Genomic DNA, 115,343 nt, shown 5'->3' with positions numbered 1-115,343 from the left:
CGTGTAGCGCATGGGGTTATCGGGCAGTTCAACGGTCAGGCGACTCAGGACGCTCATGTAGGCACGCGGCTGCTCGTCGGGATGCACCACGCGCATACGCTTGGGCTCAAACACCCCGTTGGACGAGTCCTCGTTGCGGGCGACAAGCGTCGACCCGTCGTAGCTCGCATTCTTACCAACCAGAATCGTTGTGCACGGCATGCGCATCCTCCTTGAGCGAAGAAATCAAACGATAACAGTGTATCGCTTCGGCGCAGAAAGGGCGAAACCACGGCCTCGGCAGCCCTTGTGGTCAAAAAATGCCAAATATGAGTACTGTCACCAATTTAGTAACAGCAATTTTGCTACGCATGGGTGTCGGAAGTCTACATCTGTTCAACAATTAGATGATGTAATTCCTCATAGGTCCAATAAAATAGGCTCTCTATCGATAATAAATATCGTTAGAGAGCCAAATTAGCCTAAAATATATGTGAGTATCTTGGCAACACTACTCATATTTGGCATTTTTTGTCCACGGGGTATAGAACTAACCCCTCAAACAGCCCAAAACGCCTATTTCGATGCGCACCCGGCCGCTTCGATCACGTGTTTGGCGAGGATCGCCGTCGTCACGGCGCCCACGCCGCCCGGCACGGGCGTGATGGCGTTAACGACCGGCTCCGCGGCAACAAAATCGACGTCACCCACCAGCTTGCCAGCGTCCTCATCCCAGTTAATGCCAACATCGATGATCGTCTGGTCCTCGCGAACGGCATCCACGCCAATCGTACGCGCGCGTCCAACGGCCGCAACCACAATGTCGGCAGCACGGCACTCAGCGGCCAAGTCATGCGTATGCGTATGGCACGTCGTCACGGTGGCATTGCGAGCCGTAAGCATGGCGGCAACGGGACGGCCAATCACCAGCGACCGACCAACGACCGCGACCTTGGCCCCATCCAGCTCAACGCCGTAATGATCCAGTAGCGCCAACACGGCCTCAGCCGTGCAAGGAGCAAAACCCTCGCCGCGCCCCGAAAGCGTGGTGAGCAGCGAAGCCGGCGTCATGGAGTCAACGTCCTTGGCGGGATCGAGCGCCGCGGCGGCTGCGTTCTCGTCAAGGCCGGCGGGCAGCGGGCGGAACATCAGACAGCCATGGACAGCTGGGTCGGCGTTAATGTCCTCGATGGCCGCCAACAGCTCGTCCTGCGAAACATCGGCAGAAAGCAAAACGCGACGAGCCTCAATCCCCACTTTTTCGCAGCGCTTGAGCGCACCGCGCTCGTAGGACAGGTCGTCCTCGCGTTCGCCTACACGCACGATAGCCAACGTCGGAACAACGCCCCGCTCGCGCAGGACTGCGCAGCGAGCAGCAAGTTCCTCAGTCAAAGCGCGAGCAACGGGAGCACCCTTCAGCAGTTCAGCCATGGCTATCCTCTCTTCCTTGCAGCGTCGGCGGCGCGGCGCGCCAGCGCATCGGCGCGCGGCAGCCACGTATCCAGCAGCTCATCGCACGCTGCCTCGAGCTCCTCGGCGCGTGCACGATCCTTCATAGACGTGGTGTTCGCAAAGAGCGTCAAGCTCGCGCCCTGCATAGCAGAACGGCAGAACACGGCGCCGCACGCCACATCGGACAGCAGCTGACGCGAACCCTTGTCGGCCATGTCCTCGAGCAGCGCCAGTGCACGCCCGCAGGCATCCATAATGCGATACGGCGGCATAGCGGCCACATGCAGCGCATCCTGAATCGCGGTCGCTCGAGCCGGATCGTCACGCGGAATACCGTATGCCGCGGACACCTGCCCATAGGCACGAACGTCCTCGGCAACCAACTCGACAAGCTCCTGGGCCAGCTCATCAGCATGGGCAAACGCACGCGTCAGGTCATCCGCACGATCAGCAAGCGCGGGATTGGTCGCACCGTAGCGGGCAACCATTCCGCACAGCGAGGCGCCCAGCGCGCCCACAAAGGCGCTCGCGCTGCCACCGCCGGGAACCGGCTCGCGTGCGGCAAGTGCCTCGGCAAACTCTCGACAGGTTTTATCCATCATCTCTTGGCTCATACGCACGCACCTTCAAGTCATATACATCGGTCAGGCGGCAACCGCCGACCAACCGCATCGAACACGTAATGGTGCTAAGTCTAGCCCATAAGCACATGGGCGTCAGCGCACCTGGCCATCGCGGATTTCTATGACGAACGATAGGCCATGCCAACGCAAACATGGGACACATGGCCCACGTTTCGAGACTCCCGGGCAGCGGCAACTGGGGCATACATATAGGTAAGGAGCCCTATGTTGGGGCAAGCTCATCACGGCACCGGACGACGAATGGAGGAATAACCGCACAGTAAACAAAGGCATCATGTGCATGCGCAACCGCCGCCCCAGCGATCCGCGGCACACGATGTCCCTGGCAGACAAGGAGGACGCCACCATGAAGAAAAAGAGCCTATCGATCCTTTCCCTTTGCATCGCCCTCTTTGCCGCGTTTGCCCTTGTCGGCTGCGGCGGGAGCGCATCGGGCGGCGGCAGCGCCCCCAAGAGCGAGAGCAGGGAAAAGGCCCCCGTCGCCAAGAAGACCGACTTTATCTGGTTTAAGGTCGAGATGCCCGAGGGCGTCGGCGTAAGCGACTCCGCCGGCAAGAATGCCGACAGGGTCCAGCTCACCTTCCCCGAAGACGAGAACGCCTCGGCCGATCGTTTTATCCCCGTTTGGAAAAAAGCGCTGACGGCCGAGGAGTCCCACGCCGACCAGGCAGAAAAGAAGGGGGATACGTTCCAGTGGAAGGATGGCGGGTCCGTCGAATATAACGGCAGGACGTGGCTCGTCGGAACGTACGAAGACAACAGCGGCATCTCAACCATCCTTTTTACCGACGTTGAACCAGGAAGCGTCTACGTCCTCATCTCGAACTTCGACCAGCACAAGAAAGAAGCCGAGGCGCTCCTCAACTCCATCGAGTTCCCCGATGACATGGCAGAGGCAGTTTCCGAGGCACGCGAAGTCGAGATTTCAAGCATCGAGATCAAGCATTAGGGGCTCGCACGCAGCATCGCATGCGCAGTCATTACATGATCGGACGCCCAACCCCGGGGAGGGCCGACGGCACCGGCCATCCCCTCTTTACGCCCGGGCATATTGCCACTTATCGGCGCAAATCCAGCCTCCAGAATGGGACACATGGCCCACCCTTGCGAGCCGCTCGCGCGTACAGTAAAGGCAGGTAATCCATGGGCGGTTACAGATCGAGGGAGGACACGACCATGAAAAAGAAGGCCTTTGCGATTCTCACCCTCTGCATCAGCCTCTTTGCCGCGGTTGCCCTGGTGGGCTGCGGCGGCAGCGGTGGCGCTACCGGCAGTGGCGGTGGCGGCGGAGCAGAAAAGCCAGCCGTGGATATGAGGACCGACTTCATTTGGTTTAAGGTCGAGGTCCCCGAGGGCGTCGAGATCACCGACGTCGCCGGCGACACCGCCGACAGGGCCCAGTTTAAGTTCACCGAGAGCGAGCACGCCAGCGATCGCTTCATCCCTGTCTTCGACTCTGACAAGAACGCCGACGAGCTGTTCGACTACGAGGCCAAATGGAAGGCCAGCTCCGGATGGACCGAGAGCGACCCCGTCAAGTACAACGGCAAGACCTGGCGCAGTGCTTACTTTACGCACTCGGGCGGCGTAACGACCGAGTACTTCGCCGACGTTGACGGCGGCAGCGTGTACGTGCGCATCGACAACGTCGAGGAGCACAAGGACGCCGTCGAGACCATGATGAAGTCTCTGGAATTTGCCGACGACATCGCCAAGGCCAAGACCGAGGCCATGGACGTCAAGCTCGAGGATATCGAGATCAAGCGCTAAAGCTCCAACAGCATGCAGCAGCGCCGTTTTAGCTCAGCCGGGATGCAAGGTGCGACTCCTTGCATCCCGGTTTTTGGCGTTCGAAAACACCCGGTCACATCACCATATTGAGCACGTTGACGAACTCCTGAGCCTTCGCATGGCTGCTGAGGCTGAAGGTGCAGGCGGTCAACAGCCTGTTGCGCAGAAAAACACTACGGTCCTTGATCCTGTTGACCCTTTTCGCAGTCGTGCGTAGAGCACCAAAATCGTGTCCGCACGAGCAAATAGACTAATACGACAAGGTTTATAAGCCGTTATCCAAGGATGGCGCCGCAAAACAAAGGATTAGCAATAGCTAAGATTTAAGCCTAAAACCCTTAGGAAGTGCTAATATATAGTTATTGAAAGAGGCTGAGATGCAGAGACGCGAATTGATCCGTATCCTCGAAGAAGCCGGCTTCATCTCGAAAGGAGGCACTAATCACGAGAAGTTCGTCAAAGGCGACAAGCTCGTGCTCGTGAAACGCCACCGAGAGATCGAGGATCAAATTGCCAAAAGAATCCTAAGGCAGGCAGGGCTTCGATAGCTCATCCTCATCACATTTCGCATCACTTTTTAAAGGAGGTCTTACATGGTTTACGTATGGGAATTCGAGTTCTTTGATTCGAACGGCGTTGTCGACGCTGTTCCATGTGGCTCGCTGGGCGGAGGAGGAACGTTTGGCTCCGACCTAAACGACGCTGTCGAAAGCGCCGCTGATTTTCTCGCATGCATGGTCGATGACCACCTAATGGGCGGCGTCGACCTGCCTGCGCCGGACTTTGGCCACGAGCCGCAGCACGGTGGCAAGATTATCGCCGTGGCCGTCAGTCGCGAACTCGGCGACATCCCCGCCGTCACCGCAGCGGATGCCGCGCGTATGCTCGGTGTTAGCTCAGCACGGGTATCGCAACTGATAAATGCAGGACTGTTGGATTCTTGGAAGGACGGCACCAAGCGCATGGTGTCCAAAGCTTCCATCGAGGCACGACTCGCCGACGCACCAAAGGCAGGGCGCCCAAAAGAGGCCCCTATTGCTGTATAAATCAATAGCGTTGCGGGTTTTTCATTTGTCAGATTAACTGACAAGCTCTCCCAATTCGGGACTCACTGCGTCCCGAATTGGGCTGGACACATTACCTCAGGTAGCCGCGCATCCTCAATCCAAAGTACAAGAGGTGTTTCCCATGATAGACAGACCGAAAACAACACTGCGCGACTGCATCTATGGGCTTGCCGTTGGCGACGCGCTGGGCGTTCCTTACGAGTTCAGGCCTCGCGGCGCGTTCGAATGCACGGACATGATCGGCTACGGCACGCATGGGCAGCCCGCCGGCACCTGGAGCGACGACACATCCATGACGCTTGCTACCTGCGACTCGATTAGGGAGCTCGGGCATATCGACACCGCAGACATGCGCGACAAGTTCGTAAGCTGGATTGCCCGTGGCGAGTATACGATCGACGGCGTTTTCGATTATGGCGGCACGACCGCTCGCGCCTTGCGCACCGGCAAAGGAGGCTCCGGCGAGCGCGACAACGGCAACGGATCGCTCATGCGCATCGCGCCCCTGGCGTTTGTCGACGTGACTGACGACGAGATCTGCGAGGTCTCCGCGATAACGCACGCCCACAGAACGTCGACCGATGCATGCGTCATATTTGTTGAGCTGATGAGGGGCGTGATGAACGGCACGCTTCCCTCGTGGGCGCCTCATCTGAAAGGTGTGCCTGAGCAGGAAATCAGGTCCGGCGGCTTCGTGCGCGACACCCTTAAGGCCGCCAGCTGGTGCTTTGTCAACACCAACAGCTACGAAGATTGCGTCCTTGCCGCCGTCAACCTGGGCGACGACACCGACACCACCGCAGCCGTCGCAGGCGCCCTCGCCGGCACGGCCTACAGTCTCAAAGCCATCCCACAGGAGTGGATCGACGCCCTACGCGGAAAAGAGCTGATTGAGAGCTGCCTGTTTTAGGGCGCCATTCAAGAAATAAGGGAGGAGGCATCATGGAGAGGAAGGTCGCAAATATAGACGAGTTCCAAGTGGACGAAAACGGGATTCCGCTATTTCCAGCAGGACTGAAGGAAGAAGCCAACCTCTATGTTCTCCCCGACGGGCGCTACCTCCCCTGCGGGGTCTACAGGACCGCGGACGGCGGTTCGCTCATTTATGAGCCATCCGAACTAAGCTTCTTCGGGCAGATGCTTGCTCAATTCAAAGAGTGCTAGAGGTTTGATTGCCCGTTAGATCGACACTGTTCCAAACCATGGGGTGGGTAGGATGTCTCCCACCGCGGCCTGTGAGGTAAAATCTTGACTGCCGCGGAATCCGCCTGCGGGCAACGCTCCGATCTCCGATTGGGGTGAAGCCTATGAACTTGTTTCTTGAAATCCTGCGCCTCTCGATGTATGTGACCGGCATTGCCCGGAACCTCTACTCGATCTGGCGGGAATATAAGCAGTAACGGATAGCGAAGGGAGTCATAAGACGATATGAGAAAGCCATTTGGGTCGCCTCCCCCGCGGCGCAGCTTCTTTCCGCGGGCTCGGGATGCCACAATGGGCTTTGAGTATCGGCCCGTGCGGTAGCCCTTACCGCACCTGCGGGGAGGAGGCTTCCCATGCCCCATGTTACCTCCATCGGCCTGGACGTCCACGCGCGATCGGTCGCCGCCGCGGCGTTCAACCCCTTCACCGGCGAGGTGGTGCACCGTGACTTCGGGACGGACGCCGCCGAGATCGCGGAGTGGGCCCTCGGGTTCGAGGAGCCCAGGGCCTGCTACGAGAGCGGCCCCACCGGCTTCCACATGGCGCGCGAGCTGCGCGCGCTCGGCCTCGACTGTGCCGTGGCCGCCGTCTCCAAGATGCAGAGGCCGGCGGCGGACGCGCGCCGCAAGAACGACCGGCGCGACGCCGAGTTCATCGCCCGCATGCTCGCCACCCACAACATCGTGGAGGTCCCGCTGCCCGATGCGGCCGTCGAGGCCGCCCGGGACCTCGACCGCGCCCTCGAGGACGCCACGGTGGAGTACCGCCGCGCCAGGCAGCGCCTCAACATGTTCCTGATCAGGCTGGGCCACGTCTGGGACGAGCGCAACGCCGACGGGACGAGGAAGGGATCCTGGACGCGCGCCCACTGGAGGTGGATATCCGGAATCAGGCTCGAGGGGCCCCAGCGCGACGTGCTCGAGTACTACGTCACGGCCGCGAGGTGCGCGGAGTCGGACCGTCGGCAGCTCGAGAAGAAGGTGCTCGCCCTCGCCCGGACCGACCGGTGGCGCCCGGCCGTCGAGGCGCTCTCCTGCATCAAGGGAATCGACACCCTGACGGCCTTCAGGCTCGCAGCCGAGGCGGGCTCCTTCACGAGGTTCCGGACGGCCCCGGCCTTCGCGAGCTGGTGCGGGCTGGTCCCGTCGGAGCGCTCGAGCGGCGAGACCGAGCGGCGCGGTGGGATAACCAAGACGGGCAACCGGCTCGCCAGGACGGCACTGGTGGAGTCCGCGTGGCACTACCTGACGTGCACGCCCCGCCCGAAGGCCCCGGCGCCCGGCGCGGACGTCCCCGCGGCGATCCGGGCGCGCGCCGACGACTGCACCGCCAGGCTCTGCCGCCGCCGCGAGGCGCTGGCGGCGGCGGGCAAGAGCTCGTGCAAGGCAAACGCCGCCGTCGCGCGCGAGCTCGCCTGCTGGGTCTGGGAGATCGGGCGTCGGGCGGAGGGGACCCTCGGCTGACCCCGTCGGACAACAAGCCTCCCGCCGGGAGGGCCCGCGCCTCGACGCATCGCCGGCGCGCGTTCACGAGCCCTTTTTGGGCAGCCCAAGGGCCGCGCCCGTGAACAAGACTGGTTTCGGACGAGCGCGCCGGACGGAGAATCGAAATGCGGTGGGGTGCGCGGACATACCGGGCTGACCGCCGGCAGCGCGCCCGCAAGAGCCCGCGGATATTAGCTTGCCAGGCAAGCGTCGACTAAACGTGCAGCGTGCGCGGGCCCTCCCGACGGGAAACGAAAAAGCCCGGTTTAAAACCGGGCTCGAACAAACACGCCTATTGACAATGGCTTTCTCATATTAAAAGGGCCGGTTGCAGCCGGCCCTTTAGACATTAGCACCTGCGTTGCCCGCGTCTCCGAAGTGTGACTAGCTAAGGAGCGGGTTCCGCGGCACACCCTAATTTTACCCAGTGAAGCGGCTCTTTTGCAGTCGCTCCACCGTTTATTTACATCCACCGCCACAAGCGGATACCGCGCGAACGAGAGCAAAGAAACAACGCCGGCGCGGCCAACAGAACAGACAATCCATGCGACCAAAGAAATAGAAAAACGCCCACGGCCTCGGTTCCTCACCCAGGTCTAGGCACTTTTCTTGGCACCATCGCACCACATCCGCCATCGCCTCCGGCCCGACACTCATTAAAATGCAAGCGGGAAACGATCTCAAGATCACCAACAACAGCTTCAAGCAAGCGCTTGGGCAACTGTCACAACACGAGCGCCTGTAAATAGGAGCCAGTTTAATAAGTAAGAGAGCCTTACCACCAATTGTCATTCGGGCACAATCAGCCAATAGGCCAAATGGCAACTAACGGGTGTCAGATATACCAATATATGCAAGATTAACTGCTAGAATGCAATGGTGGACAGGCTCACCAACGTCGAAGAAGCATAAGGTAAGGAGTGCGCATGATTGCTGTCGACTACAGCTCCTCAACGTCATTTAATGAGGATGCTTTCGAACAAGGCATCATTGACCACTTGCAAACGAGTCTGGGATACGAGCACCTCTATGGACCTGATGTCGCCCGTTCCTCCGACGCGTTTGACGACGCCTTCCTACCTGACGTCATTGGGCCCGCTCTTGAGAGCATTAACCCCACGCTCAACCGACGCGCGATTGATGCCTCAATAACTAGACTAAAGGAAATCGAGGGCAGCGACCTCATCGCCAAGAACAGCATCTTTATGGACATGCTGCAGAACGGTGTGGAGGCAAGCTGGTTTGACGGCAAAGAAGAGCATACAGACATCGTGCGCTTGGTCGATTACGGCAATCCCGAAAAGAACAGCTTCCACGTTGTTAACCAGTGGACCCACATCGAACGCGGCACCAACAAACGTCCAGATGTCATCGTATTCGTTAACGGTCTTCCGCTCGTTCTCTTTGAATTGAAGTCGCCCGCTCGAGCCGACGCTGACAGCGAAGATGCCTACCAACAGATTCAAAACTACAAACGACAGATTCCATCGCTTTTCGTGTACAACGCCTTCTGCGTCACCAGTGACATGCTTCACACCAAGGTTGGCACAATCACCGCCAACGAGTCACGCTTCGTTGAGTGGAAGAGCGTCGATGGAAGCTACGAGGCCACCCAGTACGCCGATTGGAAGACGCCTCTGGACGGCATGTTCCCCAAGGAGCGGCTCATCGACATCCTGAAGAACTTCATTCTGTTCTCCGAGGACGCGAAAATCCTTGCGGGATACCATCAGTACTTCGCGGTGAACAAAGCGCTCGAGAGCGTGCATGAGGCCATCGGCGGCGACGGCAAGGGCGGCGTCTTCTGGCACACGCAGGGCTCGGGCAAGTCGCTTTCGATGGTTTTCCTTGCCCATCTGCTCGAAGAGAAACTCGACAGCCCCACCATCGTAGTGATCACCGACCGCAACGACCTCGACTCGCAACTGTTCGCGCAGTTCTCCAGATGCTCAGACTTTCTGCGCCAGACGCCCGTTCAGGCGCAGAGCCGCGCCGACCTTGCGCAGCAGATCTCGAGCCGCCGCGCCAACGGCATCATTTTTACCACCATGCAGAAGTTCGAGGAGGAGGCCATCGCCCTCTCCGAGCGCCAGAACGTCGTCGTGATGGTAGATGAAGCGCACCGCGGGCAGTACGGATTCGAGGAGAAATACGACCGTGACGGCAAGAAGCACACGGGCACCGCGTTGCTCATCCGCCGCGCCCTTCCGAATGCGACTTTCATCGGCTTTACCGGTACCCCTATTTCTGCCGAAGATCGATCGACTCGCGAGGTTTTCGGCGATTATATTGACGTCTACGACATGACTCAGGCAGTAGAGGACGACGCAACTCGACCCGTGTTCTACGAGAGCCGCGTCGTCGCACTCAAACTGGATCAGGGCATCCTTGCAAAAGTTGACGATGAGTACGAAAAGCTCACCGAGCAGGCTAATGCCGAAACCATTGACGCAAGCAAGCGTAACTTTGCAAATCTAGACGCCGTTCTAGGTGCACCAGAAGTCATTGATGCCCTGTGTCAGGACATCGTAGAGCACTATGAGACCAACCGTGCGCACGAGCTCACCGGCAAGGCGATGATCGTCGCGTATTCGCGCCCCGCCGCCATGGCTATATATCAACGTATATGCAAACTGCGACCCTCTTGGAAGGACGAGGGCAAGCTCGGCGTTGTCATGACCATGGGCAATCAGGACCCCGAGTGGTGGTTCGACGTCGTAGGCAATAAGGCCCATGTGAAGGAGATGGCAAAGCGCTTTAAGGATGATGCTGACCCGCTCAAAATCGTAATCGTCGTAGACATGTGGCTCACCGGTTTTGACGTGCCGAGCCTTGCCACCATGTATGTGTATAAACCCATGCGCGGGTATAACCTGATGCAGGCAATCGCACGCGTAAACCGAGTATATAAAGACAAGGTTGGCGGATTGGTTGTTGACTACGTAGGCATAGCTAACGCCCTTAAACGCGCCATGAAGGACTACACCAAGCGCGACCAAAAGAAATACGGCGACATGGATATCGGGAAAACCGCCTATCCTAAGTTCTTGGAAAAACTGGCGGTCTGTCGCGACAAAATGTTTGGTTACGATTATTCGGAATTCATGAGCACCGAGTCCGCCGCGCGTCGAAGCGAACTCATAACGGGTGGAGTAAATCATATCCTTGCGCCCGGCGACGAAGATACCACCCGCGACTTTGTTGAACAGGCAGGAGTCATGCTCAAAGCCTATGGACTCGCCAAAAGTCGCGCAACAGACATGCAGCGCATCGAGGCTGGCTATTTCCAGGTTGTTCGAGAACTCATCCTTCAGCTCACCGAGCAGGGCGGCACCCGCAGCAAAAACGGAGGCAAACTTACCCTTAAGCAGGTAAATGACCGCATCAATGCACTGCTCGAACAGAACATCGTCCATACCGACGGCGTAATAGACCTGTTTAAGGCGGAAGACGAAACGGTTTCGATTTTTGATCCCAAGTTTCTGTCGAGCCTCTCGCGTATGAAAGAGAGGAACTTGGCTTACGAGTTGTTGAGAAAACTCATAGACGACCAGATCAAGGGCTACCGCAAGAAGAGCGTAACGCAGGCAAAGAAGTACTCAGAACTCATGCAAAGCATGGTAAATAGCTATCTAAATGGACAGCTCACAAACGCTGAGGTATTCGAAGAAATGCTCAAGATGGCGAAAGAGATGCTTTCCGAAAACCAAAAGGCAAAGGAGCTTGGGCTTAGCGAAGAGGAGTTTGCGTTTTATGAGGCGCTAACACAACCGCAAGCAGTCGCTGATTATTATCGCGAAAGAAATGACGAGCTGGTCGCCATCACGCAAGAGCTCGCTGCGAAGATGCGCGAAATGCGCACGGTCGATTGGCAGAAGAAACAAAGCGCACGCGCTGCTATGCGTGTTGCAATTAAGCGTCTGCTCAAACATCATAAGTATCCGCCAGAGGGCATGGAGTCGGCACTGGCCACCGTGATGGATCAGTGCGAGCTCTGGGCCGACAATGCAGCATAGGGAGTTAAAACAGCATGGCTAAAAGCAAGGCTAAGGACACCAAGAAGAACACGGCCGACATTGGCTTTGAGGATCAACTGTGGAACGCTGCAGATGTGCTGCGTGGCAACTTGGACGCTGCCGAGTACAAAAACGTCGTGTTAGGCCTTATTTTCCTGAAGTACCTCTCGGACCGCTTCGACGAGCGCTATCAGGAGCTCGTCGAAGAGGGTTACGGCGACGAAGAAGATCGCGACTGCTACATGGAGCAGAATGTCTTCTTCGTTCCCGAAGAGGCACGTTGGGCGAATATCGCACAGGCGGCACACACGCCCGAAGTTGGCCAGATCATCGACAATGCCATGCGCGCCATCGAGCGCGAGAACGACAAGCTCAAAGACGTGCTGCCCAAGAACTTCGCTCGTCCCGAACTAGACAAGCGGCGCCTAGGCGATGTCGTAGACCTATTCACAAACGTACAAATGACAGACAACGAGAGCGAGAAAGACCTGCTAGGGCGCGCATACGAGTATTGCCTGCAGAAATTTGCGTCAATGGAAGGCAAAAACGCCGGCGAGTTCTATACGCCGTCGTGTATCGTACGCACGCTGGTGGAAATCCTCCAGCCTTTCCACGGCCGTGTGTACGACCCCTGCTGCGGCAGCGGAGGTATGTTCGTGCAGTCCGCCGCCTTCGTTGAGCACCATGGCGGCAACGTGGTACAGGACATCACTATCTTTGGTCAGGAGAGCAACCCTACCACGTGGAAGCTCGCAAAGATGAACCTCGGCATTCGTGGTATCGAGGCCGATCTGGGCAACTATGCAGACACCTTCAGTGCCGACCAGCACAAGAATGAAAAGTTTGACTATGTGTTGGCAAACCCGCCGTTCAACCTCAAGAACTGGGGCGGCGAAGCACTGCAGGAAGACGTACGCTGGAAGTACGGCACACCGCCCACGGGCAACGCCAACTTTGCTTGGATGCAGCATATGATTTGGCATCTTAACGGGACGGGCAAGATTGGCCTCGTGTTGGCTAACGGGTCACTCTCGAGTCAGACGAGCGGCGAGGGCGATATTCGACGCGCCATCGTAGAGGACGATTTGGTCGAGGGCATTGTGGCCATGCCGGGCCAGCTGTTCTACAGCACCCAAATTCCCGTGTGTCTGTGGATTCTGAACAAGAAGAAGGCTCAGTCCGGCAAGACGCTATTCATCGATGCCCGCGAAATGGGCACCATGGTCTCTCGCAAACTACGCGAGTTTACCGAAGAGGACATCAACAAAGTTGCATCCGCATTCGACTCCTTCCGCAAGGGCGAGTTCGAGCCCGTGAAGGGGTTCAGCGCCATAGCGGATTTGGATGAAATCGCCAAGCAAGATTTCATCCTGACGCCCGGTCGCTACGTAGGCATTGCCGAGGTCGAAGATGACGGTGAGCCGTTTGATGAGAAGATGGCACGCCTGACTAGCGAGATTGCAAAGTGCTTTGAAGAGTCCAACCGCTTGCAGGAACAGATTAAGAAGAACTTGGAGGCGATTGGTTATGGGTTCTGAGATCGTTCTTTCCGATGTAATCACCGATATTGCAGCAGGACCTTTTGGCTCAAATCTAAAGGTATCCTGTTTTGTCCCATCTGGTTTCCCTATTATTGATGGCGCAAATCTGAAGGGATTTAAGGTTACAGACAATCTTACAAAGTTTGTTACGGAAGAAAAGGCGAGATCGCTCTCACGTTCAATCGCTAAAAGAGGTGATGTAGTTGTCACGATCAGCGGCACGCTCGGACAAATCTCCTACATCCCCGAGGATTCTGCCTACGAAGAGTATTTGTGCTCTCAACGGCAGTTCAAGGTGACCTTCGACACTTCAAAAGTATATGTTCCGTATCTCGTTTTCTATTTTCACACCAGAGAGGGACGAGGCAAACTCCTTGCATTTGCAAATCAAACGGGAGTACCAGCCTTGGCCCAGCCAACAAAGAATTTCAAAAGAATAAGGCTCGAATTGCCAGAGCTCGAACAGCAGAGAAAAATAGCGTTAATCGCTGAAATTCTTACAACAAAAATTGAACTCAACACTAAGCTAAATGGCTATTTAGCTGCGTAAGATCGACCTTCGAGACATCGATTTCGCCTGACATGAGTTTAGGGAGAAGGGCGTCGCGGAGTGCGGCAAGCAGTTCATTTTCAATTGCATTTGCGCAAATCGCTGAATAGTATGGCTGAAGCTGGTCGTCAAAAGCATGCAGGCTTTCTTTTGGAGGAATCGGAACCGGAAGAGCATTAAGAATCTTTGTGGTCATACTAGGAACGGCTGAACCAGAATTCATGGATGCCAGATCGAGTCGCTTGATGAACTGATATGCGTACTTTGCAACGTTGGGGCTTTTAGGCACTGCATAGAACATCGTGTCTACCGTCCAAAACTTTTTACTAACATACATGACATTATTCAACGACCCCTTTCTTGGAATCAGGACAGATTCGCCGCTATAGAGAAAGCGATCGACGGAACGCATATAGCCACCGGAGCCATAAACGGGGATATTTCCATCATCAAGTTTTTTGTGATCCTTGCCATACCTGATCTCAAGTAGATCTTCCAGCGTGCCCATTGGCCACTCTGCAGCTTGTTCGCCAGCCGTATAGTTTGAATACAGAACGTCGCATGCCTTTACTAAATAGCCATTTAGCTTAGTGTTGAGTTCAATTTTATTGTCCAGTAAACCCAGGACGCCAGAAATTGCGGTCTGTGTTTCGTGATCCGGAACACAGACCGGGCATAGATGAACGTGATTGCGATTTATGCCCGGCACGGCGCTTGCAGTTAAGTAGTCTCGCCATGGAATAGTTTTGAGTAGGTAATAAACGAACTTAGGATCATTGCCCTTAAAGTCTGTCGAGTACAAAGACGTATTTAATGGCCAGCAAGCTGCATCAGAGAAAAAAACTTGGCCAATAGTTCCGTAGCGTCCAGTTACGACGCATGGACCCTTAACAGCGGCTTCCGAATGCGTGCCCGTTTGTCCCGAAGATGAGAAAACCGGATAGGGGCCATCAACCCTGCTGCTGGAAGGGAGGTCAAACCCCCTTTTTAGATTAACAATCTCTCCCAAGGTCTTTTGCGTCCAGCTCATTCCAAATACTTCCTATGCGAAGCCTTCACATTGCTCTGATTAACCATGGCGTAGTACATGGTTGTGTCTATTTTCGCATGGCCCAACAGCTTTTGCACCTGCTCTATGGGCATTCCCTTGTCAATGGCATGGGTGGCAAGCGTACGGCGAAACTTATGCGGATGAACGCGGTTGATACCGGCGCTTCTGCCTAGGTCACGTAAACGGAGTTCTATGCTCCCCACTGTAATACGTCGAGCTGAGGAATCGAGCGCGACAAATAATGCAGGACTCTTGTCAACACGGCTCGAAAGATATTCCGTAAGATGAAGCTTAGCGCGCGCATCGAAGTAAACGGGGCGCTGCTTATTTCCCTTTCCCATTACAAGGCATTCGCGCTCGTGCAGATTGACATCCTTCCTGTCGAGTCGCACAAGTTCGCCAATACGCATGCCCGTCGAAGCGAGTAGATCAACGATGGCAAGATCTCGCTTGGACTCACAGGCGTCTCGCAATACCTCCAGTTCCTCATCGCTAAGCACCTCTTTGGTTACTTGAGCTGTTTTGACGCGACGAATGCGCCTTACAGGACTTTTCACAATGTAATCCTCATCTTCAAGCCATGAAAAGAAGCTCGACATGATACGGCGTATATTATCGATTGTGACCTTACTAGAACCGCGATTCACCTCGTAATCATTGAGATAGCGGCGCAAGTCGTCGCTCTCAACCTGGGTATAGGGCTTAGCAAGCGCTGTGTTCATATGCCGTAAGGTTGCCTCATAGTATGCAATGGTTTTAGGAGAGCATCCCTCGACCTCTTTAGCGGTGAGAAAGAGCGCAAGCAGATCTTGCCCTGGCTCTGTTTGTTTCGCCCCAAGCGTTTGCCTGAGCGTAATGGCTAGATGCTTGAGCTGGTGTGGGTCGAGAAGGCTCTGCATTTCCGAAAGCACGGCATTGATAGCGGTTTCCACGCTGCTCCTTTCGTCGAGTACGATAGCCACAGTGTGGACGGCGCGTTGCACATAGTGAAGTAAATGGCTATTTAGCTGCTTGAGATCGACCTTCGAGACGTCGATTTCTCCTGACATTAATTTAGGGAGGAGGACGTCACGAAGAGCAGCGAGACGGTGTTTCTCTTTGCTTGAGCTCGATGCTTGGCTAAGCGCTGATTCAATAAAATCAACGGTTGCTCCACTTGGATTACTTGCAACTTTATAAGTGAGAATCTGCTTTTTGTCCCCTCTTGGCATCTTTGTGCCCTTTGCGCCCTTCATGATGTAATCGAAGAAAGCATCGCTGCGCATGCATGAATAGAGGTAACCGGACTGCTCCGGTTGCTTTGCTCTAAACACTAGGACATCACCCGAGCAGGTTCCAGTTCGGTCTGCGTACCAGATTTTTTTAAAGTATGGGCGAATGTTCGAAACCAGAATGTCCCCGTCCTTGTAGGTCGTAACTTTTCCGGTTTGGGGCAGGGACGACGGTGCCTGCCTACCCTTCTTGCCAGGGAGCAGAGACTCTGTTGAAACGTAGGTATCAAAGTTGGCCTCATTGTAATCGGCTTTTTCTTTTACTAAATCGCATAGCGAGGAAAGTTCGACAGCGAGACCTTTTTCGTGATTGGCAACCGCTTCGCACTGTTCTTCTAAATAGCCATTTAGCTAAGTCTCTACGGCAGCTCGGACACCATGTCTCGCCGCATAAAAACGGGGCAACTCGCGCCCCTGCGAGCTGCCCCATACCCCCGGCCTTCACGCTACAGTGCCAACCGGCACCGCTCCCTTACCTCCCAAAAATCACAGCGAACAGGCCCTTGCGTTTGGGCTTCTCCTCTCGGTAAGAACCCTCCACCACCGCTGCCACCTGCCGCGGCTGCTCGCCGCCTCCGCGACGTATGATCTGGTATAGGAACGGCGATTTAACGTATTTGACCTCGATGGGCGTGGCGTGCACGGTACTTTCGCTCGACAGCACCGCATTCGGATTGAGCGGTGCCACCACATGCGTCTCGCACTTGTCGCTAAACACCACCGCGGCCGCACGGCCCGTCTGGCCGTTCACGGCAATGCGCACCTGCTCGCCGTCGCGGCTGTCCGTTGCCGGACGGTCGACAAAGTAGACCGGCACCATAACCAGGCCGTCCTTGTGCTTGCGGGCCTTGCGCGCCCAGGTGCGGATGCTCTTTTTATTGAGCCCCAGGAAAGTCTCGGCATCGTTGCCGACAATGTCGAGCGCCAGCTTGTCAATGACCACCTGGTCCTTGGTGGACGCGTCGACGGAGACAACGCGGAAGTCGCCTTCCTGCATGGCCGGGTCGAACGACCCAACCTTGGCAAAGTCCCATGGCTCCAGAATGCCCATAAGGCGAACGTCCAGGTAGTTTGCCCTGGGATATGCCCAGTCGAGCACCTCGTAGTACACCAGGGTCTCCCTGCTCAGGCCCTTGCCCGGGAAGGACGCCATCATGCGTAGGTCCGCGAGCGCCATGGGGAAGTAGAAGAGCATCATGTCGTTTTGAATCGCGTCTTCCACATCGTGACCGGCAAAGGCGTCTGGATATCGGCGCACCAGCTCAAGCGCATTGGCGCGCGCCTGCTGCGGCGTTATCTCGCAGGGAATACCCTGCTCGGGCACATATTCCGCACCAACGCCCATGGTCAGGCGCTTGCTAAACGTCCCCGGCTTGAACAGGTCGGCAATGCCGATCTTGTTGCCGCAGGACGGGCACTCAAACACACGCTGCGTTGACTCGCCCTCAAAGGACGCTCCGCAGAAGGGGCAAGGAATGCTCACATGCGTGGCCTCTTGGAACTCCTGCGCCGTACCGCGATCCTCCCACAGCAGATGTTCCAGAACCGACTGATTGCGCCAGTGCGAATTGAAGAAATACCAGTCCGGGTCCTCCGGGCGCTCGAGTTGCGACACATGCGTGAGCTTGAGCAGTCCATCCACCACCGTCAACGGCGTATGGCGAATGCCCAAAGCGCTCTTGGGCTCTCCGGCGTCCGCCTGCCACGGAATGACCGCGCCGCAATAGGCGCACTCAAAGCTGCGCTTAGCCTGGTGCGAGTACATAGGGCCGCCGCAGTTTTGGCATTTAATGGCAAACATCTCGTCCATGGAAACGTCCTCCTTTGCACAGGGGCTGTCGACATTAAGTATGCCGAGCAAACAGGCACATGCCCATACCCATGTGGCCCAAAATGGACCACCCAGGCAGACGAGAAGGCTCGCTCGTTAGCACCGGCAGACTATTGCTGCATTTTCTGAGCGTCGGTGCACGGCGCCCCTGCGCGAGCTACACTATCCCCTTAAACATGACTGTGAGGACGACCGCTATGCTATTTGTAAATCGGCTGGTACATACGCTTGTTCCCGGCAGCGAGGGCGAGCCGGTCGATGTATCTTGCCGCACCAACGCGGGCTTTGCCGCAAGCCTCATCTGCATTGGCCTCAACATCACCCTGTGCCTGGCCAAGGGCATCGCGGGCCTGCTCGCCGGCTCTGTCTCGCTCATCGCCGACGCCTTCAACAACCTCTCCGACGCCTCAAGCAACATCGTGAGCCTGCTCGGGTTCCGCCTTGCCAGCCGCCCGGCAGACGAAGGCCACCCCTATGGCCACGGTCGCTACGAGTACCTAGCCGGTCTGTTCGTCGCCGTCCTGGTTTGCGCCGTCGGCATCAACCTGATCCTCGAGTCTGTCACTAAGATCATCAAGCCTTCCCCCACTGCATATTCGGTGCTCTCCTTAGCCGCCCTCGTCTTGTCCATGCTCGTTAAGCTCTGGATGGCCGCGTTCAACCGCACGTTGGGCGACCGCATCGACTCAGAGACGCTCATCGCCACAGCACAGGACTCCAAAAACGACGTCATCACCTCGGGCTCGGTCCTGGTGGCGGCGCTTATTTCGCAGACGACCGGCTTTGACCTCGATGGCTGGGCAGGCCTGGGTGTGGGCATCTTCATCTGCATCAGCGGCCTGGGCCTGGTGCGCGACGCCATCAGCCCGCTGTTAGGACAAGCGCCCGACCCCAAGCTCGTCCAGGAAATCCGCGACAGGATTATGTCGTACCCCCAGGTCTTGGGCACACACGACCTCATGGTGCACGACTACGGCCCCGGTCGTCAGTTTGCCAGCGCCCACGTGGAGATGCCCGGCGAGGGCGACGCATTTGAGCACCACGAGATTTTGGACACCATCGAGCACGATATCAAACGGCAGATGGGCATCGGTATCACGCTGCACTGCGACCCCATCGCCACCACCGGCGACGACCTACGCGGCTGGGTCAAGCGCGGCGTCATGCAGATCGACCCCGCGCTCTCCATCCACGACCTGCACGAGCACGACGGGTTCGTTTCGCTTGACCTGGTGCGTCCCGACGGCTTTGACATATCCGACGAAGAGCTGCTGGAGCTCGTCACGCGCATCGTGCACGAGCGCCGGCCCAACGTCTCGTGCGTCGTCACGTTTGATTCGGGCTTTAGCTCGCCCGAGCGTCCGGCCGAGCAACTGTAGCCCGCTTAACAGCTAGTTTCCCTGCGCGCCCGAGATGCCGTTTTGCAGTGCGTTCCAGGCATCCGTCGCCATATCACCCAGGTTCTGAGCGGTGTCGCCCAGGTTCTGCGCCGTGTCGCCCAGCTCTTGCGCTTTGTCTCCCAACTCCTGTGCCTTATTGCTCAAGTCCTCCAGCGTATTGGAGCTCGAGCTGTCGGTACCGCTTTGGCCGCCGGACGAGTTGCCCGAGCTGTTCTTGTGCGTGAGTTGAATTTCGAGGTTGCCGTTGTCGTTATAGTAGGCAGAAGTAACGACCCAGTTGGCATCGACGACGGGCGTTGAGCCATCATCAGTCAGGACCACGGCATTCGAAAGATCGGCGCCGCGCGACTTGAGGATCTTCTTGGCATTGGACCAGTACTGCCCCGGGATATCGCTCAGATCGACGGTGCTAGACGAGGCGGACTCGGTTTGCTCAACAGTGGCATCGGCCGTTGAACTCCCTCGCTTGTTAAGCATGCCCGACACGATGGCAAACACAACCGACAGCGCAAAGAAGATCGCCAGTACGATGAGGATCTTCTTGATCACGCTCGACGAACGCGACGGCTTCTTCTCCTCGTCCTCGCCATATTGCGGAATCGACTTGGGGTACTCGCGATACGGCTCGCGCGACTCGTAGCGAGGCTGCGCCGTGCGAGGCATATACGTCGTCTGCTGAGGCTGCGGAATGGGATTCTGCGGCAGGTTGTCATAGGGATTCGGCGTCGAGGCAGCATAAGAATCCTGCGGCGCGTAATCAAACGGATCCGGAGCTGCGTTGCCATAGGGGCCTTGCGAAGATGTAGCGTAAGAATCCTGCGCCGTGTCGCCATAGCCCATAACCCGGGTGGGCTCGGCAGAAGGCTGCGTCGCGGCGGGGTCGGTATAACCGAGGTTGGGAACAACGCGGGTCGCATCGGCGCTATCGCCAGCCTGCGCGGAACCGTAGCCGCCCATCACGGTTGTCTTGTCCTGATCCATGCAACGATTCCTTTCCGTCGCGCGTGAGCATCAAGTTATCCATGCATTCTACCCGCGCAAAAGCCTATGATGGGCAGAGCCCGTCGGTATCTACAAGACATGCGCGGGCCTAAGGATAAAAAAGCCCCGCCGGGCCTTGGGGGCACGGCGGGGCGGGCAGGCAGCTAGGGGCAACAGGCTTAGAACAGGCCGGTGATGTTGCCGTCGCTGTCGACGTCGATGTTCTCAGCCGCGGGGACCTTGGGCAAGCCCGGCATGGTCAGAACACTGCCAGTCAATGCGACCACAAAGTGGGCACCGGCGGAAACCTTGAGCTCGCGCACCGTGATGCGGAAGTTCTCGGGAGCGCCCAGGGCCTTGGCGTTGTCGCTAAAGCTGTACTGCGTCTTGGCCACGCACACCGGCAGGTTGCCAAAGCCGTTCTCGCGCAGCTCGGCGAGCTGGCGCATGGCGGCCGGCGTAAAGTCAACGCCGTCGGCGCGGTAGACCTTGGTGGCAACGGCCTCGAGGGCATCAGCGACATCAGCGCCGTCCTCATAGGCAAACTTGAGCTCGCTCGGCTGCTCAATCAGACGCATGACCTCATCGGCAAGCTCGAGCGCGCCCTCGCCGCCCTTGGCCCAGACCTCGGAAAGCTTAACGTTGACGCCGAGCTTCTGGCACTCGGACTCGATGAGAGCAAGCTCGGCCTCGGTGTCCGTCGGGAAACGGTTGATGGCGACCACGCAGGGCAGACCGTAGACGTTCTGGATGTTGTCGACATGACGCAGCAGGTTGGGCATGCCGGCCTTGAGGGCCTCGAGGTTCTCCTCGTTGAGGTCGGCCTTGGCGACGCCACCGTTGTACTTCAGCGCACGAGCGGTCGCGACGACCACGACGGCGCTGGGGCGAACGCCCGTCATGCGGCACTTAATGTCGAGGAACTTCTCGGCACCCAGATCGGCACCGAAGCCGGCCTCGGTAATGGCGACATCGCCAAAGCGCATCGCCATACGCGTAGCCATGATGGAGTTGCAGCCGTGGGCAATGTTGGCGAAGGGACCGCCGTGGACAAACGCGGGCGTGCCCTCGAGCGTTTGCACCAGGTTGGGCTTGAGCGCGTCCTTAAGCAACGCGGCCATGGCACCCTGGGCCTTAAGGTCGCGGGCACGGACGGGCTCGCCGGCAAAGCTGTAGCCGACGACGATCTCACCCAAGCGTTCCTTGAGGTCGCTGATGCTCGTAGACAGGCACAGGATTGCCATGACCTCGGAGGCGACGGTGATATCGAAGCCGTCCTCGCGCGGCACGCCCTGGGCCTTACCGCCAATGCCGTCGATAACGTGGCGCAGCTGACGGTCGTTCATATCGACGACGCGCTTCCAAGTGATGCGCTTAACGTCAATACCGAGCTGATTGCCCTGCTGGATGTGGTTATCAAGCATGGCGGCCAGCAGGTTGTTGGCAGCACCGATAGCGTGGAAGTCGCCGGTAAAGTGCAGGTTGATATCCTCCATGGGGATGACCTGAGCCCAGCCGCCGCCGGCAGCACCGCCCTTAACGCCAAAGACGGGGCCGAGCGAAGGCTCGCGCAGGGCCACGGCACTCTTGACGCCGCGGCGACGCAGGCCATCGGCCAGACCGATGGTCGTGGTGGTCTTACCCTCGCCCGCAGGCGTTGGGTTGATAGCGGTCACGAGGACGAGCTTGGCCTGGTGATCGGTCGGCTCGTTGAGCAGTGAATAGTCGACCTTAGCCTTGTCGAAGCCGTACGGAATCAGGTGCTTTACGTCGACGCCGGCGTTCTTGGCCACCTCGGTAATGGGCAGCGGCGTGACAGAACGTGCGATTTCGATGTCAGTAGGCATGGGCGGTCCTTTCGTTACCGAATGAGAAAAAGACCAATTCAGCATAGCACGGGCGCGCAATAGTAAAACGCCCATAACCGATGAACGGCGATATGTTTACCCGATGCCCAGCGATAGCCCAACAGCCCGCCAAAACAAAACGCCCTAAACGGTAGGTTCAATCCCCAGGTGCTCAAAGGTGCGAAGCGTTGCCTGACGACCCTGCGGCGTACGAATCATCAACCCGCACTGCAGCAAATAGGGCTCATAGACATCCTCGAGCGTACCCGGGTCCTCGCCCACCGCGCTGGCAAGGGTCGTAAGTCCCACGGCACGGCCGGAGAACGTCTTGGCAAGCGTCTCCAGGATGCGAATGTCCATCCAGTCCAGACCGAGCTCGTCGATCTCGAAGAACTCGAGCGCCTGGCGGCAGATATCGAGCTCGATGGGGCCGTTGCCGCGCACCTGTGCGTAATCGCGCACGCGCTTGAGCAGGCGGTTGGCAAGACGCGGCGTGCCACGCGAACGCGAGCCGATCTCGAGTGCACTGGGATGGTCGATCGTCACACCCAGGATAGTCGCCGAGCGCGTCACAATCTGCGCGAGCTCCTCGACCGTGTAGTAATCCAGGCGATATGAAATGCCAAAGCGGTCGCGCAACGGGCCGGTCAACATGCCTGAGCGAGTCGTTGCCGCCACCAACGTAAACTTGGGAATATCCAGGCGAATCGAGCGCGCAGCCGGACCCTTGCCGATCACGATATCGAGCGCAAAGTCCTCCATCGCGGGATACAGAACTTCCTCGACCGAACGGTTGAGGCGGTGGATCTCGTCGATAAACAGCACGTCACCCGGTTGCAGGTTAGTCAGAATGGCCGCCAGGTCGCCGGTGCGCGCGATGGCCGGACCGCTCGTCGTCTTAATCTGAGCGCCCAGCTCGTTGGCGATAACGGTGGCCAGCGTGGTCTTGCCCAGACCCGGAGGGCCCGAGAAGATCACGTGGTCGAGCGTCTCGCCACGGCTCTGCGCCGCTTCGATCAGCACGCGCAGGCTCTGCTTGATGTGCTCCTGGCCGCAGTAATCGTCCAGGCGCTGGGGACGCAAAGTACGGTCGACATCAAGGTCCTCGGCCGTCAGCTCCGAGCCCACCATGCGCTCGCCGTGCGCCATGGATGCCGCCGGCGAGTTACCGGGCGTCGCCCACAGGTCCTGAGAGTCATCGGCTTCCCACATCACGCATCCATTCCGAGTCGCTTAAGCGCCGCACCGAGCAGATCCTCGACGCGCATATTCTGCCCATCATACCCGCTCAGGGCAACATCGGTCTCCTGAGGGCTAAAGCCCATGGAAAGGAGTGCCGCACGGGCATCATCGATGGCCGAGGGAGCGGCAGCGGGCACGGGCATCGCAACCTGGCCGGGGATTACGTCAACCGGAACAAAGCCCTTGTCCTTGGCAAAGGTGCTCTTGAGCTCCAGGATCAGGCGCTGAGCTGTCTTTTTGCCCACACCGGGCACCTTGGCCATACCCTTGTCGTCCTCGGCCATCACCAGCGAATACAATTGCCCCACGGTATAGGTGGAAAGCACGGCGAGCGCCAAGCGCGGGCCAACACCCGAGACGGACACGAGCCGGTCGAACATCGTGCGCTCATCCTTTGAGGAAAAACCGAAAAGTGTCATGGCGTCCTCGCGCACCTGCATACGCGTGTAGAGGCGGACCTCGCCACCGGGCGTCGGCAACGTGGCCGCAGTGCTGCCCGAAATGCCGAGCTCAAAGCCAACGCCCGACACATCGACGACAGCAGAGCTCATCGTGGCCTCGACAAGCGTTCCGTGGAGCTGGGAGATCATCAGTATCCGGTTCCTCTCTGTTGATAGAACTCGCCGCCGGTAAGCGCCCGGGTACGGCTGAGGTTAACGTGGCAGATGGCGCAGGCCAGGGCATCGGCGGCATGGTCGGGATGCGGGTCGTGATCGAGCTGCGTAAGCGTGCGCACCATGTAGGCGACCTGCCGCTTATCTGCGGCACCGGTACCCACCACAGCCTGCTTGATCTGCATAGGCGTGTACTCGCCGATCTCGAGCGCGCACTCCGAAAGCGCCACGAGCGCGGCACCGCGGGCATGTGCCGTGGGGATTGCCGAGCGGACATTAGCGCCAAAGTAGATGCTCTCGATGGCAGCGGTATCGGGTCGATAACGCTCCACGACACCCTTGAGGTCGCGGGCGATATGCGACAGGCGCACCGCGAGCGGACTGCCTGCGCTGGTCTCGATGCAGCCATAGGCACGGCAGCGAACCTCGCCACGCCGCTCCTCGATAATCCCCCAACCCGTATGGGCCAAACCGGGGTCAATGCCCAAGATAACCAAGCCAACCTCCCCTCGCCACAAGCACAGCGCAAGGCAAGGCCCCGAGCATCATTCACGAACGTCTGTTCTAGAATAACACAACAGAGACCGTATCTAGCAAGCAAGGTTGAACCATAGGTTGAGCATAAGTCAGCGAGCGAGTCCCTGCCGTGGCAAGGTGTCGCGAAAGAGGAGCGCCGCGTACTTCTGTACGCAAGCGACGGTTTGAGCGGCAGATTGACCGGCAGGGGCTCGCGCAGCGTCGACTCGTTACGCGGTTTGGCAAAACCGCGTAACCTTGCCCCTATCCCATAGTTAATTTTGAGAGAAAAAGGGGAACTGTCGGGGATCAACCGGCGGATGCGGCATCGGGCCACCCTGCGGGCCACCCTGGCCGCCCATCATCTTATCGATGGCGTCCTGGACCTCGCCCTCAAACTTCTTCATACCCTCGTGCAGGCGGCGCTGGCCGTCCTCGGAGCGCAGCTCCTCCATCTGCTCGGGCGAAATACCCAGTAGCTCGCCCAGCACGCCCATCATCTCGTTTCGCACGCGCTCGCTCGTATCCTCGTCAGCAAAACGGCGCACCTCGGCGCGCGCCAGCGAATCGACCGTCATACGCTCCTTGCCGTTAAGCCCCAGGTCGGACCACGCGAGCATGTACGGCCAGGCGCGCTCGACAAACGAACGGGCTGAGACGATCGACGCCGTCGGCAGCATGCGGCGGGCGGCCTCGCCCTGACGCACGAGCATCAGCAGCAGCGAGCAGGCCTCAGGCTTGCCAGCGGCCATCGGGATGTCGTCGAAAGATCGATTGCGGTCCACGTGCGCCTCGAGCGCGCCATCGACCTCACCCGGCTCAAGCCCGCCGAGCAGCTGTGCCGCGCGGTCGAGCATATCGACCGGACCGTCGAGCGTCGAGAGCGCCTGCGCCAGCACTCGCTCCATACAATCTTCCACCGCGTTGAGCGTCACGAGCTCTTGGGGCACCACGGCAGACGTGCGGTTGCGCACACGCGCCACAAACTCAAGCGTCGACAGGTACACATCGCCAAAGGGCGCGTAATCGCCCTGGTAGCCGCCGCAAAGCGCCGGCGCCGCCAGCGCGTACTCGGTTTTGGACAGCGGGCTCAGCGCCATCGCACCCAGCTCGAGCGCCGTGTCCTCCAGCATGAGGCCCAGCGTGCGCGAGCGCAGACGCTCGGCATCGCCCGCCGACACGTCGCGATCGAGCACACGCGCCGCATCCGGTGCATCGCGCTCGACGGTGCGAATGTGCAGACGCTCGGCGATGGCGCGGACGGCGGCACAGCGGGCAGCCTCGGCCTCTTCCTGCGCCGGCGTAAAGATACGGTTGCGCCCCAGCACCAGGCCAATCACATTACGCGGGCCCAGAGCGTCGACGGTCAGCGCCGCCAGCAGGGACGACGGCAAGTCGCCCTCGAGCGCCACCACAGCACGCGACGCACCGTGGGCTCGGGCGTTGTCGCGCACGGCGAGCACCAGCGCCTGCCACAGCCACTCCTCGGAACGGAACTCGGGCAGTTCGTGATCTTCCAGGGCATCGAGCATCACGCCGCGCTGAATCTCCTGAACCAGCAGGCTCTCCTCAAAACACGGCGCCTGGGCCACCACACGACCACAGTCGTCGAGCACAAACGAACCGCCGGTATACACCGACTCGTCATAAGCACCGACCGGCGCCATACAGGCAAACCACACGCTGCGCTTGGATGCGATCTTGCGGTAGGCGCCGCTGCGAACGGCGGCAATGGCGGCAGTCTCGCGGTCGGTCATGTCAAACGCATTGAATTGGAAATACGCAATGAGGTCAACACCGGTCGGCAACATCTCGAGTTCGCGGTCCAAGTCAAAAATCACGGCGATGCGCACGCCGTCCACGTCGAACACCGGCGGCGCCCAACGCGTGTCGTTGTTCTCGCCACGCTGCAGGGCAATGCTCGAACGCGCCGGCACCACATGACCGTCCTTGAGCATCATGTAGTCGAGCAGCGGCTGACCCTCAAACGAAACCGCCGCGGGCACGATGCAGATCATGTCAAGCTCCTGGATGCGCTCGGCGACACCAGTCAAGCCGGCAAGCATGTCGTGCTCAAAGTCGGCAGCGCCCACCAGGCCACCGGGCATGGCGCCCATAAAGAGCGGAGCCGGAACGCACAGCACGCGCGCCCCGCGCTCGTGGGCCAGACGAGCCTGGTCCTCGATGCGGCCGCAAATGCCCTCAATATCACCCAGGCGCATATCGATCTGTGCAAGCGCGAGCTTCATGGCTCAGCCCTTTCCGTCGTAAACCATCGAAATCGTAGTAAAAGCGCCGGCCGCATGATGCAGTCGGCGCTCGCATGTGCATATGCTAGCTATGATACCCCGAGCGGGGGCGCGCTCCTAGAACGTCGCGGACCACAGCCCGTGCAGGTTGCAGTAGGCATAGACGGTACCGGTCTTGGAACCGCCGGCAAAAAACGTCGCGGGCTTCATGCCGGGCTCAAGGTAATGGACCTCTAAGCGGCCCTCGGCCTCAAGGGCGATCCACTCAATATAGTGCTCGGGCAGGCTGGGGTGCTCGACCGAGCCAACGCGTGCGCGAATCACGTGACCGTCGCGCTCGGTCTCGACAACAGGCACGTGCTTCTCGTGCGCCGCGTCCTCAGTGTTTGCGGTCAGTTCCGTGCAACCGGCAGGGGTTGCAACGTCGTTGCCAAGGGCGGCAATGAGCTTACCGTCGGGGTCCTTAAAGAATTTCGCCATGATGTTCTCCTTTGCTGACGTGCCAATGTTCTTGATGGTTCTTATGCCCAAAGGCAGACAAACCATCCACGGCATTGCAAATGAACACATAACGGGCGGGGACGATGGGGCAGCGTGCGCTATCCGCCCTGGCGGCCCCACCCGAGCGGGTTAGCGCCCGTCGCCGCCCAGCAGCGCCAGAACATCTTCGCGGGTAAACAGCGCCGACGAGATGCCGTCGCCGCCGAGCACGCTGTTGACCAGGTCGCGCTTGGACTCCTGCATCTGCATAATGCGCTCCTCGATCGTGTCCTTGGCAATGAGCTTGTACACGGTCACGGTATGTTGCTGGCCAATACGGTGCGCGCGGTCGGTCGCCTGGTCCTGCGCTGCCACGTTCCACCACGGGTCGTAGTGGATGACCACGTCGGCCGCCGTCAGGTTAAGGCCCACGCCGCCCGCCTTGAGCGAAATCAAAAAGACCGGAACCTCGCCCGCTTGGAACTGCGCGACCATCTTGGCGCGGCTCTCCTTAGACGAAGCGCCCGTGAGCTTAAGGAAGGCGATGTCCTCCTTGGCCAAGCGCTTACCGATGATATCGAGCATACCCGTAAACTGGCTGAACAACAGGATGCGATGCCCGCCGTCGAGTGCGCCGTGCACGAGCTCCATACACGTATCGAGCTTGGCGCTCCCCGCCTTGTAATCCTCGTAGTGTAGACGCGGGTCGCAGCAGATCTGGCGCAGCTTGGTGAGCTCGGCGAGCACCTTGAGTTTGTCCTTCTTAAACTCCCCAGCCTCGCGGTGCTGCACCTGCTGGGCGATGCGGTCCTGGTTGGCCAGGTAGAGCTTGCGCTGCTCGCCGGTAAGCTGCGCCATGACGGTGTCTTCGATCTTCTCGGGCAGGTCGGCCACCACGTCTTCCTTAACACGGCGCAGCACAAACGGCGACACGAGCGCCTGCAGGCGAGCGGCGCTATCGCCCTCGGCATGCTCGACGGGGCTCTCAAAGCGCTTGGCAAACGACTCGCGCGTCCCCAAAAGGCCCGGCATCAAAAAGTCGAAGATGCTCCAGAGCTCGGACAGGCGGTTTTCGATGGGCGTGCCCGTCAGGGCAAAGCGCACGCCGGCAGGCAGGCGCTTGGCGGCGCGCGCCACCTGCGTGAGCGGATTTTTAATGTACTGTGCCTCATCGAGCACCACGCGGGCAAAATCCCGCTCGACGTACTCGTCGATATCGCGCCGCATAAGGTCATACGACGTCACGACCACGCTATGCTCGGCCACGCCGGCGATCTGCACGCGGCGTTGAGCCTTGGCGCCCACAATGGCGCACACATCGAGCGACGGGGCAAAGCGCTCCAGCTCGGCAGTCCAGTTGTACACGAGTGAGGCCGGGCATACCACGAGCGTGGGCTTGGTGTCCCCCGCCTCCACGCGCGCCAGAATATGCGCAATCATCTGGAGCGTTTTGCCCAGGCCCATGTCGTCGGCCAAGATGCCGCCAAGGCCCAGGTGTTCGAGCGAGCCGAGCCACTGGTATCCGTCGACCTGGTAGCCGCGCATCGTTGCCTTGAGCGATGCCGGCACCGTAAAGTCCATCTTGCCGAGCGTGTCCAGGCGCTCGACGGTACGGCGGAACGCAGCGTCGCGATCGGCCTCGAGCGCCGGCGTGCGTGCGAGCATGCTGTCGACGAACAGGGTGCTCGACGCGGGAAGCGACACGCCGTCGAGCAGGTCGACGGCATCGACACCCAGGTCCTCGGCAAGGCCAAACGCGGCGCGCGCCCCCTCGTCCAGGCGAATGATGTCGCCGGACGTAAGGCGCGCAAACGTTTGATGGCGCTTGTACGAATCGAGATAGACGGCAAGGTCCGCGGCCGAAAGCCCGCTCGCGCCCAGCTCGACATCGAGCAGATTGCTCTTAACGGTCGCACGAACCGAGAGCTTGGGCGCGGGGCGGACCGAGATCTGGCGCAGACGGTCGCTGAGCATGATCTCACCCAGTTCGGACAGGGCAGACAGGCCCTCGGTCAGCAGGCAGAACAAGCGGGCGTCATCGCGCTCCTCAAACGCCAGACCGCGCTCGTAGAAATCGAAGTACAGGGCCGCCGTATCCATAACGCGAAACTCCGCCACCTCGTCGCGGGGCGGCACACCGGGGCGCTGCTCTTCGAAGGGGCTGCCCGGAGCGCCCAGGCTAAAGAGATCCGCCGACCAATCGCCGTAGGTAACCGTAATTTTGCAGGTCACGAGCCCATCGTCGACACCGATCGCCATAGCAAAGCTCGGCTCGGGTGCCACGGTATCGAGCGCGGCGGGCGCGGTGAGGTCGGTGTAGTCGCGCAAAATGGGCAGCGCCATACGGCAGAACTCACCCACCTGCTCGGCGGCAATATGGGCGGGCGTGCGGCACGGCAGCAAGCGCGACAAAAAAGGTGCGGCATGCTGAGCAAATGCAGCGTCGGTACGGCGCGCGCGGCGCGTGTCAACCAAGTAGGCGGCATCGCCCGACGCAAAGCAGTACATATCGGCGGGCAGGCGCAGGTCATAGCTACCACCAGCCGCTGGCGCGATTTTGGCGGCAAGCAGCGGTGGGCGCTTAGCGGATGCCTCGTCCTCCCCTTGCGGAGACAGCTCAACCGCCACGTCGTAGGTGCGATGCGTCGTCATCCCCCGCGACCAGGCGGGCTCAAAGGAGATGGTCTGGCCGCGCAGCAGGTCCAGCACATATACGATGCTATGCTCGGACAGCGGCAACTGACGCTCGGCAACAAAACCACTGCGGGCAAAGTCGTACGACGCCGAACGCGAGCTTGTGATGTCATCGAGATAGGCAACTGTCGTCACAACAAGGTTGAGCAGCTTTGCCGATGTTTCGTCAAAGGCCTCAGGTGAATGGACAAACGTGAGCTTCTTGCCGTACGAGAAGGTGCCGCCTCGGACATTGGCGTCGGCCATGCCGTCGATATCCTTGACCACGTAGGACACCGAACCGCAGCGAATGCGGAACTCGAGCGCCCAGCTAAAGCGGTCGGCGAACAGCGGATTGTAGTACGGCACCAACGAGGGCTCCAACACTGCCTTGGGGGCATCGGGATCAACGGCACCGGCAAGCTTGCGGCGCATGCTAGCCAGCTCATCCATGCGCGCGTCCGAAAGATCGGAGAGCGCCGCCATGAGACTGGGGCTCGTGGGGACAGGCGCCGGAAAGGGAAAGTTGGGGTTGACGGCCGGCGCTTTGGGCGCGGTGCGCGCGGGCTGTTTCGGTTGCGCCGTAAACGTGCGAACCGGCGTGCGCAGCCCCTCAACAGGCTCAATGCCGCTCGCGTCCAGATACGCGAGCGCCGTGGCAATGGCGTGCTTGCACATACCGGGGTAACGATAGGCAGCGGGGCAATCGCAGTCGTAGTCGATCACCTCGTGCTCGTCCATATCGAGCGCCACGTGCGTCTTGTACAGGTCGCCGCGCGAGCCGCGCACCGAGCCCTCAACCGTCACGTTTTTGGAGAAGCGCGAGCCGCTGTCCTCAATCGACAGCACGGCACCGTTGAGCATGAGCGAGCGGCCCTTCATAAAGGTGCCGCTCAGCGCCGCCTCTTTCCGGAGCGCCTGCACGAACGTCCCCTGCGCCATAACTTCCTCCAATCTCGCGCGCCAAATGATTTTTCTGGGACGGGGATGAAAAAATCATTCCCGTCCCAGAAAAACTGGTCTTCCGCCACACGTCATCCAAAATGATTTTTTAATCCCCGTCCCAGAAAAATCATTTTAGATCACCGTCACTCTGCCTTGGTTACCCACGATAGCCTTGGCCTCGGCCAGCAGCGGAATCGAGCGCGCGTTGACCTTGGCAGGTACCTCGGCACGCAGCACGCGCCCGTCCACCCGCTCGATAAAGATCTCCACGCGGTCGCCGCCCGGGTTAGCGGTGAGCACCGTGGCCAGGCGCGCCATATTGCCCTGGCTAAAGCGGCTGTTGGGCACCATGACCTCAAACACCTTGGGCTTGTTGTTCTCCTCGTTAAGCTCGAGCGGCACGATCTCCTGCGCGATGATCTGGTCGCCGCGGTCCGAGCGCTCGAGTTTGCCCTTAATGCGCACAAAGGCATCGGACAGCTGCGCGCCGGTCTCGGGATCGACCTCGCCGTACAGGTACCCCTCGGCCTCTTTATAGGTCTTGGGGAACACGACGACGGTGGCCTCGCCTTCCATGTCCTCGAGCTGCACGATGCCCATGGGGTCACCGTTTTTGGTCACGCGCTTGGACACGCTCGAGACCATGCCGGCCCACCACAGCGCCTTGCCCTCGGGAATCTCCTGGTTGATGGTGCCGCCCGTAGGATTCTGAACTTCGTAGCCGGTATCGATCTGCGAGAACGAGAAGTCGCGCGCCTTGGCTAGTGCATACTCAAACGGGCGCAGCGGGTGGTCCGAGACATAGATGCCCAGAACCTCCTTCTCCTGGCTCAGCTTAAGGTGGCGGTCCCACTCCTGGCCGTCCGGATCGGGCACGCTCACCTCAAAGCCCGAGCCCTCAACGTCGCCAAACATGTCGAAGAACGACGTCTGGCCGCTCGCACGATCCTTCTGGCGCTTCACCGCGGCATCGATGATGTTCTCGGGGTTGTTCTTGTCCACAAAGTGCATCATCTGGCGACGCGGATACCCCGTGGAGTCGAAGGCGCCTGCCTTGATAAGCGATTCGATCACGCGACGGTTGGCCTGGCTCGAGTCCACGCGCTCGACAAAGTCATGCAGCGTCTTAAACGGGCCGCCCGCCTCGCGCTCGGCAATAATCGCCTGCGCCACGCCGGTGCCCACGCCGCGGATGCCGGCCAGACCAAAGCGCACGCCCTCCTTGGTAGCCGTGAACTCGGTACCGGACTCGTTGACATCTGGCGACAGCACGGGGATGCCGTCGTGACGGCACGCCGAAACGTAATGAACGATCTTGTCGGTCTTGCCCGTATAGGACGTCAGAACGGCCGCCATGTACTCGTGCGGATAGTGCGCCTTGAGCCACGCCGTCTGCATAACCAGGATGGCGTAGCCGGCGGAGTGCGACTTGTTAAAGGCGTAAGATGCGAACTCGAGAACATCGTCCCAAATCTTCTGGGCGACCTCGCGCGTGTAGTTGTTCTTGATAGCGCCGTTCATCCAGTGGTCGTAGGTGGTCTCGTCCGAGCCATCCTCCCAGTGCAGCACCGTCGACGTGAGCAGTTTGATCTTCTTCTTAGCCACGGGCTTACGGATACGCGAGTCCGATTCGCCCTTGGAGAAGCCGCACATCTCGACGGAGATGAGCATAACCTGCTCCTGGTAGACCATGGTGCCGTAGGTTTCGCCCAGGATGTCGTCCAGGCGGTCGTCGTAGGAGACGGCTGGCTCCTTGCCGTTCATACGGTTGATGTAGGACGAAACCATGCCGGCGCCCAGCGGGCCCGGGCGGTACAGGGCGATCAATGCTACGACGTGCTTGTACTCGGTGGGCTTCATGTTCTTGATCGTGGCCGTCATGCCGGCGGACTCGACCTGGAAGACGCCGGCGGTATGGCCGGAGCCCATGAGCTTAAAGATCTCGGGGTCGTCAAAGGGGATCTCTTCCTCTTTGATGTCGATGCCGAAGTTCTTTTTGATGTTTGCCTTGGCCTTGGAGATAACCGTCAGCGTGCGCAGGCCCAAGAAGTCCATCTTGAGCAGGCCCATGTCGGCAACGGTATGACCTTCGTACTGGGTAATCTCGACGCCGCCCTTGGTGTCGAGCTTGGTGGGCACGTGCTCGTTGACGGGGTCGCGGCAGATCAGAACGGCGCACGCGTGCACACCCTCGCCACGGGTAAGGCCCTCAATCGAGAGCGCCGTGTCGATGATGCGGCGGGCGTCGTCGTCCTTTTTATAGGCCTCGGCAAAATCGGGGTTAAACAGATCCTCTTTGCCGGGTTGCTTTTCGAGCACCTGCTTGAGCTTGACCTTGGGGTCGCTCGAGACCATCTTGGACAGACGCTGGCCCATGTAGACCGGGTAGTCCAGGACGCGCGCAGCGTCGTTGATGGCCTGCTTGGCCTTAATGGTCGAGTAGGTGATGACGTGGGTGACCTTCTCGGGGCCGTAGAGCTGGCGAACGTGCTCCACGACCTCGAGGCGCCGCTCATCGTCGAAGTCCATATCGATATCGGGCATCTCGGTACGCTGCGGGGACAGGAACCTCTCGAACATCAGACCGTTCTCGAGCGGGTCGAACGCGGTGATGTTCATGGCGTAGGCGACGATAGCGCCGGCGGCCGAGCCACGGCCGGGGCCGACGCCGATGCCGTTGTCCTTGGCCCATTGCACGTACTCGGCAACGATCAAGAAGTAGGCGGCAAAGCCCTTGTCGCAGATGACTTTGTATTCATACTCAAAGCGCTCTTTGATGTTGACGCCACCAATCTCGCGCGTGGCCCAGTCGTCGCCGTAGTGCTGGCGCAGGCCCTTCTCGCACTCGCGGCGGAACTGGCTCTCGTGCGTCTCGCCGGGATCGAGCAGCGGGAAGCGCGGCAGGATGATGGAGTCCCAGTCCAGCTCAACGTAGCACTTGTCGGCGATCTCGAGCGTGTTGTCGCAGGCCTCGGGGCAATACGGGAACATCGCCCGCATCTCCTCCTCGGTCTTCATGTAAAACTCCGAGCCAGTCATGCGCATGCGGTTAGGGTCGTCGACCTTGGCGTTCATACCGATGCACATGATGACGTCCTGCACGGGCGCGTCCTCGCGGCGCAGGTAGTGGAAGTCGTTGGTGGCGATGACCTTGACGCCCACCTGCTTGGCGATATCGATGAGCGTACGGTCCATCTGCTCGTCGGTCAGACCATTGTCGGTAGTGATGCCGTGTTCCTGGATCTCGATGTAAAAGTCGCCGGGTTCGAAGGTATCGCGGAAGGTCTCGGCCCACTTGATGGCGCCCTCCATGTCACCGCGGTCGATGTATTTGGGGATGATGCCCGCGATGCAGGCGCTCGTGCAGATCATGCCCTTGGCGTGGCGGCGCAGGTTGTCGAGCGTCACGCGCGGCTTATAGTAAAAGCCCTGCACGGCGGCCTCGGAGACCGTCTGCATCAGGTTGACGTATCCCTCCTGGTCCTTGGCCAGAAGGATCATGTGGTAGAGCTCGGGCTTATGGTCGCGGGCAAGCGTCTCGTCCGGCGTAAAGTAGACCTCGCAGCCAAAGATGGGCTTGATGACCAGAGGCGGCTTGAGCTCGTCGATGTTGCCCTTCTCGTCCCACATGGCCATGTCCTTCACATACTGGGCATGCTCGCGCGGGCTGGACTCGGGATCGGGCTCCACCAGCTCGTCGCGGCGGTCCTTTTCCAAGAAGGCCTTGTCGTGGCTCCAGGTTTTGTACTCGGGCGTGTTGTGGTTGACGGCGTCGCAGGCCAGCGCCAGGTCGGGTACGCCATACATGTAGCCGTGGTCGGTAATGGCCACGGCGGGCATGCCCAGCTCAACGGCACGATTGACCATATCCTGGATACGGGTTGCGCCGTCGAGCATGGAGAAAACAGTGTGATTGTGCAGATGGACGAATGCCATGTGATGAGCTCCGATGCGGGTTCGTGTTCTGACTGAACGATTTTACCCCACGGCACGGACAGCACCCGAACCTAGCCAAACCAACACGGGTAGTCAATTTGGGACCTTCAAAAAGGGAATGAGGGCATCCCGATGCATCGAGTATTACTGGAACCCCGGCGATACGCTGAATGATTTGTGACGAATAGTCATGTCCATCAAGAAGGCTCGACGCTTCGGGCAGCTCGTCAATCGATATATCAATTCTTGGAGACATGTATTCCTACCATTTTTAAAGAAACAACGGCGGTAATTGCTATCGCGATTGCACCAATAATACCGAGCGCTATCTGAATGGGATATAACCCCAACACATGTCCAAATATGGAGAAAAACACTGCAGAAAAGAGAGCCCTTACCAGAGACGCGACGGAAAGGATCGTCGCGCGGAGATCGTCCGCTATCGCGTCTTGGATTAAGTTTTCCGAAGTGATGTACACCACTTCTGGGAGAAAACAAAGCACCATGCTAAGGCCAAACAAACACAGCGGATTTGAAGCGAACCACGGAAGAATCATGAAAAGGCCAGCCTCGATTAGCATCGAGCCGAGCATGGTATTTCTTTTCCCGAAACGCAATGAGAAGAAATCTGCTGCAATGTAGGCCGTCGCATTTACTGCATAGGATGCACCGAAAAAGATTCCTATTATGGAGACGGGAGCATCAAATGCGTCGAATACCAACTGATTCAAGTTGTAATAACTCCCATAGAATCCATCGAGCATGCTTGTGCCGATTAGAAGAAGCAGTACCGCAAAAGCGGATTCTCCAACACGCCAGGTTTCGCGTCTGAACATCTTGGCCGCGTCAAACCTTCCCTTTTCAGAGCTTTCAGAACGGGTCGCTTCCGTCCTCTCAATGGGATACAGAAGGAAAAGCTGCAGGAGATAGAAAACGGAGACACATACGTAGAGGGCGCTCCAAGATACTTGGGCAATGAAAGATCCGAGCACAATCGCCATTCCCGTAGCGATTGATTGCGCGGCAAGCAGCCGAGCGTTGATGGTGAGGAAACGCTCTCCTTGACCGGCATTCCGGGCAATTTCATATAAAAGTGCTTGTTCGGATCCCGATTGAAGGGAGTAGGCGAGTGCCTCAACAAGGGAAAGCACGACAAGAAAGGGGCCTGAGAGCAACAGCATGCCAGCCGTATGGAAGAAAAGCAGCAGCACGCCCACTTGAATCGAAAACTTCTTTCCAAAGAAATCGCCTATCAGCCCTGTTGGCAGCTCGAGGACGACCGTTGTAATGTTAAACAGGGCTTGATAAAGCGCGATTTCCGTGACAGACATTCCTTTCTCCGCAAGGAAAAGTAGAAACACTCCCCGATTTAAAACAAATCCCGCGAGAACGAAAAAGGCGGAATAGATGTGCAGTTGCGTAGCGGCATTCTTATTCATTTGGCACTTCCATCAACTACTTTTGTCGGGCCGCTCGCTACTGACTCGAAGCCTGAAGTGTTCACAGTTTCCGATGAAGAGCTACCTTGCCTTTTTGCGGCCTGGGCACGCTTCTCGTACTTATTGCCGTTGAGCCTGTTGCGGCTGGAGCGCTTGCCCGTGGCGTTTTCGATATCCTGCATGATGGACCCCGCTAGGGCGTCAAAAAGCTCCTCCGGCGTCACCCCAAGCGTTTTGGTGAGCTGCATATGGCTCCTTATTCGTTTGAACCGTTCGAGCTATTGTACCGTCCCAGGCTCTCCCATGCGTTGCGGTGCTATTTGGACGATTGAGGGCTTTATCCGGGGCGGCCGCGTGGGTTTGCCCAAAGTAGCTAAAAAAGCCCCGTCCCAAAAAGACTGCGGTGGAATCGATAGGGATTCCACCGCAGGTTGTTGAGGGCTAAAGGTTGTAGGTGACCACTTGGGGCTCGCAGGGGTTGGCGGGGTCGACCTGCTCCGCGCGGACGAACTTGACGGTCACGGCCTCAAAGCCCGCCTTGTGCAGAACATCAGCGTAGACACGCGCCTGCAGGGCGTGCTTCTCCTGCAGCTGTTCCGGCGTCTCGTCCAGTGTGCCGCCCGTCTTGTAGTCGATGACCAGTGCGCGTGACGAATCCGCCGGGTTCGTCGCCAAAGCGTCGATGGCGCCCTCGGCATATGCACCGTAGCGAGCGATGTCCTCGTCCTCGCAGCCCAGCGAAAAGAACGGCACCTCGGCGCGGACGCACGGCCACGCGAGCAGCTCGGCACGAGCAGCCGACTTGAGCCAGCAGTCCAGGGCAACGTCGAAGCGTTCGCGCTGCTCCGGCGTCAGGCGCCACAGGCGCGCCAGCGCATCGGCACGCTCAGCGGGCAGCGCATCGGCACCCATCTCGATGAGCCACTGGCAGGCGGCGTGGAAGGCCGAGCCCAGCGCCATGGGATTGCCGGCGGGCTCGACAGCGGCCACGTCTGCATCCGCCATCTCGGAACCATCAGACTCCGCATCATCGCCAGCCTCGTCCATGGGCACATGCGCCTCGGTGGCACGGTCCTCGGACTCGGCATGCAGCGCCGCGGCAATTGACGAATAGCTGTACGAATCGCGCGCCGGATACGGGCAGGCGCCCATGCGCACGCCCACCGCCTGGGGATACACGAGCTCAAACGCATCGGGCTCGGGGTCGGCAGGACCGGGAACGGCGGCGCGGGCACCTGCACCGGCACCCTCCGGCTCCGCATCGCCGCGGACAAGTCTGCCCTCGGCATCCAGTGAAGCGTTGGCCTCAAACGCCTGCTCGCCAAAGGTAAAGTCCGAAAGCGAAATGAGCTCGTAATCGCCCGGCTGGGAGTTGTCGAACACCAGGCGGTCGGCATCGAGCTGTGGCATGTCCAGGCCGTCCGTCGGCAGAATACGGCGCAGCACGTCGTAGCTCAGATCGGTCTCGACGTCGAAGGTCGGCGCGCACACCTTGCCACGGCTCACGCCGGCATCCATCGCCAAGATCACCAGCTCACGCGCTCGCGTCATGGCGACATAGAGCAAACGAGCCCGCTCCTCGAGCGAAAGCTGCAGGTCGTCGTTGCGCAGGCAAGCAAATTCCTCGGCGGGAGAACCCGTCGCGCAGACATCCTCCATGAGCTCTGGCGGCAACCACAGTGACGTGCCCTTGCCCTTAAACGCGTGTTCAAACTGCTTTTTGACGTCATCGCCCTTCACGAAGGTCCCATCGGCAAGCTTAACGCCATCAAAACGAGCCGGCAGCGCCACGACTTGCGCCCCACCGTCAACGCGGCCCATCTGTGCCGCACCGAACGATTTGCGCACGCCAAAACACTCGGACACCGCGACGACCGGATACTCCAGACCCTTGGATGCATGCACGGTCATGATGCGTACCGCGCCGTCACCCTCCTCGTTGAGCGCGCCCGGCGCCTCCTTGCCCGCCAGGAAGTGGTCGAAGGCGAGCGCGATGGAACGCGGCGAGTTACCGAACTCGGCCTCCGCCTCGGCCACGGCGTCGAGCGCCTTGAGCACGTTGGCAGCGATGGCCTTGCCCTCGGGACCACGCTGCGCCAGACGCACAAACCAGCCAGAGGCGTTGACCACGTCGCGCGCGATGGCGGCGAACGAATCGCGGCCCACACGACGAAGCGCATAGCGCAGCACCTCGCGGGCACGCGTCACGAGCGGCAGGTTCTGCAAACCCGGCACATCGGAATCGCTCATGATGCCCATGTCGATATTCCGGCGCGAGGTCTCCCCTGTCTCGCTATCGAGCTTGGTCGCCAGCGCCAGGAACTCCTGGGCGCCGAGCGCAAACATCGGCGAGGCGAGCAGCGGCATAAGGCCCTGCGCCGTATCGGCCGGATTAGCAAGCGCGCACACCAGGGCACGCACCGTTTGGACCTCGGCAGCCTGGGCAAAGACCGAACCGCCTGCGATCACGCAGTCGAGCCCCTGGTCGCGGAAGGCCTGGGCGTAGACGTCGGCGTTGGTCATGCGGCCCAGTAGCAGCACCATGCCGCCCTGGGGCTGGCCCGCTTTAACGAGCGCTTGGAACCGCTCCGCAATCGCACGAGCTTTCGCCTGCGTTCGCTCCTGGGTGCTGCCGCCGGCAACGAGCAGCGCCTGGCGGCGCGAAGCCTTCGCCTTGAGCTTGTCCTCGCGATCGTCACTCGGCTCAAGATCCAAGAACCCCTGCATCAAACCACCGGTATCGCCGTCAAAGACGCGTGCCACATAGCGCAGTACCTCGTCGTGGCTGCGGAAGTTGCGCACGAGCTTGACGAGCTCGCCGGCAGGGGCATCGGATGCGACGGAGGTCTCGGGCGCAGCAGAGGAGCCCACCTTGCGTTCCTGGCGACGGAACACCTCGACCTCTGCCCCACGGAAGCGATAGATGGACTGCTGCGCATCGCCCACGGTGCACAGCGCGCGCTCCCCCGCGCCCGTCAGATAGCGAATCAGGTCCACCTGCATCTGGTCGGTATCCTGAAACTCGTCGATCATGACCATCTTAAAGCGGCCTTCATAGGCCGCTCGAATGGCCGGGTAGTCGCGCAGCGCCTCATACGCCATGCGGAGCAGGTCGTTATTATCGAGGGCGGACTGGGCAGCCTTCAGCGCGCGATACTCTGCCTCCACGGAACGGGCCAGGCCCACCAGCGCATCGAGCGCCGGACCACCGCAGGCGAGCACGATATTGATAAACGCATCGGCGGCCTCGGCCTTGAGCAGCTCGATCTGCTCCTTAGAGAATGCCTTGCTCGCGCGCGGCATGGTACACGACATCATGAGTCGCGCCGCATCGGTCATGGTCTTGCCGCTCGCCTCGAACGCGTCGATGGCATCGAGCGCCGTCTGCGCCTTCTCGGTCGCGGCCTTGCTCGCGCCCAACGCCGCGCGATAGGCATCGGCTAGCGCCGAGGTGTCGGCCTGGCCGCGTGCCACGCGCACATCGTCCATGCCGCCCGGCAGCTGGCTCGATAGCTCTAACAGGTCGCGCACAAGACCCTTGATGGTCGTGCCGGCGCCAAAGGGACCGCCCTCGCCCGCCATGGGATACCAGGCGTAGAGGGCCTTGAGCGATGCCGCGAGCTCGGGGGCGGCATCGGGCGCCGTCGCGCGACCCAACACATGCTCAACAGCCTGATCCATGAGCTCGTCGGTATCGGTGAGCACCGTGAACTCAGGATCGATGCCCAGCTCCAGCGCGTGCGCGCGCAGGATACGCGAGCACATGCCGTGGATGGTCGAGATCCAAGCGTCGTCGACGGTCAGGGCCTCCTCGTCCATGCCCTCGTCGATAAGCGCACGGCGCACGCGGTCGCGAATCTCGGCCGCGGCATCTTTGGTAAAGGTAATGGCAAGCACCTGATCCAGATGCTCGACAAACGGACCGGATTCGGGCGAGAGCGCATAGGCAATGCGGCGCGTAAGGGTAAAGGTCTTGCCCGAGCCGGCACCCGCCGAGACAAACAGCGGGCGGTCGAGCGTTTTGACAACTTGCAGCTGTTGCGGCATCAAAGTCGAAAGATCCATGGTCTACACGTCCCTCCTTACAAACGTTCCTTCGTGGTTATACGAGCAGCGCGCATGCGCGGCCTGCGCCGACGTCGGATCGACAGCGGCGACGTCGCCCGCCTCGAGCTCATGCAGGCGCTCGGCGATACCGGCCTCCACGCGGTCGAGCAGGGCATCGAAGTCCATGTTGCCGCCCTCGCCGGGAAAGCCCTTCTTAAGCCCCGGGATGCGGCCGTCACCACGCTCTTCCTCAAGCAACTCGGCGCTCGCCGCACCGCGCAGCGCGGGCTTGCCACCCTTGGTCGAAAAATAGAGCGCAGCACGGGTATCTAGGCCCAGCGCCCGACGCATGGCCTGTGCGTAGATGAGCGTCTGGGTATGGGGCGGCAGCCAGCGCGGGTCGTCGATGGGGGCCTCGCCCGACTCCTCGTCGCGCACCGTGGGGTCGGCGAGTTTAAACTCCTCGACACCCGAACGATGTTTATAGTCGATTACCACGGCGCGATTCTCGACATCCACATCAACGCGGTCGATGCGCCCGCCAAGCGGCCAACCGGCATACTCGACCTGGAGCTCGTTGAACGCAAACTCCAGGTAGCGCGGCGCGAAGGGCGCGAGCGCCTCGGACTCGTAGGCAAGCACGCCCTCCAGCTGCGGCAAAATCTCGGCCACCTGGCGCTCCTCCACCGGGGAGAGCGGCACGAGCGGGCCCTCGGTACCGCGCTTGCCCGCATGCTCGGCCAAGGTCTCGTCAAAGACCTCGCGCAGCAGCTCCTTCGCGCGTGGCAGATTCATGGGTGTCACGCGCTCCATGCCCTCCTGAGGCAGACGGGCATGCAAGTGTTCCAGCACGTCGTGGACAAAGTTGCCCTTCTCCATATTGCCAAAGCCAGCGTCGATCGACTGGGGTTTGACGCGATACGAGACGAACCAGCATAGCGGGCAGGTCGAATAGGCCTCGATCTGCGAGGCAGACGTCAGGTGCGGCACCAGCGGCGCATCCTCGCCCTCGCCATCGCGACGACGCAGGACCAAATACGGAATGGCTTCATCGCTCAGATGCTGAGGAGCTTCGCAGGTCACGCGCTCGCGCCTAAGACCTTCGCCTGCCGCGGGATCGAAGTCCCTTACGATATCGCCCTCACCCACACACTTCGCCTTGTCCGCGCCAACGGCCTTAGCGTCGTTAGCGGCCTCGGCATGCGCCCGCAACTCGGTCCACACGGCCGACGGATAGCACTCGCGCGCCTGACGATCGTGGGTCACACGGGCGAGCGTAACCGGACCACGCGACGCTTGTATCGCGCGGCCAAAGCGTGCGCGCAGCAAGGCCGCAGGCTCAAGCGTCACGCCCTCGCGACCGAGGCTCGCCGTCAGCGTGGTCAGCGGCCCCTCTTCGTGTGAGAGAGGATAGCTGTCCAGATCGACATCGGCAAACAGCACGGCATCGTAGCTGCCGGAGCGCAGAGCCGCCGCATCGGCAAGCGAAGCAAAGCGAACCTGGGCGCGTGGCGCACGGTCAACCTCGTAGGTCTCGCAATCGTAGGCGGCGCTACGCTTGTCCACCTTGGTTCGAATGTCATCGAGCACGGGCACGGTCGCGGCCTGCGACACGTCGAGCGCACGGGCGCCATTCATAAGGATGTCGATGACGTGGCGCAGCAGGGCCACCTCCGCCTGGCGACGAGCCTGACCGTCGAGACCGCCAAGTGCGCGATCGGGCAGCGCCTCGGCAACGGCAAGCATGGCCTTGAGCGCCGTCACGGGTTTGTCGCGCCACAGCGCCTGGAACACGTCCGAGATCACGCACGGCACGTTCTTAAACCAGTTCTCGTCGCTCGCCGCTTTACGCGCGCCCTTCACCTGGCCCTGCACGCTCTGCAGCAGGCTCTTGACGCCCGCAGTGGTCTTGCTGCGCGACAGTCGCATATTCTTGTCGAACGTGCGCGCGCTGGCGGCGTCGGCACCCGAAAGCGGGCTGTAAATCCAGTCGGTAAGCTCCGGAGCGGGCCACCACTCAGTCTTAGAAGCTGCCCCTTCGTCGGCGGCCTTCATACGCTCGATCAGGTTGGCGAGCGCCGTGAACTGCCTGCCCGCAATGGATTGGGAAAACGCCGTGAACTCGGCCGTCTCGGCAGCAACGTGGCGCGCCGCCAAACGAGCGGCAAGCTCGCCGAACAGCTGGGGTGCCCGGGCAGAAACAACGAGCACGCGTACGGGGTCGGCGGGTGTTGCAGCAGCTTTATCGTCCTTGGACTCCTTGTGCGCTTTCACCAACTTATCGATGACGTCCGCATAAGCATGGGCACGGGCATGGGGGCCGGCGACCTCAATAAAGGCAGGCTGAGCAGCGGACTTGGAGGCAGTCTGGGGCGCGGCGGCGCCCTCCCCCAGCGGCGCGATCTCAAACAGCACACCGCGGACATCAAATGCCGCGGCAAGCTCCTCGCGCATCGCCGCTTGCTCGCGGGCAAGCAGCACGACAACCTCTCCCCCGTTGTTTGCCACGGCGGACAGCAGCTCGAGCAGGCTATACGTAAATGACGTGACGCCGCGCACGCAAACGGCGCGGGCGCACCCCGGCAGGTTGTCGGCCAAAGCGCCGGCCATAATGTCAGCCGCCTCGCAGGGCTCGACCATATCTCGACGGTCCAAACCGCGCGCATAGGCGCACAAAAGTTCAAACACGCGAGCCTCGGCGTCGCTTTTGGGCTTGGGCTTGCAAACGTTGTCGCAGCAACGCTCGGTGCCTGTCCCTGCCACACCCGGCAGCACATCGCGAGCCATACGCGCGAGCATACGCACCGTGCCCTGGCTGCGCGAAAGCGGCTGCAGGTCGGCGTCGTCGAGGCGCGCTACCATGTCCGAAAACAGCATCTGGCGCTGCAGGTTGTCGACGAAACCGCGCCCGTCGCCCAAAAGCTCCCAAAGCGAGCGAAGCCACGATGTAGGCGTCTTGTAGTCAATACCCAGCGAAACGCCGGCTTCCGCCGCATCATGACGGCACAGGTCGAGCTCGGCAAACGTTGGCGCCAGCAGCACGGCACGCCCGTGGCGGGCAATAAGGTCGGCAAGCAGCGCCGCCTCGGCATCGCTCAAATCCGCGCCGGCGTTGGTGGTATAGATTCGAACAGGCATGGTCCTCCACTCAAACCGTTCGCAATATTCAATGCTTCCATCCTACCCGCCCGCGCGGACAGATTTGCCCCACGCCAACAGATTTGACCCCTTGGAGACGGAGGAAAATGGATCACCGAGGAGGTCAGTCTAGCCCAGTGATCCGTTTTCCTCCGTCTCCAAGGGATCAAAAAACCGCCCCCGGAGGGACGGTTCTTCGTAATTCATTGTTGTCGCTGGCCTACTCGCCATCCTCCAGCTTGATGAGGATCTTGCGATAGCCGCCGTACTCGCCGTTCAGCGCCTTTGAAACGCGGCTCACCGTAGTGGACGAAGCGCCGGTGCGGGCCTGAACCTCAACATAAGGCTCGCCCTCATCCAGATAACGCGCAACCTGCAGACGTTGCGAAAGATCGCAGATCTCGCGCGGCGTGCAGATATCGGTCAAAAACGCCTGGATATCCTTCTCGTCATCCAAAAGACTAAATGCGTGGACCAGCTGCTTGACATCAGGCTTGTCAAACATGTTCTCGATATTCATCGATCACCGCCAAACCCGCCATAAGGCATCGAAGTTGATACTGACATCGGGCATCGTTCGCCCGTTCTATGCAATAGGGCAACGCCTGTGGCTTTTGCCCGTAGCAGTGTAGCACACCACCAAACTAAAGCGACAAGACTCTCTGCCAGCGGCGCGTTTTTCAGGACGAACGCCGTTTTGAAACCGAATGCGCACGTAAGCTCCACGAATATCTGAGACAATGGGCGGCCGAACAAGGCGGCACACCCGAGCGGCCGTCCAAGCCGCCGCAGCAAACCGCTTCACGCGACACCGACGCACCCTGCGCAAGAAAGGATTCACACCATGCGCTTTATGCTTAACTGGCTCTTTACCTCGATCGCCATCGCGATTGCCACGTTCCTCGTCCCCGGCATCCAGCCCTTCGGTTTTGCCGAGGCCTGGGTCTGTTTCGCCTTCGTGGGACTGTTCCTGAACATCGTCGATTCGCTCGTCAAGCCGTTTCTGACGGTTATCTCGCTGCCGCTCACGATCATTACGCTGGGTATTTTTCAGCTCGTAGTCAACAGCTTTATGCTCGAGCTGGCCAGCTATCTGTCGGTCAATCTGCTGGGCGCGGGTATCTCCATCGCCAGCTTTGGATCGGCCTTTATGGGCAGCATCCTGGTGTCCATCATGCGCAGCATCCTCGACAGCATCGCCGAGGGCTAAAACGGCCATTCCGGCCGCGCCCGTCTCAACAGCCCAAAACGAAGGCCGCCCATCGCAAAAAAATGGGCGGCCTTCTTATTTGCCAAGTCTCAAAGGGCGAGAGAATCTGCCATTTCCACCCTGTCCCCACATGGCAGGCGTGGGCTAGATGACGTAGTCGTAGCCTTCGTTGGGGGCGACGAGCTGGTCGAGCGTCACGCCATCGAGGTAATCGTTGATGAGCTTGTCCAGGTTCTTCCACACGTCGAGCGTGGGACACTCATCAGATCGCGAGCAACCCTTACAGTCGCCATCCAGGCAGGCGACCGGCGCCAAACTGCCCTCGGTCAGGCGCAAGATCTCGCCCACCGTGTACTGCTCGGGCGGGCGCGTGAGCACATAGCCGCCGCCCTTGCCGCGCATGCCCGAGAGCATATTGGCGCGCACGAGCGTAGCCAAGATGTTCTCGAGATATTTCTCGGAAATCCCCTGTCGCGCCGCAATCTCTTTGAGCGGGATGCGACCGGCCGCCTGGTGCTCGGCCAGGTCAACCATAACGCGCAGGGCGTACCTGCCCTTAGTGGAAACCAACATATCTAGTGCTGCCTTTCGGTCTTTTAGTCCGTTGAAATTCTAGCCGAATAATTGGCTTTGAAAATACCCGTTCCGGTCAAGATGGTTAATCGACTTGCAATAATCTCCTATTTCCTATTGCATTACTAGGGTTTAGTGTCTACTATGCTTGCCAACAGCTAAACGAACAGCCTATAAGGTTTGTGGGTTTAGTTGCTAGACACACCGTAAAACCACACGGTATCCAGTCATTTGAACACTTTGGAGATTCATCATGAGCAAGGTTTACACGTCCATCGATCAGCTTATCGGCCACACTCCGCTTCTGGAGCTCACTCACTTTGAGGCCGATGAGGACCTCAAGGCCCGTGTGCTCGTCAAGCTGGAATACTTCAACCCCGCCGGGTCCGTTAAAGACCGCGTCGCCAAGAACATGATTGACGAGGCCGAGAAGGCAGGCAAGCTCGTGCGCGGCGGCGACTACACCATCATCGAGCCCACAAGCGGCAACACCGGCGTCGGCATCGCCTCGGTGGCGGCGGCTCGCGGCTACAAGGTGATCATCACCATGCCCGAGACCATGTCCGTCGAGCGCCGCAAGCTGATGCAGGCATACGGCGCGCAGCTCGTGCTCACCGACGGCTCCAAGGGCATGAAAGGCGCTATCGCCAAGGCCGAGGAGCTGCAGAAGGAGACCCCCAACAGCATTCTCGCCGGCCAGTTTGTGAACCCCGCCAACCCCGCCATCCACAAGGCCACGACCGGCCCCGAGATCTGGGACGACACCGACGGCAAGGTCGACATCTTCGTCGCCGGCGTTGGCACCGGTGGCACCGTGACCGGCGTGGGCGAGTTCCTCAAGGAGCAGAACCCCGAGATTAAGGTCGTCGCCGTCGAGCCCGCCACCTCCCCGGTGCTCTCCAAGGGCCAGGCCGGCCCGCACAAGATCCAGGGCATCGGCGCCGGCTTTGTGCCCGACGTCCTCGACACCCAGGTCTATGACGAGATCATCCCCGTCGAGAACGACGACGCCTTTGCCACCGGCCGCGCCGTGGGCCACAAGGAGGGCGTGCTCGTGGGCATTTCGTCCGGCGCCGCCGTGTGGGCCGCACTGCAGCTGGCCAAGCGCCCCGAGAACGAGGGCAAGACCATCGTGGCCCTACTTGCCGACACCGGCGAGCGCTACCTGTCCACGGCGCTCTTCCAGGACTAGAGCTCTCGTTCCTAGAACGAGTCCAAGGCACGCCGCCCCCTCTCTTCTGGCAGTCTGAGCTCATCCCAACAGGGTGTCCCACAGGACGCCCGAACTTGCTACAATGTCTGCGGCGCGGAACCAGCCTCCCGCGCCGCTTTTCTTTTTTGGCCACATGCCACCAAGGAGAACCTCCCCATGCACAACAAGCGCGTGCTCGTCGCCATGAGCGGCGGCGTCGATTCCAGCGTGACCGCGTATCTGCTCAAAAATCAGGATTACGAATGTGTCGGTGCCACCATGCGCCTCACCTGCCCCGCACCCGACCCCACCACGGGCATGAGTAAGGTCGACCGCGACATCGCCGATGCAAAGGCCGTCGCCGAGCGCCTGGGGATCCCCCATCACGTGCTCGGCCTGCAGCAGACGTTCGACCGCAACGTGATCGAGCGCTTTGTGAACGCCTACCAGGAGGGGCTGACGCCCAATCCGTGCATTATCTGCAACCGCCACATTAAGTTTGGCGCGCTGCTCGATACGGCGCTGGACATGGGCTGCGACTACATCGCAACGGGACATTTCGCAAAGACGAGCCAGGCGTCCGATGGTACCTGGCAGCTCCATCGCGGCGAAGATCCCAAAAAGGACCAAAGCTACTTTTTGTATTCGCTTACGCAGGAGCGCCTGGCGCACACGATCTTTCCGTTGGCGGGTCTGGACAAGGAGCACGACGTGCGCCGCATTGCCGCCGAACAGGGCTTTGCCAACGCCAAGAAGGCCGAAAGCGAGGATATCTGCTTTATTCCAGACGGTGACTACGCGGGCTATATCGAGCGCCGCTGCGGACATCCCGCTGCACCGGGCGACATTGTGTGGCGCGACGGCAGCGTGGTCGGGCGCCACAACGGCGCGCTGCGCTACACCATCGGCCAGCGCAAGGGCCTGGGCGTCGCAATGGCGCATCCCGTGTATGTGACTGGTGTCGACGCCGCCAACAACACCGTGCATCTGGGCGAAGCCAAGGACCTGGCGGCCACAGCGCTCACGGCCAACGACTGGATCTGGAGCGCGCCGGCAGAGCGCATGGAGGCGGAGCTCGACGCCGGCGGCATCCGCGTGGGCGCCAAGTACCGCTACCGTCAAAAGGACCAGGCGGCAGTGCTCACGCGCGGTGCAAACGGGCAAATGCTGCTAACTTTTGACGAGCCGCAACGAGCCATCGCCCCCGGACAGGCCGTCGTCGTCTATCGCGGCGACATCGTCCTGGGCGGCGGCACGGTGACCGGCGCCATCAAGTAGCCCCATCCCCTTCATAAGTTGCGGTGAAATAGGGACTGTTTGGCGGTTTTTTAAACGCTTAAACAGTCCCTATTTCACCGCAACTTAGAGAGGACGGCCTCGGTCGGTACTGCTGTGCCAGCCGAGGCCGCTGCATCGTTAGCGCTGAACGTAGGCGCGAACCAGCTCGTAGGTATTGCGCACGCCGTCGATGTGGCTGCGCTCGTAGTTGTGGCTCGCGTACACGCCGGGGCCGATCAGACCATGGCGAATGTCGTAGCCGGCCGAGAGCGTGGCCTCGACGTCCGAACCGTAGTGCGGGTACACATCGATGGCGTAATCGAGCTCCAGCTCGCGCGCGATGTTGGACAGCGTGGTTACCAGGTCGTAGTTGTACGGACCGCCCGAATCCTTGGCGCAAATCGAAACCATGCGCTCGGTGCAGCCCAGGTCGTCGCCCACGCAGCCCATGTCCACGCTGATCATCTCGCGCGTGTCGGCCGGCACAAAGGCACCGCCGTGGCCGACCTCTTCGTACACGGTAAAGAGCAGCGATACCTTGCGCGAGAGTGTCACCTCGCCAGCGGCGACGGCACGCGCCAGGCCCAGCAGAATCGACGCGGACAGCTTGTCGTCAAGGAAGCGACTCTTGATGTAGCCGCTCTCCGTCACCGTGGTACGCGGATCCATAGCGATGATGTCTCCGGTCTGAATGCCCAGTTCGAGCACGTCGTCCTTGCTGTCGACGTTCTCGTCGAGCAGGATTTCCATGTTCTTCTCGATGGTCTTGACCGGCTCATCGGCCACATGCGCCGAAGGCTCGGTATTGAGAACCACACCCGTGTAGACATTGCCATCGCGCGTGTAAACGGTGCAGTTCTCGCCATCGGCCGTAGACCACTGATGCCCGCCAAGCGTCGTGGGACGCAGGCGACCATTGTCCTTAATGGAGCGCACCATAGCGCCCAGAGTATCGACATGGCTCGCCAACACGAGCGGCTCGCCCTCGCCACCAAGCTCAACGAGCACGTTACCCTTATTAGAACGCTCGGGCCCAAAGCCCATATCGCGCAGGGTCTCCATCAGATAATCAGTCGCCGCACGGGTATAGCCCGTAGGCGAAGCAATCGAGGTAAGCGCCTTCAACTGGTCAGTAATATAGGAGAGCGTAGAATCCATCTTGGACACCAAAGTCACCCTTTCATATCGAATTAAACTCACAGCAACAATACCACCGCGAACCATCTTTTTACCTAGCGAGATGACCCATCGAGCTCCCCAGAACTGCGCCCGCCACGATAAGCAGATACAAGGCGCCATCCAACAATGCGCCCCTCACATCCCGCCTTTCCGGCACCCCGGCATCTGAGAAAAGAACGCAGGCGATCCCGGGCTTCCCTCCGGGCGCATTCCGCAGGACGTAAAAGACCCCGCCGCGCAACGCGCGCAGCGGGGCCTTTTACATGTCCGAGGACGCGCCCGGAGGGAAGCCCGGGACCGCCGACGGGAGTAATTTACTCAGCCGGGCAGATCTTCTTGAAGAGCTCGATGACGTCGTCGAGCGTCGCCTCGCGCGGGTTACCCGGGAAGCAGGCGTCGGCCATGGCGTCCTTGGCCAGAACCTCGATCTCGTCAGCCTTCATGGCCTCGCAGACGTGCGGGATGTTCACGTCGGCAGAGAGCTGCTTGACGGCGGCGATGGCGGCGTCGGCAGCCTCGTCGGTGCTCATGCCCGTGGTGTCAACACCCATGGCAACGGCAACCTTGGCCAGGCGCTCAGCGCAAACCGGCTTGTTGAACTCCATGGCAATCGGCAGCAGCATGGCGCAAGCGACGCCGTGCGGGGTGTCGTAGTGAGCGGACAGGGTGTGAGCCATGGCATGGTCGATGCCCAGGCCAACGTTGGAGAAGCCCATGCCGGCGACATACTGGCCAAGGGCCATGCCCTCGCGGCCGGAGCCGGGCTGGCCGGACTTGGCCTCGGCGACGGAGTCACGCAGGTTCTCGCTGATCAGCTTAATAGCCTCAAAGTGGAACATGTCGGAGAGCTCCCAAGCGCCCTTGGTGGTGTAGCCCTCGATGGCGTGGGTCAGAGCGTCCATGCCGGTAGAGGCGGTCAGGCCGGCGGGCATGGAAGCCATCATATCGGGGTCGACGACGGCGACCTCGGGGGCGTCGTTGGTGTCGACGCACACGAACTTGCGGACCTTCTCGGGGTCGGTGATGACGTAGTTGATGGTCACCTCGGCGGCGGTACCGGCAGTCGTCGGCACAGCGATGGTGAACACGGCGTGGTTCTTAGTGGGAGCAACGCCCTCGAGGCTGCGGACATCGGCGAACTCAGGGTTGTTGATGATGATGCCGATAGCCTTGGCGGTGTCCATGGAGGAGCCACCACCAATGGTCACGATAGCGTCAGCCTCGGCGGCCTTGAAGGCCTCGACGCCGTCTTTGACGTTCTGGATAGTCGGGTTGGGCTTAATCTCGGAGTAGAGGCTCCAAGCGATGCCGGCAGCATCGAGCTCGTCGGTCACCTTGGCGGTAACGCCAAACTTGACCAGGTCGGGGTCGGAGCAGACGAAGATCTTCTTGTAGCCGCGACGCTGGAGCTCGCCGGGGATCTCCTTGATGGCGCCGGAACCATGATAAGAGATGGTGTTGAGAACGAAACGATTAGCCATTGATAGCCTCCCATCGTGTGCGGGGCACCCATTACGCCCCACGCTATGAATCTCATCCTAACGCTTTTGAAACAAAAAACACGTGAGAACGTCGAAATTGTTAAAGCGTTTCAACATAATAACGGAGTCCTAGTCCTTCCCTCCCGACAGCAGCGAAGGCTAGATTATAGGAGCAATCGCCCAAAGAATACGACCAACTCAGTCTATAAATTGTTTCTGTTTTAGCAATATATGTTTGACAATACGTTTATAAAAGGATACTTTATAGCAAACATCTTAGTTCACTAAATAACATTAGTGAAATGAAAGAGGCGGTAGAGATGTTAGTTCTACCTATAAAGACCCTCTTGGGCCACTACATTTATGATGCCAATCGAAACGAGATACTTGCAGTAAGCAAAGATCTCTTCAATTACATCTCAGAAGTCCAAGCAGGCAAAGTTTGCCACGCCTCCTGTAAATCAGACCAAGAATTCCAGTTACTACAATCATGTGGCTACTGCTGCGATTCGCCATTGCAGGATATCGCTTATCCATCAATTGACCTTTTGAAAGTTAAGCTGGAAAGAAATATACGGATGCTAACCCTTCAGCTGACTCAATCTTGTAACTTCCGATGTGATTACTGTATCTATTCCGGAAACTCCTCATACAACAGAGCCCACAGTCATAACTCCATGTCCATTTCGACGGCAAAACATGCAATCGAATTCTTTAAGATGCACTCGATCGACAACTCAAACCCGGTCGTAGCATTTTATGGAGGAGAACCTCTCCTTCGATTTAATGAAATTAAGCTAATTACTCAATATGCAGAGCAGGTATTTGAAGGAAAACACATCTCATTTCGAATTACAACTAATTGCTCTCTTTTATCTGAAGAAATGGTTAAATTCTTCTTCGATTCTGGGCATGAATTCTATTTGTTAATCAGTCTTGACGGGCCGCAGCAAATCCATGATAAGTCTAGGCATTACGCTAATGGCAAGTCCTCATACCAAACAGTTATAGACAATGTTCATATGGTTTTAGACAGCCATCCTGAACGCAACAAATATGTTCATTTTAATGCCGTAGTCGACACGAACAACATCTATAAAACAGTCTCTTCCTTTATAAATGATAAAGATATCGAAGATTGCGATGTTCAATTCAACTACCTGGAACGCAACGGACGTATCGCCCCCTACAATGACGAGTTCTCAAGTCAGCTAAATTACGCCTTATTTAAAGCAAGAATTATGGATGAGCGCGAAATCGAAAAAGGAAACCGCAACGATAGGCTCGCTTCATATACGCTTGCAAACATCAACCAGAACATAAAGCGATTTGCACCTTCGAACATCCCAGCAAAAGCTATACCCGGTGGCCCATGCGAACCAGGGGTTACGCGTCTATTTGTGACAACAGCAGGAGCGCTTCTTCCTTGCGAAAGGGTCAGCGAAACAACGAAGGAAATGTATATCGGCACATTGGATTCAGGATTTGATTTAGGTCAAATTGAAAAGATAATCAATGTTTCAAAGCTGACCAGCGATTCATGTAAAAAATGTTGGGCATTTCAGCTGTGCACCCAATGCATAAAAAGCGCAGATTGCGAAGGAGTAATAAGCCCTGATTACAAGCGAACAGCATGCGACAATTCAAAACGAATTGCCTTTGACCGACTTAATCAGAAAATACTTCGCTTTGAGCTTCATAGACATGAAGTGTCCATTGCAACAGCTCTAAAAAGGAACAAGCGATAAAAATCATGAAGACAATCGGACTTATATGTTTCACAAGAGCTGACTATCCTCTTCTGATTGGATTGCTAGGAAATGGCTACAATATCCGGGTATCAACGCCATGCGGCATTCTACCGGACGGCCTAGATGTCGCCAACCTTGTTAATTGCAAGGAAATTGGCATAAGAAATCGAATTAACTATGTAACGACAATCGATGAATCAGACCTGGTTGTCGTTTTATCGACGAAAGAAAGCGCCGCAGGACTCGTAGAATTTAGTAAACACGCTGAAACCTACGCTCATTCTGTAAATAAGACGGTTGTCAGCCAACTCGCCGCTGAACGAATCGAGTCTAGCAAAAGCGACATGCAGGAATTAGCCCTGATACCAAAAATTGTTGTCGGGAATCTATATACACCCGCCAATTCAACAATAACGTTCAGTAGCATCGTTAGCGAGATGAGAAAGCACCATCCCAATCTATGCGCGTTGAGCTTCAATCCTTTAAATGAAATCTGGGGCTGCAACACCCTTAGTTTTGATGGTGGCCAATCTGCCGTCATCAAAATGAATGAGCAGATCAACCTCATCATTGAGAATGATAAATCCGACCTAGCTCTATTAGAGACGCCCAATGTGCTTATGAAATACAACGACCACATTTTCGGAGATTACGGATTGGGGTCGATTGCTGCATGTCGAGCTTTCTGCCCTGACTTAGCCATTATCAATATCCCATACACGATAGCCGACTACGACATAATGCTAGGGCTCATGCCCGTAATTGAAACGCTTACGCAAGCAGAGATAGTTCAATTTGAAATTACAAACGAAGTACTTGACGCCACAGAGGGGTTGGAGACGCATGAATTTCAAATAAGCTATTCATCTAGCGATAAAGCTATTCAAGCAGCAAGAGAACTTCGACTAAGAGGAATACCCAGTTTCTCAGCCAGCTTAGATCCAGAAGAATCATTACTATGCTGCAAGACAATCGAGGACGAGTTGTTTGATTTCGATCTTGGGGTACTGAAATGACAGCATATTGTAAAGATGAAACCATCTACGCAGAAATCGAAAAAGCAATAAGCAATATTAGAGATTTGGATTTGACTCAATTTGATCAAGATCTAAGAAATCAACGATTGACCAATTCCCCATTCAGCTTGTCCTCATCGGATCTAGTTCGACTGCTAATTTTTCTTGAAAGCAGGTTTTCTGTTTACGTTGAGTACTCGTCGATTGAAAACATAGGGTTCAACAGTGTTGAGGAGGTGAAGAAGGTAATAGAACAGTCAGAAACAATCGAACAATGAGAGGCAAATCATGAGAAGTATTCGACCATTTAACATGCATGCAGTAAATAGCGTCATTCATTTTATTAGAAATTGCCCATGCGGTTATTGCAGCTGCATGTACTGCAACGTACTGCGTAATTCTCCGCACGAAGCAGAAGTCGGTTCCAATGCGATTGAGGCGATGACGCGTGGTGGCTACTGGTCCTAAATCGAGCAAGACAGCTACAAACGAATATCGAATCTCAATTGAAGGTAACCCTTATCCGCATGCTCTAGCTCTCACCAACCCAGTGGGAGACAACCTCAACATCAAAAGACATGGGTTCACGGGTCCACTAGGACAGCTATTGAGTCTTAAATACACCGTTTATGACGATACAAATGAAAAGCTCTTTACTGTCGTCGACGGTGGCTTTAGTAACATGCCCAGGGTTGCGCTCGTCATCGAACACAAGGAAGTTGCGGTGTTCGATTATGGCCTAAACAGACTTGAGATGAAGTGCATAACGAACATACCGAATTACTCAATAAAAGGTAACTTCCTTTTTGGAGATTACGATATATTCAGCCAACGGGAAGTGAGGGTATCTTCAGTTACCGTTCTTCAATGTGATAAACAATCGTGCTTTAGCATACAGGTTTTGGATAAAGCCGAATTAGCTGCCGCAATTGGCATACCCACAGCCATTGCCCTTCTTAGAGCTCGCATTGAAGAGCATCTCGAATAACTCGCAAATAGCAGTTGGTAGCAACGTTCAGGAGCTAGATAGTTTTTCTGGCTCCTGAAACTGTATTACATAGTCTGCAAATTGTTCAAAACCATGTCCATGATCCGCAATGATGACGATACGCTCTTTCATCTCCTGTGCAACCACCGCCTTCAAAAAGGATATCGAAGCATTATCTAAATTGTTGCAAGGCTCATCCAAAATAATAATAGAATAGCTGCTCAAAAAGGCCCTACAAAGTAATAGAGAAGCCAGTTCTCCGCCAGACAAATTGTGTCCCCTAGTTCCAATGATGGGATTGGCTTCAAATAATTTATCGAGGCTAAAACCCTTCAAAAGATAGATGAGTTTTTCAGAGTCAATATCTACAAGACCATAGTAAAGAGCCTTCCTGAAAGTTCCCCCCATTATCAAATGTCTTTGCGGCATAGTTGCGCAGGGTAGCTGGATTAAAGTCAAGCCATCGAAAATGACAGTAGACTCATTAACACACAGTCTGCCGGCAACTGGCGACAATAATCCATTCAATACTTCCAGAAATGAAGATTTGCCACATGCATTAGGGCCGCTTACTAAAACCAGACAAGGTGCCTGTATCGTGCAATCTGGAATTGTTATCCTCTCATTAGTTTCGCTCGACGAAAACGAGAGACTGATTCCTTTCCAACTAATTCGATCAGCGTGATCGAAGCATATCAAATTAGGTTTTCCAGCTTCCAAAAGACGACGTAATTCCAAGACACGGCGCAACGACCTAAACGACGGTTGAAGCTGAGCCCAACAATTCAGAACAAGAGGAAAAGGAGAATAGCATAGAAGCACAAGTTGATAACTCTGCACCGCAATCCCGACCGTCAGCCCGCGCTTTAACACAAGGAAAATAAGCAGCAGAACTGAAAGCAAGCCAGTAATGATGTTGCCAGCGTTAACTATTTCAGTTGCCAATCTCGCAAAGACACTCTCCTCAACTCGAGAGTTCCTGCAGGCTTTAAGCATCTTTTTATAGCGAAGTAATTCCAAGTTAATTGAACGAGAAATTCGAATGTAAAGTCGACAATTTATTAGTTGGGCTAAATAAGCAGAACCCCTCGCCTGGGCCTCCAATGCCTTTTCGCTCTTAGTCGATAGCTTACTAAGAGCGAACGGATATAGAAGCGAAATAAACAATGCCGAAACACAAACAGGGATCAAAAGCAACAAAGAGATATTAGATAGCGCCACAAACGATGCCAAACCCGTCACTAAGCACGGAAGAAACGCAGTTGTAAATATTCCAATCATCGGCTGTAGGTTCCCAGCCTCTTCAATGCGCGATAACAGGTAGTCACTGTCTTTTGCTAAAACTAAGGGCCGCTCTAAAGCGCGGCGGGCAAGCAATCTATAGAAGCAGTTAGCGCCATCGGAAGCCAATTGCTCCGCATATTTTGATCTGAACAGGTTTGTCACCAGCTCAACTGAGAGCAATACTAGCAGGCCTAACCCAATGTATAAAACGTTACGATAATTAGAGCGAAGCAGGCCATAGTCTATAATCAACGATTCAGCTTTAACAACAGACAGCTCTACCAGGGCAGATAAAATGCAGAGCACCATCAACTTGATTACTGTCGTCTTATTTTGAATAAAAAGCTCTGGCATATGTCCATCCCCTCAACTAATAATTATAGCTAGAAAGATGGCATTTTTATTCTATAGCCTCAAGCAGCACGCTTTGCTGACGTCAAATCTTGTCATTACGAACATGCACCTTAGCGCTTAAGACTCGTGGTCTGCCAGTCAGCTACGATGCGGGCCCATTTCCTGTGCAAATCGCGTTCACGGTCGATGAACATGATGGCAAACGCGATAAACAGCAGCACGCTCGCCACCGCAATGGCGTGCAGGCCCATGCGCTCAATACACCAGTTGCCCAGCACGGCGCCAAACACAAAGGTGAAGATCACGCCAAAGTACAGTACGCCGTTTTCCAAAAAGCCGCGCTTGTGGGTGATGATATAGTCGTCCACGTTTTGCAGGGCGTTGCGCAAGTTGCCGATGCACATGGTCGTGGCGATGCCGTGACCGTGGATCTTGCGGAAGCTCTCGACCTGCATACCGCAGGCAAATGAGGTAAGGCAGTTGGCAAGCAGGTTGAAATCGCCGCCCGGGATAAAGCTCACGCCCAGCAAGATGACGGCTTCAAAGAACACCGTCACCTGACGCCAGTGGATCACGCTGCCAAAACGCTCGTGTACCAGGTCGGCAAGCATAATGCCCACAGCAAACGAAACCACGGGGAAGAAGTAGCGCCCCGCCAGCGCCCAGTTGCCCTCCGAGATGCTTACACCCACGAGCAGGATGTTGCCCGTCTGCGCGTTGGCGAAAACATGATCGCGCCCAATGTACGAATACACGTCCATAAAGCCACCGGCGAGCGCCAAGATAATGCCCAGCTCAATGGACTCCGATATCTGTTTGGCACGCTGCATCGTCGTGCATCCTCCTTGTTGACGACCCTCTCGTGCGTTGGCGGAAACATAGCCGCCGTTCATACTGTAACCCATTGACAACATGGCGTGCGCGCGAGACGGGTTCTTCGACACGGGGATACACAGTCTGGAAACAAACGGCTCCCGCATCGACACGCCGATCCGCCAGCCCATGTACTCCACCAGTCTTTTTAGCCCCGTCCCAAAAAGACTGGTTACAATTACGTGCAGCATACAAACACCGGGAGGGATCGTGGCAAAAAAGCCTCAGCACGCTCAGAACAACCAGCGCAGTCAGCAGGGCAAACAGGGCCAGCAGCAAAGGCGCGGCGGTAAGGCGCAGGGTGGGCACACCACGCACACCCAGGCAGCGCCCTCACGCCCCTGGCGTCCGGGTCGCGATAAGTTCCTCCCCGTCAGCCGCGCCGACATGAACGCGCGCGGCTGGGACCAGTGCGACTTCGTCTACATCTGCGGCGACGCCTACGTGGACCATCCCAGCTTTGGCATGGCCATCGTCAGCCGCGTCCTTGATGCACACGGTTACAAGGTGGGCATTATCTGCCAACCCGACTGGACCGACCCCGCCAGCATCACGGTGCTCGGCGAGCCGCGCCTGGGCTTTCTCGTCAGCGCCGGCAACATGGACTCCATGGTCAACCACTATTCGGTGACCAAGCACCGCCGCCACACCGACGCCTATACCCCTGGTGGCGAGGAGGGGCACCGCCCCAATCGTGCCGTCACGGTCTACGGTAACTTCATCCGCCAGACGTTTAAGGATGCCCCCATCATCATCGGCGGCATCGAGGCGAGCCTGCGCCGTCTGGCCCACTACGACTACTGGCAGGACAAGCTCAAGCGCTCGGTACTACTCGACTCGGGCGCCGACATCCTCATCTACGGCATGGGCGAGCACGCGATCGTCGAGATCGCCGACGCGCTCGATGCCGGGCTGCCCGTCGACCAGATCACTTATATCAACGGCACCGTCTACCGCACCAACTCGCTCGACGAGGTCTACGACTACGACCTGCTGCCCAGCTGGGACGACCTTACCGCCGACAAGCTCAACTATGCGCGCAGCTTTAACGTGCAGCAGCAGAATATGGACCCCATCACCGGACATCGCCTGGTAGAGCCCTACCCCAACAGCGTCTATGTGGTGCAGAACCCGCCGTCCGCGACGCTTACCACCGACGAGATGGACGAGGTGGCCGAACTCCCCTACGCACGCGATTGGCATCCCGATTACGACGCAGCGGGCGGCGTGCCGGCTTTTGCCGAGATCAAGTTTTCAATCAGCTCCAACCGCGGGTGCTTTGGTGAGTGCTCGTTTTGCGCGCTGACCTTCCACCAGGGCCGCGTGCTGCAGATGCGCAGCCACGACTCGATCATGCGCGAGGCCGAGCTGCTCACACACGACCCCGAGTTTAAGGGCTACATCAACGACGTGGGCGGACCGACGGCCAACTTTAGCCGCCCGGCCTGCGACAAGCAGCTCAAACACGGCGTGTGCAAGAACAAGCGTTGCCTGTGGCCGAGCGTATGCAAGAACATGGTAGTCGACGAGAGCGGCTACACGCAGTTGCTGCGCGACCTGCGCCAGCTGCCGGGCGTCAAGAAGGTCTTCGTCCGCAGCGGCATCCGCTTTGACTACACTATGGCCGACGCCTCGGACGAGTTTTTGCGCGAGCTACTGGAGCACCATGTCTCGGGCCAGCTGCGCGTAGCGCCCGAGCACGTGAGTGACGCGGTGCTCTCCGTAATGGGCAAGCCGAGCCGCGCCGTCTATGATGCGTTCTGTCGTAAATTTGAACGCCTGAACCGCGAATACGGACTCAAGCAGTATGTAGTGCCGTACCTGATTTCGAGCCACCCCGGCTCGACGATGAAGGAGGCCGTGGACCTTGCCGAAGCCGTGCGCGACATGGGCTACATGCCCGAGCAGGTGCAGGACTTCTACCCCACGCCGTCCACCATGTCGACCTGCATGTACTACACCGGCGTAGACCCGCGCACCATGGAGCCGATCTATGTGGCACGCGATCCGCACGAAAAGGCCATGCAGCGCGCGCTGATTCAGTATCGCAAGCCCGAGAACTACAAGCTCGTGCGCGAGGCGCTGGAAAAGGCCGGCCGCCGCGATCTGATTGGCTACACCAAGCATTGCCTGATTCGTCCCGTGCCGCCGCGCCCGGGCGAGACGTCTGCTGGCGGTGGGCATGGCACCGACAAGAAGGGTGGCAAGGCCCACGGTGGTGCCGCCGGCAAGGGGCCCAAAGGTAGCAAGGGGCACGGCGGCATGTCGCGTGCGCAGAACACTGCCGGTCGCAATCGCGCGGCCCAGGGGCGTCAGGGCGCCAACGGAGGCGGGCGTCGCAACTAGGGCAGCGGTGCGCTCGCTGCGTCCATCCCACACGCGTGGCGCAGCGACCGCATTGCCTCAACGAGGACGACGCCGGCGATAGCGACCGTGATTATCACGTCGAGCGGCGTGTTCACAAACCAGAGCAACGTCATGAGATACGACCCGGCATTAAAGGCAAAGTGCAGCAGGATCGTGTAGCGGAGCTTTCCGGTCGTCACGAGCACCCAGCCAAAAATGAGGCCGGCAGCGCCCGCATAGCAGCCCTGCACCCAGTTCATATGCATAAAACCGAAGATCGCCGCCTGCAGCACAATCGCCGCGGCGATACCCCACGTGCTTGGGGCCGCCCAGGGCACCATGGCGCCACTCTGCGCGCTCACACGACGCCGGCACTTCCAAAGTGGGCGGCACTGCGGATTAAACGCTTGGAGCGAAAACTCAAAAATAATGCCGCGCACCAGCAGCTCTTCACAAAATGGGGCGCCGAGCACCGTAGTCAGGACGGCGAGATAGCTGGTGTCGCCCATACCCGTTTCCTCGACAAGCTCGCTGTAGTCGGCCGCGGCATCGGGCAACAGCGACAGCACGGCGTCGGTCACGTAGCCAACGACCACCTGCAGGGCAAGGCCGATCACGATAACGCAGGCGATGCGCTTCCACGCCCCACGCGCTCCCCCGCCGAGCGGATGCTCGCCCTGCCAGCGCGCCATAAACGAGCGCGGCCACAGATAACGCCACCACAGCAGCGCCATCAAAAACGACGCCATCTGCGCGGCAGCCTGAAGCAATTGAATATCAAGGTCGTCAATCGAAAAGCCTATGAACACCGACGCGACGCCCAGAGCGGAAAACAAAACAACGCTCAGGGCAATATCGGCAGCGACGACGCCAAAACAGGCAAGCGCCCAAATCATCGCATTGAGCATGCCAACCTCCTCAAGAACCGTTCCCTAGTTCTACCACAAACTGACAAAACGCTGATCCCTTGGGGGCGGAGGAAAACGGATTATTTTGTTGTCGAGCTAGAACTTGTGATGGCTTCTAAAGCGCGATGACATCCGAGATGTCGAGCACTTGAGCATCAGCGACATCGTGCGTGGCAAGCAACAGCATACGGCCGTCGAGCAGGTCGAGCACAGTCTTGGCCGTCGCATCGCGCGCGGAGGCATCCAGGCCGGTAAAGGGCTCGTCCAGAATAACGGCACCGCCCGGGCACAGCAGGGCTCGAGCGATCTCGACGCGACGGCGCTGTCCGCCCGAAAGCTCGGCCACGCGAGCATGCACATCGATTCCCGGCACCAGCAGGCGCAGCAATGCCGCGGCGCTCGAAGCATCCACGCGTACATCGGCGCACACCAGCACGTTTTCCAGCGTCGAGGCGGACTCAACCAGGCGCGCATCCTGAAACACCATCGAGCACGGCGCGCACTCCCCCGCTGCCAACGAAAGCAGCGTCGACTTGCCCATGCCCGAAGCGCCCATCACACAGATACGCCCACCCGCAGGCACGTTGAGCACCAGTCTGTCGAGCGCCGGCGCCCACGGAGCGCGATCGCCCACGGCAAGCGCAAGCTCCGCTGCAGCGCCATCGCTCGCAGCCCCCGCACGCCCGCGCAGTCCATGTCCATGCGCCCGCACGGCCGCGCGCCACGCCACGGGTCCCGAAACCCGCAGCAGCCACACCAGCACGCGCTCGCACGCCCACGAGGCGGCAACGACCAGCACGGTCCAAGCCAGCAGGTCGGCCGTCTCAATCAAAAGCTTTGCCTGATAGATGCGCTCACCCACGGTGCCCACCGCCATGCCGATCAGCTCGGCTGCCACGCCGGCCTTCCAGCTCATGCCGATCACGGCACGGGCACACGAAAGCACAAACGGCAGGACTTCGCGCCAGGTATGAGCGCAAAACAGGCGCCATCCCCGCACGCCATGCAGGCGGAACATCTGCTCCAGCGGCTTATCCACTTGTGCCAAGCCCTCGACCAGAGAGAAATACACGCCCGGCAGCGCCATCAAAAAGACTGCCGCGATGCTCACGCGCGCCGACCCCAGCCAGATAAGCAACAGGACCACCACGCAGGCGACCGGCGTCGCCTTTACAAACGACAGCGCCGGAGCCACCAGGTGCGCAAACGCACGCGAACGTGACGAAATCCCGGCAAGTACGCCACCGCACACCGCGGCAAGCGCCAACCCGCCCAGTATCCGCGCGCCCGAGCCCGCCAAAATCGCCCAGGTACCGCCATCGCGCACCAGGCGCAGCAGCGCCAAGGCAACAGCACCCGGCCCCGGCAAAATCAGCGGCTGCGCCACCAGCGCCGCCACCAGCATCCACGCGGCAAGCCAAAAGGCGGCGACGGCACCTACTGCCGCCACCGCCTTCATACGCTCTGTCATTTGTCGAGCAAACGCACGCACGGGCTACTCCAAGTAGTAGAAATCGTCAGCCGGAAGCTTACCACCAACGGCGCTCGCGTCCGCGTCGAACAGTACCTGCAGATACCCGCTAAGTGCCGCCTTCATATCCTTGCCCGTCTGGCAGACAAGCATGCACCCGGGAATCGCCTTCTCGGCGATCTTGGCGTTATCCACGATGCCGGCATCGACCACGGCCTGCGCCCAGTCTGCCGGCGCCGCATTGACAGCCTTAACGCTCGCCGCATGGCAGCTCAAGAACTCCGCCACGGCCTCGGGATGTTCCTCGGCAAACGCGCGGCGCACCACGGTCACGCCCGTCAGCAGGCGCGAGCCCGTGTCACCCGCCAGCTCGTCCCACACATCGGTCAGGCTCACCGGCGCCGATAGCTTGCCCTCGCTCTTGGCGATGGCAGCGGTCTTGAACGGCTCCGGCAGCACGCCCACGGCGGACGGGTCGGCAAGCAGCGCCGACAGCACCTCGGTGGGCTCGCTCTTAAACTCAAGCGCCACCTGGCCAGTCAGACCTGCGCGCTCCAGCAAATAGTTCATGACGTACTCCGGCGTGGTGCCCTTGCCCGTCATATAGACGGTATGGCCCGCCAGATCGCCAAACGAGGTCACACTCGCGTCGCCCGTCACCACGCTCAGCACGCCGAGCGTATTGATGTCGATGACCTGCACCGCGTCCTCGGTCTTGTTGTAGAGCACACTCGCCACGTTGGCGGGCACCAAGGCGATATCGACATCGCCCTGAATGACCTTGGGCACGATTTCGTCGGCCGCGGCGCTGATCGCAAAGTCGAACTCGTTATCCGTCTCGCCACGCGCCGCCTGGTCCATAAACTGCACCAGACCGATCGACGTCGGTCCCTTGAGCGAGGCGACATGCGCCTCGACCGGCTCGGCGGCAGCAGCACCCGCAGCGGCCGAGCCTGCAGCAGACCCAGCCACCGCGGCCCCGCCGCTGCAGCCAGCCAACGCAAGCGACAGCGCGCCCGCGGCAAGCGCCGAGGCAAACCCTCGGCGCGAAAGCTCAAATTCAAACGCGCGCATCGTTAGCACATCCCTTCGTTAGGCATCGTCCAGGCGTGGTGGTCAGTGTGCAGCAACTCCTCGGCCAGCGGCGAGAGCGGCGCACCCAAGAACTCGCGGTAGCACGCCCGGACATCGGGGTTCTCGTGCGAGAAGCGAATGTCCGCAGCGGCATCCAGGCCCCACAGCACCTGACCGCGCTCGGCTGCCAGCTCGCAGCCGTCGTGGATGGGCTGACCGCCGCCACCGACGCAGCCGCCCGGGCACGCCATGACCTCAACGAAGTCATAGCTCACGCGGCCGTCACAAATCGCGTCGAGCAGACGGGCAGCGTTGCCCAGCCCGTGTGCCACGGCGACGCGCACCTTGGTGCCATCGATATCGGCCACGGCCTCCTTCCAGCCATTCAGGCCACGCACGTCGGTAAAGAAATCCGCATCGGGGTTCTTGCCCGTCACCAGGTAATAGGCCGAGCGCACGGCAGCCTCCATCACGCCTCCTGTGGCGCCAAAGATCACGCCCGCGCCCGTGCCGAAGCCCAGCGGCGTATCGAGCAGCTCCTCAACCAGCGTGTCCACGCTCACGTGGTTCGCGCGGATCATGCGCACCATCTCGCGTACCGTCAGCGCAACGTCAACGTCGGGCGCGCCGTCCTCGCCCACCATGCTCGGCAGCGCGCACTCGGCCTTCTTGGCCGTACACGGCATCACGGACACCACAAACAGGCGCTCGGGCTCCACGCCCAGCACCTTGGCGTAGTAGGTCTTGGCGATGGCGCCGAACATCTGCTGTGGCGACTTTGACGTGGACAGGCTGTCGACAAACTCCGGGTAGCGCGCCTTCACAAAGCGCACCCAGCCCGGGCAGCAGCTCGTAAACATGGGCCAGCCGCGGCTGTCGCCTTCGCCCTTGGCGGCCTTACCCAGGCGTTCGAGCAGCTCGGAGCCCTCCTCCATAATGGTGAGATCAGCCGAGAAATCGGTATCGAACACGTACTCAAAGCCCACGCGGCGCAGCGCGCAAGCCAGGCGCTCGACGGTAGCCTCCTCGCGCGGAATGCCGAGCTCCTCGCCCCAGGCGCTACGCACGGCCGGCGCAATCTGCACCAGCACGATTTTGTCGGGATCGGCGAGAGCATCGAACACGGTCTCGGTATCGTCGCGCTCGCGCAGTGCGCCCGTCGGACAATGTGTAATGCACTGACCGCACGCGACGCAATCGGTCTTCCCAATCGGCGCACGCCCGCGGGTGCCCACGGCAGTATGCGTGGCGCGGTTGGTCAGGTCCCAAATCCCTAAGCCCTGCACGCTCTCGCACACCTTGATGCAGCGCATGCATTTAATGCACTTGTCATTATCGCGGATGATAGGGAAATCGAAGTCCCAGCCCTCGCGCGCCAGGTGCTGCTCGTACGGCAGATAGAAGATGCCCAGGTCGTTGGCGATGGTCTGCAGGTTGCAGTTACCGCTGCGCACGCAGCTCGTACAGCGCGAGTCATGCTGGGACAGCAGCAGCTGCACGTTGGTGCGACGCGCCTCGCGGGCCTTGGGGCTGTTGGTGTGGACCACCATGCCGTCGAGTACGTAGTTGTTGCAGGCGGCAACCAGCTGGTCGCAGCCCTCAACCTCGACCACGCACACGCGGCAGCCGCCGATCTCGTTTAGATCGCGCAAGTAGCACAGGGTGGGAATCTGAATGCCGACGGACTTGGCTGCGTCTAGGATCGTGGTGTGCTCGGGCACCACGACCTCGCAGTTATCGATCGTGAGCTTGACCATGTTGAGTGCTCCGCTTTCGGTGTTGTCGCTGACAGTGGTTTTGTTGGGCTCTACCATTCCAGGTTCCTCCCTCCACGGAACGCGCCAAAGCCAAAGTGGTCGCAACGCAGGCAGCGGCTTGCCTCCTGGCGTGCCTCCTGTTCGGTAAGGCCCTGCTCGACCAGATTCCAATCGTGGATGCGTTCGCCGGCCTCGCGCTCGCCCAGCTCGCAGCGGCCGCACTCGTGCTTGCCCTTAAACTGCACGGTCGGCAGCTCAACGTCGAGCTTGATCTTATGGTCAAAGCCCAGGTAGCGGTCGATATTTGCCGAAGCCACGCGGCCGGCGTTGATGGCTCGGATGACGGTGGCGGGACCGGTCTGGCAGTCGCCGCCGCTAAAGAGGCCATCGAAGTTGGGCACGGCGCCGTCCGAATCGGTGACGACGCGACCCCACTTGCAGGCGATACCCATGTCCTCAAACGGCTTGGAATCGATGTCCTGGCCAATGGCCACAAACACGCGCTCGCAGGAAATGACGCGCTCGGGCGTGGCGGCGGCACGCGGGGCCGGACGCCCACGACGGGGCTCACCGATAATCTGCGGCTGCACGCGCAGGCCGCTCACGCGACCATCTTCATCCGTCTCGATGGCGAGCGGGGCCGTCAGCTCCAGAACCTCGCAACCCTCGGCCTGGGCGCCGGCAATCTCGGCATCCTGGGCCGTCATGTCGCAGATACGACGGCGGTAGACGATGCTCACCTTTTCGGCACCGCAGCGCACAGCAGAACGGGCCACGTCCATGGCAACGTTGCCGCCGCCGATGATGCACACGCGCTGGCCGCTCAGGTCGGGCAGCTCGTCGTCACCGATGGAGCGCAGCATCTTGACGGCCGATTCCACGCCGGTCGCCTCTTCACCCGGAAGGCCGAGCTTCTTGTCGCTGTGGGCACCGATGGCCAGGTAGACGGCATCGAACTCGTCGCGCAGGCGGGCAAGCTCCTCGCCGTTGACGGAGTGGTCGAGTTCCACGTCGATGCCGGCGCTCAAGATCCAGTCGATCTCGGCCTGCAGGCGCTCGCGCGGCAGACGGTAGCTGGGAATGCCGTAGCGCAGCATGCCGCCCAGGTGGTGGCGCTGCTCAAAGATGGTCACCTTATGGCCCATCACGGCCAGGTAGTAGGCACAGGAAAGGCCGGCCGGGCCGCCGCCGATCACGGCGACGCGCTTGCCGGTGTTGTCCACTACATGGGGCTTGTGGTCGTTGAGGTCGCTGTGCTCAACGGCAAAACGCTTGAGAGCGAGGATGTTCATGGGGTCGTCGACCATGCCGCGACGGCAGTGCATCTCGCAGGGGTGCTCGCATACCAGGCCGCAGACGAGCGGCAGCGGGTTGTTTTTGCGGATGACTTTGACGGCGTCGGCATAACGGCCGGCCTCGACGAGCGAAATGTACCCGGGAATGTCGACGTGCGCCGGGCAGCCCGATACGCACGGAACGCGTGCCTCGCGGTCAAAGCCGCAGGAGTGCTCGCGAATGTGGTGCTCAAAGTCGTCGCGAAAGCCGCGAATGGCGGTAAGCGCCATGGCGCCGGCCTCGTAGCCGATGGCGCAGTCGCTCGAAAGGTAGATGGTGCGGGCGGTGCGCTCAATCAAGTTGAGCGTGGACTCGTCGGCGCGGCCCTCGAGCACATCGGCGAGCAGATCGCTCAGCGCGCTCAGGCCCACGCGGCAGGGTGTGCACTTGCCGCAGCTCTGAGTGGAACACAGGTTGACGAGCGCTGCCGTAAACTCAACGGGACACGGGGCGAGCGAACTCACCGCCAAGCGGCGTCCGAGTGCATCGTGCAGGTCGTCCATGACGGCCTGGGCGTGGCTGCGTTCCATTACATGCAGTCGAGCCATAAGATCCCCTCTCACATGGCAGCCCGGAGGCGAAGCCGGGCGAAATTGCTACATGCACAACACTGACCTAAAAAGTTGTTAGGTCTCCACGCAGTTCGGCAGGCGGCATGAAATGTCACCCTCAGCGGTGAAATAGAACATTACCGCAGATAAATGCCATATTTGATAAAACGCGTTACCAAATGACAATGCCCCGTCCACGCAATCACGTGGACGGGGCATTGCTCTAGGTATGCGGCCAGCGACCCTGTTGCCTTTACTTAAGCTCGGGCCAGAAGTCCTTGTTGGCCTCGATCATGTCGTCGAGAACCTCCTTGGCGACCTTCATCGACGGCACGGTCTTGTTGAGTGTGAAGGCCTTGAGCGCCTTCTCGTACGAACCCTCGATCGTAGCCTCGACCACGAGCTTCTCGGAGTTCAGCTGCTGCATCATAAGACCTTGCTGGAACAGAGGAATGTTGTCGCGGCTGATGACCTCGGGGCCGTTCTTGCCAATGTAGGCAGGCAGCTCGACCATAGCGTCGTAGGGCATGTTGGGGATAGCGCCCTTGTTCTCGCAAATGACCAGGAAGCGCTGCTTGGTGTCGTTCTTCAGAGCGATAGCCAGGTCGGCAATCCAGTCGCCGTGGCTGCCCGCATAGAACGTGCTCTCGTCGATCTCGCCCGTCTTCTCGTAGTGATCGATACCATCAAAGAGGTTCTTCTCACGCGTCTCCTCAACCTCGTTAGCACGGGTGCGCTCGGGGTTGGAATGCTCGACGAACTCCTTCTGCTGCAGGTAGTAGTTCAGGTACGTGTTGGGCAGGTACTCCGGGAAGCACTCCATGATCTCGTACTCGCCCTTCCAGACGTAGTACCAGCTGCCCTTGGTGTGGCGGTTCTGCTCGGGGTGCTCGTCAGTGGCCTCCTCGGGCTTCTTGGACATCAGCGAGCCCATGCCCTTGAGGTAGGAGTCGGGCAGTAGAATCTCGTGCTCCTTGATGTACTCGCGCAGCTGCGGCAGGACCTCCTCGCCCTTGTGGCGGATCGAGGTGAACCAACCAAAGTGGTTGAGGCCAAAGTAATCGTACTCGACATCCTTCTTGTCGATATCGAGTGCGGCGCAAACCACGTCGATGATCGCGATCGGCATGTCGCAGATGTTGATGATGCGAGCGTTGGGACGCAGCACGCGGCAGCCCTCGGACACGATGGCAGCAGGGTTGGAGTAGTTGAGAATCCAGTAGTCCTTCTTAGCGTACTTCTCAACGTCATCGATCAGCTCGACCATGGGGAAGATGGTGCGCATGCCGTAGGCAAGGCCGCCGCAACCGCAGGTCTCCTGGCCCACGCAGCCGTGACGCAGCGGAATCTTCTCGTCCTGCTCGCGCATGGCGTAGCCGCCCACGCGCATCTGGGCAAACACGAAGCTGGCATCCGTAAAGGCAGTCTCCTTGTCGGTGGTCACCGTGAGCTTGATGTCCAGGCCGAGGTCCTCGTGCAGAATCCAGTCCACGAGCACGCCGATCTTGCGCTGGCGCTCCTCGTTGATGTCGTACAGACGAATCTCGTCAACGTCGAGCTCGTCCTTGCGCAGAGCGATGGACTTGACGATGCCGGGGGTAAAGGTGGATCCGCCACCACACAGAGTAATGATCATTGTTTACTGCTCCTTCTCAATTGCATTCTCGACTTTGTCGCGCATCTCGGCGACCTTCATGCCAAAGATGATCTGGATATTGTTGCCGTTGCGGTTGATGCCGCTGTTGGGCACGTGGTTGATGAGGTTCTCATCGATGAGGTCCGGGTTCTTAACGTTCACGCGGAGACGCGTAAAGCAGTTCTCGAGCTCCTCGATGTTGTCCTTGCCGCCAAGACCTGCGACCAGGTCGGCAATACCTGCATCGACGCCCTCTGCGGGAGCTGCGGCAACAGCGCCCTGCTTCACCGCGACAGACGCGGCGGCCTCGCCCTCGGCAACGGACTCAGCAAGCTCGGACTCCTCCTCGCGACCAGGCGTGTGGAGGTTGAGCTTCTTAATAAGGAAGGTGAAGAGGAAGAAGTACAGCGCGGCGTTGACGACTCCGAGCACGAGCATCATCGGCCAGTTGGTCTTATCGACACCAAGAACCAGGTTGGAAACCACGATGTTGATGATGCCGCCTGCAGTCGAAGCGGGCACGGAGAGGACCTTGAGCAGGACCAGGAAGATACCGGAAAGAACCGAGTGAACGACAAAGAGCACGGGAGCGGCAAAGACAAAGAGGAAGTCCATGGGCTCGGTCACGCAGGAGAGCACGGCGGTGATGATCAGCGGGATGATAACGGCCTTGGTCTTATCCTTGTTCCCCTTGTAAGCGGTGAAGATAAAGGCGAGACCGATACCGATGTAGGGCCACAGATTGTTGAAGGTATAGCTGTTGAAGTAGGTGCTATCGGAGAAGGGCTGGCCCGTCATTGCCATCTCGGCAACACGGATGGGATAGGCGCCGGCGATAACCTGATCGCCCAGCGTAAGGGTGCCACCCACATCGGAGAACTGGAACGGGGTGTAGATGAGGTGGTGCAGACCGGTGGGAACGAGCAGCTTGTTGAGCATGCCGTAAATAAAGAGGCCGATGTTGCCGGATTCCTTAATAATGCCGGCGACGGAGGAGATGGCACCCTGAACCGGAGGCCAAACGATGCAGAAGCCCGCGCCCATGATCCAGGAGATGATGATCATGATCAGGAACGGGAAGCGAACGCCCGAGAACATCGAAAGGGCAATGGGGAACTGCTTGTTCGAGTACTTGTTGAACACGGCGCCCGTGATGCAGCCCAGGATGATGCCGCCAAACACGCCGGTATCGAGCACCTGAATGCCCATAACGGTGCTCTGGCCGGTTCCGGTAAGGCCGAGCATGCCGCTCGCTTCGGCAAGAGAGCCGGTGGCGTTGAGCACGATGTTGTTAGCCTGCAGGAACAGGAAGAACGACATCAGGGCAATCAGCGAAGCATGGCCCTTGTTCTTCTTTGCCATGGCGCCGGCGATGCCCACGCAGAACAGAATCGAGAGGTTGTTGATGATAAACATCAGCGACTGATAGACAACGGCGCCCACAAGCTGGAACGGACCGGAGCCCAGCACAGGGATCACGGCGCAGATGGTCTTGTTGGTCAGAATGATGCCCACGATGAGCAGGATGCCGGCAACCGAGAGATACATCATCGGCTGAACGATCGACTTCGCGAACACCTCCAACGGCGCTTTGAAATTGAACTTCTTTTTTGCGGTCATAGCGGTACTCCCCTTCCTTTTCCGCAAATTGAGATAGGTGTGCCCTGGACAAGACCGTGAGCCTTGCCTTATATCAATCGATGTGTGGGCACGTTATGCCTAGAGACCAGGTTCTCCAAGCAGGTTAACAATGTGATATGCGAGATAACTCTTCTCGGCATCGGTAACGACAACGTTATAGGTAGACGCTAAGTGGTCGGCAATTGACTCCGCACACGAGAACGCCCTCGGATACGCCGTTTCATCGATACGGAACAGCGCGTCGCCATTGACCTGCCCCGCCGCGGGATCGAGCGCTCGCTGCGCAAAAAACTGCAAATGGCGAACGAAACGTTCGTACGGCAACGAGGTGACGTCAAGGGTCGTGGCATAGTGCTCGGAAACAATCGCGAGCACGTCGCGAACAAGCTGGACCGAGACGATTAGACGGTCGGAGCGTTGCGGCATGGTGGCGTTGACGATATGCAAGGTGATGAAGCCCTGCTCCTCCTCGCTCATCTGGATGCCCATATACTCCTTGATAATCTGCAGCGCACGGCCCGCAAGCGCATACTCCTTGCGATAGAACTGCTGGATCTCGAGCAGCAACGGATTCTCACAGGGAACGCCCTTGCGCTCGCGCTCGAGGGCGAGGCTGATATGGTCTGCGAGAGCGATGAGGATCTTGTCATTGATATCGACATTGAGCTCTCGACGAAGCATCTGAACGATGTCCTCGGCAATCACGAGGTTGACGGTGGGGATGGACTCCAAAAGATGTGCCAAGCGGTCAATCGTGCGCGAATCCTGAGAAGTGCCCTCCTGCAGCGCATAGGTCTTTTCGACCGATGCCTCATCGATAGCGTCGCCGGCATGGCGGCCAAAGCAGAGGCCTCGGCCGATGACGATGAGCTCGGAGCCATCGTCCAAAGTGACCATTGCGACGTTATTGTTGAAAACTCGCTTGATAACCACGGTACCCACCACAAGAATTTACTCGGAAAGCCAGACGACAGGCTCTTTAACAGCAACAGGGCCGGAAGCATGCTCACGAAGAGTCGAGTTCTCCGAGCGCTCGCACACGATAACGAAGACCGTGGGGTCGAAGCCAGCGGCGCGAACCGCGTCGAAATCGACCTCGACGAGGGGCTGGCCCGCGTCGACATGGTCACCCTGAGCAACAAGCGCATGGAAGCCCTTGCCCTCAAGTTTAACAGTGTCGATTCCGATATGCAGCATCACCTGAGCAGAGCTGTCGTCGGACATGATGCCCAGCGCGTGCTCAGTCGGAAACAACGCCGCGACGGTGCCGGAAACAGGAGCGCACACCGTTCCCTCTTGGGGAACCACGGCAACGCCATCGCCCACGGCACGGCTGCTAAAAGCGGGGTCATTGGTATTTTCTAGATGAACAAGCTCGCCGGAAACGGGAGCGAGGATTTCGAACTCGGAAGCTGCAGTCTTCTGCTCATCCGAACCGCCCATCAGGCGAGAAAAGAAACCCATGGTGGCATGTCCCTTCATAAATATAGCCCAACCAAAATCAAGCGAATGCATCCATAGAGACACACCCGTTCAAAGACTTTGGTTAGGCCCACGTCCGAGGGACTCGGTAACCTTCCGCATTTCTTTTTGCGGGAGCTATTGTAGACAAGCCCAAAGCCAGAACAATCATTATGACCGGTGAGCGGTATTTTTTCTCCGATAAACGGTATTTAGGCGGCACTTAGGGACGTTCCTTTCCCGCCGGCACCCAGGGGCACTCCTTGCAGCAATTTCGCATGCGTTAGATGAAGAGCTCGCATTCCTTCCGCACGACGCAAGCCTTGCTCAGCATCTGGGAAACAGCGGATAGCTTGTTGGGATCAAGCTTGCGAGCGCCTCGCGGGCATACGGCGATGCAGCGCATGCAGGAGATGCACGCCTCGTCAGCTGCTCGCTTGGGGTCGCCCTTGTCGATAGCACAAACGGGACACGCCGCGGCGCATGCACTGCAGGAGACGCATTCCTCTGTTGCCTCGGGTGCCATACGGCGACCTCCAGCTTGTTTATAAGGACGATTGCCGGGGATAGAGGGCTCGGACGCATCCTCAGCCAACAGCTTTTGCTGAATTTGCTGCGCAAACTCTGCGAGCTGCGCCGCATCCTGCGCATCCGGTCGCCCAGCAGCAAACTGACGAGCAACGGAATGCTCAGCAATAGCAGAAACAGCTGCAACCACCCTAAATCCGGCGCGCTTCGCAACGTCCTCCAGCTCTACGAGCGTGTCCTCAAACGCGCGGTTTCCGTATACACAAACCAAAACAGCCCGAGCCCCGTTGCCGCGCACCATGCCCAACCGGTCAGCCACCACAGCCGGAATTCTACCGGCATACGCCGGCACAGAGATTACGGCCACGTCGTCCTCAGTCATCGAGACAGCGCTGAGATCTAGCCCGCTATCGGTCAGATCGACGGTAACGGTATTATTGTCCAGCGCCCCGGCCACAAGGCCAGACACCTTCCGCGTTCCACCCGTCGGACTAAACACAATTTCGAATACGCTCATCGAGGCACCCTCTCCCTACGCCTGGCAACGCGTCAAGCCGTTTTCACATTCAGACAGAGCATACGGCGCATGGGGGGAGCTCCCCGTTTCGGTGCGCCAGGCACCCCAATGCACCCACCCTACGCTGTCTGCCTCTTCGTTTTGTATAAATTACGGTACAGATTGTATATATTTACGGGATACCGCCGCGTTCTCCTGAGGTACCCCATCCTGGCCCGTGCAAAAAACGGAGTATTCTGCAACGTGACCGCGCCAGCACCGCCGCGGGTGGGCAAAACTGTAGGGCGCCGTATCATTCTAAGTCCCGACATGGCGAGAATGACGCGCCCCCTGCTCCGGAAAACGGCGAAATCTGACTCGGAACGCTCGCCAGGGATATCCGAAGGCCACCGTTGGCGACGTCGAATCATATGCAGACAACTCGAACTGCAGAATACTCCAAAAAATGCACGGCGCACCCCATAGGACCCATTGCTGCATGGCAGGAAACAAGCCCACGGCATCCTCTAGATGCATTCCCGAGGAAATCACATTTGAACTAGCGATCGGATACGGCAAACAAAAGGGCCCCGAACGTAGTTGCTCGGGGCCCTTGGTTCACCTCGCTCTAGCGAGCGATGCGTATGTTATTTGCGCTTGCCGCCGCCGTCGCCGGGGCGACGGGAGCTGCCACCGCGCTTGCCGCCACGGCTGTTGCCATAGCTGCCACGATTATCGCGACCGCCGGCACGGCCGCCGCGGGAGCCGGCCTGGTTGCCGCCACGCCCGCCACGATAGCCGCCACGACGCTCATCGCGGGTGTCGTCGTAGTTGCGCCAGTCATCGCGACGATCGCGGCTGGCACGCGGGTCGCGACGATCGCGCGACTCATTCGAACGACCGGCGCCGCCGCGGCCGCCATTGCTGCGAGCACCCTCGCGACGCTCGCCGCCGCGGCCACCCTCGCGGCCTCCGCGCTCGTCAAAGCGCTTGCCGCCGCGGGACTCGCCGCCGCGGGTACCACGCTCGTCACGCGAGCCACGGCCTTCGCCGCCACGGCGCTCATCGCGCCCGCCGCGCTCGCCATCGCGACCGGAGCGACGACGGTCACCCGAACCGCGCTTGCCACCGCGCGAACCGCGGCCCTCGTCTTCGCGCTCAACACGACGACGACCGCCACGGTCCTCGTCTTCACGACGACGGCGGTGCGCTTCGCCCTGGAACTGCTTGGCACGGCGCTCGGCACGGTTCCCGCGCGGGGTCTGCTCGACAGCAGCAGCACCCCCGCGCTCCTCGGCAGCCACCTCGCGAGCCACGCTCTCCACAGCCTCGTCCACGCGAGCCTGAACGCCCTCGCGCACGCGGGTCTTGCCGCCGCGCTTGGGACGGCTCGGACGCTCGCCGTCGCCGCGACGCTCATCGCGACCGCGGTTGGAACGACCGGCAACATCGCCGTAATCGTCGCCGTTGCGCTTGCCGTCGCGACGTGCCTGCTCGAGCTTCTTCTTGCTCTTGGACTTGCCGCGCTTGGTCTTCTTCTTCACCTTAAAGGCCGCAGGGTCGCGCTCGGGATCAACCGCGGGCGGGTTGGGACCCACATGCAGGTCGCCGGCCTCGTAGATGTCGGCGGTCTTGTCCATGAGCTTCTCGATCTCATAGAACTCATCGACGTCCTGCTCGGTCACAAACGTGATGGCCCAGCCCAGCTCACCGGCACGGCCCGTGCGGCCGATGCGGTGGATGTAATCGGTCGGCTCGGCCGGCACGTCAAAGTTCACGACATAGCGCACGTCGCTGATGTCGATGCCGCGAGCGAGAACGTCGGTTGCCACCAGCACGTCGACGGTACCGTCGCGGAAGGCCGAGAGCGCGCGCTCGCGCTGGGCCTGGCTGCGGTTGCCGTGAATCGCGGCGGCCTTGATGCCCTTGCGCTCCAGACGACGGCAGCAGCTGTCGGCGCGGTGCTTGGTGCGCATAAAGACGATGGTGCGCTCCGGGCCCTCCTTTTTGAGGAACTCGGGCAGCAGGTTATTCTTTGCCTCGATGGACACCGGGAACACAAACTGATCGACGGTGTCGGCGGTCGACGTGGCCGGCGCGATCTCCACGCGGGCCGGGTCGCTCACCAGGTCGGTGATCTCGCCCACGGCCTCCTCGTCGAGGGTCGCCGAGAACAGCAGCGTCTGGCGCTCGGCCGGCGTCTCGCGCACAATGCGGCGGACGGCGGGCAAAAAGCCCATGTCGAGCATGCGATCGGCCTCGTCGAGCACCAACACCTTGACCTCGTCCAGGTGGCAGGCGCCCTGCTCGATCAGATCGACCAGACGGCCCGGCGTGGCGACCAGGATGTCGCAGCCGTACTTGAGGGCAGCGGTCTGCGGCTTGTAGCTCACGCCGCCCACGACGGTCACGGCGACATGGCCGGTGACGTCGGCGATCTTGCCGGCGACCTCATCGATCTGCTGGGCAAGCTCGCGCGTGGGGGTGATAACGAGCATCACGGGGCCGCGGCCGTTGCCCTCGGGCTTTTTAGCACCGCGACGGCGGTTGCGGCCGCCGCGCTCGCGCACGGGTTTGGGAGGAGCGATGTGCTCCAGATTGTTCATGGTCGGCAGCAAAAAGGCGGCCGTCTTGCCGGTGCCGGTCTGGGCGGCGGCAAGCAAGTCGCGGCCCTCAAGCACCACGGGGATCGAACCGGCCTGCACGGGCGTCGGCGCCGTGTAGCCCAGGTTCTCGATGGCACGAAGCATCTCGTCGGAAAGGCCCAGCTCGTCAAAGGCGGGCAGGCTCTCGGTAGCGGACTCGACGGCCTGGGCAGCATTGGCCTCATCGGCGGCATCGAAGGCAGCCTGGGTCATGGCCTCACGGGTCTCGTCCAGGATCTCGGCGTCGGTGACGTCGGATACAGAATTACGCATATGTTGTTGTTCCTTATCTGCACGCGCAATGGGCACGGCATGCGGCCGCGCGGGCGTGCTTGGTAGTGCGCTAATACATACAAAAACGGGTGCGCACAGAGAGGACGTTGCTCAGCACGCTGGCGATCGCTTTGGCAGCCCTATCACGCGCCGTCCAGACGCAGCAGCTCTAAGCGATGGAGCAGATTCGCCGCCGGTTAGTATACCCGCACTCCGTATGCCCCCACGTAAACCACAGATGACGAGGCGGACGGGGCGGACCTGGGCCAATTGTCTCAATCTGTAACAGATACTCAGCAAAAACCGGTCCAGCTGTTATAGATCGAGACAAACTCAAACCTCGCAAAACAAAATCTCGATCTATAACAATTAGAGGTCATTTTCCCTGCTAGATGTTACAGATTGAGATGTTTGACAGGGACTGACAACGATTGAGCAGCCACCCTCATCTGTATCGAAATGTCATACATTTCTTTCTGCACTGGACACCCCCAGGGGGTATGGGTGTACAGTATCAGCAGGTTAACAATTCCAACACCGAACCACGGAAAGGAGAAGCCATGACTCAAGATAAGTTCGACGTGGGCGGCATGACATGCGCCGCCTGCCAGGCGCACGTGGACCGCGCCGTAAGCAAACTCGACGGCGTCCAAAGCGTCGCGGTCAACCTACTCGCTGGTTCCATGATGGTCGACTATGACCCCGCGCAGGTCTCCCCCGAGGATATCTGCACCGCCGTCGACCGCGCGGGCTACTCGGCCTCGCCCGTCGATGCGGGCACCGGCGCCGCTGGCTCAAACGGCAGCGTGCAAGCCAGGTCCGGCGCCGCCCATATGGAGTCGCCGACCAAAAAGCTGAAGGCCGCCGCCTCTGCCATGCGCACCCGCCTCATCGTCTCGATTGCCTTCCTCATTCCGCTGTTCTACATAGGCATGGGGCACATGCTCGGTTGGCCGCTGCCCGGCATTTTCACCGACCATACCCACAGCATGACGCTCGCCCTCACCGAGCTCGTCCTGCTCATCCCCATCGTCTACGTCAACGACGCGTACTTTATCGACGGATTTAAATCGCTCGCGCACGGCGCGCCCACCATGGACGCGCTCATCGCCGTAGGCGCCACCGCGTCGATCGCCTGGTCGCTCTATGCCATGTTTATCATGGCCGACCAGCTAGCCGCGGGTCAGGTGCACGAGGCCATGATGACGAGCATGGACAATCTCTATTTTGAGAGCGCCGGCACGATCCTGTCGCTCGTCACCGTGGGCAAATACCTCGAGACGCGCAGCAAGTCCAAAACTGGCGGCGCCATCGAGGCGTTGATCGACCTAGCGCCCAAGACCGCGACCGTCGTGGCAGAGGACGGCAGCGAGACCACCGTCGACGTCGACAGCATCCTTCCCGGCCAGGTTCTGCGCGTGCGCCCCGGCGAGTCCATCCCCGTCGACGGCGTGGTGCTCGAGGGCGCCTCCGCCGTAGACGAGAGCGCGCTCACCGGCGAATCCATCCCCGTGGAGAAAACCGTCGGCGATACCGTCAACGCCGCCACCGTCAACCGCACCGGCTCGTTTACCTTCCGCGCCACACGCGTGGGTGCCGACACGTCGCTTGCCAAGATCATCCAGCTCGTCGAGGACGCCAATGCCACCAAGGCGCCTATCGCCCGCCTGGCCGATAAGGTCGCCGGTGTGTTTGTGCCCGTGGTGTTTGTGATCTCGGCCGTGACCTTTGCGGTGTGGATGGCACTGACCGGCAGCATCAACGAGGCGCTTACCTCCGCCGTCGCCGTGCTAGTGATCAGTTGTCCGTGCGCGCTGGGCCTGGCCACCCCCGTCGCCATTATGGTGGGCACCGGCAAGGGTGCCGAGATGGGCATCCTGTTCAAGAGCGCCGAGGCGCTGGAGAATCTGCGCAGCGTGGGCACCGTGGTGCTCGACAAGACGGGCACCGTCACCCGCGGCAAGCCGGCCGTGACCGACATTGTGGTTGCCGCGCGCGCCGACGGCTCGCCCGCCATGAGCGAAAAGGCGCTGCTCAAGCTGGCCGCCGCGCTGGAGCGCTCGAGCGAGCACCCGCTGGCAGAGGCGATTATGGCCGAGTGCGAGGCACGCGGAATCGTCGCGCGCATGGTCGAGGACTTTGCCGCCGTGCCTGGACGAGGCGTTACGGCGCGCGAGGGGCAGAATGTCATCGCAGCCGGCAACGTGCGTCTGATGAACGAGCTGGGCGCGGAGGTGCCCGCCGGTCTTGCCGAGCAGTTCTCTGCCGAGGGCAAGACGCCGCTGTTCTTTGCCAAGAACGGCGAGCTCGTTGGTACCATCGCCGTGGCTGACGAGGTCAAAGAAACGAGTGCCGAGGCCATCGCCGCGCTGCGTTCGCTCGGCGTCGACGTGCGCATGCTCACCGGCGACAACCGCGTGACGGCCGAGGCCATCGCCCGCCGCGTGGGGCTGAGCAGCGAACAGGTCATCGCCGACGTCCTGCCCGCCGACAAGGAACGCCACGTGCACGAACTGCAGGATGCGGGCAGCAAGGTCGCCATGGTGGGCGACGGCATCAATGACTCCCCCGCCCTGGCGCGCGCCGACGTGGGCCTCGCTATCGGCACCGGCGCCGACATCGCCAAGGAGGGCGCCGACGTGGTGCTCATGCGCAGCGATCTTATGGACGTCGCCCGCGCCATCGAGCTGTCGCGCGCGACAATCCGCAACATCAAGCAGGACCTGTTCTGGGCACTGTTCTACAACGGCATCGGCATTCCGCTGGCAGCGGGCGTGTTCTTCCCACTCACCGGATGGCAGCTCTCGCCGATGTTTGGCGCTGCGGCCATGAGCCTGTCGAGCGTGTGCGTCGTAAGCAATGCGCTGCGCCTGAAATCCTTTAAGCCTAAAGTGGCAAAATAGGCTCACCATTAAGTCCATTTAGAACGGGTTTTCCAGGTGCCCGAGATTGACCTGAAAGAGGAGCGACGCGTACTTTGGTACGCGAGCGACGGCTTGAAGGTCAAGGTCGGGCACCTGGGAAAGCCGACATAACAGAGAGGAATACCCATGCGTTACACGATTAAGACTTCCGGCCTTATGTGCGGCCACTGCGACGCCACCGTCGAGACGGCGTTGCTCAACGTGGTCGGCGTGACCGACGCCGACGCCGACCATGAGACCCAGACCGTACAGGTGGAGTGTGCCGACACCGTGACCGCCGAGCAGCTCGCTGCCGCCGTCGAGGGCGCCGGCGAGAAGTTCCACGCCCTGTCTGTGACCGCCGCGTAACGACCCGCACGTACCCCCCCAACCAGAAACGAGAACCCGCCATGATGGCAGACCATAAATCGGTGACCCGCATGCTCAAGACGGCACGCGGGCAAATCGACGGCATCCTGCGGATGGTCGATGAGGACCGCTACTGCGTCGATATTTCTACGCAGCTCATGGCCACACAGGCGCTCCTCGCGCGCATCAACGCCGACGTGCTCAAGGCGCATATCGAAGGCTGCGTGACTTCGGCAATCGAATCGGGCGACGAGGAGCTCAAGGCCGCCAAGCTTGCCGAGATTGAACGCGTCGTCGACAAGCTCTCCAAGTAATTGGGGCATTGGGAACAATCTTCTTTGCACCGTCTTGGTGTTCTGGGGACAGATATGTTTTAACCTGTCCCCTTTGCACCAAATCGGGTATAAAGGCGTGCAGCATATCGAACGAAAGGCAATTCGCTTGAATGACTTTATGAAGGGTCGCAACGGCGCCGACGAACTCACCGTCGTGTTGGGCTTCGCAGGCATTATCATCGCGATGATCGGATCGATGGCCCATATTCAGTGGCTCAGCTGGATCGCCATCGCCGTGATCGTGTTGGGCGTGCTGCGCGGCCTGTCCAAAAACATCGACGCGCGCCGCAAGGAGAACGATGCCTTTGTCACGGCGACCGCAAACGTCCCCGGCCTGGGCAAGTTCGTCGCCAGCTTGGGCGGCGGGGCTGCAGCTGCCAACGCCTCGCGCACGGCCGGCACCAGCAAGGAAGACTTTGAGCGTGCCAAGCGCACGGCCAAGAAGATGTGGAAGGGTCGCAAGACCACGGCCTACCTCAAGTGCCCCAACTGCGGCCAGATGCTGTCCGTCCCCAAGGGCAAGGGCAAGATCCGCGTCACCTGCCCCAAGTGCCACGCCAAGATGGAAACACGCTCCTAGGCATCGCGCCGTGGGGCAAATGAATCAGTAGTGTTTGTCTCAAATCTGAAGCATTTATTCGATAAAAAAGCCGAGGCCTCTTGCTGAGACCTCGGCTTTTTTGTATAAGGCGGCGGCGTTCGACGAGCCGACTGTCCACCGTCACACCGGCGCTTACGCCACGCCGTCGCGGGCGAGCTCCTCGGCCAGCGCTTCGGCAGGCACGGCCATAATCGCGTCGAGCTCGGCGTCCACCTCGGGAATACGCTTCACCTTGAGTTTGCGCACCAGGTTACCGCGACACATCACGTGTATCGGCTCACGCAGAGCGCACAGGTCATCGAGCGGGTTCTCGTGCGTCACCAAAATGTCGGCCGCCTTGCCGCACTCAATCGTGCCGGTCTCGTCACCCAGGCCCAGTAGCTCAGCATTGACTTGCGTGGCCGTATGCAGTGCAAACGCATTGCTCACGCCCACGTACTTGGCATAATAGGCCACCTCGCGCCACATGTCGTACTGGGTCACGAACGGGCAGCTCGAGTCCGTGCCCAGGCCCACCTTAACGCCGGCTTCCAGCGCCGCACGAGCGCTCTCGATAATGCCCGAGCACACGATGTCGCCGTTCTTCTTTTGCGTGTCGGTCGAATGGGTCTTTTCCGGATCGAGCAGTACAAACGGCAGCGCCGGACTAATCGTGCAGGTCACGCTCGGCGCGCGTCCCTCGAGCTGTGTTCCCGCGGCGCCGCGGTACAGCTCCAGGATCTCGGGGGTCATCGGAGCGCCGTGCTCGATTGTGTCGACACCGGCCTGAAGCGCGGCCTTCACACCTTCGGTGCTCTCGACATGGGCCATGACCGGAAGGCCAACCTCGTGCGCCGCCTTGCACGCCGCCGCGGCGACATCGACCGGCATGCGCAGCACGCCCGGCTCGCCTACTTCGGTCGCATCGAACACGCCGCCCGTCACGAACAGCTTGATGACGTCGGCACCGCGCGCATACAAGTCACGCACTTGTTCGGCCGCCTCATCGGGGGTATCGGCGACCTGCGCGAACAGCCCCGCACCGTGACCGCCCGGCACCGTGACACCCGTTCCCGGCGCCACCAGACGTGGACCCTGATACTTGCCGACGTCGATAGCGTTGCGCACGGCAATATCGGCAAACAGCGGGTCACCCGCACCGCGCACCGTGGTCACGCCGCTTGCCAACTGTTGCTGGGCACTGCCTTTGAGGATGTGGCGAACGATGGCGCGGCCCACGGGATTGTCGAGCTTCTTCATCAGTGCACCCGCATCGCCCGCCGAAACCGGCTTGCCCGAGCCGCACAGATGCACATGCATATTGATGAGACCTGGCATGAGATACGCCCCTGCCAGGTCGATGACCTCGGCACCCGCCGGCGCCTGCGCCACAGCACTCGGCCCCATCCATGTGATGACACCGCGCTCAACGGCCACGGCCATATCGGGCTGCGGCTCCATATGCTCCGAGCCATCCAAAACGGTCGCATTGATAAACAACGTGGGACGATCGGCAGTCGCCATATCGAGCTCCTCCCTCTCAGAAAACTTCAACATTTGTCCATTATTACCTAGCGCGGCGGAATTGCTGCGGACATATCGGTCAACGGAGAAAGGAGGAGATGCGGAGAATGGAATGCGTTGCAGCCCCATCCCAGCGACATCCGGGAAATGTCTAGATCTGTAACAGGTGGACCGTCTTTAACCTTCCAAATGTTACAGATCGAGATCTTTCGGCACCGCGTCCAACCTTTGTCTCAATCTGTAACAGTTAGACCGGTTTTTGGCCGTTAGATGTTACAGATCGAGATATTTTCCAGCTCTGTCGTCAAACGTCTAAATCTGTAACAAGTAGACAGGTTTTCGGCCGTTAGATGTTACAGATCGAGATATTTTAGCGGCAGCCAACCTTCTGTCTCGATCTGTAACAGTTGCGAGGCCAAACGGCCCCTTGTTGTTACAGATCGAGACAAACTCGGCAGGAACAACCACATCCGCGTCAGTTACACCCCTCAGCGCCCATACCACTGCCGCCTCCACTGCTCAGCCAAATCGGCCCACTGCGGAATGCCCGCCAGTCTCATCTTTTCGGCCAGCTTCCCCGGATTCTTGAGCTCATCAAACGTAAACCTCAGCACCTTATGTCCGAGCATCGTCAGATGAGACTCTCGCTGACGTTCTGCCACGAATGGGTGGACCGACTCCCGACCCTCGTCGTTCTGTAAGGCATACTTTCCCTTTCCATCGAGCTCGCCAATCACGCACGTCCCGTCCTCGAGCCTCCAGAAATAATCAACGCGAAACACTTGGCTCGAATCAAGCGGGTCACGAAACTCCACCTGCAACTCTGGCACCGGAAAACCGTATGCAATAAAGAACGCCCGGAACCGAGACTCGCCACCGTTTTCGGACAGCCCGTCCGCATGCGACGCAATCACCTGAGCTCTGCGATACCCGCGTCTGCCCTCGCAATCGGCCTGGAGCCGTTCGCAGAGGTCGTCGCGCGATATGCCCTTCGCCCGCAGCGCAGAATCGGCGATCGCCAGACCATACGAAAACGGCGCACGCAGCAGACAATCCTTCACCGTGCGCCAAAACGGCGTCACCCGCACGCCGTCGACTTGTTCAAGCGCACCCGCCGCCTGCGGACGCAACAGCCGGCATCCTGCACTCAGCGGCACCGAGCAACCCGTCTTAACAAGAAATCGCGGCCCAAGCAGATCATTCGGCACCTCCAGACCCCACAAAAGTGCCGCGTCATAACCCCAAAACGCCCAATCGGGATGAAACTCCGCAAGCCCTTTGATGGTGCGCAACGCTCGCTCCGCCGGCGTCAGTACACCCCAATCATGTTGAAAGCAGAACAAATTCGGCTCGGGCTCCGCAATATCATCGGTTCCCACATGACGCCGCAGCCACATAAGCTCGGCATTGTCGTGCGTCACAAGCAGCACGCCTAGTTCAGCCGCCTCCGTGAGCCGCGCGAGCATCCTATTCCGCGCCAAGGTGTTACGTGTTGCATGCTTGTGTTTGAAAACGATATTAGACACTTCCATCACCACCACATCGGACAAATGGACCATTGTCACCGTTACCTCCGCTGATAAACGTCTTGATCTGTAACAGTTAGACGTTCTCCAGGCCCCTAAACGTTACAGATTTAGACAAACCAGCGGCGCCCAAGTATTCGTCTCGATCTGTAACAGGTAGACCGGTTTTTTGTCCCTAAACGTTACAGATCGAGACATAAAGACAGAGGGCAAGGCAGGCGACAGCTGCCCATCCCCTACTTCCACTCCTGCTCGTAGATGTTGAGTGACTTCACGTACCGCCCCTGGGCGCCCATGATGTCGCGGACCAGCCGCAAGAAGAAGCTGATGCACGAGGTGTCAAAGCCGTCCTGCAGGTCCTCGGGATGCACCGCACCCGGCCCATCGACCGCCGTGTCGTTCAGGCGCGCGATGTCATACAGGTAGAGCTGTCCCGCCGTAAGCCAGGCATCGTCGACGCAGGCGAGGCGCACCGCAATCGCGCCGTCGTTCCAATGCTCCTTCTGCACGATATGCGGGTCGTAGACATCAAAGCGATGATCGGTGCGTGTGTCCTTCAGCGCAACCATGCCGTTCGCAGGATCCTTGTCCAAAATGCCAAAGCGCGAGAAATACTGCGTGTCGCGTACCTGCTCGAGCCGCTTGAGCGAGGCAGGCGAAAGCGATGCCGGCGGCTCGTCAACATACAGCTCGAGCAGCGTCTTGCCATGGCGATAGGGGCGCTCGAAGAGCAGCCAATCGGTAAATGCCATGTTGTAGGCCATGATTTCGTTTTGCGAAGGCTCGGTGCAATAGCTGAGCCACGGATCGACAATGATCTCGAACTGTTCGCGCGCCGACTCCAAAAACTGGAACTTCCGCAGCATCCAAAAGTGAGCCATGTCAGCAATATCGTTGCCGACGGCTTCAGCCAGCTCTGCTCGGTCAAAAACTTGGTCAGTCATGGCATCCTCCTCAAACTGATGGACCTCAATTTGAGCTTACGAGGAGGGTGGGCAGCCACTGTCAGCGCAGGCAAAATAGGCCTTTTGTTGCAAACCAGATGCTGACCAAACACTTGACGAAAAGCTTGACCGAATGAGCGCACCGCAAAGAAACCGCAGGTAGACATAGACAGCCAACACGACCTTTTGAGCCAGATGCCCGCAGCCACCACAGAAACAACAGGTGACCACAGCCAAAGAAGTCGACAAATGAACACCCATACGTCGACAAACGAGCAAATCGCTCGCAAAGAGTGTCCCCAACGACTAGACAAAAATGACCAGTCATTGGGGACGTTCTTAAATGACTACTTTACAGCTTCAGCGCGTCGGCGACTTCGGCTGCGCAGGCCAGGGCGTCGGCCATAGCGTTCACCACGAGCGAGCTGCCGTTGCGAGCGTCACCGGCAACATACACCGGCGCGGCATCCGCGGCGACGCCGTCGACACGCGCCGCAAGATGCGAGCCCTCGGCAGCCATCACCGGCAGCGGACGGCCAGCGGTGGCGACAGGCACGCTCACCACATCGAACACGCCATGCTCGGGACCCGTAAAGCCGCAGGCGATGAGCACCAGCTGCGCCGACACCTCGTGCTCGGAGCCCGCGATGCGCTCGGGCTTTCCCGCCGACCAGTCCAGATCGACCACGCGCAGACCCGCAGCCGCACCCTTCTTGTCCAGCAGCACCTCGAGCGTATCCACGCCCCAGGCGCGCATCTCGCCACCCATCGCAGCAATAGCCTCCTGCTGGCCATAGTCGGCCTTCTTCACATTGGGCCACTGCGGCCAGGGGTTGCTCGCCGCGCGCTTATCGGGCGCAGCCGGCAAGAACTCAAACTGGCGCACGCTGCGCGCGCCCTGACGCACGGCAGTACCCACGCAGTCGTTGCCCGTATCGCCACCGCCAATAACCACGACGTCCAGGCCGCGTGCGTTCACCGCGGGCTCGCCGCCATCGAGCACCGAGACGGTCGAAGCCGTCAGGTAGTCCACGGCGTACACCACGCCGGGCGCATCGATGTTCGCAGCCGAAAGCCCGCGCGGGGCACGGGCACCGGCAGCCACCACAACGGCGTCAAAGCCATTGAGTTTGGCCGCCACCGCAGGGTCCGTCACATCGGCACCCAGCTCAAGCACAATACCCAGCTCGCGCATGAGCGCCACTCGACGCTCGACCACAGACTTCTCGAGCTTCATGTTGGGAATGCCGTACATGAGCAGGCCGCCCGGTCGGTCGTCGCGCTCAAACACCGTCACGCGGGCGCCGCGACGCGCAAGCTCCCATGCGGCCACCAGGCCAGCCGGTCCAGAACCAACCACGGCGACCGTGGGCGCATCCTCCCCCGCCGGCTCAAAGCGGCGCGGACCGCCGTTGGCCCACTCATGGTCGCTGATCGCACGTTCGTTATCGTGAATCGTCGTGGGTTGGCCGTCGACCGAGCCCAGGTTGCACGCGGCCTCGCACAGCGCCGGGCACACGCGGCTCGTGAACTCAGGCATGGGCGAGGTGAGCGACAGGCGCTCGGCAGCCTCATCCCAGCGGCCGCGGTACACCAGCTCGTTCCACTCGGGAATCAAGTTGTGCAGCGGGCAGCCGCTCGGACGTGCCTTGCCAAAGCTCGCGCCCATCTGGCAAAACGCCACGCCGCACATCATGCAGCGGCTCGCCTGGGCGCGACGTGCGTCGTCGTCGAGCTCCACGTACAGCGGATCGAAATCACGGCTGCGCTCCTCCACGGGGCGAAGCTCGTGGGTCACGCGATCGATATCAAGAAAAGCACCGGGCTTACCCATGGCACTTACGCCTCCTTCTTGGTCGAAGCAACAGAGCTGGCAGCCACGGACGCACCGCCCGCAACATCGAAGCGAGCGACATCCGCGGCGCTCGCGCGACCGGTCACGATGTCAAACGCCAGCTCCTCGGCCTGCGCATGTGTCTTGCCCACGGCCTCGCCCGCCGCGACAATCGCCAGCACGCGCTCGTACTCGGTCGGAATGACCTTCACAAAGTGCTTGCTCATCGTCTCAAAGCTGTAGAGCAGCTTAATGCCGCGCGGGCTCTGCGTCGCGTCCACGTGCTCCTGGATGAGCTCGCGAATCTGCGCCAGCTCGCCGGCCGTCGGGGCCTTGAGCTCAACGCTCTCGTGGTTCACACGGGCATCGAGCGTGCCGTACTGGTCAAAGACATAGGCCACGCCACCCGTCATACCGGCAGCGAAGTTCTGCCCGACCTCGCCCAGGATGAGCGCCAGGCCGCCCGTCATGTACTCGCAGCCATGGTTGCCGCAGCCCTCGACCACCACGGTGGCACCGGAGTTGCGCACGGCAAAACGCTGACCGGCAAGACCGTTAATGAAACCGCGGCCGCTCGTGGCACCAAAGAACGCAACGTTGCCCACGATGATGTTCTCGTCGAACTTGTAGGTCGCATGCGGATTTGGGCGCACCGACACCTCGCCGCCCGAAAGGCCCTTGCCAAAGTAGTCGTTGGCGTCACCGCACACGTTGAGCGTAATGCCGCGCGGCAGGAAGGCACCAAAGCTCTGACCAGCCGAACCATCGCAATCGATGGTAATGGAGCCGGCGGGCAGGCCCTCGGGATGCGCCTTGGTCACCGCGTTGCCCAAGATGGTGCCCACGCAGCGGTTGACGTTGGCGATATCGGCGCGGAAGCGAATCGGACGCAGGTGCGCACGGGCATCGGCCGTATAGGGCACAAACAACGTGGAGTCGAGCGTCTTGTCGAGCTCGCTGTCCGCAGCCATCTGGGGCAGGAAGTGACGGCCGTCGGCACCCGGGATGTGGGCACCGAACTCGCAGGTCGCGCTCGCCAGCACGGGCGACAGATCCAGCAGGTTAGCCTTGCGGTTGCCCGGGACCTCAATCTGGCGCAAGCACTCGGGATGGCCGACCATCTCGTCGACGGTGCGGAAGCCCAGGCTTGCCATGACCTCGCGCAGTTGCTCGGCAACAAAGAGCATAAAGTGCTCGACGTGCTCGGGCTTGCCGCGGAAGCCGCGACGCAAGCGGCAGTTTTGCGTGGCGATGCCGGCGGGGCAGGTATCCTGCTGGCAGTCGCGCTGCATGAGGCAGCCCATCGAGATGAGCGGCATGGTCGCAAAGCCAAACTCCTCGGCGCCCAGCAGGCAGGCGACGGCAACATCGGTGCCGTCCATGAGCTTGCCGTCGGCCTCGAGCACCACGCGCGAGCGCAGGCCGTTTTGCAGCAGCGTCTGCTGGGCCTCGGCAAGGCCAAGCTCCAGCGGCAGACCGGCGTGCCAGATCGAATCGCGAGCAGCGGCACCCGAGCCGCCATTGTGGCCGCTGATCAAGATCTTGTCGGCAGCGCCCTTGGCCACACCGGTGGCGATGGTGCCGACGCCGGCCTCGCTGACCAGCTTGACCGACACGCGTGCGCCGGGGTTGGCGTTCTTAAGGTCAAAGATGAGCTCGGCCAGGTCTTCGATGGAGTAGATGTCGTGATGCGGCGGAGGCGAGATCAGGCCGATGCCGGGCGTGGACTGACGGACCTCGGCAATCCAGGGGTAGACCTTCTTGCCGGGCAGGTGGCCACCCTCGCCGGGCTTGGCGCCCTGGGCCATCTTGATCTGAATCTCGAAGGCGCTGCACAGGTAGCGGCTCGTCACGCCAAAGCGCGCACTTGCCACCTGCTTGATCGCGGAGTTCTTGGAATCACCGTTAGCCAGCGGGGTCTCGCGACGCGGATCCTCACCGCCCTCGCCGGAGTTGGAGCGTCCGTGCAGGCGGTTCATAGCGATAGCCATGCACTCGTGCGCCTCTTTGCTGATGGAGCCGTACGACATGGCGCCGGTGTTAAAGCGGCGGACGATGTTGAGCGCGGGCTCGACCTCGTCGAGCGAAACCGGCGTGCGGCCGCTGGCATCAAAGTCGAGCAAGTCGCGCAGACGCACGGCACGGCCGGTGCGGTGCAGGCGGGTGCTGTACTCCTTAAAGGTGTCGTAGCTGTCCTCACGGCAGGCGGTCTGCAGCAAGTAGACAGTCTGCGGATCGATGAGGTGATCCTCGCCGCCGAGCGGGCGCCACTTGGTCAGGCCCAGCGTGGACAGCTGATCGGGAGCCGGGCTCTTAAGGATAGCGAGCGCGGCGTCGTAGCGCTCGTTTTGCTCGCGCTCAACGTCCTCGACACCCATACCGCCCACACGGCCCACCGTGCCGGCAAAGTACGCGTTGACGAACTCCGGCGTAAAGCCCACGGCTTCGAAGATCTGCGCCGAATGGTAGCTCTGCACCGTGGAGATACCCATCTTGGACATGATGGAGACGATACCCGCCGTCGCGGCCTTGTTGTAGTTGTCGATGCCCTGCTCGGCCGTCACGTCCAGGTCGCCGCGTGCTGCCAAGTCGCGGATGCACGCATGCGCATTGTACGGATAGATGCCGCTTGCGGAGTAGCCCACCAGCGCCGCAAAGTCGTGCGGGGACACGGCATCGCCGCACTCCACCACGATGTCGGCAAAGGTACGCACGCCAGCGCGAATCAGGTGGTTGTGCACACAGCCCACGGCGAGCAGCGACGGCACGGGCACCTCGCCCGCAGCGGCACGATCGCTCAACACCACAATGTTCACGCCGTCGCGGACCGCAGCCTCAACGTCCTCGGCAAGCTGTTTGAGCGCAGCCTGCAGCGCGCCCTCGCCGGCATCGCGGCGGTAGACGGCACGGAAACGACGGGTCTTAAAGCCCACGCGGTCGATGGCACAGATATGCTCGAACTCTTCCTCGTTGAGCAATGGGCGCTCCAAGCGCACCAGCTGACAGGCCGTGCGGGAATCCTCGAGCAGGTTGCCGTGGTTGCCCAGGTAGAGCGTGGTCGAAGTCACCATGTGCTCGCGCAGGGCATCGATCGGAGGATTCGTGACCTGAGCGAACAGCTGATAGAAGTAGTCAAAGAACGAACGCGTCTTCTTGGACAGGCAGGCCAACGGCGCATCGATACCCATCGAGGCGAGCGGGGCCTTGCCCTGCTGGGCCATGGGGCGCACGACCTCGTCAACATCATCCCAGTGATAGCCGAGCTTGGCCATGCGCACGGCGGCGGGCACCTCGGCATCCTCGGCGGGCGCGGGCGCGGCGGGCTCATCGAGCGCGTCGACGGTCAGTGTCTCCTCGGCAATCCAGTCGCGGTAGGGCTTCTCCTTGGCATAGCGGGCGCGCAGCTCGTCGTTGTAGATCACGCGGCCGCGGGCAAAATCGACCTCGAGCATCTGGCCCGGTCCCAGGCAGCCGCTCGTCAGGATGTTCTCGGGGCTCACCTCGATGGTGCCCACCTCGCTTGCCAGCATAAAGCGGCCATCGCGCGTCACGTAGTAGCGGGCGGGGCGCAAGCCGTTGCGGTCGAGGGCGGCGCCCAGCGTGCGACCGTCGGTAAAGGCGATGGCCGCCGGGCCGTCCCAGGGCTCCATGAGCATGGACTGGTAAGCGTCGTAGGCGCGGCGCTCCTCACTCAGGCTATCGTTGTGGTCCCACGGCTCGGGCAGCAACATGGACGCGGCACGCGTGAGCGGGCGACCGTTCATGACCAAGAATTCGAGCACGTTGTCCAGAATCACGGAGTCGGAACCCTCGCGGTTGATGATGGGCATCACGCGCTCAAGATCGTGCTGCAGCACGGGGCTGTACAGGTTGGGTTCGCGGGCGCGAATCCAGTTGACGTTGCCCTTGAGGGTGTTGATCTCGCCGTTATGGATGATAAAGCGGTTGGGGTGCGCACGCTCCCAGCTGGGCGTGGTGTTGGTGGAGTAGCGCGAGTGGACGAGCGCCACGGCCGTTTTGACGGCGGCGTCGTTGAGGTCGATGAAGAAGCGGCGCATCTGCGTGGCGACCAGCATGCCCTTGTACACGATGGTGCGCGAGCTCATGGAGCACACGTAGAAGATCTTGTCTCGCAGGGCAAACTCGGCATCGGCCTTCTTTTCGATGGTGCGGCGGCACACGTACAGGCGACGCTCAAAGGCATCGCCGGCGGGCGTGTCGTCCGGACGGCCCAGGAAGGCCTGCAGGATAGTGGGCATGCAGGCGCGGGCCGTCTCGCCCAGGTCGTGCGGGTCGACGGGCACCTCGCGCCAAAAGAGCAGCGGCACGCCGGCCTCGGCACAGCCCTCCTCAAACACGCGGCGGGCATCCTCTACGCCCTTGTCGTCCTGCGGGAAGAACAGCATGGCCACGCCATAGTCGCCCTCTGCCGGCAGAATCTGACCGCACTTTTGAGCCTCTTTACGGAAAAAGTGATGCGGAACCTGGAACAGGATGCCAGCGCCATCGCCGGTATTCTTCTCGAGTCCCGTGCCGCCGCGGTGCTCCAAGTTGACCAGAATGGACAGTGCGTCGTCCAGAATCTGGTGATGGCGCTCACCGTTGATATCGGCAAGCGCGCCGATGCCACATGCATCGTGGTCGAATTCGGGGCGATAAAGGCCCTGCTGCTGAGCGGAATCTGCCTGCATCGCGATCCTCCCCTAGATATTTAGACAGTCAGTTGAATAGGCATACTAGGAGCATCGCCGGCCCGTTGTGTTTCCCACCCGTTTCGAAACAATCGCGTAACGCACGCGGGACATCTACGTTTTGTCATCAAACGCGTACATCAGCCTCCAAACATGTCAAAAAACGACATCTTTGGAGGCTGACGTACACGTTTGGCGTAGGGACAGTCGGTGTACGTGCATCTGGCCCCTTCGGGTCATTCTGAAAACGAGGGCCGCGCGGACTTTTGCATGATGAGGCTCGACACCGCCAATCTTAAGGGCGGCAACAAGGCGCCCAAGTTCGGCTTGTAAGCTCACCGCTTCAAACATCTCAATCTGTAACAGGAGGAACCGATTTTGGCGCCTAGATGTTACAGATTGAGATTTTCTGCGGGACGGTTTTGGTTTGTCTCGATCTGTAACACGAAGGGCCGGCTTTGGCGGTCAGCTGTTACAGATCGAGATTTTCCATAGGACCATTTCTTCCTGTCTCGATCCGTAACACCTAGGCCCAATTTCCATCCCTAGTTGTTACAGATCAAGACAGTTCGCAGCCCCCCCTTCATCACCCTATTCAAATACAACAATTTTGTTAGTCTTGGTTAACTTTTAAGCTTAAAACGGGTATCCTTTGCGGCGTCAAGCAAACGGCACGCACACCGTGCCAGATCAAGGAGGCCCCCATGGCGCACCAAGCAGACCAGCAGACGATGCAACTCGTCCTCATCCGTCACGGAGAGTCCGAGTGGAACAAGCTCAACCTGTTCACCGGCTGGACCGATGTTGAGCTCACCGACACGGGCCGCGAAGAAGCCGCAGCAGGCGGTCGAGCCCTCAAAGAAGCCGGTTTCGACTTTGACGTCTGCTACACTTCGCGCCTCAAGCGCGCGATCCACACCCTCAACATCGTGCTCGGCCAAATGGATCGCGAGTGGCTGCCCGTCATCAAATCCTGGAAGCTCAACGAGCGCCACTACGGAGCGTTGCAGGGTCTCAACAAGGCCGATGCCGCGGCGGAGCACGGCGACGAGCAGGTGCTCATCTGGCGCCGCTCCTTCGATATCTGCCCGCCGGCACTCGAGCCGAACGACGCGCGCGATCCCCACACCCAGGAGCAATACCGTGATGTCGCGCCCGATCAGCTGCCCTATACCGAATGCCTCAAGGACACGATCGCCCGCGCCTGGCCCTATTTCGAAGACGAGATTCGCCCCCAGATGCTCGCCGGCAAGCGCGTACTCATCGCCGCACACGGCAACTCCCTGCGCTCACTCGTCATGAAGCTCGAGCACCTCACGCCCGAGGAGATCCTCAAGGTCAACATCCCCACCGGCGTGCCGCTCGTCTACACCTTCGATACCGATTTCAATGTCCTCGACAAGCGCTACATCGGCGACCCGGCGACCATCGCCGCCAAGATCGACGCCGTGGCCAATCAGGGCAAAGCGCACAAGTAGCCCCAACCCAAATCCGACGCGTGGCGCCGCACGACCCAGATGCGACGTCACGCCGCCCATACGCAGGAGCGCACCATGCTCAACCATCTCAAACAGCACTTTGGCTCCCGACGCACCGGTGGTCACGGAGGCCTAGACATTGCGCGGCATATCGGCCCCGGGCTGCTCGTGACCGTCGGCTTTATCGACCCGGGCAACTGGGCCTCCAATATGGCCGCGGGCTCGCAGTTTGGCTACGCGCTGCTGTGGATCGTCACGCTGTCCACGATTATGCTCATCGTGCTGCAGCACAACGCGGCGCACTTGGGCATCGCCACGGGCGCCTGCCTTGCCGAGGCCACGACCCGCTTTCTCCCCCGCATCGTGGGACGCGCGGTGCTCGGCAGCGCCTATCTCGCGACCATCGCCACCGCCATGGCCGAAGTCCTGGGCGGCGCGATTGCCCTTCAAATGCTCTTTGGGCTGCCCGTGCGTGCGGGCTGCGTCATCGTGGCGGCAGTATCGATGGCGATGCTCATGACGAACTCCTACAAGCGAGCCGAACGCTGGATCATCGCCTTCGTAGGCGTGGTAGGACTCTCGTTTTTGGCCGAGCTTGCACTAGTCAAGGTCGACTGGCCGCAAGCCGCCGCAAGCTGGATCACGCCCAGTATGCCCACTGGCTCTGCCGCGATTATCGTGAGTGTCCTGGGTGCGGTCGTTATGCTACACAACCTTTTTCTGCACTCCGAGGTCATCCAATCCATGCACTTCGAAGGCCAAGGCGAGCAGGTTATCGAAGAGCGTCTGCGCTACGAGCTCTTCGACACGCTCTTTTCGATGGGCGTGGGCTGGGCAATCAACTCGGCCATGGTCATCCTGGCCGCAACGACCTTCTTTGCGCACGGCATGGTCGTAGACGACCTCGCCGTCGCAGCGGCCACGCTCTCCCCCATTCTGGGCCCGGCGAGCTCGACCATCTTTGCGGTAGCGCTGCTGTTCGCGAGACTATCGAGCAGCGTGACAGCGGGCATGGCGGCGGGGACCATCACTGCGGGCATGTTCGACGAGGAATACGATATCCACGACCGACATTCCTCGATCGGGGTGGCGGCCTGTTTCGTCGGCGCAGTGACGGCGTGCCTGGTCGTCCCAAATCCTTTTGAAGGTCTCATCTGGAGTCAGGCACTGCTGTCGCTTCAGCTACCGATTACGGTCTTTGTGCTCATACGGCTCACCAGTTCACCCCGCGTCATGGGCAAATACGCCAATTCGCGTCCACTCAACGCGCTGCTCGTAGGGATCGGTGCCATCGTGACGATTCTCGATGTCGTGTTGTTGACAGGGATGTAATGGGGCGGGGCACCTACTCAGGCAAACGTCTCGATCTGTAACATCTAGACCCGCTTTCGATGTCTAGATGTTACAGATTGAGATCTTCTGCCGGACGGTTTTGGTTTGTCTCGATATGTAACAAGTGGGCCCAATTTCCACCGTTAGATGTTACAGATTGAGACAAAAGGTCGGTCGGACTCACAACAGACAGGATCGGTCAACAGCAACCGTGATCCCTTGGGGGCGGAGGAAAAGGGCCCCGGCCGAGAATTCGACCGAGGCCCTTGGACAGAGCTATGTTCGGCTTTCGCCGTGTGTCTGCGAGCTACTCCTCGACGAGCTCAAACTGATCGGGACCGACGCCGCACACCGGGCACACATAATCCTCGGGCAGCTCGGGCGTATCGACCTCAACCTCGTAACCGCAAACGACGCACACGAACTTATACGTCTTCTTCTCCTCAGCCATGATGTTCTCCTCTCAAACGCGACTGGTGATGTACTTCATTTATCAGTATAGATTCTCAATAATATAATGCAAGTATTTTTAAAACATTTCTAGCCTTGATACGAGGACGCCTTCGGAGGCGTCTTGCCCTTCAGGACCTTATGGTAGTAATCGTAGGTGAGCGGCGTCTCGTCACTCAAGCGCTCGGCATCCTCGACCTCGCCGATAAACAGTAGATGCGTGCCAACATCCACAGTGTCGATCAAATGGCAGCTAAACAGGGCCGCCGCGTGCTCGGGCACATAGGGCATGCCCAGAGCCGTCTCGCGGGTCTCGTATTTGGCAAACTTGTCATAATCGCTGCTGGTGCGGAACCCAAAGTTACCGATGTAGAGCATATCGGCGGTCTGATCGATCACGGTCAGCGCGAACGCTTTGGCCGAAGCGATGACGCCCGAGGTGACGTTGTCCTTGTTCACGGCAACCGAAATGCGCGGCGGCATGGACGTCACCTGCACCGCAGTGTTGATGACGCAGCCGGCGCGCAGCCCGTCTGCCGCGGCGCTCACCACGTACAGACCGCTCGGCATGGTAAAGAACGCAGTTTTGTCCATAACAATCACTCCCCTAACCCGGGTTGGAACCTCATGGATGTATGTACCCACAAAAAAGGCGGCGCCCACAACGGACACCACCTTTGAGACATATGTGTCAAAACAGTATAAGCAAGATGAGACGCCCGCAGTTGCGGTGAAATAAGGACTGAATAGCCCCTCAAACAGGCAAAACAGTCCGTATTCCACCGTAACTTATACAGAACGCCTAGCGATTGCGCTCCTTGAGGGCGCGGTCGATCTCGCGCTGGACATCGCGCTTGGCCATATCCTCGCGCTTGTCGTAAAGCTTCTTGCCGCGGCCTAGGCCCAGCAGCAGCTTTACGCGGCCGTCGGTATTAAAGTAGAGCTCCAGCGGCACCAGCGCATAGCCGCGGTTGCGAAGTTTGCCGTCAAGAAAGTCGATCTCCTTGCGGTGCAGCAGCAGACGGCGCCGACGGTCGGAATCGCGATTCCACACGCCACCATGGCTATAAGGGTGGATATGCAGGCCGACGAGCCAGCACTCCCCGCCACGAATCAGTGCGAAGGTATCGGTAATCTGGCACGCGCGCTCGCGAATCGACTTGACCTCGGTACCGCTCAGCTCAATACCGCACTCAAACGTCTCATCGATAAAGTACTCGTGATGTGCCGAGCGATTCTTGGAAATGAGCTTGCGCTCGCGCTTACTGGGCATCGCCGGCCTCCTTGGCGCCATCGGCGTTTGAGCCCGCAGCCTCGCGCTTTGCCTTGCGCTCGGCGTTAAGCTCGGCATCACTCTCGCGCACCAGCTTGATAATCGCCGCGCACGCCTCTTCGCCCACCAGGTCGCGGGCACGGACCGTCAGGCGCGTAGCCTCCTGCTTGTCGCCGTCGCTCGCAGCGTCGGTCGCACACATGATCAGGCAGATGGCAATCTCGGCCGAAGGCGAGGTCGGCACGCCCTGCAGGGCGAGCTCACCCATCACATGGTCGTCACTCTCGTCCGCGGCATCCGGATAGGTGGTATGGATCTTGTTGAGCAGGCGCGTCGTATGCGCATCGTTGGGCGCCAGGCGCAGCGCCAGACGCGCGCAGCCCACGGCTGCCGAAATGTTCTCGGTCTCGGGCTCCAAGAAGTACTGACCCAAGTTGGTGTAGGCACGTGCGGCGCACTTACCGTCGCTCGCGCGCTCCAGCACCGAGAACGAGAGCGATGCCCACTCCTGCTTGTCCTCGAGCGCGCGGAACAGCTCGGCCAAGTCCAAGCGATAGTTGCAGTTCATGGGATCCCAACGCACGGCCTGCATCAGGGCATTCCGAGCACTCACATAATCCTGCTGGCGAATGTAGGCAAACGCCATGTCGGAGTACAGGCGGTCAAAGGGAACCTCGACCTGCACCAGCTCGCGCGGATCCTTCTCCACGCGGCGATAGGCCAGGCGCTCAAACTTGCTGTCGAAGCTAAAGTACTGGCGCTTCTCCTCCGTCTTGCATTCAGCGTCGATATACTCCTCGGCAAGCTCCACCAGACGCTCCAGCAGCGGCGTCGCCGTAGCCAGGTCGCCCTGCGCCAGATAGTTCTCGGCATACGTGATGTCTTCCAAGCTGATAGGCAGGTCCATGACAACTCCTCGGTCCGGGCGGCAGACTCAACGCGCGCCTTAAATATCGGTCAATACACAAAACCCGGGTCTCTTACGAGGCCCGGGCGTTCAATTTTGGTAGCCCGTACCAGATTCGAACTGGTGATCTCCGCCTTGAGAGGGCGGCGTCCTAAACCGCTAGACGAACGGGCCATATGTAGCAAATGCAATGGCTGGGATGGAGGGAGTCGAACCCCCATTGACGGAACCAGAATCCGCTGTCCTGCCATTAGACGACATCCCAATGACTGCATCGCTGCGCTCGGCTGTGCCTTTGCGCAAGAAAGAAATATACGGGAAGTCCGGCCGTGACGCAAGCCCCAATTTTGACTTTTTTGAAATTCAGTCAAATACGGCCGACACGTGAAGGACCTGTGAAGCGCCAGCGACACGTACGGCGCCAAAGCCCGTAAAACATCCCGCATCTACCGCTGGTAGATTACAACAATGCAGCACTCACGGCTGATGGCACAATCGAACCGTCATCATTGCACGGATATCGAGGCGCCATGGACGAAGAGCTTGATTACCTATGGGAGACCCTGGGCCTCGAGATCACTGCTGACCTTTGGCCCGAACGGGACAAAATCCATCCCACTCTGCGCCCCGCCATCACGGTGATGCAGGCAAACTACCGCCGTGCATCCTTTTTGATCATGCGGATGTCATGGCACGCGGGACTCCCCGACCTTAAGCGAATCCAGGCAAGCCTCGTCGAGCTGTCCGGTATGCCGACTGTCATATCCGAGGCGCACCTGGAGCAGCGACAGCGCGAGCGACTGCAACAGCAGCGGATTCCCTTTATCTGCCCCGGCGTTCAGGCATATCTGCCCTTTATGGACGAGGAGTACTGGAGCGGCAAGCCCAACAAGCACGTAAAGGTCTACGATCCGCACGAATGGGCACAGCTCGATGATTGAGCCGAGCGAGCCCGCCGATGGAAAACACGTCCCACCCTGAGCACTCAAAACGGGTCGCACTTTCCGCAGCCGCTACAGCAACGCCTCGACCCAAGCCGATTCCCTAAAGCCGGGAATCGCAAAGTCGTCGCCCACCAACAGCGGACGCTTAACCAGCATGCCGTCGGTCGCCAGCAGCTCGTAGCACTCCCGATCCGTCATGCCCGCATCTAGACGCGCCTTCAGGCCCAGCTCTCGATATTTCATGCCCGACGAATTAAAGAAGCGCCGCACCGGCAGTCCCGAACGAGCAATCCAGGTCGCAAGCTCATCAGCCGTGGGATTGTCCAAAACGATATCGCGGTCGATATACTCTACCCCGTGTTCGTCCAGCCATGCCTTGGCCTTCTTACAGGTCGAGCACTTGGGATATTCAACAAACAGTACGGTCATGGAAATCCTCCGAATATAGATCGGCCAACGCAGACACACGCCACACGAGGCGCCTTCGCATGATGGGCCAATTGTAGCCCACGGGTCACACGCTAAACGAACCGTACCCCGAATCCGCGTTTGATGAACGGCAGCAGCTCCATTGCCTCGGGCGTGATATGACCCGCAACGTTCATGCGCTCGTCACTGGGAAGATCGACCCGCGCAATCTCAAGCTCGCCTTCGTAGCGCCCATAGCCGCTATTGCTCACAGCGATCGACCCCGTCTTTCGTGACAGGCCGGCACCGGCATCCATCGGCACGGAATCCGGCTTAAGCGTCGTACGCGACTCCTGAGACCTAAAGATGAGGGTGCTCGAATCGGGTCGGTCGTGATGAATCTGCCCACGTACATAGGCATAACCGGGCTCAAGCTCGCATTGCAGGTCCACGTATCCGGTGGAAACATGAGCAAACTGCGTCCAGCCCGCATCGGAAAGATCGGGGTCGCCGACCAACACAATGTCGCAATCGGCGCCATGTGCAAGCTCAAGCATATTGAGAGCAACCTTTGACGCGCGACCGCGCTGCGCCTCGACCGTCGGCAGTCCCTCGAATACCGGCCCGCGAACGTTAGCATCACCCGGCACAAAAGCCATGATTTCGAATCCAAGCGCCGCAAGACGAAGATTCACCCGAGCAATGTCCTCCAGAGCTAAACCGGTATAAGGCTTGGGGTAAAAATTGTGGCAGGCGGCAAAACGAGTCACATCGGCACCGGCCTCACGCCACGATGCGATTTCATCAGAACTCACCGTCGATGCATTGACCACAATGCGAAATACACCGGACAGCTCCGCGACCCGCCGGGCGCTAAAGCCATAGTCCAAACGAAGGTATTCCAACCCCAGATCGCGCAGGTCCTCGATGCGCTCAAGCCCGAGCAAATCGCACGTGCGCGGCCCCACATCGGCAATGAGCGCAATGCCGCGGGCGGAAAGCAGCGACAGCACATGACGGACCTTATCGGCATACGCCGCTCCCCCATCCTCGGGAATATGCAGCGAGGTGAACGCATAGCGCGCACCCGCCGCGGCACCGTGTTCAATCGTCCGCTCAATATCCTGCAGAGGGCTGGAAAGATAAATCGAAATACCCGTTTTCACGCTTCAACACTCCTTTAAAAAAGGCCGGCGGAGCAGTTAGCCCCGCCGGCACAACCATAGCATCAAGAAATCTGCCGCGCGCCGCGAGCCCTAAGCAACACGGCTCGCGATATCAAACTACTCGCCAAAGAACTCGTTGATCTTCTGCTCGTCGACGCCAAAGAACCACGTCAGGACAAAGCCGGCGGCATAGGCAAGCAGCATAGCGGCAACGTAGCCGAGCTGCTGGCCAGGAACGACGATCAGCAGGCCAAACAGACCGGAAACGCCCTGAGAAACCGTGCCGATGTGAAGCAGCGCCGCGAGCGCGCCGCCAAATCCGGCACCCAGGCAGGCCGTCACAAACGGGCGAACGAGCGGCAGCGTAACGGCATACATCAGAGGCTCGCCCACACCCAGAATGCCAACGGGAATGGACTCTGCGACATACTTCTTGAGCTTGGCGTTCTTGGTCTTAAAGTACAGCGCCAGACCGGCACCGACCTGGCCGCCGCCAGCCATCATAAGGATGGGGAGCAGGTAATTGATGCCCTTGGTAGCGCCGTCGGGATCGTTGAGCATAGCGTGGATCGGCGTGAGCGCCTGATGCAGGCCGACGGAAACCAGCGGCAAGAAGCCCGCCGACAGGATATAGCCGCCCAGGACGCCCAGCTTCTCGAAAATAAAGGTCAAAACGCTAAAGATGGCAGTCGTCAGCCATGCGCCAACCGGCTGGATGACGAGCATCAGAGCAAAGGCACCGATGATGAGCACCAGCAGCGGGGACAAAAACGTGTCGAGTGCGTTGGGCATAACCTTGCGAATCTGACGCTCCATCCAGGCAAAAAATGCGCCAGCGATAAGAGCCGCGATCATGCCGCCCGCTGCGGGGTTGTACTGCGCATTGGTGAGCGGCAGCAGAATGGCAGTGGCAGGATCAGCCGCGCCAGGCGCAAGCAGGGGCATGGCACTGTTGGCGATACACATCATGCCGGCGATGCCGCCCAGCGCAGCGGAGCCGCCAAACTCACGTGCCGCGTTATAGCCCACCAAGATGGGCAGATAGGCAAACAGGGCCCAGCCCATGGAACGAATGCCCTGGTACCACCACTCGCCTGCAAGCGCGCCTGCCGTCGAGACGTTAATGACGTTGCAGATACCGTTGATGAGGCCAGCCGCAATGATGCCGGGAAGCAGGGCGACGAAGACATTGGAAATCTTCTTGAGGAAGGCCTGAACCGGCTTGGACTCGTACTTTGCCTTCTGCGCGGCCTTGTTTGTGGCCGCAGCGTCAACCACGCTCTCGTCGGCAACGCCTTTCGCAAGGCCGGTGAGCTTGGAGAACTCCTCGAGCACCTTATTCACCTTGCCCGGCCCCAGCACGATCTGCATCGTGTCGTCCTCGACCAAGCCCATCACGCCGTCGAGTGCCTTAATACCCTCCGTGTCGACGCTGCCCGTGTCTTTGACGGTCACGCGCAGGCGCGTCATGCACGCCGCGTTTGCGAGCACGTTGTCTTTACCGCCCAAAAGGTCCAGCAGCTTTTGAGCCAGCTCTTTGTTCGTCATAACTCCTCCTTGTATTGGGTATCTCGTTTGGATGTCATATCAGCTCACGCCGCGCACCTATTGGGCATCGGCATTGCTCTTCTCATGGCCACTCACCGCAGCACGGACATGGCCTCGCGCTCGCTCAAGAGCTACCGCAGCCTGCTCGACATCGCAGTCCAGCAGTACCGAGACAATAGCGGTTTTTACGTGGCCGCCGGCATCTGCAAGCGCCTGAATAGCGCGCTCGCGCGTGCAACCGGTCGCCTCCATCACGATGTTCTGGCCGCGCACCACCAACTTCTCGTTCGTCTGCTGCACATCGACCATCAGGTTTTGGTATACCTTGCCGATCTTGACCATGGCACCGGTCGAAATCATGTTGAGAATGAGCTTTTGAACCGTTCCCGCCTTGAGCCTCGTTGAGCCGGTCAGCACCTCGGGACCGGGCACGGGTTCAATGGCAAGATCTGCGCTCTCCCCGATCTTCGACCCTTGGTTGCAGGCAATTGCAATGGTCTTGCACCCAGTTGCCCTGGCGTTCACAAGGCCGCCCACCACATAGGGAGTACGGCCGCTTGCCGCCAGGCCAACGACAAGATCCTTGTCCGAGAGTCCACGCTCCCGCAGGTCGCTCGCGCCAAGTTCCTCGCTGTCTTCGGCACCTTCGACAGCCTTGATAAACGCCGTCTCGCCTCCGGCAATGAGCCCGACAATCAGATCGGGTGACACGCCAAACGTGGGCGGACACTCCGAAGCGTCGAGTACGCCCAGACGACCGCTGGTGCCTGCGCCCATGTAAAAGACGCGTCCGCCGCGCTCGAGTGCCTCAGCAGCCCAGTCGATTGCTGTGGCAACCTGGGGCAACACCTTCGTGACCGACTGGACGGCACGAAGATCCTCATCATTCATCGTCGTGACGATTTGCAGCGATGTCATCGTATCGAGGTCCATTGAACTTTGATTACGCTGTTCGGTCGTGAATTTTGTTAAATCGAGCATTTCATTCACCTCATCTTTCCTGTTTCTCGATGTAGTTTTGCTTAATGACATGCGTCGCCCGTTCGTAGTCGCTGGCAACGTAAGCAGCGTACAGGGCATCGACAACCATAAGCTGGGCCATACGCGAAGCCATGGCACCGCTGCGGACCAAGGGTTCACTCGCAGCGACGCCGAGCACGGCATCGGCCACGGTGGCAAGCTTGGATGATCCATCTACTTTGGTAACGGCCACAACGGGACAGTTGTGACGTTGAGCCTCGGCGGTGCAGTCCAGCACCTCTTGCGTCAAGCCCGAGTAGCTAAAGGCGATTGCCATATCGCCCTCATGCATGTTCTTGGCACACAAGAGCTGATCATGCCAGTCGTCGTACAGATGGCACTCCTTGTCGACACGCATGAGCTTTTGCGCCAGATCGTGCGCGACCAAACGAGAGGCACCGATACCGAACAGATTGACCGCACGTGCCCGCTTAAGATAGGCCGCACATCGCTCCAAGACGGTGTAATCGAGCGTTCGCGCCGTCGCTTCGATCGTGCGCACGTTGCTTTTCATCACCTTCCCCACGATACGTTCGACGCTGTCATCCATGGAGATGTCCTCGAGGGCTACGTCTTTCTTGTCACCTAAGAGCGCCAGCTCGGCAATCAGTTCGCGCTGGAACTCCTTGTAGCCCGCAAAACCCAAACGCTTGCAAAAGCGCAAAATGCTCGAGGGCGAGGAGAACGTGACATCGGCAAGACCGCGGACGGACAGCCCGACCACCTCGTGCGGATGAGCGGTTACATATGCGATGACATTGCGTTCCGCCGGGCTTGCGCTGAGCTCACGCTCGCGAAGTCGCAAAAGCAATCCGTTTGCCATCTCAAACACCTCCGTTGAGAAGAATTAAAGACCAACGAACGATTCGTACCGGATACAAACAGCTTTTGCGGTACATTGTGCCGCATCGTGGCGCACAAAGGGAGAGCGTTCTACCGCTCGCCCCTCAAATCCGACCGCTCGGAAATACGCGCGACACAAAATAATTCAACAAGGTCGCATTATCAGAAACGGGTTTGTTACCGGCTAGCGCCTCGCATGGGCGCCGATCGGCCGAGTCGCATAGCGCACCAACGCCGCTGCCAGCAATACCAACAGCATGGCGGTGACATAGCCCGCAGCATCGAATCCTAAATCGATAACGTCGAAATGCCTGCCGGGAACAAAGATCTTATGTGCCTGATCGCCAACGGAGCAGACGGCGCAAAAGAGCAACACGGGCACGCAACGGGAGCATACGCTCCACGGACGCCTGGAAAAGCAAACCACGACCACCGAGGCGAACAATCCGACGAAGAAAAACTCTACGGTATGGGCAACACGTCGGACGTTCGTGCCCACCCACATGCGAATGGAAGCAAGTCGGCCAGACCGGACATTCGAAGCAGCCGAATCGGTGCACCCGGTCATCCCGTTCTCGGTCTGAGCTTCACCCGCGACATCGGCAGCCTGTACGCCCGTAGCCTGACCCTCCACCACACGCGCGGTGGACTCGCTCAGCAACGACGTCTCCACCGCATTTTGCTCCGTCAGCACCCAGATGCCCGCCAGCGTTGCAGCGAACAGAACGATCGCGGTCCATCCGATTATTTGTTTTACGCGCGCCAAGGGCCTACCTCCTTTTTTGAATATCAGCGAGTGTAGCCCCAAATGACATCGCCATCGTATCAAAATTTGAATCGCAACAGGAAGCGACAAAGCGACGCAAACCCCTACCCCGCCTCGCGCATCCAGCGATCAAACGTCCCCACGCACACGCCCAGGCACTTTGCTGCCTGGCTGCGGGTAATATCGCCCGCCTCATAGCTATCCCGTACCAGATCAAACTGAGGAGGGCACGGCTTGCGAGGTCGACCGAAACGGACCCCTCGCGCCCGCGCCGCTGCAATTCCCTCCGCTTGGCGCCGATGGATATTCTCGCGCTCCACCTGCGCCACGTAGCTCAGCAGTTGCAGCACAATATCGGCAATCAGGGTATTAGTCACATCCGGCGTGCCGCTTGCCCTGACGCGCGTGTCAAGCAATGGCATGTCCAACACCACAATGGCAACCCCGAGCTCCTTGGTAATGCGTCGCCATTCCTCAAGAATCTCAGAGTAATTACGGCCAAGTCGGTCGATAGAAAGCACCACCAGCACGTCCCCGTCTCCCAGGACGTGCAGCAGCTCGCGATACCTCGGGCGATCGAAGTCCTTGCCGCTCGCATGGTCGGCATAAATATTCGCCGAGCCCACGCCATAGGCGCCCAGCGCATCCAGCTGCCGATTAAGATTCTGATCGCGCGAACTCACCCGCGCATAACCGTACACCGTCGCCATCTCATCCCCGCTTTCTTGTAAACCTGCCAAAAAGGGACAGGTTTATTTTGGTAGGTTTTACCTCTCAAATAGCAGGTAAGCGGGCGGCCGAGCAGACGGCAAGGTAGCCACGATTCAAATGCGAAAGGCGGCCCCGAAAGACCGCCCTCCGCTCTCCCGCCGCGAGTCGGGATTTGGCTAATGGATAAGCTTAAAGTCCAAGTGCCCGCGCGTGGTATTGACGCGCGAGACCTCGATGATCACGCGCTGACCCAGTTCATAGCGAGTCCCCGTGTCGGCGCCCGTCAGCGTAAGCGCGTCCTCGTCGAACTCGAACCACTCGTTGCCCAGGCTCTTAATTGAAACCAGGCCCTCGACCTGCGTCAAATCCAGGCGTACGAACAGGCCCATACTGCTAACCCACGAGACGGTTCCGGTATAGCGCTCGCCCAGACGGTCCTCATAGTACTGGGCAATCTTAATCTTTTGCGTCGCATGGCTGGCGGCATCTGCCGCGCGCTCGGCATCGCTGCATGCGCGGCAGATCTGCGGCAGAATGCGTGGCAGCGACTCGCGCCCCTTGCCGATCAGCCGCGGCGTACGGACCAAGGCGTCCTTGCCGCCGAGCTGCTCATAGGCCAACTGCAGCTTGAGTACGCGGTGCACCACCAGATCGGGGTAGCGACGGATGGGACTCGTAAAGTGACAGTAGCACGGCGCGGCGAGCGCAAAGTGGCCCTCGTTGCGCGGCTTGTACAGCGCGCGCTGCATGCTGCGCAGAAGCAGCGTGTTGACGAGCGGTGCGTTGGCCGTACCGGCGGCAGCATCGACTGCAGCCTGCAGCTCATCGGGACTCCCCAGGGCAATACCGGCAGCGCGGCGATCGTCGATGATGCCTAGCTGCGCCAGCGCAACGGCGGCACCGTGCAGGCTATCGGGGCTCGGATCCTCATGCACGCGATAGCAGGCCTCGATATCACGGTCTGCCAGCCACTCTGCAACGCACTCGTTGGCGAGCAGCATGGCTTCCTCGATAAGCGACGTGGCACACGAACGCTCGCGCGCCACAATCTGCACGGGTACTCCGTCCTCATCCAATAGAGCGCGAATCTCGGCCGTGTCAAAATCGACTGAGCCGCGAGCACGACGAATACGACGGCGAAGTTCGGCGAGTTCGTTGGCGGCGACGAGGAAATCGCCGAGGTCGACGTTGTAGCCGCGGGCGGCTTCCTCGCACGCAAGACCGCGCTCAAGCGCGTCCTCGCGCGAGGCCTCAGCAGCCTCAACATCTTCAGCGGCACCCTCCAGCACCGAATACTCAACCGCGCCGGCACGCACCAGCAGCGCCTCGGCGCCGTCATAGTCCATACGCACACGCGAGCGAATCACGCTGGGGTACGGATCGTAATGCCGCACGCGACCCTGCTCATCGAGTTCGATATCGACGGTAAACGCAAGACGGTCCTCGTCAGGTCGAAGCGAGCACAGGTCACAGGACAGGCGTTCGGGCAGCATGGGAAGCACGCGATCGGCCAGATAAACCGATGTCGTACGATGGCGAGCCTCAAGATCGATATGCCCGTCCCAAGCCACATAGTGTGAAACGTCGGCGATATGCACGCCCAGCTTGTAGCCACCCTCGGGCGTGCGCTCCAGCGAAATGGCATCGTCAAAGTCGCGCGCGTCGATTGGGTCGATCGTGATGACAAAGCGGTCGCGCAGATCGCGGCGGAGCGGGTCCTTAAGCGCCGCGGGCACATCGAGCGAAAGCCCCTCGGCCTCGTCCAGCGCGGCCTCGGGATAGCTATCGGTATAGCCGTAACGCGCCATCACATATTGAACACCCAAATCGGGCGCGTCATCTCCGCCAATGCGGCGTTCGATCGTCACAGTGCCCGATTCCAGGCGCGTCGGGTAGGTCAAAATGCGCGCGACAACAGCATCACCCGGGTGGACACCCAGACGATCCGCCGAGGTATCCTCGGGCAGAATGAAGAAGTCGGCCTTCAGGCGCGAATCGAGCGGCTCAATCACACCGAGCGGACCGGCGGTCTGGTACGTGCCCACCACGCTTATAGCTGCGCGCTCAACCACGCCCTCGATCACGGCGCGACGCTCGCCATGCGGGCTGTTCTTAATGCTCACGGCAACGGTATCGCCGTCCATGATCTCGCGCTTACCGCGGCCCATGACCTTGTAGTCGCCATTCTCGGTTATGACATAGGCACTGTGCTCATGGAGCTGCACGCGCCCGGTCAGGCTCGGACGGCGTTCGCTGCGCACCGGCCCGCGCTTATTGCGAGCTCCACGCTTATGCTTGTTATTGCGCCCCATGGCGCCTCCTAACTATCGATTGCCGTTTACATCCCAAGAGTCTACCCAAATGATCCCTAGGGGACGAAGGAAAACGGATCACATAGATAGACCAACGCGACGATGATCCACAATCATGCCGTCCCCTAGGGATCAAAAAAAACGGGCCGCCCCATAAGAGACGACCCGTTGGAAGGGATGAATTCCAGGCATGCCTACACGCGCAGGTAGCGGCGCATGGCGATGGCAGAACCAAAGAGACCGATAATCACGCCGACCAGAATCAGCGCAGCATAGGTCACCAGGTAGTACTGCATCGGCAGGGCAAACGACATCCAGCCGATGCTCTCCTGCAGACGCGGAATCATCAGATTACGCAGCAGCTCCAGAACGCCGATGGAAAGCAGCGAGCCCAAAATGGCCTGCAGTACGCCCTCGGTGATAAACGGGCCACGAATGAAGCCGTTGCTGGCGCCGACCAGACGCATAATCGCAATCTCACGACGACGCGCCGTGATGGACAGGCGAATCGTGTTGTTGATGAAGATGAATGCGATAAAGGTCAGAAGGCCAACGAGCACCACGGCGGCGATGCGGATGTAGTTGGTCACCTGGAACAGGCGGCTCACTTCCTCCTGGCCGTACAGCACGCTCGCGTTGACGTCGCCGTCATCCGCGATCTTCTGGAAATCGGCATTCTTCTTGAGCTTCTTGGCCGTGCTCTCGACCTTGGACGGATCGTCCATCTCAATTGCAAACGAAGCTGGCAGCGGGTTCTGGCCATCGAGCGCGCTCATGGTGGCGTCGGCGTTGCCCGACATCTTGCTCGTATACTCGGCCAGCGCGTCGTCCTTGTCCTTATAGGTAACGGACTTGACGTTATTCCACGTCTTAAGCTCGGCCTCAAAAGCCTGGACATCGGCCTGATCGGCGTCATCGCTAATGAACGCGTTGATGACAACCTGATCCTCGACGGTGCCGATCACGGAATTCAGCATCGCGGAGCCCATGATAAACAGGCCGATGATAAACAGCGAAAGGAAGATCGTGATGACGGCGCCGAGCGAGGTAGTCCAGTTACGGAAGAAGTGGCTGATTGCCTCTTTGAAGGAGTAGCCCACGTTAGTTGGTGCCATAGTTGCCGTAACCTCCCCTCTCCTGGTCGCGGATAACGTGGCCGCCCTCGAGGGCGATCACGCGACGGTGCATGCTATCGACCATCTCGCGGTCGTGCGTGGCGACGATCACGGTGGTGCCGGTGCGGTTAATACGCTCGAGCAGTTTCATGATGCCCAGCGAGATCGCCGGGTCGAGGTTACCCGTGGGCTCGTCACAGATCAAAAGCGGCGGGCGGTTGACCATAGCGCGGGCGACGGCAACGCGCTGCTGCTCGCCACCGGAAAGCTGGTCGGGCAGCGAGTCCATCTGATCGGCAAGACCGACCAGACGCAGCACCTCGGGCACCTGACTGCGAATGACGCCCTTGGGCTTGCCGATGCACTGCAGGGCAAACGCCACGTTTTCGTAGGCGGTCTTTTGCGGCAGAAGCTTAAAGTCCTGGAACACGGCGCCAATCTGGCGGCGCAGGAACGGAACCTTACGGTTCTTGATCTTCATGAGGTCCTGACCGGCAACCAGGATGCGGCCGCTCGTCGGCTTGACGTCGCGGTTGAGCGTCGACAGTAGCGTGGTCTTACCCGAGCCGGAGTGACCGACCAGGAAGACGAACTCGCCCGGATAGATCTCGATGTTGATGTCGTCGAGTGCAGGCTTGTTGGGCTGTGCCGGATAGATCTTGGTGACATGCTCCATAAGGATGACGGGCTCGACACCGGCCTGCTTGGCCATCTTCTTGCGGCTGGCCTGCGGATCGATAGGCGCAAACACCGACGTGAAATCGGGGTTGTTGAGCGCGTTATCGAGGCTTGCGACCTCGGCGGCCTGATCGCTCTCGACCACCGGGGCAGCAGGCTGCGTGGGGTCGGGAATAGCGGCAAAGAGACCGGACTGCGCAGGCTGAGGAGCCGGCGTCGCAGGGGCCATGGGGTCGGGAATGCCGGCCATGGTAGGCTGCGGCGTGGCGGCGCCAGCCTGAGGCTGCTCCACGCGAGCGGTCACGGCCTGAACGGGCTCAAAACCCGCCGTGCCGGAAAGCGCGACATCGCTGGTTGGATTATAGGCAAAGGGATCGGATGCCGGCTGTGCCTGATCTGCCGGCTGAGCGGGGGCCTGAGCAACAGGCTGGCCCTCTGAATCCGGAGTGGCGAAACGACTGCCCTGGACGCCTGCCTGCGTCTTGGGGGCATCATCGCCCGCACCGGAGGTACGGAAGTGGTTACCCACTGGTGCTCCTTATCGTCGTGCGTTTAAACTACATGAGCGCTTTGTATTTTAGCAGCATTAGCTTTGCTGCACATAAGAAGCATGGCGGGGTTTGGGTCTCACCGGCCGGGCGCAGGGTTACCTCCCAAATCGTCCTCGCGCATGGCCGGCATTTGTCCTGCTCCTGCGGAGCTGCGGACAAACGCCGGCCTGCGCTGCGGAAAGATTTGGGAGGTAACCCTGCGCCCGGCCTGCGGCTACTATGGGGCCGACGCACCAACTTGAGATGCTGCGCATACAAAGTTGGAAGGGTCTGAATTGCACTTTGTTGGGATGGGCCCGTTTCCCCATGGGAACTTTGCTTGGCAGGACTCTAATTTAAATTCAGCATAAACAGGGGCGCCCTCTTTGAGGACGCCCCTGTTCTGGCTTGTTTGCGGTTGTCGAAGCGATGCTTTGCCTCGCCTTGCCTTATGCCAAGAACTCCTTGGTGGTCGCCACGATGTTGGCGGCGTCCAGGCCGTACTTGTGCAGGAGCTCGGCACCCGGGCCAGACTCACCGAAGGTGTCGTTGACGCCGATCTTCTTGAGCGGCGTCGGACACTGCTCGCACAGGACGTCGGCAACGGCGCCGCCCAGGCCACCGATCACAGAGTGCTCCTCGACGGTCACGACGTGGCCGGTCTTGGTGGCGCTCTTGACGATCAGGTCGGCATCGATGGGCTTGATGGTGTGCATGTTGATGACCTCGGCATCGATGCCCTCGGCAGCAAGCTGCTCGGCGGCCTCGAGAGCCTCGCCGACCATCAGACCGCAGGCGATGATGGTCACATCGGCGCCCTCGCGCATGACAATGCCGCGGCCCAACTCGAACTTGTAGGTCTCGGGGTCGTTGATAACCGGCGAGGCCAAGCGGGCGAAACGCATGTACACCGGGCCGTCGCACTCGTAGGCGGCGCGCGTCACGGCGCGGGCCTCGACGTCGTCGGCAGGAACGATCACAGTCATGCCGGGGATGACGCGCATGAGGGCGATATCCTCGCAGCACTGGTGCGTGGCGCCATCCTCGCCCACCGAGATACCAGCGTGCGTGGCACCGATCTTGACGTTAAGGTGCGGATAGCCGATGGAGTTACGGACCTGCTCAAAGGCGCGGCCGGCGGCGAACATGGCAAAGGTGCTCGCAAAGGCAACGCGACCGGTGGTCGCGATACCGGCGGCGACGCCCATCAGGTTGCTCTCGGCAATGCCCACATCGAAGAAGCGATCGGGGCAGGCAGCCTTAAACTTGCCGGTCTGCGTGGCAGCAGCCAGGTCGGCGTCGAGGACCACAAAGTCGTCGTGCTCGTTGGCGAGCTCGACGAGGGCCTCGCCGTAGCTTACACGCGTGGCGATTTTCTTGACGTCTGCCATCCTAGAGCTCCTCTCCGGCGGCCGTGAGCTCTGCCATGGCCTGCTCAAACTGTTCATCGTTGGGGGCCTTGCCGTGCCAACCAACCTGGTTCTCCATAAAGGACACGCCCTTGCCCTTCAGGGTCTCGGCGATAATGGCGGTCGGCTGGCCCTTGGTAGCGCGAGCCTCGGCAAAGGCGGCGCGAATCTGATCGAAATCGTTGCCGTCGGCAAGCTCCACCACGTGGAACTTAAAGGCGCGGAACTTGTCTGCCAGCGGCATGGGGTCGTTGACTTCCTCGACGGGACCGTCGATCTGCAGGCCGTTGTGGTCGACGATCACACAGAGGTTGTCGAGCTGCTGGTTGCCGGCAAACATGGCGGCCTCCCAGACCTGGCCCTCCTCGCTCTCGCCATCGCCCAGCAGGGCGTACGTGCGATAAGTATCGCCCCAGTGCTTGGCGGCAACGGCCATGCCAACGGCGGCGGAGATGCCCTGGCCGAGCGAACCGGTGGACATGTCAACGCCCGGAGTGTCGTTCATGTTGGGATGACCCTGCAGGTGGCTGCCGATGTGGCGCAGCGTCTCAAGATCCTCCTTGGGGAAGAACCCACGCTCGGCGAGCACAGCGTACAGACCAGGTGCACAGTGGCCCTTGGAAAGCACAAAGCGATCGCGATCGGCCTTGCGGGGATGGGCCGGGTCGACGTTCATTTCCTCAAAGTACAGATAGGTCATGATGTCGGCAGCGCCGAGCGAACCGCCCGGATGGCCGGACTTGGCAGCGTGCACGCCGGTGACGATGCCCTTCCTTACCTCGTTGGCAACCTTTTTGAGCTCTTCGTCGCTCATTGTGCCTTCCTTTCATCCTCTTTAGACAAGATGCGCACGGCACCGAAGGTAATCCCAACACAGCCGCAATGCACGTACGCCATTCATTATGCTGGAAACTGATGGCTTTACCAGAGTTTTTATCATTATTTGAACAATTTAGCAGGCAGAACCGCTGATGAAACGGTTTATCAATGTGAACGTCTTTTGGATGGGACGCGGTCGGCCCTACGCGCTAATATCCTTGAATCCCTCGCCGAAAGCTTCCGTAACGTCGGCGACCGTCACAATGGCGTGAGGATCGCGCTCGCGCACGATCGTCTTGAGGGTATTGAGCTCTCGACGGCTCACGATGACCATGATCACCGGCTTCTCGGCACCCGAATACATGCCAGTCGCCTTAAACTTGGTACAACCACGACCCAGGCCATACATGATATCGGCAGCGATATCAGGGAACTTGTCCGAGATGATGAGTACCATACGGCGTTTGTTGCCACCATCGACCACGGCATCGATCACGTAGCCGCTAATGACCATCGAAAGGCCTGCATATAGTGCATTTTCGATTGAAAAGACCGGAGCCGACAGCGCACATACGGCAACATCGATCGCCATGACGGTCGAGCCCACGGGCAGCGAGGTATTACGCGAGATGATTTGGCCAATCGTGTCCGAGCCGCCGGTGTTGGCGCCGGCGCGCAGCACCATGCCATAACCGATGCCCGTGATGATGCCGCCCCACATAGCGGGCAGCATCAGATCGGCATGTGCCAGCGGCGCCACAAACGGAGCGAACAGGTCGGTGAAAAAGCCCAGCAGCACAAAGCCCGTCGCCGTCTGCACCACGTAGAACATGCCGCCCTCGCGCATAACGACCAGCAGCAGCAAGGCGTTCATCACGATCGTCTGAATACCAACGGGAAGCGATAGACCGCGCGATGCGCCGACCGCCTGGATAATGGTGGCAAGGCCCGTAACGCCACCGGCAGCAAGGCCGTTGGGAATCAAAAACAGGTCGGTCGCAATAGCGGCCAGAGCGCACCCCAACATAATCTGGGGCAGGTCGTGAAAGAAGTTCATCGAAAGAATGCGCTTAATGTCCAGACGATATGCCATGCTGCCTCCCTCAAAAAAGCGCACCCAAACGGATGCGCTTCGAACTTCTTGCTGTATTCGATTCTACCGATTCGCCGGACAAAAACCACCCCTGCGCAGGGTTTATTCCGGATACAAACCCGTCCAACCGTTGGGCTTAGCATCGGCTTGAAGCCGCCCGATGTTTTAAATCTCCGAGCCTTCTGCATCGGCGTTGCCGGTGGCCCAGCGATGATAGCCAATAACAAACGGGTCCAGGTCGCCATCGTCAAGAACGGCCTCGACATTGCTGGTCTCCACACCCGAGCGCAGATCCTTGACCATCTGGTACGGGTAGAGCACGTAGCTGCGAATCTGGTTGCCAAAACCGATCGTGGTTTTGGGTCCGCGAATCTCATCGAGCGCCTCGGCGCGCTTCTCGAGCTCAATCTCGTACAGGCGAGCCTTGAGGATCTGCATGCACGCGGCCTTGTTCTGGATCTGGCTGCGCTCGTTTTGGCAGGTAACCACAATGCCACTGGGAAAATGCGTCACGCGCACGGCGGAGTCGGTGGTGTTGACACCCTGACCGCCCGGGCCGCTCGCGTGGTACACGTCCACGCGGATGTCATCGGAACTGATCTCGATGTCGATATCATCGGGTAGCACGGGGATGACCTCAACGCCAGCGAACGTGGTCTGGCGGCGCTTCTTGTCGTCGGTGGGGCTAATTCGTACCAGGCGGTGCACACCGGCCTCGGCGCGCAGCATGCCAAATGCGTCCTTGCCCTCGACGGTAAAGGTCGCGCGGTCGATGCCGATGACCTCAGCAGCGGGGCAGTCGTTAATCGTGACCTTCCAGCCGCGACGCTGGCAGTACTTCATGTACATCTTAAAGAGCATGAAGGTCCAGTCCTGGGCCTCCAGACCACCCTGTCCGGGCTTGATGGTCACAATGGCATCGCCGTGATCGAACTCACCGGTAAACCAGCTCGAAAGCTCAAGCTCATCGATGGCACGGGCCAGGCGCTCAGCCGTGGCTGTAGCCTCCTCGCGAAGGGCGGCGGCATCGGGGTCATCCCCCATCTCCTCGGCAAGCTCCAGCGCGGCGCGGGCATCGGAAAGCTCGCCGCGCGCGTTGTCCACGGCGGCGATATCTTCCTTGGTGCGCGCGATTTCCTCCATGGTGGCACGGGCGGCGTCGGCGTCATCCCAAAAGCCGGGGGCCACGCTTTTGGCCTCGAGCTCGGTCACGCGCGTGCGCTTTTCGTCCAAGTGGAGATACGACTCGACCTCGTCGAGCCGGTCCGCAAACGCGTCCAGCTCGGCGGGCGTTACCTCTAAAGCCTCAGCCATTAACGATTCCTGCCGTGGCAGTACTTAAACTTCTTGCCGCTACCGCAGGGGCACGGGTCGTTGCGGCCCACGTTGACGTACGGATCGTCGCTCTCGGACTTGCGATAGGTGGTCACCTTGCCACCGTTGTTGACGGCAGCCGGACCACCCTGGACAGCCGTGCGGGCCTGCACCTGCGCCTGCTTGCGCAGCACCGAGTCGCCGTTGTCACCATCGACCTCGGCAGGACCGGAGAAGTGCGCACCCTCGAGCGCGGGCTCCTCCTTGTGCTCCACGGCACGCGGGGCACCCTTGATCTCGATGCGCAGAACCGTGCGCAGGTAATCCTCGTACATGGTGTCGACGAGGATCTGGAACGCGCCGTAGGCCTCGGTCTTGTACTCGACCAGCGGGTCGCGCTGGCCAAAGCCGCGCAGGCCGATGCCGGTCTTGAGATAGTCCATCTCCTGCAGGTAGTTCATCCAGCGGGTATCGATGACGCGCAGCATGACCTGGGTGTTGAGCTCGCGCATCAGGTCCTCGCCCAAGCGCTCGGCCTTCATGTTGTAGCACTTCTCTACGTAAGCCAGGACATCGGCAGCCAGAGCCTCATAATCCTCGTCGGGGAACTTCGGCGTATCGATGTGGCCGGTGAGCTCCACAACCCACTTGCGCAGGCCCTCCAGGTCGCGCTCGCCATCGTGACTGTCCTTGGTGCAGAACTCCTGAACGCAGCGGTACACAGTGTCGTGCATGACCTCGGTGATGTGGTCGGTCAGGTCCTTGCCGTCCAGAATCTTATTGCGCTCAGCGTAGATGACCTGGCGCTGCTTGTTCATGACGTCATCGTACTCAAGGACGCTCTTGCGCATGGAGAAGTTGATGCTCTCGACCTTGTGCTGGGCGCTCTCGACGGCCTTGGAGATGATCTTGTGCTGGATGGGCATGTCGTCGCCCATGTCGGCCGTAACCATCATCTTGGAGACGCGGTCCATCTTGTCGCCGCCGAACAGGCGCATGAGGTCGTCCTCGAGCGACAGGTAGAACTGGGTCTCGCCCGGATCGCCCTGACGGCCGGAGCGGCCGCGCAGCTGGTTGTCGATACGACGGGACTCGTGGCGCTCGGTGCCGATAACGGTCAGGCCGCCGGCGGCAAGCACGCGCTCGCGCTCGGCCTTGCAGGTCTCCTTGGCCTCGGCGTTAAACTGCTCAAGCTGCTCGGGCGTCACGTCCTCCATGGTCAGGCCCTCGTACTCAAGGCGCTCGCGCACCAGCTCGTCGGGGTTGCCGCCCAACAGGATGTCGGTACCACGACCGGCCATGTTGGTAGCGATGGTCACGGCGCCGTAGCGTCCGGCCTGGGCAACGATATGAGCCTCGCGCTCATGGTGCTTGGCGTTGAGGACCTCGTGCGCGATGCCGCGCTTGGTAAGGGCGGCCGACAGCTTCTCGGAGCTCTCGATGGAGACGGTGCCCACCAGGACCGGCTGGCCCTTGGCGTGACGACGCTCAACGTCGTCGGCAACGGCGTTGTACTTAGCCTGAATGGTGCGGTAGACCAGGTCCTCGTGGTCCACGCGCTGCACGGGCTTGTTGGAGGGGATGACCTCGACGGGCAGCTTGTAGATCTCGCGGAACTCGGCGTCCTCGGTGAGTGCCGTACCGGTCATACCGGAGAGCTTGTCATACAGGCGGAAGTAGTTCTGCAGGGTGATGGTCGCCAGCGTCTGGTTCTCCTCGCGCACGAGCACGCCCTCTTTGGCCTCGATGGCCTGGTGCAGGCCCTCGGAGTAACGGCGGCCTTCCATAATGCGGCCGGTGAACTCGTCGACGATCTTGACCTCGCCGTTGGTGACCACATACTGCTTGTCGCGGTGGAACATGTACTGGGCCTTCAGCGCCTGCTGCAGGTGGTTGACCAGCTGGCCGGAGAGATCGGCATAGATGTCATCGATACCCAGGCGGCGCTCGATCTTCTTAAGACCGCGCTCGGTGGCAGCGATGGTGTGCTTGGCCTCGTCCATGACGTAGTCGCCCGTGGGTTCAACGTCCTCGGTGGCGGTAAGCATGTCGTGCGACACGTCCTCGCCGCGCTCAAGGCCACGCACGGCACGCGCGAAGTCCTTGTAGGTACTGGCGGACTTGGTGCCAGCGCCCGAGATGATCAGCGGGGTGCGAGCCTCATCGATCAGGATGGAGTCGACCTCGTCGACGATGGCGTAGTTGTGACCGCGCTGCACGCGCTGCTCGGGGCGGGTGACCATGTTGTCGCGCAGGTAATCAAAGCCGAACTCGGAGTTGGTGCCGTAGGTGACGTCGGCCTGGTAGGCCGGGCGCTTGAGCTCGAGCGGCATGTTGTTCTGGAGCAGACCGACGGTCATGCCCAAGTACTTATAGATGCGGCCCATCCACTCGGAGTCGCGCTTGGCAAGGTAATCATTGACGGTAACGACATGCACGCCCTTGCCGGCGATAGCGTTGAGGTAGCCGGCCAAGGTGGAGACGAGCGTCTTGCCCTCGCCGGTCTTCATCTCGGCGATGTGGCCCTCGTGCAGTGCCATGGCGCCAATGAGCTGCACGTCAAAGTGGCGCATACCCATGGTGCGCTTGGAAGCCTCGCGCACGGTGGCAAAAGCCTCGGGGAGCATGTCGTCGAGCGACTCGCCGTTGGCGTAACGCTCGCGGAACTTATCGGTCTGGCCGCGGAGCTCTTCCTCGGTCATCTTCTCAAACTGGGGCTCAAGACCGTTGATCTGGTCGACGATCTTGTAGTAGCGCTTAAGGTCCTTATCGGATCCAAAGGACAGCAGCTTTGACATGAATCCCATGTGGTTTTCCTTTTTGGCCATCGCCCACGCCGTGCAGCTGCGGGCGAGTTAAACACAGATGATTGTACTTTAGCCAAACAAGGCGCGGCCTATACGGTCGACCTCGACCGCCACGTAATAACTATGACCAACCTGCCACAATGGGACAGGTTTATTTTGGCAAGTTTTATCTGAGCAAACGCCGTCTCTCTGCCATTTGGTGCCACGGGGACAGGTTAGCTTGCACCAATAAAAAGAAAAGGGCCGCGCACCCAAATGGATGCACGGCCCTTGTGCCATGAATGCGAGCGATTCCGCGGCGAGCTATTTACTCAGCAGCCTCGGTGGTCTCGGCCTCGGCAGCGGCCTCCTCGACGGGAGCCTCTGCGGGAGCCTCGGCGGCCTGCTTGGCAGCCTCCTCGGCGAACTTAGCAGCACGCTTAGCCTTCTCGGCGGCCTTAGCCTCAGCGGCGGCCTTGCGAGCGGCCTCGGCCTCAGCAGCCTTGGCGGCCTTGGCAGCCTTGGCCTCCTCAGCCTTCTTGAGCTGGGCGGCAGCGGCGCCACCGAACTTGTCGGCGAAGCGCTGGACGCGTCCACCGGTGTCGACGAACTTCTGCTGGCCGGTGTAGAACGGGTGGCACTCGTTGCAAAGCTCGACCTTCATCTCGGACACGGTAGCGTGCGTCTTGAAGGTGTTGCCGCAGGAGCACGTCACCGTGCACTCGACATACTGGGGATGGATACCCTGCTTCATGGTAGGACTCCTTATTGGTCAGGCGCTGGTTACCGATCAGCGCATAAGGCGTCTTGGTTTCCGACCAAGACAACAAACTCGGCTATGGTACCACGGCGCCGAGCGTCCCACAAAAGGTTCACGGTCTTTTCGGAACGACACGAGCTGGACCTTAAATATCAACTTCATCCGAACACTCCCCCACATTCATCTCTCGTATGTATCGAGGTATTCCTGCTTGAGCGTCTGCGAGGACGACTCGATCTTTTCCACGAGCGTGCCGGCCTCGATGAAGTAGAACGAGTTGGTGAGGT

Annotated in this window: 86 protein-coding genes and 2 tRNA genes (1 of these 88 running past the window's edge); 25 read left to right on the top strand and 63 right to left on the bottom strand. The window is 59.7% G+C overall.

Annotated features, from left to right (window positions below):
• The 3 genes from DXC79_RS02435 to DXC79_RS02425 form a co-directional block, all read right to left on the bottom strand.
• A protein-coding gene (locus tag DXC79_RS02435; RefSeq protein ID WP_117634911.1) for a C69 family dipeptidase crosses the window boundary here: on the bottom strand, window positions 1–201 show its start. Its footprint begins 1,323 nt before the window's first position; only the first 201 of its 1,524 coding nucleotides appear in the window; its start codon is at window positions 199–201; its stop codon lies beyond the left edge, outside the window.
• A 354-nt stretch (window positions 202–555) separates the two neighbouring features.
• A complete protein-coding gene (locus DXC79_RS02430) occupies window positions 556–1,410 on the bottom strand; it encodes a bifunctional 5,10-methylenetetrahydrofolate dehydrogenase/5,10-methenyltetrahydrofolate cyclohydrolase (protein WP_117634909.1) in 855 nt (284 codons plus the stop codon).
• A 2-nt stretch (window positions 1,411–1,412) separates the two neighbouring features.
• The gene (locus DXC79_RS02425) at window positions 1,413–2,045 is read right to left on the bottom strand and encodes a cyclodeaminase/cyclohydrolase family protein (RefSeq protein WP_117634907.1); all 633 of its coding nucleotides are present in this window, start codon (window positions 2,043–2,045) and stop codon (window positions 1,413–1,415) included.
• 376 nt (window positions 2,046–2,421) lie between these two features.
• Here DXC79_RS02425 and DXC79_RS02420 point away from each other — a divergent pair, with 376 nt between their 5' ends.
• From DXC79_RS02420 to DXC79_RS02375, 10 genes are all read left to right on the top strand, one after another.
• Window positions 2,422–3,024, top strand: coding sequence for a hypothetical protein (locus DXC79_RS02420; protein ID WP_147327469.1), 603 nt, complete (start codon window positions 2,422–2,424; stop codon window positions 3,022–3,024).
• Window positions 3,025–3,251: 227 nt separating this feature from the next.
• The gene (locus DXC79_RS02415) at window positions 3,252–3,845 is read left to right on the top strand and encodes a hypothetical protein (RefSeq protein ID WP_117634903.1); all 594 of its coding nucleotides are present in this window, start codon (window positions 3,252–3,254) and stop codon (window positions 3,843–3,845) included.
• Window positions 3,846–4,243: 398 nt separating this feature from the next.
• Entirely contained in the window at window positions 4,244–4,414 is a 171-nt protein-coding gene (locus DXC79_RS02410; protein ID WP_084591772.1) for a type II toxin-antitoxin system HicA family toxin, read from the top strand.
• A gap of 45 nt (window positions 4,415–4,459) precedes the next feature.
• On the top strand, window positions 4,460–4,912 hold the full coding sequence (locus DXC79_RS02405) for a helix-turn-helix domain-containing protein (RefSeq protein ID WP_117634901.1): 453 nt from the start codon (window positions 4,460–4,462) through the stop codon (window positions 4,910–4,912).
• 142 nt (window positions 4,913–5,054) lie between these two features.
• Window positions 5,055–5,843 carry an ADP-ribosylglycohydrolase family protein gene (locus DXC79_RS02400; protein WP_117634899.1) on the top strand — a complete coding sequence of 263 codons (789 nt, stop codon included), beginning with the start codon at window positions 5,055–5,057 and terminating at the stop codon, window positions 5,841–5,843.
• Between the two features lie 32 nt (window positions 5,844–5,875).
• Complete coding sequence (locus DXC79_RS02395; protein ID WP_117634897.1) at window positions 5,876–6,097, top strand: hypothetical protein; 222 nt, start codon at window positions 5,876–5,878, stop codon at window positions 6,095–6,097.
• Window positions 6,098–6,489: 392 nt separating this feature from the next.
• Window positions 6,490–7,599: an IS110 family transposase gene (locus tag DXC79_RS02390; protein WP_117634896.1), complete on the top strand. Its 1,110-nt coding sequence runs from the start codon at window positions 6,490–6,492 to the stop codon at window positions 7,597–7,599.
• Between the two features lie 947 nt (window positions 7,600–8,546).
• Entirely contained in the window at window positions 8,547–11,636 is a 3,090-nt protein-coding gene (locus DXC79_RS02385; RefSeq protein ID WP_117634894.1) for a type I restriction endonuclease subunit R, read from the top strand.
• Between the two features lie 14 nt (window positions 11,637–11,650).
• Entirely contained in the window at window positions 11,651–13,174 is a 1,524-nt protein-coding gene (locus DXC79_RS02380; RefSeq protein WP_117634892.1) for a class I SAM-dependent DNA methyltransferase, read from the top strand.
• Complete coding sequence (locus tag DXC79_RS02375) at window positions 13,164–13,727, top strand: restriction endonuclease subunit S (RefSeq protein WP_117634890.1); 564 nt, start codon at window positions 13,164–13,166, stop codon at window positions 13,725–13,727. The genes DXC79_RS02380 and DXC79_RS02375 overlap by 11 nt, the downstream gene beginning before the upstream one ends.
• Here DXC79_RS02375 and DXC79_RS02370 read toward each other — a convergent pair.
• The 3 genes from DXC79_RS02370 to DXC79_RS02360 form a co-directional block, all read right to left on the bottom strand.
• A complete protein-coding gene (locus DXC79_RS02370) occupies window positions 13,699–14,757 on the bottom strand; it encodes a restriction endonuclease subunit S (protein ID WP_117634888.1) in 1,059 nt (352 codons plus the stop codon). The genes DXC79_RS02375 and DXC79_RS02370 overlap by 29 nt on opposite strands.
• Window positions 14,754–15,677, bottom strand: a complete 924-nt coding sequence (gene xerA / locus DXC79_RS02365; protein WP_117635087.1) for a site-specific tyrosine recombinase/integron integrase — start codon at window positions 15,675–15,677, stop codon at window positions 14,754–14,756. The genes DXC79_RS02370 and xerA overlap by 4 nt, the downstream gene beginning before the upstream one ends.
• A gap of 844 nt (window positions 15,678–16,521) precedes the next feature.
• Window positions 16,522–17,859 carry a hypothetical protein gene (locus DXC79_RS02360; protein ID WP_117634886.1) on the bottom strand — a complete coding sequence of 446 codons (1,338 nt, stop codon included), beginning with the start codon at window positions 17,857–17,859 and terminating at the stop codon, window positions 16,522–16,524.
• Window positions 17,860–18,077: 218 nt separating this feature from the next.
• Here DXC79_RS02360 and DXC79_RS02355 point away from each other — a divergent pair, with 218 nt between their 5' ends.
• On the top strand, window positions 18,078–19,259 hold the full coding sequence (locus DXC79_RS02355; protein ID WP_117634884.1) for a cation diffusion facilitator family transporter: 1,182 nt from the start codon (window positions 18,078–18,080) through the stop codon (window positions 19,257–19,259).
• 12 nt (window positions 19,260–19,271) lie between these two features.
• Here DXC79_RS02355 and DXC79_RS02350 read toward each other — a convergent pair whose 3' ends face one another.
• From DXC79_RS02350 to DXC79_RS02285, 14 genes are all read right to left on the bottom strand, one after another.
• Entirely contained in the window at window positions 19,272–20,261 is a 990-nt protein-coding gene (locus tag DXC79_RS02350; protein ID WP_117634882.1) for a hypothetical protein, read from the bottom strand.
• A gap of 179 nt (window positions 20,262–20,440) precedes the next feature.
• Window positions 20,441–22,108, bottom strand: a complete 1,668-nt coding sequence (locus DXC79_RS02345; protein ID WP_117634880.1) for a formate--tetrahydrofolate ligase — start codon at window positions 22,106–22,108, stop codon at window positions 20,441–20,443.
• Window positions 22,109–22,252: 144 nt separating this feature from the next.
• Complete coding sequence (ruvB, locus tag DXC79_RS02340) at window positions 22,253–23,320, bottom strand: Holliday junction branch migration DNA helicase RuvB (protein WP_022095140.1); 1,068 nt, start codon at window positions 23,318–23,320, stop codon at window positions 22,253–22,255.
• On the bottom strand, window positions 23,320–23,940 hold the full coding sequence (gene ruvA, locus DXC79_RS02335) for a Holliday junction branch migration protein RuvA (RefSeq protein WP_055310211.1): 621 nt from the start codon (window positions 23,938–23,940) through the stop codon (window positions 23,320–23,322). The genes ruvB and ruvA overlap by 1 nt, the downstream gene beginning before the upstream one ends.
• Window positions 23,940–24,461 carry a crossover junction endodeoxyribonuclease RuvC gene (gene ruvC / locus DXC79_RS02330; RefSeq protein WP_035137351.1) on the bottom strand — a complete coding sequence of 174 codons (522 nt, stop codon included), beginning with the start codon at window positions 24,459–24,461 and terminating at the stop codon, window positions 23,940–23,942. The genes ruvA and ruvC overlap by 1 nt, the downstream gene beginning before the upstream one ends.
• A 294-nt stretch (window positions 24,462–24,755) precedes the next feature.
• Entirely contained in the window at window positions 24,756–26,729 is a 1,974-nt protein-coding gene (locus DXC79_RS02325; protein ID WP_117634878.1) for a hypothetical protein, read from the bottom strand.
• 117 nt (window positions 26,730–26,846) lie between these two features.
• The gene (locus DXC79_RS02320) at window positions 26,847–27,209 is read right to left on the bottom strand and encodes a desulfoferrodoxin family protein (protein ID WP_089572163.1); all 363 of its coding nucleotides are present in this window, start codon (window positions 27,207–27,209) and stop codon (window positions 26,847–26,849) included.
• Window positions 27,210–27,359: 150 nt separating this feature from the next.
• Window positions 27,360–30,824, bottom strand: a complete 3,465-nt coding sequence (locus DXC79_RS02315; RefSeq protein WP_117634876.1) for an SNF2-related protein — start codon at window positions 30,822–30,824, stop codon at window positions 27,360–27,362.
• Window positions 30,825–30,959: 135 nt separating this feature from the next.
• Window positions 30,960–34,763, bottom strand: a complete 3,804-nt coding sequence (dnaE, locus tag DXC79_RS02310; RefSeq protein ID WP_117634874.1) for a DNA polymerase III subunit alpha — start codon at window positions 34,761–34,763, stop codon at window positions 30,960–30,962.
• A gap of 239 nt (window positions 34,764–35,002) precedes the next feature.
• Complete coding sequence (locus DXC79_RS02305; RefSeq protein WP_117634872.1) at window positions 35,003–36,202, bottom strand: MFS transporter; 1,200 nt, start codon at window positions 36,200–36,202, stop codon at window positions 35,003–35,005.
• A complete protein-coding gene (locus DXC79_RS02300; RefSeq protein WP_117634870.1) occupies window positions 36,199–36,450 on the bottom strand; it encodes a DUF3284 domain-containing protein in 252 nt (83 codons plus the stop codon). The genes DXC79_RS02305 and DXC79_RS02300 overlap by 4 nt, the downstream gene beginning before the upstream one ends.
• Window positions 36,451–36,643: 193 nt before the next feature.
• Window positions 36,644–40,267 (bottom strand): UvrD-helicase domain-containing protein, encoded by a 3,624-nt coding sequence (locus tag DXC79_RS02295; protein WP_117634868.1) that lies wholly within the window; start codon window positions 40,265–40,267, stop codon window positions 36,644–36,646.
• A gap of 3 nt (window positions 40,268–40,270) precedes the next feature.
• Window positions 40,271–43,387 (bottom strand): PD-(D/E)XK nuclease family protein, encoded by a 3,117-nt coding sequence (locus DXC79_RS02290; protein WP_117634866.1) that lies wholly within the window; start codon window positions 43,385–43,387, stop codon window positions 40,271–40,273.
• Between the two features lie 220 nt (window positions 43,388–43,607).
• Window positions 43,608–43,907, bottom strand: coding sequence for a YerC/YecD family TrpR-related protein (locus DXC79_RS02285; protein WP_022094855.1), 300 nt, complete (start codon window positions 43,905–43,907; stop codon window positions 43,608–43,610).
• A gap of 324 nt (window positions 43,908–44,231) precedes the next feature.
• Here DXC79_RS02285 and DXC79_RS02280 point away from each other — a divergent pair, with 324 nt between their 5' ends.
• Window positions 44,232–44,597 carry a phage holin family protein gene (locus tag DXC79_RS02280; protein ID WP_055250947.1) on the top strand — a complete coding sequence of 122 codons (366 nt, stop codon included), beginning with the start codon at window positions 44,232–44,234 and terminating at the stop codon, window positions 44,595–44,597.
• A 144-nt stretch (window positions 44,598–44,741) separates the two neighbouring features.
• On the opposite strand, the gene DXC79_RS02275 is transcribed toward DXC79_RS02280, so the two are convergent.
• Window positions 44,742–45,170, bottom strand: a complete 429-nt coding sequence (locus DXC79_RS02275) for an Rrf2 family transcriptional regulator (protein ID WP_089572175.1) — start codon at window positions 45,168–45,170, stop codon at window positions 44,742–44,744.
• Between the two features lie 253 nt (window positions 45,171–45,423).
• Between DXC79_RS02275 and cysK the strand changes: the two genes are divergently transcribed.
• Together cysK and mnmA are read left to right on the top strand one after the other, a co-directional pair.
• Window positions 45,424–46,362 (top strand): cysteine synthase A, encoded by a 939-nt coding sequence (gene cysK / locus DXC79_RS02270; protein WP_117634864.1) that lies wholly within the window; start codon window positions 45,424–45,426, stop codon window positions 46,360–46,362.
• A 54-nt stretch (window positions 46,363–46,416) separates the two neighbouring features.
• A complete protein-coding gene (mnmA, locus tag DXC79_RS02265; RefSeq protein ID WP_255413262.1) occupies window positions 46,417–47,640 on the top strand; it encodes a tRNA 2-thiouridine(34) synthase MnmA in 1,224 nt (407 codons plus the stop codon).
• 138 nt (window positions 47,641–47,778) lie between these two features.
• Here the strand turns inward: mnmA and DXC79_RS02260 are convergent, their stop codons facing one another.
• Together DXC79_RS02260 and fucO are read right to left on the bottom strand one after the other, a co-directional pair.
• Entirely contained in the window at window positions 47,779–48,798 is a 1,020-nt protein-coding gene (locus DXC79_RS02260; protein WP_117635086.1) for a M42 family metallopeptidase, read from the bottom strand.
• Between the two features lie 335 nt (window positions 48,799–49,133).
• Window positions 49,134–50,300, bottom strand: a complete 1,167-nt coding sequence (gene fucO / locus DXC79_RS02255) for a lactaldehyde reductase (RefSeq protein WP_117634860.1) — start codon at window positions 50,298–50,300, stop codon at window positions 49,134–49,136.
• 302 nt (window positions 50,301–50,602) lie between these two features.
• On the opposite strand from fucO, the gene DXC79_RS02250 reads away from it, so the two are divergent.
• The 3 genes from DXC79_RS02250 (at window position 50,603) to DXC79_RS02235 (ending at window position 54,055) form a co-directional block, all read left to right on the top strand.
• Window positions 50,603–52,048 carry a radical SAM protein gene (locus DXC79_RS02250; RefSeq protein ID WP_117634858.1) on the top strand — a complete coding sequence of 482 codons (1,446 nt, stop codon included), beginning with the start codon at window positions 50,603–50,605 and terminating at the stop codon, window positions 52,046–52,048.
• Between the two features lie 5 nt (window positions 52,049–52,053).
• The gene (locus DXC79_RS02245) at window positions 52,054–53,067 is read left to right on the top strand and encodes a hypothetical protein (protein WP_117634856.1); all 1,014 of its coding nucleotides are present in this window, start codon (window positions 52,054–52,056) and stop codon (window positions 53,065–53,067) included.
• Between the two features lie 451 nt (window positions 53,068–53,518).
• Window positions 53,519–54,055, top strand: a complete 537-nt coding sequence (locus tag DXC79_RS02235; protein WP_147327468.1) for a hypothetical protein — start codon at window positions 53,519–53,521, stop codon at window positions 54,053–54,055.
• Window positions 54,056–54,082: 27 nt separating this feature from the next.
• On the opposite strand, the gene DXC79_RS10275 is transcribed toward DXC79_RS02235, so the two are convergent.
• Window positions 54,083–55,693 (bottom strand): ATP-binding cassette domain-containing protein, encoded by a 1,611-nt coding sequence (locus DXC79_RS10275; RefSeq protein ID WP_117634850.1) that lies wholly within the window; start codon window positions 55,691–55,693, stop codon window positions 54,083–54,085.
• 110 nt (window positions 55,694–55,803) lie between these two features.
• Complete coding sequence (locus DXC79_RS02225; RefSeq protein WP_117634848.1) at window positions 55,804–56,523, bottom strand: YoaK family protein; 720 nt, start codon at window positions 56,521–56,523, stop codon at window positions 55,804–55,806.
• Window positions 56,524–56,776: 253 nt separating this feature from the next.
• Here DXC79_RS02225 and DXC79_RS02220 point away from each other — a divergent pair, with 253 nt between their 5' ends.
• Window positions 56,777–58,912: a YgiQ family radical SAM protein gene (locus tag DXC79_RS02220; protein WP_233502944.1), complete on the top strand. Its 2,136-nt coding sequence runs from the start codon at window positions 56,777–56,779 to the stop codon at window positions 58,910–58,912.
• Here the strand turns inward: DXC79_RS02220 and DXC79_RS02215 are convergent.
• The 11 genes from DXC79_RS02215 to DXC79_RS02165 all read right to left on the bottom strand — a co-directional run bounded on the left by DXC79_RS02215 (window position 58,909) and on the right by DXC79_RS02165 (window position 74,688).
• The gene (locus DXC79_RS02215; protein WP_117634844.1) at window positions 58,909–59,820 is read right to left on the bottom strand and encodes a CPBP family intramembrane glutamic endopeptidase; all 912 of its coding nucleotides are present in this window, start codon (window positions 59,818–59,820) and stop codon (window positions 58,909–58,911) included. The two genes, DXC79_RS02220 and DXC79_RS02215, sit on opposite strands and share 4 nt — an antisense overlap.
• Before the next feature lie 115 nt (window positions 59,821–59,935).
• On the bottom strand, window positions 59,936–61,312 hold the full coding sequence (locus DXC79_RS02210) for an ATP-binding cassette domain-containing protein (RefSeq protein WP_147327467.1): 1,377 nt from the start codon (window positions 61,310–61,312) through the stop codon (window positions 59,936–59,938).
• 3 nt (window positions 61,313–61,315) lie between these two features.
• Window positions 61,316–62,365: an ABC transporter substrate-binding protein gene (locus tag DXC79_RS02205; RefSeq protein WP_117634840.1), complete on the bottom strand. Its 1,050-nt coding sequence runs from the start codon at window positions 62,363–62,365 to the stop codon at window positions 61,316–61,318.
• Window positions 62,366–62,367: 2 nt separating this feature from the next.
• Complete coding sequence (locus DXC79_RS02200; protein WP_117635085.1) at window positions 62,368–64,122, bottom strand: [FeFe] hydrogenase, group A; 1,755 nt, start codon at window positions 64,120–64,122, stop codon at window positions 62,368–62,370.
• 50 nt (window positions 64,123–64,172) lie between these two features.
• Window positions 64,173–66,005, bottom strand: coding sequence for an NAD(P)-binding protein (locus DXC79_RS02195; protein WP_117634838.1), 1,833 nt, complete (start codon window positions 66,003–66,005; stop codon window positions 64,173–64,175).
• A gap of 256 nt (window positions 66,006–66,261) precedes the next feature.
• The gene (locus DXC79_RS02190) at window positions 66,262–67,644 is read right to left on the bottom strand and encodes a 6-phospho-alpha-glucosidase (RefSeq protein WP_117634836.1); all 1,383 of its coding nucleotides are present in this window, start codon (window positions 67,642–67,644) and stop codon (window positions 66,262–66,264) included.
• 3 nt (window positions 67,645–67,647) lie between these two features.
• Complete coding sequence (locus DXC79_RS02185) at window positions 67,648–69,264, bottom strand: PTS transporter subunit EIIC (protein WP_117634834.1); 1,617 nt, start codon at window positions 69,262–69,264, stop codon at window positions 67,648–67,650.
• Window positions 69,265–69,363: 99 nt separating this feature from the next.
• Entirely contained in the window at window positions 69,364–70,218 is an 855-nt protein-coding gene (locus tag DXC79_RS02180) for a PRD domain-containing protein (protein ID WP_117635084.1), read from the bottom strand.
• An 18-nt stretch (window positions 70,219–70,236) separates the two neighbouring features.
• On the bottom strand, window positions 70,237–70,749 hold the full coding sequence (locus DXC79_RS02175; RefSeq protein WP_158549076.1) for a PTS glucose transporter subunit IIA: 513 nt from the start codon (window positions 70,747–70,749) through the stop codon (window positions 70,237–70,239).
• A 280-nt stretch (window positions 70,750–71,029) separates the two neighbouring features.
• Window positions 71,030–71,791, bottom strand: a complete 762-nt coding sequence (locus DXC79_RS02170) for a 4Fe-4S dicluster domain-containing protein (RefSeq protein WP_117634833.1) — start codon at window positions 71,789–71,791, stop codon at window positions 71,030–71,032.
• A gap of 626 nt (window positions 71,792–72,417) precedes the next feature.
• The gene (locus DXC79_RS02165) at window positions 72,418–74,688 is read right to left on the bottom strand and encodes a DEAD/DEAH box helicase (protein WP_199408624.1); all 2,271 of its coding nucleotides are present in this window, start codon (window positions 74,686–74,688) and stop codon (window positions 72,418–72,420) included.
• Window positions 74,689–75,248: 560 nt separating this feature from the next.
• Between DXC79_RS02165 and DXC79_RS02160 the strand changes: the two genes are divergently transcribed.
• From DXC79_RS02160 to DXC79_RS02145, 4 genes are all read left to right on the top strand, one after another.
• Window positions 75,249–77,591 carry a cation-translocating P-type ATPase gene (locus DXC79_RS02160; protein ID WP_117634831.1) on the top strand — a complete coding sequence of 781 codons (2,343 nt, stop codon included), beginning with the start codon at window positions 75,249–75,251 and terminating at the stop codon, window positions 77,589–77,591.
• A gap of 147 nt (window positions 77,592–77,738) precedes the next feature.
• A complete protein-coding gene (locus DXC79_RS02155) occupies window positions 77,739–77,960 on the top strand; it encodes a heavy-metal-associated domain-containing protein (protein ID WP_117634829.1) in 222 nt (73 codons plus the stop codon).
• 41 nt (window positions 77,961–78,001) lie between these two features.
• Window positions 78,002–78,274 (top strand): metal-sensing transcriptional repressor, encoded by a 273-nt coding sequence (locus DXC79_RS02150; protein ID WP_117629570.1) that lies wholly within the window; start codon window positions 78,002–78,004, stop codon window positions 78,272–78,274.
• Window positions 78,275–78,401: 127 nt separating this feature from the next.
• Window positions 78,402–78,875 carry a hypothetical protein gene (locus tag DXC79_RS02145; protein ID WP_199408623.1) on the top strand — a complete coding sequence of 158 codons (474 nt, stop codon included), beginning with the start codon at window positions 78,402–78,404 and terminating at the stop codon, window positions 78,873–78,875.
• A gap of 153 nt (window positions 78,876–79,028) precedes the next feature.
• Here DXC79_RS02145 and DXC79_RS02140 read toward each other — a convergent pair whose 3' ends face one another.
• The 5 genes from DXC79_RS02140 to gltB form a co-directional block, all read right to left on the bottom strand.
• Window positions 79,029–80,399, bottom strand: coding sequence for an amidohydrolase family protein (locus DXC79_RS02140; RefSeq protein WP_233502938.1), 1,371 nt, complete (start codon window positions 80,397–80,399; stop codon window positions 79,029–79,031).
• A gap of 488 nt (window positions 80,400–80,887) precedes the next feature.
• Window positions 80,888–81,964, bottom strand: a complete 1,077-nt coding sequence (locus DXC79_RS02135; protein WP_147327466.1) for a hypothetical protein — start codon at window positions 81,962–81,964, stop codon at window positions 80,888–80,890.
• Window positions 81,965–82,161: 197 nt separating this feature from the next.
• Window positions 82,162–82,869 (bottom strand): hypothetical protein, encoded by a 708-nt coding sequence (locus tag DXC79_RS02130; protein WP_117634823.1) that lies wholly within the window; start codon window positions 82,867–82,869, stop codon window positions 82,162–82,164.
• 352 nt (window positions 82,870–83,221) lie between these two features.
• Window positions 83,222–84,703 (bottom strand): glutamate synthase subunit beta, encoded by a 1,482-nt coding sequence (locus DXC79_RS02125; protein WP_117634821.1) that lies wholly within the window; start codon window positions 84,701–84,703, stop codon window positions 83,222–83,224.
• A 5-nt stretch (window positions 84,704–84,708) separates the two neighbouring features.
• Window positions 84,709–89,394, bottom strand: a complete 4,686-nt coding sequence (gene gltB, locus DXC79_RS02120) for a glutamate synthase large subunit (RefSeq protein ID WP_117634819.1) — start codon at window positions 89,392–89,394, stop codon at window positions 84,709–84,711.
• A 731-nt stretch (window positions 89,395–90,125) separates the two neighbouring features.
• Between gltB and gpmA the strand changes: the two genes are divergently transcribed.
• On the top strand, window positions 90,126–90,872 hold the full coding sequence (gene gpmA / locus DXC79_RS02115) for a 2,3-diphosphoglycerate-dependent phosphoglycerate mutase (RefSeq protein WP_192934503.1): 747 nt from the start codon (window positions 90,126–90,128) through the stop codon (window positions 90,870–90,872).
• Between the two features lie 75 nt (window positions 90,873–90,947).
• The gene (locus DXC79_RS02110; protein ID WP_117634817.1) at window positions 90,948–92,204 is read left to right on the top strand and encodes an Nramp family divalent metal transporter; all 1,257 of its coding nucleotides are present in this window, start codon (window positions 90,948–90,950) and stop codon (window positions 92,202–92,204) included.
• A gap of 307 nt (window positions 92,205–92,511) precedes the next feature.
• Here the strand turns inward: DXC79_RS02110 and DXC79_RS02105 are convergent, their stop codons facing one another.
• The 6 genes from DXC79_RS02105 to DXC79_RS02080 form a co-directional block, all read right to left on the bottom strand.
• The gene (locus tag DXC79_RS02105) at window positions 92,512–92,655 is read right to left on the bottom strand and encodes a rubredoxin-like domain-containing protein (protein WP_055251878.1); all 144 of its coding nucleotides are present in this window, start codon (window positions 92,653–92,655) and stop codon (window positions 92,512–92,514) included.
• An 89-nt stretch (window positions 92,656–92,744) separates the two neighbouring features.
• Complete coding sequence (locus tag DXC79_RS02100) at window positions 92,745–93,248, bottom strand: flavin reductase family protein (RefSeq protein ID WP_055251877.1); 504 nt, start codon at window positions 93,246–93,248, stop codon at window positions 92,745–92,747.
• Between the two features lie 208 nt (window positions 93,249–93,456).
• Complete coding sequence (gene smpB, locus DXC79_RS02095; RefSeq protein ID WP_117634815.1) at window positions 93,457–93,927, bottom strand: SsrA-binding protein SmpB; 471 nt, start codon at window positions 93,925–93,927, stop codon at window positions 93,457–93,459.
• Complete coding sequence (locus DXC79_RS02090) at window positions 93,917–94,834, bottom strand: hypothetical protein (RefSeq protein ID WP_117634813.1); 918 nt, start codon at window positions 94,832–94,834, stop codon at window positions 93,917–93,919. The genes smpB and DXC79_RS02090 overlap by 11 nt, the downstream gene beginning before the upstream one ends.
• 97 nt (window positions 94,835–94,931) lie before the next feature.
• Window positions 94,932–95,008: transfer RNA gene (locus DXC79_RS02085), tRNA-Glu, on the bottom strand.
• A 17-nt stretch (window positions 95,009–95,025) separates the two neighbouring features.
• Window positions 95,026–95,099 (bottom strand) — tRNA-Gln (locus DXC79_RS02080).
• A 265-nt stretch (window positions 95,100–95,364) separates the two neighbouring features.
• On the opposite strand from DXC79_RS02080, the gene DXC79_RS02075 reads away from it, so the two are divergent.
• The gene (locus DXC79_RS02075) at window positions 95,365–95,775 is read left to right on the top strand and encodes a hypothetical protein (protein WP_089572222.1); all 411 of its coding nucleotides are present in this window, start codon (window positions 95,365–95,367) and stop codon (window positions 95,773–95,775) included.
• Between the two features lie 72 nt (window positions 95,776–95,847).
• Here the strand turns inward: DXC79_RS02075 and DXC79_RS02070 are convergent, their stop codons facing one another.
• The 16 genes from DXC79_RS02070 to rpmE form a co-directional block, all read right to left on the bottom strand.
• Window positions 95,848–96,207, bottom strand: coding sequence for an arsenate reductase family protein (locus tag DXC79_RS02070; protein ID WP_117564210.1), 360 nt, complete (start codon window positions 96,205–96,207; stop codon window positions 95,848–95,850).
• A 92-nt stretch (window positions 96,208–96,299) separates the two neighbouring features.
• Window positions 96,300–97,352, bottom strand: a complete 1,053-nt coding sequence (locus DXC79_RS02065) for a MupG family TIM beta-alpha barrel fold protein (protein WP_117634811.1) — start codon at window positions 97,350–97,352, stop codon at window positions 96,300–96,302.
• Between the two features lie 117 nt (window positions 97,353–97,469).
• The gene (locus DXC79_RS02060; protein ID WP_117634809.1) at window positions 97,470–98,900 is read right to left on the bottom strand and encodes a PTS transporter subunit EIIC; all 1,431 of its coding nucleotides are present in this window, start codon (window positions 98,898–98,900) and stop codon (window positions 97,470–97,472) included.
• 57 nt (window positions 98,901–98,957) lie between these two features.
• Window positions 98,958–99,881, bottom strand: a complete 924-nt coding sequence (gene murQ, locus DXC79_RS02055) for an N-acetylmuramic acid 6-phosphate etherase (RefSeq protein WP_117635081.1) — start codon at window positions 99,879–99,881, stop codon at window positions 98,958–98,960.
• Between the two features lie 10 nt (window positions 99,882–99,891).
• The gene (locus tag DXC79_RS02050) at window positions 99,892–100,743 is read right to left on the bottom strand and encodes a MurR/RpiR family transcriptional regulator (protein WP_117634807.1); all 852 of its coding nucleotides are present in this window, start codon (window positions 100,741–100,743) and stop codon (window positions 99,892–99,894) included.
• A gap of 204 nt (window positions 100,744–100,947) precedes the next feature.
• Window positions 100,948–101,529, bottom strand: coding sequence for a VanZ family protein (locus tag DXC79_RS02045; protein WP_158550941.1), 582 nt, complete (start codon window positions 101,527–101,529; stop codon window positions 100,948–100,950).
• A 104-nt stretch (window positions 101,530–101,633) separates the two neighbouring features.
• The gene (locus DXC79_RS02040) at window positions 101,634–102,239 is read right to left on the bottom strand and encodes a recombinase family protein (RefSeq protein WP_117634803.1); all 606 of its coding nucleotides are present in this window, start codon (window positions 102,237–102,239) and stop codon (window positions 101,634–101,636) included.
• 177 nt (window positions 102,240–102,416) lie between these two features.
• A complete protein-coding gene (locus DXC79_RS02035; protein ID WP_117634801.1) occupies window positions 102,417–104,552 on the bottom strand; it encodes a ribonuclease R family protein in 2,136 nt (711 codons plus the stop codon).
• A gap of 194 nt (window positions 104,553–104,746) precedes the next feature.
• Window positions 104,747–105,667 (bottom strand): permease-like cell division protein FtsX, encoded by a 921-nt coding sequence (gene ftsX / locus DXC79_RS02030; RefSeq protein WP_117634799.1) that lies wholly within the window; start codon window positions 105,665–105,667, stop codon window positions 104,747–104,749.
• Complete coding sequence (gene ftsE / locus DXC79_RS02025; RefSeq protein ID WP_117634797.1) at window positions 105,654–106,874, bottom strand: cell division ATP-binding protein FtsE; 1,221 nt, start codon at window positions 106,872–106,874, stop codon at window positions 105,654–105,656. Before ftsE ends, ftsX begins: the two co-directional genes overlap by 14 nt.
• Window positions 106,875–107,324: 450 nt before the next feature.
• Entirely contained in the window at window positions 107,325–108,266 is a 942-nt protein-coding gene (locus DXC79_RS02020; protein ID WP_117634795.1) for a transketolase family protein, read from the bottom strand.
• 1 nt (window position 108,267) lies between these two features.
• Window positions 108,268–109,098 (bottom strand): transketolase, encoded by an 831-nt coding sequence (locus DXC79_RS02015; RefSeq protein WP_117634793.1) that lies wholly within the window; start codon window positions 109,096–109,098, stop codon window positions 108,268–108,270.
• 207 nt (window positions 109,099–109,305) lie between these two features.
• A complete protein-coding gene (locus tag DXC79_RS02010) occupies window positions 109,306–110,196 on the bottom strand; it encodes a YitT family protein (protein WP_117564199.1) in 891 nt (296 codons plus the stop codon).
• A gap of 165 nt (window positions 110,197–110,361) precedes the next feature.
• The gene (gene prfB / locus DXC79_RS02005; RefSeq protein ID WP_117634791.1) at window positions 110,362–111,510 is read right to left on the bottom strand and encodes a peptide chain release factor 2; all 1,149 of its coding nucleotides are present in this window, start codon (window positions 111,508–111,510) and stop codon (window positions 110,362–110,364) included.
• Complete coding sequence (gene secA / locus DXC79_RS02000; RefSeq protein WP_117634789.1) at window positions 111,510–114,317, bottom strand: preprotein translocase subunit SecA; 2,808 nt, start codon at window positions 114,315–114,317, stop codon at window positions 111,510–111,512. Before secA ends, prfB begins: the two co-directional genes overlap by 1 nt.
• Before the next feature lie 307 nt (window positions 114,318–114,624).
• Window positions 114,625–115,050 (bottom strand): 50S ribosomal protein L31, encoded by a 426-nt coding sequence (rpmE, locus tag DXC79_RS01995; RefSeq protein ID WP_006235303.1) that lies wholly within the window; start codon window positions 115,048–115,050, stop codon window positions 114,625–114,627.
• Window positions 115,051–115,343 lie beyond the last annotated feature (293 nt).

Source organism: Collinsella sp. TF08-11AT, assembly GCF_003437035.1.
Lineage (GTDB): Bacteria > Actinomycetota > Coriobacteriia > Coriobacteriales > Coriobacteriaceae > Collinsella.
The sequence above is the reverse complement of the archived record's forward strand: the minus strand, read 5'-3'. Positions and strand labels throughout refer to the sequence as shown.

Coding starts and splice junctions, on each gene's coding strand:
- DXC79_RS02430 (WP_117634909.1), bottom strand. CDS start 1,410: ATGGCTGAACTGCTGAAGGGTGCTCCCGTTGCTCGCGCTTTGACTGAG.
- DXC79_RS02425 (WP_117634907.1), bottom strand. CDS start 2,045: ATGAGCCAAGAGATGATGGATAAAACCTGTCGAGAGTTTGCCGAGGCA.
- DXC79_RS02420 (WP_147327469.1), top strand. CDS start 2,422: ATGAAGAAAAAGAGCCTATCGATCCTTTCCCTTTGCATCGCCCTCTTT.
- DXC79_RS02415 (WP_117634903.1), top strand. CDS start 3,252: ATGAAAAAGAAGGCCTTTGCGATTCTCACCCTCTGCATCAGCCTCTTT.
- DXC79_RS02410 (WP_084591772.1), top strand. CDS start 4,244: ATGCAGAGACGCGAATTGATCCGTATCCTCGAAGAAGCCGGCTTCATC.
- DXC79_RS02405 (WP_117634901.1), top strand. CDS start 4,460: ATGGTTTACGTATGGGAATTCGAGTTCTTTGATTCGAACGGCGTTGTC.
- DXC79_RS02400 (WP_117634899.1), top strand. CDS start 5,055: ATGATAGACAGACCGAAAACAACACTGCGCGACTGCATCTATGGGCTT.
- DXC79_RS02395 (WP_117634897.1), top strand. CDS start 5,876: ATGGAGAGGAAGGTCGCAAATATAGACGAGTTCCAAGTGGACGAAAAC.
- DXC79_RS02390 (WP_117634896.1), top strand. CDS start 6,490: ATGCCCCATGTTACCTCCATCGGCCTGGACGTCCACGCGCGATCGGTC.
- DXC79_RS02385 (WP_117634894.1), top strand. CDS start 8,547: ATGATTGCTGTCGACTACAGCTCCTCAACGTCATTTAATGAGGATGCT.
- DXC79_RS02380 (WP_117634892.1), top strand. CDS start 11,651: ATGGCTAAAAGCAAGGCTAAGGACACCAAGAAGAACACGGCCGACATT.
- DXC79_RS02375 (WP_117634890.1), top strand. CDS start 13,164: ATGGGTTCTGAGATCGTTCTTTCCGATGTAATCACCGATATTGCAGCA.
- DXC79_RS02370 (WP_117634888.1), bottom strand. CDS start 14,757: ATGAGCTGGACGCAAAAGACCTTGGGAGAGATTGTTAATCTAAAAAGG.
- xerA (WP_117635087.1), bottom strand. CDS start 15,677: ATGCAGAGCCTTCTCGACCCACACCAGCTCAAGCATCTAGCCATTACG.
- DXC79_RS02360 (WP_117634886.1), bottom strand. CDS start 17,859: ATGGACGAGATGTTTGCCATTAAATGCCAAAACTGCGGCGGCCCTATG.
- DXC79_RS02355 (WP_117634884.1), top strand. CDS start 18,078: ATGCTATTTGTAAATCGGCTGGTACATACGCTTGTTCCCGGCAGCGAG.
- DXC79_RS02350 (WP_117634882.1), bottom strand. CDS start 20,261: ATGGATCAGGACAAGACAACCGTGATGGGCGGCTACGGTTCCGCGCAG.
- DXC79_RS02345 (WP_117634880.1), bottom strand. CDS start 22,108: ATGCCTACTGACATCGAAATCGCACGTTCTGTCACGCCGCTGCCCATT.
- ruvB (WP_022095140.1), bottom strand. CDS start 23,320: ATGTGGGAAGCCGATGACTCTCAGGACCTGTGGGCGACGCCCGGTAAC.
- ruvA (WP_055310211.1), bottom strand. CDS start 23,940: ATGATCTCCCAGCTCCACGGAACGCTTGTCGAGGCCACGATGAGCTCT.
- DXC79_RS02325 (WP_117634878.1), bottom strand. CDS start 26,729: ATGAAGCTCGCGCTTGCACAGATCGATATGCGCCTGGGTGATATTGAG.
- DXC79_RS02320 (WP_089572163.1), bottom strand. CDS start 27,209: ATGGCGAAATTCTTTAAGGACCCCGACGGTAAGCTCATTGCCGCCCTT.
- DXC79_RS02315 (WP_117634876.1), bottom strand. CDS start 30,824: ATGGCGCAGGGGACGTTCGTGCAGGCGCTCCGGAAAGAGGCGGCGCTG.
- dnaE (WP_117634874.1), bottom strand. CDS start 34,763: ATGGCATTCGTCCATCTGCACAATCACACTGTTTTCTCCATGCTCGAC.
- DXC79_RS02305 (WP_117634872.1), bottom strand. CDS start 36,202: ATGAATAAGAATGCCGCTACGCAACTGCACATCTATTCCGCCTTTTTC.
- DXC79_RS02300 (WP_117634870.1), bottom strand. CDS start 36,450: ATGCAGCTCACCAAAACGCTTGGGGTGACGCCGGAGGAGCTTTTTGAC.
- DXC79_RS02295 (WP_117634868.1), bottom strand. CDS start 40,267: ATGGATCTTTCGACTTTGATGCCGCAACAGCTGCAAGTTGTCAAAACG.
- DXC79_RS02290 (WP_117634866.1), bottom strand. CDS start 43,387: ATGCCTGTTCGAATCTATACCACCAACGCCGGCGCGGATTTGAGCGAT.
- DXC79_RS02285 (WP_022094855.1), bottom strand. CDS start 43,907: ATGAATATCGAGAACATGTTTGACAAGCCTGATGTCAAGCAGCTGGTC.
- DXC79_RS02280 (WP_055250947.1), top strand. CDS start 44,232: ATGCGCTTTATGCTTAACTGGCTCTTTACCTCGATCGCCATCGCGATT.
- DXC79_RS02275 (WP_089572175.1), bottom strand. CDS start 45,170: ATGTTGGTTTCCACTAAGGGCAGGTACGCCCTGCGCGTTATGGTTGAC.
- cysK (WP_117634864.1), top strand. CDS start 45,424: ATGAGCAAGGTTTACACGTCCATCGATCAGCTTATCGGCCACACTCCG.
- DXC79_RS02260 (WP_117635086.1), bottom strand. CDS start 48,798: ATGGATTCTACGCTCTCCTATATTACTGACCAGTTGAAGGCGCTTACC.
- fucO (WP_117634860.1), bottom strand. CDS start 50,300: ATGGCTAATCGTTTCGTTCTCAACACCATCTCTTATCATGGTTCCGGC.
- DXC79_RS02250 (WP_117634858.1), top strand. CDS start 50,603: ATGAAAGAGGCGGTAGAGATGTTAGTTCTACCTATAAAGACCCTCTTG.
- DXC79_RS02245 (WP_117634856.1), top strand. CDS start 52,054: ATGAAGACAATCGGACTTATATGTTTCACAAGAGCTGACTATCCTCTT.
- DXC79_RS10275 (WP_117634850.1), bottom strand. CDS start 55,693: ATGCCAGAGCTTTTTATTCAAAATAAGACGACAGTAATCAAGTTGATG.
- DXC79_RS02225 (WP_117634848.1), bottom strand. CDS start 56,523: ATGCAGCGTGCCAAACAGATATCGGAGTCCATTGAGCTGGGCATTATC.
- DXC79_RS02215 (WP_117634844.1), bottom strand. CDS start 59,820: ATGCTCAATGCGATGATTTGGGCGCTTGCCTGTTTTGGCGTCGTCGCT.
- DXC79_RS02205 (WP_117634840.1), bottom strand. CDS start 62,365: ATGCGCGCGTTTGAATTTGAGCTTTCGCGCCGAGGGTTTGCCTCGGCG.
- DXC79_RS02200 (WP_117635085.1), bottom strand. CDS start 64,122: ATGGTCAAGCTCACGATCGATAACTGCGAGGTCGTGGTGCCCGAGCAC.
- DXC79_RS02195 (WP_117634838.1), bottom strand. CDS start 66,005: ATGGCTCGACTGCATGTAATGGAACGCAGCCACGCCCAGGCCGTCATG.
- DXC79_RS02190 (WP_117634836.1), bottom strand. CDS start 67,644: ATGATCATTACTCTGTGTGGTGGCGGATCCACCTTTACCCCCGGCATC.
- DXC79_RS02185 (WP_117634834.1), bottom strand. CDS start 69,264: ATGACCGCAAAAAAGAAGTTCAATTTCAAAGCGCCGTTGGAGGTGTTC.
- DXC79_RS02175 (WP_158549076.1), bottom strand. CDS start 70,749: ATGGGTTTCTTTTCTCGCCTGATGGGCGGTTCGGATGAGCAGAAGACT.
- DXC79_RS02170 (WP_117634833.1), bottom strand. CDS start 71,791: ATGAGCGTATTCGAAATTGTGTTTAGTCCGACGGGTGGAACGCGGAAG.
- DXC79_RS02165 (WP_199408624.1), bottom strand. CDS start 74,688: ATGCGTAATTCTGTATCCGACGTCACCGACGCCGAGATCCTGGACGAG.
- DXC79_RS02160 (WP_117634831.1), top strand. CDS start 75,249: ATGACTCAAGATAAGTTCGACGTGGGCGGCATGACATGCGCCGCCTGC.
- DXC79_RS02155 (WP_117634829.1), top strand. CDS start 77,739: ATGCGTTACACGATTAAGACTTCCGGCCTTATGTGCGGCCACTGCGAC.
- DXC79_RS02150 (WP_117629570.1), top strand. CDS start 78,002: ATGATGGCAGACCATAAATCGGTGACCCGCATGCTCAAGACGGCACGC.
- DXC79_RS02140 (WP_233502938.1), bottom strand. CDS start 80,399: ATGGCGACTGCCGATCGTCCCACGTTGTTTATCAATGCGACCGTTTTG.
- DXC79_RS02130 (WP_117634823.1), bottom strand. CDS start 82,869: ATGACTGACCAAGTTTTTGACCGAGCAGAGCTGGCTGAAGCCGTCGGC.
- DXC79_RS02125 (WP_117634821.1), bottom strand. CDS start 84,703: ATGGGTAAGCCCGGTGCTTTTCTTGATATCGATCGCGTGACCCACGAG.
- gltB (WP_117634819.1), bottom strand. CDS start 89,394: ATGCAGGCAGATTCCGCTCAGCAGCAGGGCCTTTATCGCCCCGAATTC.
- gpmA (WP_192934503.1), top strand. CDS start 90,126: ATGCAACTCGTCCTCATCCGTCACGGAGAGTCCGAGTGGAACAAGCTC.
- DXC79_RS02110 (WP_117634817.1), top strand. CDS start 90,948: ATGCTCAACCATCTCAAACAGCACTTTGGCTCCCGACGCACCGGTGGT.
- DXC79_RS02105 (WP_055251878.1), bottom strand. CDS start 92,655: ATGGCTGAGGAGAAGAAGACGTATAAGTTCGTGTGCGTCGTTTGCGGT.
- DXC79_RS02100 (WP_055251877.1), bottom strand. CDS start 93,248: ATGGACAAAACTGCGTTCTTTACCATGCCGAGCGGTCTGTACGTGGTG.
- smpB (WP_117634815.1), bottom strand. CDS start 93,927: ATGCCCAGTAAGCGCGAGCGCAAGCTCATTTCCAAGAATCGCTCGGCA.
- DXC79_RS02090 (WP_117634813.1), bottom strand. CDS start 94,834: ATGGACCTGCCTATCAGCTTGGAAGACATCACGTATGCCGAGAACTAT.
- DXC79_RS02075 (WP_089572222.1), top strand. CDS start 95,365: ATGGACGAAGAGCTTGATTACCTATGGGAGACCCTGGGCCTCGAGATC.
- DXC79_RS02070 (WP_117564210.1), bottom strand. CDS start 96,207: ATGACCGTACTGTTTGTTGAATATCCCAAGTGCTCGACCTGTAAGAAG.
- DXC79_RS02060 (WP_117634809.1), bottom strand. CDS start 98,900: ATGACGAACAAAGAGCTGGCTCAAAAGCTGCTGGACCTTTTGGGCGGT.
- murQ (WP_117635081.1), bottom strand. CDS start 99,881: ATGCTCGATTTAACAAAATTCACGACCGAACAGCGTAATCAAAGTTCA.
- DXC79_RS02050 (WP_117634807.1), bottom strand. CDS start 100,743: ATGGCAAACGGATTGCTTTTGCGACTTCGCGAGCGTGAGCTCAGCGCA.
- DXC79_RS02040 (WP_117634803.1), bottom strand. CDS start 102,239: ATGGCGACGGTGTACGGTTATGCGCGGGTGAGTTCGCGCGATCAGAAT.
- DXC79_RS02035 (WP_117634801.1), bottom strand. CDS start 104,552: ATGGGGCGCAATAACAAGCATAAGCGTGGAGCTCGCAATAAGCGCGGG.
- ftsX (WP_117634799.1), bottom strand. CDS start 105,667: ATGGCACCAACTAACGTGGGCTACTCCTTCAAAGAGGCAATCAGCCAC.
- DXC79_RS02020 (WP_117634795.1), bottom strand. CDS start 108,266: ATGGCAGACGTCAAGAAAATCGCCACGCGTGTAAGCTACGGCGAGGCC.
- DXC79_RS02015 (WP_117634793.1), bottom strand. CDS start 109,098: ATGAGCGACGAAGAGCTCAAAAAGGTTGCCAACGAGGTAAGGAAGGGC.
- DXC79_RS02010 (WP_117564199.1), bottom strand. CDS start 110,196: ATGGCATATCGTCTGGACATTAAGCGCATTCTTTCGATGAACTTCTTT.
- prfB (WP_117634791.1), bottom strand. CDS start 111,510: ATGGCTGAGGCTTTAGAGGTAACGCCCGCCGAGCTGGACGCGTTTGCG.
- secA (WP_117634789.1), bottom strand. CDS start 114,317: ATGGGATTCATGTCAAAGCTGCTGTCCTTTGGATCCGATAAGGACCTT.
- rpmE (WP_006235303.1), bottom strand. CDS start 115,050: ATGAAGCAGGGTATCCATCCCCAGTATGTCGAGTGCACGGTGACGTGC.